Source organism: Flavobacterium sp. KH_035, assembly GCF_057839565.1.
Map to the genome: position 1 here is coordinate 4,785,520 of NZ_CM174492.1, position 115,343 is coordinate 4,900,862.

The 115,343-nt window shown below is 34.1% G+C and carries 71 protein-coding genes, 1 other RNA gene and 2 pseudogenes (2 of these 74 only partly in view); 25 read left to right on the forward strand and 49 right to left on the reverse strand.

The window, feature by feature from the left end:
• From AC3IS6_RS19415 to pyrR, 5 genes are all read right to left on the reverse strand, one after another.
• On the reverse strand, window positions 1-90 hold the 5' portion of the coding sequence (locus tag AC3IS6_RS19415) for a ribonuclease Z (RefSeq protein ID WP_395342967.1). Its footprint begins 816 nt before the window's first position; the window shows 90 of its 906 coding nt (coding positions 1-90); the start codon lies at window positions 88-90; its stop codon lies off the left edge, out of view.
• Window positions 91-178: 88 nt separating this feature from the next.
• Entirely contained in the window at window positions 179-511 is a 333-nt protein-coding gene (locus AC3IS6_RS19420) for a ribonuclease Z (protein ID WP_173967629.1), read from the reverse strand.
• A gap of 294 nt (window positions 512-805) precedes the next feature.
• Window positions 806-1,732: an aspartate carbamoyltransferase catalytic subunit gene (locus tag AC3IS6_RS19425; protein WP_310284080.1), complete on the reverse strand. Its 927-nt coding sequence runs from the start codon at window positions 1,730-1,732 to the stop codon at window positions 806-808.
• An 84-nt stretch (window positions 1,733-1,816) separates the two neighbouring features.
• The gene (locus AC3IS6_RS19430) at window positions 1,817-2,458 is read right to left on the reverse strand and encodes a DUF6891 domain-containing protein (protein ID WP_489161792.1); all 642 of its coding nucleotides are present in this window, start codon (window positions 2,456-2,458) and stop codon (window positions 1,817-1,819) included.
• Between the two features lie 42 nt (window positions 2,459-2,500).
• Complete coding sequence (pyrR, locus tag AC3IS6_RS19435; protein ID WP_489161794.1) at window positions 2,501-3,040, reverse strand: bifunctional pyr operon transcriptional regulator/uracil phosphoribosyltransferase PyrR; 540 nt, start codon at window positions 3,038-3,040, stop codon at window positions 2,501-2,503.
• Window positions 3,041-3,439: 399 nt separating this feature from the next.
• On the opposite strand from pyrR, the gene AC3IS6_RS19440 reads away from it, so the two are divergent.
• From AC3IS6_RS19440 to AC3IS6_RS19455, 4 genes are all read left to right on the forward strand, one after another.
• Window positions 3,440-4,033, forward strand: coding sequence for a dihydrofolate reductase family protein (locus tag AC3IS6_RS19440; protein ID WP_489161795.1), 594 nt, complete (start codon window positions 3,440-3,442; stop codon window positions 4,031-4,033).
• Window positions 4,034-4,170: 137 nt separating this feature from the next.
• Window positions 4,171-4,737 (forward strand): Crp/Fnr family transcriptional regulator, encoded by a 567-nt coding sequence (locus tag AC3IS6_RS19445; RefSeq protein WP_489161796.1) that lies wholly within the window; start codon window positions 4,171-4,173, stop codon window positions 4,735-4,737.
• Between the two features lie 72 nt (window positions 4,738-4,809).
• Window positions 4,810-5,886, forward strand: coding sequence for a DUF418 domain-containing protein (locus AC3IS6_RS19450; RefSeq protein WP_489161797.1), 1,077 nt, complete (start codon window positions 4,810-4,812; stop codon window positions 5,884-5,886).
• 46 nt (window positions 5,887-5,932) lie between these two features.
• Window positions 5,933-6,331, forward strand: coding sequence for a VOC family protein (locus AC3IS6_RS19455; protein WP_489161799.1), 399 nt, complete (start codon window positions 5,933-5,935; stop codon window positions 6,329-6,331).
• Window positions 6,332-6,412: 81 nt separating this feature from the next.
• Here AC3IS6_RS19455 and AC3IS6_RS19460 read toward each other — a convergent pair whose 3' ends face one another.
• The 9 genes from AC3IS6_RS19460 to AC3IS6_RS19500 all read right to left on the reverse strand — a co-directional run bounded on the left by AC3IS6_RS19460 (window position 6,413) and on the right by AC3IS6_RS19500 (window position 27,072).
• Entirely contained in the window at window positions 6,413-9,157 is a 2,745-nt protein-coding gene (locus AC3IS6_RS19460; protein WP_489161801.1) for a fibronectin type III domain-containing protein, read from the reverse strand.
• A gap of 226 nt (window positions 9,158-9,383) precedes the next feature.
• The gene (locus AC3IS6_RS19465) at window positions 9,384-9,545 is read right to left on the reverse strand and encodes a hypothetical protein (protein ID WP_489161803.1); all 162 of its coding nucleotides are present in this window, start codon (window positions 9,543-9,545) and stop codon (window positions 9,384-9,386) included.
• Window positions 9,546-9,632: 87 nt separating this feature from the next.
• Window positions 9,633-11,252, reverse strand: a complete 1,620-nt coding sequence (locus AC3IS6_RS19470; RefSeq protein WP_489161805.1) for an ABC-F family ATP-binding cassette domain-containing protein — start codon at window positions 11,250-11,252, stop codon at window positions 9,633-9,635.
• A gap of 219 nt (window positions 11,253-11,471) precedes the next feature.
• The gene (locus AC3IS6_RS19475) at window positions 11,472-12,275 is read right to left on the reverse strand and encodes a TlpA family protein disulfide reductase (protein WP_489161807.1); all 804 of its coding nucleotides are present in this window, start codon (window positions 12,273-12,275) and stop codon (window positions 11,472-11,474) included.
• A gap of 403 nt (window positions 12,276-12,678) precedes the next feature.
• Entirely contained in the window at window positions 12,679-17,667 is a 4,989-nt protein-coding gene (chiA, locus tag AC3IS6_RS19480) for a T9SS-translocated chitinase ChiA (RefSeq protein ID WP_489161809.1), read from the reverse strand.
• 495 nt (window positions 17,668-18,162) lie between these two features.
• Window positions 18,163-20,229: a beta-N-acetylhexosaminidase gene (locus AC3IS6_RS19485; RefSeq protein WP_489161811.1), complete on the reverse strand. Its 2,067-nt coding sequence runs from the start codon at window positions 20,227-20,229 to the stop codon at window positions 18,163-18,165.
• Window positions 20,230-20,387: 158 nt separating this feature from the next.
• Complete coding sequence (nagB, locus tag AC3IS6_RS19490) at window positions 20,388-22,325, reverse strand: glucosamine-6-phosphate deaminase (protein ID WP_489161813.1); 1,938 nt, start codon at window positions 22,323-22,325, stop codon at window positions 20,388-20,390.
• A 115-nt stretch (window positions 22,326-22,440) separates the two neighbouring features.
• Window positions 22,441-24,021: a RagB/SusD family nutrient uptake outer membrane protein gene (locus AC3IS6_RS19495; protein ID WP_489161814.1), complete on the reverse strand. Its 1,581-nt coding sequence runs from the start codon at window positions 24,019-24,021 to the stop codon at window positions 22,441-22,443.
• A gap of 12 nt (window positions 24,022-24,033) precedes the next feature.
• Window positions 24,034-27,072, reverse strand: coding sequence for a SusC/RagA family TonB-linked outer membrane protein (locus AC3IS6_RS19500; RefSeq protein WP_489161815.1), 3,039 nt, complete (start codon window positions 27,070-27,072; stop codon window positions 24,034-24,036).
• Window positions 27,073-27,495: 423 nt separating this feature from the next.
• On the opposite strand from AC3IS6_RS19500, the gene AC3IS6_RS19505 reads away from it, so the two are divergent.
• The 3 genes from AC3IS6_RS19505 to AC3IS6_RS19515 all read left to right on the forward strand — a co-directional run bounded on the left by AC3IS6_RS19505 (window position 27,496) and on the right by AC3IS6_RS19515 (window position 30,885).
• Complete coding sequence (locus AC3IS6_RS19505; protein WP_173968021.1) at window positions 27,496-28,548, forward strand: sensor histidine kinase; 1,053 nt, start codon at window positions 27,496-27,498, stop codon at window positions 28,546-28,548.
• On the forward strand, window positions 28,538-29,239 hold the full coding sequence (locus tag AC3IS6_RS19510; protein ID WP_173968022.1) for a LytR/AlgR family response regulator transcription factor: 702 nt from the start codon (window positions 28,538-28,540) through the stop codon (window positions 29,237-29,239). The genes AC3IS6_RS19505 and AC3IS6_RS19510 overlap by 11 nt, the downstream gene beginning before the upstream one ends.
• Window positions 29,240-29,415: 176 nt before the next feature.
• A complete protein-coding gene (locus AC3IS6_RS19515) occupies window positions 29,416-30,885 on the forward strand; it encodes an MFS transporter (RefSeq protein WP_489161818.1) in 1,470 nt (489 codons plus the stop codon).
• 207 nt (window positions 30,886-31,092) lie between these two features.
• On the opposite strand, the gene fsa is transcribed toward AC3IS6_RS19515, so the two are convergent.
• The 4 genes from fsa to ffs all read right to left on the reverse strand — a co-directional run bounded on the left by fsa (window position 31,093) and on the right by ffs (window position 34,077).
• On the reverse strand, window positions 31,093-31,749 hold the full coding sequence (gene fsa / locus AC3IS6_RS19520; RefSeq protein ID WP_173968024.1) for a fructose-6-phosphate aldolase: 657 nt from the start codon (window positions 31,747-31,749) through the stop codon (window positions 31,093-31,095).
• Between the two features lie 51 nt (window positions 31,750-31,800).
• Window positions 31,801-32,880 carry a hypothetical protein gene (locus AC3IS6_RS19525; RefSeq protein ID WP_489161820.1) on the reverse strand — a complete coding sequence of 360 codons (1,080 nt, stop codon included), beginning with the start codon at window positions 32,878-32,880 and terminating at the stop codon, window positions 31,801-31,803.
• A gap of 16 nt (window positions 32,881-32,896) precedes the next feature.
• The gene (locus AC3IS6_RS19530) at window positions 32,897-33,700 is read right to left on the reverse strand and encodes an SDR family oxidoreductase (protein ID WP_489161822.1); all 804 of its coding nucleotides are present in this window, start codon (window positions 33,698-33,700) and stop codon (window positions 32,897-32,899) included.
• A 279-nt stretch (window positions 33,701-33,979) separates the two neighbouring features.
• Window positions 33,980-34,077: signal recognition particle sRNA small type (gene ffs, locus AC3IS6_RS19535), an RNA gene on the reverse strand.
• Between the two features lie 88 nt (window positions 34,078-34,165).
• On the opposite strand from ffs, the gene AC3IS6_RS19540 reads away from it, so the two are divergent.
• Window positions 34,166-35,218, forward strand: coding sequence for a glutaminyl-peptide cyclotransferase (locus AC3IS6_RS19540; protein ID WP_489161823.1), 1,053 nt, complete (start codon window positions 34,166-34,168; stop codon window positions 35,216-35,218).
• Window positions 35,219-35,318: 100 nt separating this feature from the next.
• On the forward strand, window positions 35,319-36,557 hold the full coding sequence (gene hutI / locus AC3IS6_RS19545; RefSeq protein WP_489161824.1) for an imidazolonepropionase: 1,239 nt from the start codon (window positions 35,319-35,321) through the stop codon (window positions 36,555-36,557).
• A gap of 274 nt (window positions 36,558-36,831) precedes the next feature.
• Here the strand turns inward: hutI and AC3IS6_RS19550 are convergent, their stop codons facing one another.
• On the reverse strand, window positions 36,832-37,710 hold the full coding sequence (locus tag AC3IS6_RS19550) for a hypothetical protein (RefSeq protein WP_173968029.1): 879 nt from the start codon (window positions 37,708-37,710) through the stop codon (window positions 36,832-36,834).
• 100 nt (window positions 37,711-37,810) lie between these two features.
• On the opposite strand from AC3IS6_RS19550, the gene AC3IS6_RS19555 reads away from it, so the two are divergent.
• Together AC3IS6_RS19555 and AC3IS6_RS19560 are read left to right on the forward strand one after the other, a co-directional pair.
• On the forward strand, window positions 37,811-38,848 hold the full coding sequence (locus AC3IS6_RS19555) for a formimidoylglutamase (protein ID WP_489161826.1): 1,038 nt from the start codon (window positions 37,811-37,813) through the stop codon (window positions 38,846-38,848).
• A 135-nt stretch (window positions 38,849-38,983) separates the two neighbouring features.
• Complete coding sequence (locus AC3IS6_RS19560; protein WP_173968031.1) at window positions 38,984-40,234, forward strand: DEAD/DEAH box helicase; 1,251 nt, start codon at window positions 38,984-38,986, stop codon at window positions 40,232-40,234.
• On the opposite strand, the gene AC3IS6_RS19565 is transcribed toward AC3IS6_RS19560, so the two are convergent.
• The 3 genes from AC3IS6_RS19565 to aroC all read right to left on the reverse strand — a co-directional run bounded on the left by AC3IS6_RS19565 (window position 40,231) and on the right by aroC (window position 44,939).
• Window positions 40,231-42,417 carry a response regulator gene (locus AC3IS6_RS19565; RefSeq protein WP_489161828.1) on the reverse strand — a complete coding sequence of 729 codons (2,187 nt, stop codon included), beginning with the start codon at window positions 42,415-42,417 and terminating at the stop codon, window positions 40,231-40,233. The genes AC3IS6_RS19560 and AC3IS6_RS19565 overlap by 4 nt on opposite strands.
• A 127-nt stretch (window positions 42,418-42,544) precedes the next feature.
• Complete coding sequence (locus AC3IS6_RS19570) at window positions 42,545-43,828, reverse strand: dicarboxylate/amino acid:cation symporter (RefSeq protein ID WP_173968033.1); 1,284 nt, start codon at window positions 43,826-43,828, stop codon at window positions 42,545-42,547.
• A gap of 52 nt (window positions 43,829-43,880) precedes the next feature.
• Window positions 43,881-44,939, reverse strand: a complete 1,059-nt coding sequence (aroC, locus tag AC3IS6_RS19575) for a chorismate synthase (RefSeq protein WP_264524587.1) — start codon at window positions 44,937-44,939, stop codon at window positions 43,881-43,883.
• Between the two features lie 188 nt (window positions 44,940-45,127).
• Here aroC and AC3IS6_RS19580 point away from each other — a divergent pair, with 188 nt between their 5' ends.
• Window positions 45,128-45,952, forward strand: coding sequence for a UDP-2,3-diacylglucosamine diphosphatase (locus AC3IS6_RS19580; RefSeq protein ID WP_489161829.1), 825 nt, complete (start codon window positions 45,128-45,130; stop codon window positions 45,950-45,952).
• 152 nt (window positions 45,953-46,104) lie between these two features.
• Window positions 46,105-46,602 carry a hypothetical protein gene (locus tag AC3IS6_RS19585; protein WP_489161830.1) on the forward strand — a complete coding sequence of 166 codons (498 nt, stop codon included), beginning with the start codon at window positions 46,105-46,107 and terminating at the stop codon, window positions 46,600-46,602.
• Between the two features lie 148 nt (window positions 46,603-46,750).
• On the opposite strand, the gene AC3IS6_RS19590 is transcribed toward AC3IS6_RS19585, so the two are convergent.
• From AC3IS6_RS19590 to AC3IS6_RS19625, 8 genes are all read right to left on the reverse strand, one after another.
• Complete coding sequence (locus tag AC3IS6_RS19590) at window positions 46,751-47,179, reverse strand: protease complex subunit PrcB family protein (RefSeq protein ID WP_489161832.1); 429 nt, start codon at window positions 47,177-47,179, stop codon at window positions 46,751-46,753.
• An 18-nt stretch (window positions 47,180-47,197) separates the two neighbouring features.
• On the reverse strand, window positions 47,198-48,343 hold the full coding sequence (bshA, locus tag AC3IS6_RS19595; RefSeq protein WP_489161834.1) for an N-acetyl-alpha-D-glucosaminyl L-malate synthase BshA: 1,146 nt from the start codon (window positions 48,341-48,343) through the stop codon (window positions 47,198-47,200).
• Window positions 48,344-48,472: 129 nt separating this feature from the next.
• Window positions 48,473-48,922 (reverse strand): hypothetical protein, encoded by a 450-nt coding sequence (locus tag AC3IS6_RS19600; RefSeq protein WP_489161836.1) that lies wholly within the window; start codon window positions 48,920-48,922, stop codon window positions 48,473-48,475.
• A 184-nt stretch (window positions 48,923-49,106) separates the two neighbouring features.
• Window positions 49,107-49,589 (reverse strand): ABC transporter ATPase, encoded by a 483-nt coding sequence (locus AC3IS6_RS19605; RefSeq protein WP_489161838.1) that lies wholly within the window; start codon window positions 49,587-49,589, stop codon window positions 49,107-49,109.
• Between the two features lie 86 nt (window positions 49,590-49,675).
• The gene (locus AC3IS6_RS19610) at window positions 49,676-50,467 is read right to left on the reverse strand and encodes a (Fe-S)-binding protein (protein ID WP_264524593.1); all 792 of its coding nucleotides are present in this window, start codon (window positions 50,465-50,467) and stop codon (window positions 49,676-49,678) included.
• 132 nt (window positions 50,468-50,599) lie between these two features.
• A complete protein-coding gene (locus AC3IS6_RS19615) occupies window positions 50,600-51,931 on the reverse strand; it encodes a 4Fe-4S dicluster domain-containing protein (protein WP_489161840.1) in 1,332 nt (443 codons plus the stop codon).
• 5 nt (window positions 51,932-51,936) lie between these two features.
• Window positions 51,937-52,902: an MlaD family protein gene (locus AC3IS6_RS19620; RefSeq protein ID WP_489161841.1), complete on the reverse strand. Its 966-nt coding sequence runs from the start codon at window positions 52,900-52,902 to the stop codon at window positions 51,937-51,939.
• A gap of 50 nt (window positions 52,903-52,952) precedes the next feature.
• The gene (locus AC3IS6_RS19625; RefSeq protein WP_489161843.1) at window positions 52,953-54,080 is read right to left on the reverse strand and encodes an N-acetylmuramoyl-L-alanine amidase family protein; all 1,128 of its coding nucleotides are present in this window, start codon (window positions 54,078-54,080) and stop codon (window positions 52,953-52,955) included.
• 82 nt (window positions 54,081-54,162) lie between these two features.
• Here AC3IS6_RS19625 and AC3IS6_RS19630 point away from each other — a divergent pair, with 82 nt between their 5' ends.
• A complete protein-coding gene (locus AC3IS6_RS19630; RefSeq protein WP_489161845.1) occupies window positions 54,163-56,883 on the forward strand; it encodes a putative LPS assembly protein LptD in 2,721 nt (906 codons plus the stop codon).
• Window positions 56,884-56,907: 24 nt separating this feature from the next.
• On the forward strand, window positions 56,908-57,288 hold the full coding sequence (locus tag AC3IS6_RS19635) for a Rid family detoxifying hydrolase (RefSeq protein WP_489161847.1): 381 nt from the start codon (window positions 56,908-56,910) through the stop codon (window positions 57,286-57,288).
• 116 nt (window positions 57,289-57,404) lie between these two features.
• Here the strand turns inward: AC3IS6_RS19635 and AC3IS6_RS19640 are convergent, their stop codons facing one another.
• From AC3IS6_RS19640 to AC3IS6_RS19660, 5 genes are all read right to left on the reverse strand, one after another.
• The gene (locus tag AC3IS6_RS19640; protein WP_489161849.1) at window positions 57,405-57,779 is read right to left on the reverse strand and encodes a methylglyoxal synthase; all 375 of its coding nucleotides are present in this window, start codon (window positions 57,777-57,779) and stop codon (window positions 57,405-57,407) included.
• Window positions 57,780-57,792: 13 nt separating this feature from the next.
• On the reverse strand, window positions 57,793-58,644 hold the full coding sequence (locus AC3IS6_RS19645) for an N-acetylglucosamine kinase (RefSeq protein WP_489161851.1): 852 nt from the start codon (window positions 58,642-58,644) through the stop codon (window positions 57,793-57,795).
• A gap of 130 nt (window positions 58,645-58,774) precedes the next feature.
• Window positions 58,775-59,779 (reverse strand): type I glyceraldehyde-3-phosphate dehydrogenase, encoded by a 1,005-nt coding sequence (gene gap, locus AC3IS6_RS19650; RefSeq protein ID WP_489161852.1) that lies wholly within the window; start codon window positions 59,777-59,779, stop codon window positions 58,775-58,777.
• An 83-nt stretch (window positions 59,780-59,862) separates the two neighbouring features.
• Complete coding sequence (pfkA, locus tag AC3IS6_RS19655; protein WP_017497661.1) at window positions 59,863-60,849, reverse strand: 6-phosphofructokinase; 987 nt, start codon at window positions 60,847-60,849, stop codon at window positions 59,863-59,865.
• A gap of 310 nt (window positions 60,850-61,159) precedes the next feature.
• A complete protein-coding gene (locus AC3IS6_RS19660; protein ID WP_489161855.1) occupies window positions 61,160-65,650 on the reverse strand; it encodes a translocation/assembly module TamB domain-containing protein in 4,491 nt (1,496 codons plus the stop codon).
• 206 nt (window positions 65,651-65,856) lie between these two features.
• On the opposite strand from AC3IS6_RS19660, the gene tsaD reads away from it, so the two are divergent.
• The 8 genes from tsaD (at window position 65,857) to AC3IS6_RS19700 (ending at window position 73,268) form a co-directional block, all read left to right on the forward strand.
• Window positions 65,857-66,879, forward strand: coding sequence for a tRNA (adenosine(37)-N6)-threonylcarbamoyltransferase complex transferase subunit TsaD (gene tsaD / locus AC3IS6_RS19665; protein ID WP_489161856.1), 1,023 nt, complete (start codon window positions 65,857-65,859; stop codon window positions 66,877-66,879).
• Between the two features lie 2 nt (window positions 66,880-66,881).
• Complete coding sequence (locus AC3IS6_RS19670; RefSeq protein ID WP_489161858.1) at window positions 66,882-67,589, forward strand: 16S rRNA (uracil(1498)-N(3))-methyltransferase; 708 nt, start codon at window positions 66,882-66,884, stop codon at window positions 67,587-67,589.
• Between the two features lie 162 nt (window positions 67,590-67,751).
• Window positions 67,752-68,390, forward strand: coding sequence for a DUF4159 domain-containing protein (locus AC3IS6_RS19675; RefSeq protein WP_489161859.1), 639 nt, complete (start codon window positions 67,752-67,754; stop codon window positions 68,388-68,390).
• A 10-nt stretch (window positions 68,391-68,400) separates the two neighbouring features.
• The gene (locus AC3IS6_RS19680; protein ID WP_489161861.1) at window positions 68,401-68,898 is read left to right on the forward strand and encodes a TrmH family RNA methyltransferase; all 498 of its coding nucleotides are present in this window, start codon (window positions 68,401-68,403) and stop codon (window positions 68,896-68,898) included.
• 460 nt (window positions 68,899-69,358) lie between these two features.
• Window positions 69,359-70,309: a zinc metalloprotease gene (locus AC3IS6_RS19685; RefSeq protein ID WP_173968053.1), complete on the forward strand. Its 951-nt coding sequence runs from the start codon at window positions 69,359-69,361 to the stop codon at window positions 70,307-70,309.
• Between the two features lie 114 nt (window positions 70,310-70,423).
• Window positions 70,424-71,515: an AI-2E family transporter gene (locus AC3IS6_RS19690; protein ID WP_173968054.1), complete on the forward strand. Its 1,092-nt coding sequence runs from the start codon at window positions 70,424-70,426 to the stop codon at window positions 71,513-71,515.
• A 2-nt stretch (window positions 71,516-71,517) separates the two neighbouring features.
• Window positions 71,518-72,699, forward strand: coding sequence for a THUMP-like domain-containing protein (locus AC3IS6_RS19695; RefSeq protein ID WP_489161864.1), 1,182 nt, complete (start codon window positions 71,518-71,520; stop codon window positions 72,697-72,699).
• Between the two features lie 2 nt (window positions 72,700-72,701).
• Window positions 72,702-73,268, forward strand: a complete 567-nt coding sequence (locus tag AC3IS6_RS19700) for a hypothetical protein (RefSeq protein WP_489161866.1) — start codon at window positions 72,702-72,704, stop codon at window positions 73,266-73,268.
• Here AC3IS6_RS19700 and AC3IS6_RS19705 read toward each other — a convergent pair whose 3' ends face one another.
• Window positions 73,269-73,934 carry a M15 family metallopeptidase gene (locus AC3IS6_RS19705; protein WP_489161868.1) on the reverse strand — a complete coding sequence of 222 codons (666 nt, stop codon included), beginning with the start codon at window positions 73,932-73,934 and terminating at the stop codon, window positions 73,269-73,271.
• Between the two features lie 810 nt (window positions 73,935-74,744).
• Between AC3IS6_RS19705 and AC3IS6_RS19710 the strand changes: the two genes are divergently transcribed.
• Window positions 74,745-75,482 carry a hypothetical protein gene (locus AC3IS6_RS19710; RefSeq protein WP_489161870.1) on the forward strand — a complete coding sequence of 246 codons (738 nt, stop codon included), beginning with the start codon at window positions 74,745-74,747 and terminating at the stop codon, window positions 75,480-75,482.
• A gap of 434 nt (window positions 75,483-75,916) precedes the next feature.
• Entirely contained in the window at window positions 75,917-77,452 is a 1,536-nt protein-coding gene (locus tag AC3IS6_RS19715; protein ID WP_489161872.1) for a hypothetical protein, read from the forward strand.
• A 300-nt stretch (window positions 77,453-77,752) separates the two neighbouring features.
• On the opposite strand, the gene AC3IS6_RS19720 is transcribed toward AC3IS6_RS19715, so the two are convergent.
• The 13 genes and pseudogenes from AC3IS6_RS19720 to AC3IS6_RS19780 form a co-directional block, all read right to left on the reverse strand.
• On the reverse strand, window positions 77,753-79,693 hold the full coding sequence (locus tag AC3IS6_RS19720; RefSeq protein WP_489161873.1) for an alpha/beta fold hydrolase: 1,941 nt from the start codon (window positions 79,691-79,693) through the stop codon (window positions 77,753-77,755).
• Between the two features lie 30 nt (window positions 79,694-79,723).
• Window positions 79,724-80,356 (reverse strand): 4'-phosphopantetheinyl transferase family protein, encoded by a 633-nt coding sequence (locus AC3IS6_RS19725; RefSeq protein WP_489161874.1) that lies wholly within the window; start codon window positions 80,354-80,356, stop codon window positions 79,724-79,726.
• A gap of 16 nt (window positions 80,357-80,372) precedes the next feature.
• Window positions 80,373-84,836, reverse strand: a complete 4,464-nt coding sequence (locus tag AC3IS6_RS19730) for an amino acid adenylation domain-containing protein (RefSeq protein ID WP_489161876.1) — start codon at window positions 84,834-84,836, stop codon at window positions 80,373-80,375.
• A 77-nt stretch (window positions 84,837-84,913) separates the two neighbouring features.
• Complete coding sequence (locus AC3IS6_RS19735; protein ID WP_489161878.1) at window positions 84,914-86,563, reverse strand: cyclic peptide export ABC transporter; 1,650 nt, start codon at window positions 86,561-86,563, stop codon at window positions 84,914-84,916.
• A 19-nt stretch (window positions 86,564-86,582) separates the two neighbouring features.
• Window positions 86,583-87,278, reverse strand: coding sequence for a thioesterase II family protein (locus AC3IS6_RS19740; protein ID WP_489161880.1), 696 nt, complete (start codon window positions 87,276-87,278; stop codon window positions 86,583-86,585).
• A gap of 17 nt (window positions 87,279-87,295) precedes the next feature.
• Window positions 87,296-88,276: a hypothetical protein gene (locus AC3IS6_RS19745; RefSeq protein WP_489161882.1), complete on the reverse strand. Its 981-nt coding sequence runs from the start codon at window positions 88,274-88,276 to the stop codon at window positions 87,296-87,298.
• A 5-nt stretch (window positions 88,277-88,281) separates the two neighbouring features.
• The gene (locus AC3IS6_RS19750; protein ID WP_489161883.1) at window positions 88,282-94,464 is read right to left on the reverse strand and encodes an amino acid adenylation domain-containing protein; all 6,183 of its coding nucleotides are present in this window, start codon (window positions 94,462-94,464) and stop codon (window positions 88,282-88,284) included.
• Window positions 94,465-94,471: 7 nt separating this feature from the next.
• Complete coding sequence (locus AC3IS6_RS19755) at window positions 94,472-100,120, reverse strand: amino acid adenylation domain-containing protein (RefSeq protein WP_489161884.1); 5,649 nt, start codon at window positions 100,118-100,120, stop codon at window positions 94,472-94,474.
• 8 nt (window positions 100,121-100,128) lie between these two features.
• Window positions 100,129-106,602, reverse strand: coding sequence for an amino acid adenylation domain-containing protein (locus AC3IS6_RS19760; RefSeq protein ID WP_489161886.1), 6,474 nt, complete (start codon window positions 106,600-106,602; stop codon window positions 100,129-100,131).
• A complete protein-coding gene (locus AC3IS6_RS19765; RefSeq protein WP_489161887.1) occupies window positions 106,602-111,059 on the reverse strand; it encodes a type I polyketide synthase in 4,458 nt (1,485 codons plus the stop codon). The genes AC3IS6_RS19760 and AC3IS6_RS19765 overlap by 1 nt, the downstream gene beginning before the upstream one ends.
• Complete coding sequence (locus AC3IS6_RS19770) at window positions 111,049-113,262, reverse strand: MupA/Atu3671 family FMN-dependent luciferase-like monooxygenase (protein WP_489164935.1); 2,214 nt, start codon at window positions 113,260-113,262, stop codon at window positions 111,049-111,051. The genes AC3IS6_RS19765 and AC3IS6_RS19770 overlap by 11 nt, the downstream gene beginning before the upstream one ends.
• Before the next feature lie 90 nt (window positions 113,263-113,352).
• Window positions 113,353-113,862 (reverse strand): annotated as a pseudogene (locus AC3IS6_RS19775) (AMP-binding protein); the annotation flags it as partial.
• A 111-nt stretch (window positions 113,863-113,973) separates the two neighbouring features.
• A pseudogene (locus AC3IS6_RS19780) lies at window positions 113,974-115,343 on the reverse strand (amino acid adenylation domain-containing protein); its annotated part runs 3,316 nt beyond the window's last position; the annotation flags it as partial.

Below are 115,343 nucleotides of genomic sequence, written 5' to 3' on the forward strand. Positions count from 1 at the left end.
CATTCTATTTTTAATCTCTAAAACCTGCGAAGTCGGATTGGTAATTGTTCTGGGGGTTGCGGCATAACAGCCAAGTATGGTAAGCTTCATTTTAGATTGTTGATTTTAGATTCTAAATTGAATACATATTTTAGATTCCAACATTCAAAATCTAAAATCTGAACTCTAAAAGCTACAATTAAAATCCTAAGTCTCTTTCGATCTCTTCCATTTCGATAATATCATGTGCTTCCAAAAGCGATGGAACTACAAGTAATTTATCTGAAACAGCATTAAAGTCAAGATCCGAAACCACTATTACAAATGATTTTTTGGCTTTTTTCTGTTGCTTGGCCAAAGGTAAAAAAAGCTTTACCTCTTTTTCAGACACATCATTATCTGCAGACAAATCGATTATAATATTTTGTTTTTCAAAGGTTTTGAACTGTTGCGTTACTTTTTCCAAAAAAGCATTAAAATCTCCCTGGGTATCTTTAATTGTAACGGTATGTCCTTTTTGATCTACTTTCATCTTCTAATTTATAGGCGCTGTTAGAGAGCTAAGGTACGATTTTTTTAGTATTCAGTCGCAGTCGTTTTTTTTAGTTTTCAGTCGCGGTCGCAGTAAACAGTTTTAACTTTGTGTAGTTCAAATTCTGATCTTCACTGAAAACTGAGACTATTTTTCAGGCGAAGTCGCTTTTTGTAGTATTCAGTCGCGATTGCAGTAAACAGTTTTAACTTTGTGTAGTTCAAATTCTGACCTTCACTGAAAACTGAGACTGGGACTGAAAACTGAGACTGAAAACTGAAAACCGAGACTAAACTACTGAATCTTAGAAGCCAGTAAATAAATAACGGCCATTCTGATCGCTACTCCGTTTTCGACCTGATTCAAGATCACAGAATGATTTGAGTCAGCAACTTCAGAAGTAATCTCTACCCCTCTGTTAATTGGTCCCGGGTGCATGATTACAATTTCTTTTCCAAGAGAATCCAGCAATGGTTTATCTACTCCGTACTGCTGTGCATATTCACGTGTAGAAGGAAAGAAATTCACATCCATACGTTCGTTTTGTACACGAAGCATATTGGCAACGTCACACCATTCTAAAGCTTTGCGCAAATTTGGTTCAACCGTAACACCCAGAGATTCGATGTATCTTGGAATCAGTGTTTTTGGCCCGCAAACCTTTACTTCGGCACCCTGCATCTGTAAAGCATATATATTAGATAAAGCAACTCTTGAATGCAGAATATCACCTACAATAACTACCTTTTTTCCGGCTACATCACCTAATCTCTCTCTAATAGAATAACTATCTAATAAAGCCTGTGTTGGGTGCTCGTGCGCTCCGTCTCCAGCATTCACAATACTGGCTTTGACATTTTTGGATAAAAAATAAGCCGCTCCGGGGTTGGAGTGGCGCATTACAACCATATCAACTTTCATTGAAAGGATATTATTTACAGTATCAATCAGAGTCTCTCCTTTTTTAACCGAAGACTGAGCTGCCGAAAAACTAATCACATCAGCTGATAGTCTTTTTTGTGCCAACTCAAAAGAAAGCTTAGTTCTGGTACTGTTTTCAAAGAAAATATTGGCAATGGTAATATCTCGTAATGAAGGAACTTTTTTAATGGGTCTGTTAATGACTTCTTTAAAATGATCGGCAGTTTCAAAAATCAGGTTAATATCATTTTCATTGATATATTTAATTCCCAATAAGTGATTTACGCTTAATTCTTTCATTTTTATTTCTTTAATATTTATTTGTCAAATTCTTGAATTCCTGACATACTCAGTCTTTCAATGCTGCTACAAAGAACAACTACTTTATTGAATCATTCTTTCTACAACTTCACTGTAATCCTGTAAATCTCTGGCATCTTCATCAAAAAGATGTTGCCATTTGAAACCTGGAATTTCTATTTTTGTTCTCGCAGATTCATTCCAATTTAGAGTGAAGCCGTTATCTCTTAGAACTTGGGCAACTACTTTACCTACTTCTATTGTTGTCGCATCATCACCATTATCTACTTTCTGAAAAGCGATAAACAAACTTGAATCTTCTACAGCTACTCCTCTTGCTAAATCTTGTTCGTGATAAAAGCAATATCCATCAGATTCTACCTCGTTTTCACGTAACACTCTTTCTACCTCAACAACTTCATATTCGCCATCTGATGTGGTATAACCCGCATTATGAAGTGCAATAATATTTCTATCTGCCAATTCATCAAATGCTTTTATTAATCTTTCCGTATCTGTTGGACTTTTCCATTGTTTACTTTCTGAAAGTAATTTTTGGTTTTCTTCTCTTATTTTATCAAAAGCCCACTCTTCAGAGATTTCATCCTCAAATTCGTTGTCTTCAATTTCTTCCAGAATGTTTTCCTGAATCTCATCAAGAGACAGAAACCCCATTCTAACTTGGTTAAAAATTGATTCATAAATAAAAGCTTCATTCTCTGTCATCCTATTTTTATTTATTCGTTTAACCGTTGCTTTATTTAATCGTTAATTTGTTATCAAATAGACTACATCTTCACCTTCATTTTCTTTCCAGCTTACTTTTACTTTTTCACCATTAATAGCATCTACCTGACGACCACGATAATCGGGCTGAATTGGCAGATTGCGACTAAAACGTCTGTCAATTAACACTAACAATTCAATTTCTGAGGGTCTACCAAAAGACTGAATTGCGGTTAAAGCAGAGCGAATGCTGCGTCCGGTAAACAAAACGTCATCAATAAAAATGACTTTTTTATTTTCAACTATGAAATTGATTTGGGTTTTATTGGCTTCAAGCGGTTTATCTGTACGACGGAAATCGTCTCTGAAAAAAGTAATATCTAAATATCCCAGAGAAATTTCAGGTGTCTTGTATTCACTCTCTAGTATTTGTTTTAAACGTTCTGCTAAGAAAACACCCCTCGGCTGAATTCCGATTAAAATAGTATCTGAAAAATCAAGATGTTTTTCGATTAACTGACAAGCCAAACGATGGAGTATGATAGTAACTTCTTTTGAATTAAGTAATACTTTTTGGCTCATAGTTAAGTGTAATGTTTGGTTGGGCAAATATACAAAATCAGAATTTATTTGTTGCCTCTTTCTAAATACAAATATTGGAATAAATTTTTAACATTGTACGATCACAAAGCACCATTCTCAATTCACCAGAAATGAGCAATATTGGGAAAAGTTCAATAGAAACGATCTATATTACAAAAACATCATTCAAAATTCCGTAGGAATGAAGAATACTGTAGCAACGAATTAAACAACATTAGCGAAAGTTCCGCAGGAACGAACCATATTACAAGCCCTTATTTCAAAGCATGAAACAGTACACAGATAAAAATCTACTACTGCAACACCTTCAACCCGCATTAATTCAATCCAATATTTCTTGTTATTTTATTATATTTGAGAAACCAAAAACTAAAAATAATGAGAAAAATAATTGCCTTAGCAATGATTACACTCGATGGGGTTATGCAGGCACCGGGCGGCCCTCAGGAAGATACTTCGGGCGGTTTTGAATATGGAGGCTGGGTCGCACCATTTGGTGATGAATCATACAGCAAGGCCATGGAGAAGCAAATGGAACCTTCGGATATTCTTTTAGGTAGAAAAACCTTTGATCTTTTTGAATCTTACTGGCCTGAGCATGCTGCTAACTGGCCCGGAATTAATGAGGTTACTAAATATGTCTTATCTGCAAGCCGAAAAGATTCTCAATGGAAAAACTCCGTCTTTTTAAAAAATGCAGAAGATATCCAAAAACTCAAAAATTCAGAAGGCGATGATATTAAAGTTTGGGGAGGCGCCTCCATCATTCAATTTCTGCTTAAAAATGATTTAGTTGATGAACTGTGGCTCAAAATTCATCCTTTGCTTCTTGGAAAAGGAAAAAAACTATTTAACGACGGTGCAATTCCAACTTCATTTGTACTAACTGACCATACAATCACCTCTACGGGAGTTATTATTGCCAATTACAGCCGAGCGGAATTAGTGAAAACCGGTACAATTGGAGATTAAAAACAGTGTTTAAGAAACAACCACATTGGCATTGAAAAAACTATTCCATGTCTGTGGTACATTTCCTTACACCTCAACAATCTAAAATAAACCAGTAATTACAACTCTCTTAAAAACGAATATTTCCAAAAAAAAGAATGAACTCTTATCTAACAAAAATAGATGTTTTTATAAACAGCCTTGATCTGGAAATCTTAGCCGTTTTAAATAGTATCTCAACTACCAAGACGTTAAAAAAAGGAGAGTTTTTATTACGACAAGATGAAATTTGCTCCAAAAGTTATTTTATAGAAGAAGGAATCGCCAGAAAGTATTACCTCGATGATGGAAAAGAAATCACGACAGAATTATATTTTAAAGATGATATAGCGGTATCTTTTAATAGTTATTGTCTGCAAAAGCCAAGCAAAGAATTCATTCAGGCCGTCACAGATATCACCATTTCACAAACTGACTTTAAAGGATTTCAGAACGCAAAGAAACAATTCCCCAAATTAACAGAATTAGATTTAATGCTCACCGAGTATTACGCAATTTGGTTAGAAGACCGACTCTTTCAGTTTCGTACACTGGACACTACTACCCGCTACCTTAAATTAATTAAAGAACATTCGCATATTATTAAAAACATACAGCTTACCCATATTGCTTCTTATCTGGGAATATCGCTGGAAACACTAAGCAGGATCCGGTCCAGGATTTAAATGTATTATTTGACCTAAGTCAAATTTCTCGCGATTTTTCATTTCGACATTTGTTTCATAAAATATAAAAAAATGAAACAAAGAATCGTAGGATTTGACCTGGCAAGATCATATGCCATCTTCGGAATGTTTATTGTTAATTTCAATATGGTTTTTGGCTCCCATAACGACCAAAGTGCCGTTGCACAATTTATGTCTCTTTTTAGCGGTAACTCGAGCTCCGTATTTGTGATATTGGCAGGAATGGGAATTGCGCTTATGACCAACAGAGCTGAATATACTCCTGTTGAGAAAAACAAGCTGAGAAATACGATCCTCAAACGAGCAGGTTTTTTATTTATCATCGGGCTTTTGCTTAACCTGATCTGGCCCGCCGATATTTTACATTTTTACGGCTGCTATATGTTTCTAATTGCTTTTATACTCTTTTTAAACAAAAAAATTTTTCTGCTTCTGGCTGCTGTGGCGGTCTTTAGTTTTCACTTTTTAATTCTTATCATCCCCTATGAAACGGGCTGGAACATTGCCTCTTTTCAATACAATGATTTTTACACCCTGAACGGATTTATCAGAAACACCTTTTATAATGACTGGAATTCTGTTTTTCCCTGGATTGCTTATTTTCTCTTAGGAATGTATCTCGGAAGACTAAACTGGAGTAGTATAAAGGTTCAAAAAAAAATGTTTAGGATTGGATTTTTAGTGTATGTATCGATAGCATTACTTCAATTATTGTCCGGCCAATTTGCACTTTCAAAGGATTTACATTTATTTATCAATGCGGACTACCTCCCTCCATACCTCCCTTTTATGTTAAGTACATCCGGATTTGCTCTGATGCTGATTGCCTTCTTTATGTACATCGGAGAAAAAATAGGAGACAACCGATACGTACAAGATTTTGCTCCAACAGGTCAAATGACACTAACACACTATATTTCACATCTTACTATCGGGATCATTTTATTTTCTTTTCTGATGAACAGGAGTTTAACCCAAGATCCAACCGATCAGGAAGCGACAAAACCAATTTATATTTTACTGTTTTCAATTGCATATTTTGTACTCAGTTATTACTTTAGTAGTCTTTGGGCAAAACGCTTTAATAATGGCCCGTTTGAAACTCTTATGCGAAAAATAGCCCGCTAATTAAAATGCATCAAAATTGTATCCATTCATTTTAAAACTATAGATTATGAGAGCAAAAGTAATCGGAATTCCAGTTCAGGATCAGGAAAAGGCCTTACAGTTTTATACTAAGAAATTAGGTTTTGTAAAAAAGCATGACGTACCTCTGGGCGAAAACAACAGATGGCTAACCGTTGTTGCTAAAGACGAACTAAACGGAACTGAAGTTTTACTGGAACCATCGCCAAATCATTTCGAACCGGCCAAAACCTATCAAAAAGCACTCTTTGAAGCCGGAATTCCATACACCCAATTTAACGTTGATAATCTTCAGGAGGAATATGACCGTCTAATTAGTCTTGAGGTTGAATTTAGCATGAAACCAACAGAAATGGGAAATGTAAAAATTGCCATACTGGATGATACCTGTGGAAATAAAATTCAGCTTATTGAAATGTTGTTCTAATATTTCGTGCGATCTCCTTATCTAAAAAACAAAATCCCATTCGCCGTGGCAAATGGGATTTTGATATTTTTTATTTGTTTGTTACTTCACAATTAGTTTAGCTGTAAACAATTTACGGGAATGTATTTTTAGAATATAAACTCCTTTTGGTAAATCCTGATTGATTAGAGAAAACTTATTATTGTTTACATTTTTTGTAGCATATAATAATTTCCCTTCCATGCTGTAAATTTCTATTTCATCAATAGGATATTCTGACTGAATAAAAGTTTCTGTATTGTTATTCGTTGGATTTGGATACACCCTCAAACCATTATCAATTTTAAATTCATCGTTACCCAAATGCGGATCGATTACTTCAAAAGTAACTCTGTTTGATACTTCATTGTATGAATCATTGGTAAACATAACTAAAAAGTATTTTCCTTTTTCCGTAGGTAATTCCGGAGCAACAATATTTTTAGTTCCTTCAGAAAGCCCTTCAAAGTAAGTATAACTCACCAACGGTTTTTCATTAGGATTATCGCCTTCATGGTAAATTCCCAACCAGTCTTTTACAATTCCCGGAGCATCCGTCCAGGAAGCTGTAATTTGTTCACCAAGATCGTAAACTGGTTTATTGATCCATAATTCGGTAACTACAGCGCCAATTTTAAAGAAAACCTTATTCCCAATCGCATTAAATCCATCCTGTAAATAATACTCGGCATAATAATACCCTTTTGGCAGTCCAGTAAAAGATTTAGCATCTGCAACGGTTGTAACGTATTGCCAGCTTGTTGCTGTAACTCCGGATCCCGGATTAACACCCATTCTGTAGATCCCAATCCAGTCTTTTGCCAATTGCGGACCATTACTGTAATTAACAATCACAGGAGTACCAACAGAATACTCGGTTTTATCAGTAGTTAACACCGGAACCGGTCCTACATAAAAATACTTACGGGGTGCAATTTCAGTATATCCTCCATTTGAAAATATTGCGGCATAATACCGTCCTTTATTCGCCAGTCCGCTAGGGAAATTAATAAAACCACTTGTACTGCCATCGGTATATTTCCAGGTTTGTGATGGCGTAGAAGCCCCCGGCGTCTGTCCTTCTTTGTACAACCCGATCCAGGTCGAGGTACTGGCTGGAGCATCCGTATAATCAACTTTTATAGCTGCACTTTGCAAATAGGTCAAAGCATCTGTAACTATTGCCGTATTTACGGTATTACTTCCGGTAATCGTAAAAGTCTGAACATCACTCCAAGGCGACCATTCCAAATTGCGGTCTCTGTATCTTAATTTTACATAGTACTTACCATTTGGAAGTGAATTAGAAGCCAAATCCATTTTTGTAATATCTACGCCGAGATTAACATTTACGGTTGAATCTTTTCGGGTTCCATACTTTCCGTATAAATTTTCGAAATCACGGTATACTTCTTTCTTAACAATATCGAAAGTTGGTGTCTGAGAAATTAGAAATTGACTGGTGTTTAATTTCTCATCTGTACTGGTACTATAAGCTGACCCGGATACGGTTAACGGTAAAGTACTTGTCGCTGTAAAAGTATTCGTGATCGAAGGTTTTGTTGGTGCGGCCTTGTTTTTATATCGGTGAAATTCATCCATCAATTGGTTGTTTTTCCATTTATCAACACTTCCTATCGAATAGCTTTCGATATCCATTTTTCCGTTTGCAACATCAATATCAACAATTTGATAAATCCAGTTACAAATTGTTTTTTGTACGTCATCAAAATCCTGCTCTGTAGAAGATCCCCAATATTGATCCCAGGCTGTACCTCCTGAAATAATATTATAAGTAGGTGTATTTTTCAACTGTCCTCTATGATAAAGATGATGGTGCGCCCCAATATGCATCGAATATTTTGGAGATGTTACCAGTAACGGAACGGCAGTATTACGAACCCATGTTGAAATATCACCCACATACTGTTCTGCCTGATACGGTCTGTGACTTAGGGAAAAGATCCACTCTACTGTAGGATCAGCATTTGCTGCCGCAAGAACCTGTTGCAGCCAGGTTAGCTGCGCTGCTCCGGTATGCTCTGAACTTAAACTAATAAACAAAACATTACCGGCTTGTTGTGCATAGTAATTCTCTGTTCCTGACGAAATACCTTTATACGAAAGTTCGCTTATATAAAAATGATCGTAATAGGAGTTCATACCAAGTGTTCCATAAGTTTCATGATTTCCTACAGTGGTCTGAATTGGTACGTTACCAGACAAACCTCTGTTCTTTTTAAAATGCACATTTTCGTAGTGATCTAAAGTTCCTACATCCACCTGATCTCCAACCATAAAAGTCATAGAGATATTATCATCCGGAGATGCGTCTTTTCCCCATTTCTGTCTGATCTTTCTTTTGGCAGCTGATACCAAGGAATCATAACGCGGCACAGCTTTCAACTGGTTGTCCCCCATTATCAAAAACCGGATGTGTCCATTTGATGTGGCAGCCTGTCCCGGATTGGGTAGTGTTTTAAAAGAATAAACCGAAGACACATCTGCTCCGGTTTTTATTCTGTAGTAATACTTCGTATTCGGCGAAAGATTTAGCAGCTTCGCACTATGATAGAAATAATTCCCAGGATAACCAGAATCTGTAAAAACATTTGTATTACCGGTAACGGTAACATTAAGACTAGTGGCTGTCGTCCCATATTCTACAATAGATTCCGGATTACTGTCCGTTTTCCAGTTAACATAAATAGATGTCGGTGTCGCATTTTGTAAATAAGGAAATAAGGTTTGTGCTTTCGAGGCATAACTCAGCCCCAGAAGGAGGAATAGAAAGTAAAGTTTTTTCATACGTTGTTTTTGTTTTAGACCAAACAAAAGTATTCTACCAAAATGCAATAGCTTTTAAGAGAACATTACCTTTCCCTTATCTTTACTTATCTTTATTGTAAAGTTGTTTAACCTTTTGAGTACAATTGGTGTTAATCTAAATCATAGAACTTTCCAATCAAATTATGTAAGATCTTTTTTATTGTTTGGTGTAATTTTAAGGTATACGAATTAGAATACTAGATTCTTAAAAACTCAAAGTCATGCAAAATATAATTAAACGTTTGTTAATGGTATTCGTGATACTATTTTCATTTACGAGTTGTGAAGTTATCGGAGACATTTTTAAAGCCGGAATGGGTTTCGGAATATTTATCGTTATTTTCATTATTGCGATACTTATATTCATTTTCGCTAAAGTGTTTGGCAAAAAATAAGCATAAAAAAAATCCCGTTCACATAGCGAACGGGATCTCTCTTATTATAAATTATAAAATTACAAATTGTACATTTTCTTTCTTAATTCCTGGATTTTTTCATCATCCAGGTATTCGTCAAATGTCATGTAACGGTCAATTGCTCCGTTTGGTGTTAATTCTACTACTCTGTTACCAACGGTTTGTGCAAACTCGTGGTCATGTGTGGTAAAAATCACGGAACCTTTAAAATTTTTCAAGGAGTTGTTAAACGCTGTAATCGACTCCAAATCCAAGTGATTCGTTGGTTCATCAAGCATTAAGATGTTGGCTCTTTCCATCATCATTCGGGACAACATACAACGTACCTTTTCTCCTCCTGATAATACACGGCTTGTTTTTAATGCCTCTTCTCCTGAGAAAATCATTTTCCCTAAGAATCCTCTAATAAAAACCTCATCACGCTCTTCTTCTGTTTTGGCGTATTGGCGTAACCAATCTACCAAAGTCAAATCATTTTCAAAGAAAGAATGATTCTCAGCCGGTAAATAAGCCTGATTAGTCGTAATTCCCCAATCGAAAGTTCCTGCATCAGCTTTTTGTTGGTTGTTCAAAATTTCGTAGAAAGCTGTTGTAGCACGTGAATCTTTAGAGAAAAGAACAATTTTATCACCTTTTGCCATATTCAGGTTTACTCCTTTAAACAAAAGATCTCCTTCTACAGAAGCTTCTAAATTTTCTACATTCAAAATCTGATCTCCTGCTTCACGATCCTGATCAAAAATGATCGCTGGATAACGACGGCTTGAAGGCTTAATATCTGAAATATTCAATTTAGAAATCATCTTTTTACGAGAAGTTGCCTGTTTTGATTTGGCAACGTTCGCACTAAAACGACGAATAAATTCTTCTAATTCCTGTTTCTTTTCTTCTGCTTTTTTGTTTTGCTGTGCACGTTGTTTTGCTGCCAATTGGCTGGACTCGTACCAGAAAGTATAATTTCCTGAGTAATGGTTTATTTTTCCAAAATCAATATCAGAAATATGTGTACAAACCGAATCTAAAAAGTGACGGTCGTGAGATACTACAATTACAGTATTTTCATAATTTGCTAAGAAATTCTCTAACCAGGCGATTGTCTCGAAATCCAAATCGTTGGTAGGCTCATCCATGATAAGCAAATCCGGGTTTCCAAAAAGTGCCTGCGCCAAAAGCACACGTACTTTAATTTTCCCTTCTAAGTCACCCATTAAAGTATAATGATGTTCTTCATTAATTCCTAGATTAGACAACATCGAAGCAGCGTCAGAATCTGCATTCCATCCGTTCATTTCTTCAAACTGAACCTGTAGTTCTCCAATTCTGTCTGCGTTTTTATCGTTGTAGTCCAGATAAAGTTCATCCATTTCTTTCTTAACAGCGTACAAAACTTTATTCCCCATCAAAACAGTTTCCAAAACGGTATGCTCATCGAACATGTTGTGATTCTGGTTCAAAACCGACATACGTTTTCCCGGTTCCAAATGAATGTGCCCCGAAGTTGGATCGATATCACCTGAGATGATTTTTAGAAAAGTAGATTTCCCAGCACCGTTGGCTCCAATAACTCCATAAATATTCCCATGAGTGAAAGTAGTATTTACTTCGTCAAACAAAATTCGTTTGCCAAATTGAACTGATAAATTATTGACTGTTAACATGAATGTCTTTTTAATTAATTTTGTGCAAAAGTATGAAAAAAGGTTCAGAGTTGCAAAGATGTAAAGGCTCTAAGTTTTTTGTATTGTGAAATGTTATTTGTAAGATGTTTTTTTGTGAAATGCTGATTGTGAAATGTGAGATGTTAATTGTGAAATAGGTCGCTTCATTAAACACACTAAGTTTTCACATCTTACTTTTTACTTTTTACATCTGACAAATCACATCTGACTTTCCTTAGCCAAGGCGACTTCTAAACTCTCAAAATTAGGAAGCACTTTAACAATCATCCCCTCTTTGTTTAAAATAAAATGAGTTGGGAATGAATTCAGTTGTAAAGCTTCATTCATATATGTTTTCATATTTGAAATTACAGAATAAGCTAAAGGTTTCTTTGCCAGAAACAATTTAAGTTTTTCCGGAGCATCTTCCGCCAGACTCATAAAAACGATATCTTTTCGGTCTTTGTATTCTTCTGCCAGACGGTTCACCTGTGGAAATTCCCGTATACAAGGAGTACAATGGATGTACCAGCATTTTATAACAATTATTTTCCCTTTCATCGATTCATTTGATACCAGATTCCCATTCAAGTCTTTAAACAAAAACTTTGGAAATGGAGTTCCTTCCATTTTATAATTCTTAAGCGCATCAAAGCCAATCTGGTTGATAGTTGCTTTTATACTGGTATCTGAACCTACCTGAATCTCGAATAATTTATAATAGTATCTAGAATCTTCTGATTTTAATCTAATTGGAATACAATTTCCATTGGCCAATTGGTCCAAAAAAGATTCTTTTGAAATTTCTTTAGAAAGGATGTCCAATGCTATGAAATCTCTCGAAAGCATAATATTTTTACTTTGATAGGCAGACCAATCGTTAAAAGTTCTTTGAATCTGAATGGGATCAACTTCCTGGGATCCGAAATTGGTTTGAGCAGTACTTATGGCGAAAAAGAGAAGAAGTGTAATTAGGCTGATAAATTTCTGCATGGATTCTGAGATAATTGTATTTGATTTCAAAAGTAGTGAAAGTTTTTTTTAACCGCAAAGACACAAGGTTTTCGCAAGGTTCGCAAAGTTTTTTTTAAAGATTGTGACGCAGATGAAACAGATTCGTTTCACGAAAACGCGGATTTACACTGATTTTAAAAATCCGTTTTTATCAGCGTCTTTGCGATAGCAAATCCGTTTTATCCGTGTCCTTTATATCAACATTAAGATTAAATCATTTTAAACAAAAAAACCTGACAGCAAAAACTGTCAGGTTCATAATGCTCTCCTTCAGGTGAAAACCAAATAACAAATCACCTGAATTCGAAGCATTTATTCGAAATAAAAATTAGATTAAAAAATAAATAACCAAACTCAATTTTAACCGTTCCAATATTCTATTTCTGTAATTTTCATTCTTCTATACTGATCTTTAGTTTAAAAAGTTCATTACTTTGAATGATTTTTTATTTCCTGCTTTGTCCGTTACAATAACCACAAATAATTGTTTGATAGAGAAATTGTAGTTCTGAAGCAGTACTTCTTTATTATTCTGAACATTTTTATGACTTATCAATGCCTGTCCAATAGTATTGAAAACCTCAACCTGAGCAATATCTCCAGTTTCACTGGAAACAGCTAATGCATCGTTTTTAAAATAAGCTACTGTACTGCTCTTTGTTTCGATTCCTTCAGGCAATGTTCTTGCGGCTGTCTGTCCTGCAAAATAAGCCGCATACGCTTTAGATAATTCAGCTGAATTACCACAAGAAGAAAAGTCCCAGTTTACAGACCAAGTCATTAAACCTCTTAAAGAAGGATATGGTCCGCCTGGCTGCATGGTGTAGGTTCTTCCTGAAAAAGTGGTTCCGGTTCTTAAATAATGCATCGCATTAATTCCTTCAGCCGGCGTTATAAAACCGCTACCTGCTGCACTTGGACAAGCCGGTAATGCAATAAGAACTTTTGAGGCCGGTAAACCATCATAACGCATTCCTGTAGTACCAATGTTATGCCCTTTTATTACCATATCAGTTAGGGCTGTTACCATGTTTGCTCTCTTAGCTGAACCATAGTACTGACCATCTAATCCGTTTTCTCCTCCTGTATTATACAATTGTACCGCTAACAAATCCAATTCATTACGCAAGTTTTGAATGATTGGCAAGAACGAACCAAAAGTATCATTATAGGTAGAATATCCTCCTTGTACGTATTGTGTTTCCGGAGCTGCAGTTAATAAAAACCCAGGGCCATAGTGCGCTTTTAATTCTTTGAAAGCATCTACTACGTTTTTTAATCTTGGATAAGCAGAAATACCCGCATAAGAAATATCTCTTAAACCTCCTGCACTAAAATTCATCGATCCGCCTTCAAAATCGATATCAACTCCATCAAATTGATACTCGTCAATAATTGCTTTCAGACCATTAACAAAAATATTTTTTTGATTTACATTCTCCAAAACAACATGACCATTTTGACCTCCAATAGAAACAATAACAGGAACGCCACTATCTCTTAAAGATTTTATATCATTTTTCAATAGTTGTTTATTGAAAACTCCATTGGTCAAATATCTGGCATCATTAGTAGTTAATACTGGCGTATAACCATCACGGTTAACGGTTTCTACGAAAGCATAATCAACTACGTTAAATTTACTTCCCACCATTTGAGAAAAATATAAAAATGGAGCACCAGCATTTTCCCAGGAATGTGCATATCCTAAAATAATTTTAGATGGAAGTGGAATAAATCTATTAGTACCCACCGGAGCAATTTTAATGGTATTGTTTAATGTAGTTACCCCAGATTTATTATCGGTTGCTTTTATTACAACCGGATAATCCTGATAAGCAGCTGGTGTAAAATTATAGGCATAGGTATTATTTGTACCAGCTGTCATGTTGAATGTACCTCCGTTTATTGTAATAGTTACTCCCGAAACCGATCCGTCACTATCAACAGCTGTAACCGAAATTGGAACAGCCTGGAAAGTATTTTGGTATACAGTAGTATTCGATGGTGAATTCCAAGTAACTACAGGCAATGTATTTGGACAGTTTGCACCTGAACAGTTTAATACAAAATTATATGTTTTTGCATCTGTTGTACCGTTTGATGCAGTAGCTGTAACCGTTAATGTATGACTAAGCGAAAACTGATTTGCTACTGGTGTCCAAATCGCGGTATAAGTTCCCGAAGAATTGATAGCACTCAGGCTTTGTCCATCTAAACTAAAGGAAACTGACGAGATTGTAGTGGCGTCAGCCGCACTTAATCCAACACTAGCAACAAAATTAATCGCTGACCCTAAATTTATAGCAATTGTCGGAGCTGTTGGCGCTGTAATGGTAACCACCGGTTTAGTCACAACCACCGCTTGTGTATTAAAATTATAAACTTGTGGTGTCGTTGGCATTGCAAAATTTGCCAAATTATTTGGGTAATAATTAGTTCCATTATTCTCCCATCCATTCAGCTTTAAACTTAAAACTTGTGCATAACCTGCTACAACCGAATTGTCATAGGTAAAGTTCCCCTGAGCATCTGTTGTTGCAATAACACTTTTCCATCCGTGTGTATTATCGGTCCAAGGCACAACTAATTCTACTTTCGCTCCTGAAACCGGAACTGAACCATTTTTAACGGTTCCGCTAATTAGATTTGTACTGGCCAAATTTTGTGTAAAATCCAGTGTTTTATTCCCTGAATTCGTTGTTGAAACTGCTGATACTGGAGCAAATGTTAGATTTGTTTTGGCAGCCGTTACTTTATAATCAGATCCTGAAGCCAGATTTGCAAAAGAGTAAGATCCGTCAGCAGCTGTAGTAGCCGTTAAAGTTGTTGTACCCGAAACAGCCGAAACTATAGCACCTGATACCGGAGTAGTTCCGTTTAAAACTTTTCCGTTTATGGCATAAGATGATGTTCTTGCAGTAGCACTCGTATTGAAGTTATAAACCTGTGGAGTTGCCGGAACAGCAAAACTGGTCAGATTATTTGGAAAATAATTAACGTCGTTATTTTGCCAAGCATTCAATTTCAAACTCGAAATAGTAGTATATCCATCTACAACTGAATTGGCAAAGCTATAATTTCCTTGTGCATCTGTAGTCGCCAAAACGCTTTTCCATCCGTGTGTATTGTCAGTCCAAGGTAAAATGATTTCTACTTTAGCTCCTGCAACTGGAACTGTACCATTTTTAACGGTTCCGCTAATTTTACTTGTTCCAACATTAAATTCGGCAAAATTTAAAGTTTTATCAGCTATCAAATTACTATAAACCGTTGAAGCCGGGGTATAGGTTTTACCAGGAGCCGCAGCCGTTATGGTATAATTTCCTCCTGATGGCAAACTAAGACTATAACCGCTCGCAGTAGAAATTGCCGTAACAGTTGCTCCTGTAGAAGTTGCTGTAACAGTTACTCCTGAAGCTGGTGTAGTTCCGTTTAAAATTGTACCACTAACGGTATAATATACAATTGGAGAACCTTGTGTAAAGTTCAACGTTTTATTACTATCTATCGCATTATATACTGTCGACGCTGGAGTATATGGAAAACCAGTCTTAGCAGCTGTAACTGTAAAATTTAGTCCAGCAGTTAAACCTGTAATGCTATAAGCTCCCGTCGCATTAGAAACAGCAGTTAAAACGGTCGTACCGGAAGTTGCTGTAACTGTAACTCCCGAAATTGGCGTAGTTGGCGTAGTATTACTTAAAACCGTTCCACTCACAGTATACAAAGGTTGTGTTCCCTGAATCACTACACCAGTTTGATTAGTCGTTACATTAGTTAAATTAACAGCTGTAAAAGTATAAGCTGCCTTTAACGCTGTAAGGCTATAATTTTGACCAGATGTTAAATTATTGAATGTAAAATTCCCCGTTGCTGAAGTTACGGTTTGCAAAACTACATTACTGGCGTTGCGCAATTCAACTGTTACATCAGTCACTAAAGCAGTTCCATTTTTTACAGAGCCGGCAATGCTTACTGTTCCCGGAACAATACTTCCAAATGAAGTATCTACCTGAGTTAAAAGTGAATTAGGGATAGAGCCTCTGGTATCCTGAGATAATTCCCAAATCATACCACCGGCCAGATTTTTAGATTTGATGTACTGTACTTTTAAATCCATTGACTGTTTATCTTCATAACTGATAAACTGTTTCAAACTACTGTTGTACAAATAAGGAACTTTGGTCGTGTTATCAAAATACCTTACCCAACCTGCAGCAGCTGCCGTTGGCGTAACTAACATGGTATTTGGATCTAAAAAAGCATGCGAATTGGTAACTGGATTTCCAACCAGACCACAAATTTCGATACTACCGGATTTCTCACAAGCTGCCGGCCCATCCCAGGTTCCTGTTGGGTTTTGAGGATTTGTACAGCCTGCAACATTATATCTTGGTGCAGAAACAAATAACCCCGGAAGATTTGGATTGGTTCCATTATTGGCAACGTTGTCAAATTTTTTACCGTAAAAAGGCAATCCCATGATTAATTTATTGGCAGGAAAACCAACTACATTCAAATAGATGTTCGTCAACTCATCCAGTGATTCTGACTGAGTTGCTCCATATAATGGATCATTCGGGTTTCCGCTTCCATAGAGAGGAGCATTATAGCATGTTTTATCATACCAGTTTCCGCCAAAATCGTATCCAAAGTAAGTAATGTAATCACAGTACGTTGAAATATCTTCGGTCATTCCAAACTGTGCCCTGTTGTTTGGCCCTAAATATTGTTTAGGCACATTTCGAACATTGTTTCCGGCTGCAATAGTCACTAGTTTATTAGGCATTGCCTGACGCATGGCTTTTAATAAAAGTACCAGGTTTTTGTTGTCATCCGGATGGTATTTTTGTGGAGGAACCGGTATTCCGTTCACAATTTCAGTACCGTCTGTTCCTCCCATAAGAGGATACTCCCAGTCGATATCAAATCCATCAATAAACGGATAAGTGACAATGAAGTTTGCCATATCCGCAGCTAAAGCAGCTCTTGCCACCGGACTTGCGGCAATTGGAGAAAGATCCTGACCTTTAGTCCATCCTCCAACAGAGATTAAAATTTTTAAATGCGGATACTTTTCTTTCAACTTTTTCAAGTCATAAAAATTCCCTTTTACAGGAGCATCCCATGGAATTCCGCCTTCCGTATGCTCATAATCAGCATAGGTATCCAAACATTTTAATTTTGTATTCTCCGGACGGGCAGGGTCAAAAGTTGTCCCGTAAAAAGAATAATTCAAATGGGTTATCTTGCTCCCGTCTATCTTGGGAACATTGAAATCCCGGGCATAAATTGCCCATTGCGCATAATACCCTACTACTTTTTTACCGTGGGCTGGTTGGGCCGACGCAAGCAAGGGAAACAGTAACAAAAAGAGTAATCTGTAATAATGTTTCATAGTTAATAAATATTGGTTAATAGAAAATAAATATTCCAATTACAATACCTTACCCGCCAAAATGCAGCAAATAAATACAATAACCGGGGTTCAATACACCGCGAATAAAAAACATCGCGATACAGTGGATTTTTAATTCATTACTTCTAAAAATAAATATTACTATTACTGATTCTAGCCATAATCGTTAGTGAATAGTAGTGACTGATATTTATTTAATTTTAAAAAAAATTAGTTTAAACACAGAAGATAAATTTGGGATTCATCAATCTAAATACTTTACTTTTTGTCATGTTTTGTTTTATGCGTCTTATTTGGTTTTTAAATGTTAATACTATTTATGATGGTTATATTTTTATTATGATTAATTGGTTTCAAGTTAGAAATACAGTCAAAATCACCATAATTATCTCTGCCAGAAGCCTCTGGCAGAGACAATAAATTACTAAATAACGTGGTAAAAAAAACTTACTAAATACTAACTCAAACAAATCTTTAAATTAATTTTTTGAAACTTTCATATACTGATAACTCAACATCAGCGTGGTCTTTACTGTTACATTGCTCAATTAAATTTTTCAGATCCTCTCCTTTTAAAGTTGATTTATTATCTAAAACGAGTAATAATTCCTGCGATGCATCATTCAACTTTTTAGACAAAGGCAAGATGTGCTGTATTAATGGTGCATTAGCACTTAATTCAACCAGTCCTTTGTTTACAGCGATCCATTTGTTTAAAAATGCCGCTACTTTTGCTTTATTATCTGGAGTTTTATTTGCTAAATATTGTGCTACAGCAGCATCAAAAGCTAAAGAGTCTTTGGCATCCGGTGTACAGGCATCTGCAAAAAGAGTTAACGGAGAATACATTTGATATTCAGTTCCTCCTTTGTTTCGTTTATAACCTTTTAAAGGCTCACAAACATTTGTAAAATCTTCTACGAAATCAATGTTCTGATTATTCGAGATGTTTCTCAGAATCACGTCCTTATTACGAATGTGCGTTATTCCTAACTCTTCCAATCTGAAAGAAACTACATCAAGACGTTTACGCATGCTCTCCAAATCTGTAATATCTTCAGCCGACCAAAGTCTTTCAGCGATCGCAGCTGTTCTTGGCCAAAGTCTTGAATCAATTGTTGATGACGATACAAGTTCTGTCCACATTGTTGCTTCACCTCCTAATACTCTTGCTTTTTCTTCAGTGCTTAAGTTTGCTCCTTTTGGCATTGGATCATTTAAATAATGACTCGCAACCGGATACATTAAATCAACATAATATCCATTGGACATTACTGTTTTATACCCTTTTTTTACTGATTCAATTAAGGACTGCCCCGCTACTACTCCTTCATTAGGACCTCTCCAGGCATGAATAATTGCATCTTTTGACATATTCTTGGTCAAAATTTCTTCCCAACCCATTAACTGTTTCCCATGTTTCTTAAGCATTGGAATTAATTTCATGGTAAAATAAGTCTGTAACTCATGATTGGTCGTTAACTGATTTTTCTTTTTGAATTCCTGAATTTTTGGATTTGAATCCCAGTCCTTCCCTTCATTCTCATCTCCACCAATATGAAAATAAGCACCTGGGAATAATGGGCAAACCTCATCAAAAAGTTCACTTAATAATTGATATGTTTTAGGATTTGAAGGATCTAATGTTGGCGAAAAAATACCCGCATTTCTTTCAATTCCATAGGTCGCAATTGCTGTTCCCTGAATATTTTTTTCAGAAGTTCCTCCTGTCAGTGTAATCACTTTGCTTCCGATTTCCGGGTAAGCCGTAAGTATTGCAGATGCATGACCAGGAACATCTATTTCCGGAACGATCAAAATACCGCGCTCATCAGCATATTTTACGATATTTTTAATCTCCTCTTGTGTGTAATACATTCCATCCGAAGCTTTTTCAATTAGTTTTGGATGTTTTTTCATTTCAATTCTCCATCCCTGATCGTCTACTAAATGCCAATGAAGGACATTCATTTTCGTAGCTGCCAAGGCATCGATGTTTCTTTTGATCACGTCTACCGGCTGAAAATGTCTGGCAGCATCGACCATCAAACCTCTCCAGGTAAATCTTGGGAAATCTGATATTTTTGATACAGGAAAATAAAATGAGTTGTTATTATTCTGCATTATTTGCAATAAGGTTTCAAGACCGTGCAGCGCTCCTAAATCACTTGTTGCATTTATTGCAATTTTGTTTTGTTTGATATCTAAATGATAGCTTTCGTCTTCATACAAACCAATTTTTCCGCTCTTGGTACAATTGATTTGAAGCTCGGCTGTAGGAACTTCATTTAGTTTGGTAATAAATCCTTGTTCGAAAAAAATACCGGTTCTACCATCTAATCGGCGTAAAAAGCGAGTTACTCCTCCAAAAATTCGAGGATTTGGGTTTCCGGTGATGTTTACTTTAAAATTTTTAGTTAAAGCAAAATTGCCATCGCTTAAAACAACACTTTGAGGCCAAGGCATAAGGTTTAGCTGCTCTTTTTGAACCTGAGCACTAGCTGTTACACCTGCTAATAGTAGGACTAATAAATATTTCATTTTTAATGTTTTTGGAAAGATGTTGTCTGAGACAACATTAATAATAAATAAAAGAAACAAAATTCAGAAGGATTTCTATTGAACCCTCACTACTCCTAATGAAATCAATCTGAATTTTGTAATGTAATCCGCTCTCACCCGGATCTTATAATCTAATTTTAATAATCAAAGCGTTTAAAGGCCTCAATTGCTTCGTATTCTGCTAGTCCTAATTCATCGTATAAAACGGCTGTATTTTTGTTACGGTCTTCGGCTCTTACCCAAAATTCTCTCGAGTCATTACCCTGAAACATTACCCTGTCTTTTTGAGACTGGTGGTACAAAATGGCGTGACGTTTTAACAATACTTCTGATGGAGAAAGCGGAACGGCCATGTCAATTTCATGAATGTCCCACTCGTGCCATGCACCTCGATACAACCACAACCAGCAATCGTCCATGTATTTTTGCGGTTTTAGTTCTTTCATCGCTGCAAAGATGGCATTCAGACAAACTTCGTGTGTGCCGTGAGGATCAGCCAGATCTCCGGCAGCAAATACCTGATGCGGTTTGATTTGTGCAATGATCTCTTTTACAATAGCGATGTCCTCAGCACCTAATGGATTTTTCTTCACCTGTCCGGTTTCGTAAAACGGAAGATCTAAAAAGTGAGTATTCTCATCTTTCAACCCAATGTATCTTGTTGCCGCGTAAGATTCTCTTCTTCGAATCAGTCCTTTTAATTTGCGAACTTGTAAAGAATCAATTTGGTTCTCAGATTTGTTATTCAAGAATTCAATGACAGCTTTAAAGTCAATTCCCGAGGCAGCATCACCAAGAAAATCTTTAGCCACTTCGGCAAATTTTAATGCCTCATCGTCTGTAACGGCTATATTTCCGGAGGTCTGATATACAACATGTACATCGTGACCTTGTTTTATCAATTTTGAAAAAGTTCCTCCCATAGAAATCACATCATCATCCGGATGTGGACTAAAAAGAATCACTCGTTTTTTTGAAGGATTGGCTCTTTCAGGACGATGCGAATCGTCGGTATTGGGTTTTCCACCCGGCCATCCTGTGATGGTATGCTGCAAGACGTTGAACATATTGATGTTCAAGTCATAAGCAGAACCTTCCTGTGCCAAAAGATCAGACATTCCGTTGTTGTTGTAATCTCTGTCGGTTAATTTTAAAATAGACTGTTTTGTTTTTTGGCACAACCAAACAATCGCTTTGCTTTTTAATTCTTGTGTCCAGATACATTCTCCTACTAACCAAGGCGTTTTGAAACGCGTTAATTCTGAGGCTGCTGACTGGTCTAATACAAATGTAGCATTGGCATGATTTTGTAAAAAAGTAGCCGGAACTTCCGAACTGATATCTCCCTGGATGGTTCTCTTGATGATATCGGCTTTGTTTTGTCCCCAGGCCATCAGTACAATTCGCTTTGATCTCATGATAGTAGAAACTCCCATGGTGATCGCTCTTTTAGGAACATTGTCGATCCCATTAAAATCTGAAGAAGCATCGACTCTTGTAATATGATCCAGTGTAATAATTCTGGTTCCGGAGTTGATGTGGGATCCCGGTTCGTTGAAACCTACGTGACCCGTACGACCAATTCCTAATAATTGAAAGTCAAGACCTCCTGCATTTTTAATATTCATTTCGTAATCGATGCAGTATTGATTAAGTTCCTCAATGGCAACGGTTCCGTCGGGAATATTTACATTCTCGGGTTTGATGTCAATATGATTAAAAAGATGCTGGTGCATGAAATAATGATAGCTCTGATTATTCTCTTTGGTCATCGGATAATATTCATCCAGATTAAAAGTGATCACATTGCTAAAACTTAAGCCTTCTTCTCTGTGCATTCTCACTAATTCTTCATAAACTTTTATAGGAGAAGAACCTGTGGCCAAACCTAATACGCAAGATTTATTCTTTTCTTGTTTCGATCGGATTAATTGCGCGATTTCCTGTGCTACAATTACCGAAGCTTCTGCAGAGTTCCTGAAAATTTCATTGTGGATTTTTTCAAATCGTGTCTCTTCAAACTTCCCCGCGCTTTTATAGCTGATATCAGGTTTTATTTCTAAAGCACTTTTCATTTCTTTTCTTTTTATAATAATTACAATTTTGGTTTTTGAAATGGTATAAGCAACCTTCGTCACTTATACCATTTACTAACCAAACTTAAATTCTTTTAATACTTGGATTTATTTTTTAGAAATTTGGAGCATTAACATCCCACCAAAGTCTGGTTCCACCATTGTCTGGTCCTCCTAATTTGGCAAGTCCTGTCTCGTAACCACCTTTATTACCTGCTTTCTCAGCGACAACAAAATTGATTCTTCTCACACCAAGCTCTGTAGAAATTGTACCTCCACTATAATTTTTAAGTACTTTAAAAAGTTTAGGATATCCTGTTCTTCTGTAATCAGACCAAGCTTCCTGACCTTCAGGGAAACCGGCAATCCATTTTTGAGTAACAATTTTTTGCAATTTTACCTCATTAGTTGCTGCCGCATCCCAGGCAACAGTCACATTATTTAATGGTGCTGCATTATTCTCCGGGAACTTAGGATCTACATAAGCTGCAGCAGTACCTGTATTGTTTGCTGTATAAGCCGCTGCACCTGAAACTCCTCTTTGATCAAATGACGCTGCAATTCCTTGTTCATACAATGATTTAGCATCTCCGCCCATATTCCATCCTCTTAAAGCTCCTTCCGCTCTTAAAAAATAAGCTTCCGCAGTAGTCATTAGAGTTATTTCTTTAGTCTTAATAACTGATCCAACTCGAGAAAAATTCTCATGATCACTTTTTGAAGCCATAGCTATACCTGTACGAATCCCTTTATACTGACCTGGAAATTCCGTTGAAGTCTCAAAATAAACAGGTAATCTAGGATCATTGTATCCTTTTAGAATAGATTCCATATCAGCAGACATAGCGATATCTCCCCATCCATTACTTATAGTTTGAATTGGATTAGTATAAACAGGAGATACAATTTTGAACAAATCTGAATTTGCAGTGAAAACTCCAAATTTATGTGCCACAGCTTTTTCAGCCTGAGTCTTAGCCAAATCTGGTTTCACTTTTACAACACGCATGGCTAATCTCAAACGCAAGGTATTAGCAAATTTTACCCATAATTTATAATCACCCTTATAACCTGATTCATCAGCTGAAGCAAAAACACTAACCTCGCCAGCATCAACTCTTTTAGTTAATTCTGCCACTGCAAAATCCAGTTCACTAAACATTTGAGTGTACACCTCTTCTTGTGAATCATATGGAATAGTAGTCTCCAGAGTACCAAACTTCGAGTAAATAATAGGTCCAAAAATATCGGTCAGCCTATGCATCCCTTCTACTTTTAAAATCAACGACAAGGCGTAAAACTGATCGTATTTTCCTTTCGCTTTGTTGGCAATATCATTAGCATTATACATTATATTCTTGTAAGCAGTCTCCCAACAAGTACCATTCCAGTTATCAAGAAGATAGTAAGTCGTATTATTCAAATTCCCAAAAGGATGAGGAGTTGCCATATATCCAGACCAAACATCACTATTTAATCCTTGTTGTAATTGATAAAGATCTGGCGGGGTTAAAACCTGGATATTATTAAACATCGGAGAAAACCCACCTTTAATATGATTAAAATCCTGCTCAAAAAGCTCTGGTGTAATACCATTTGGATTCGTATTTATTTCCTCAAAATTATCTGTACACGCAACTACCGTAAGTAACGAAGCACAGATTGTTGTTACTTTTATTATTTTATTTAGTTTCATCTTTTTAATTTTTTAGAAAGTTACATTTAAATTAAGACCGATACTTCTGGTAGAAGGCAAACCATAAATATCAACACCTTGTAAACCTTGACCTGTACTTAATGCAATGTTTGGATCAAAAGGAGCATCTTTGTATATAAAAAATAAGTTTCTGGCGATTAAAGAGATACTAGCTGCCTGAATAAAAGGTAATGCTTTTGGATTAAAATTGTATCCAATTGAAACCTCTCTAACGTTTACATTTGTTGCGCTATAAACATACTCTCCACTAATTCCTTGTCTACCTCCAACTTGTTTGTAATAAGACTCGGCACTCATTGTAGGAACAGCAACACCGTCGCTTGCTCTCACTCCGTTAATATTTACACCTCCAGCATTTCTGGCATCACCTGTTGCTTTCGAAACTCCATTAATATCGTTTACTGCTTCTGTTAAACTCATTACATCACCACCAAAACGACCATCAATTAATACACTTGCAAAGAAAGATCCAAATTTAAATGAGTTAGAAAGACCTAACATAAAATCAGGATTAGAATTACCTACTTCCTCAAAACCAGTTTTTTGAAGAGTACCATCATCGTTTAACAATGGTCTGCCTTGCGCATCTCTCTTAATATTAATTCCTTCAATAACTCCAAATGGTTTTCCTTCAATTAATGCATATCTGTAACTGTTTACACCAGCATTGGTAAGGTTAATTCTACCTCCTAATTCAGTAGGAATTTCTTTTACTTTATTTCTGTTATGAGAATAGTTCACAGCTGCATCCCAAGAAAATTTATCTCCTCTAACGATTCCTGCATTTAAAACAACCTCTATACCTTTATTCTCTATACTACCAGCATTAATTCCATAAAAATCAACACCTTGTACATTTCCAATTGGAGCCACTACTTGTAAATACTGATTCTTAGTTTCTGAATGATAGTAAGAAAACTCAAATCCTAATCTATTATTAAACATTCTCCATTCAGTACCTAGTTCGTATTCTGTTTTTAACTCAGGCTTCAAACTTGTACCAGTTTTTGGTGCAACAATTGGATTGTATTTTGTACCGCTTCCTTGTGGGTAATAATTTGTAGGAGACGTTATAAATGGAGCGACATCATTACCAGCCCTAGCATAAGCTGCACGAACTTTACCATAGTTAATAAATTCCGGCAAAGTAGTCATCTCACTAATAATACCTGTTAAACCAACTGATGGATAAAAATATCCTCCTTCATCTGTATTTACTAAAGTAGAAGACCAGTCTTTTCTACCTGTAAGATCTAAGAACAACATATCTTTATAACCAAAAGTAGTTGCAGCAAATATGGATTGAATTTCTTTGTTGGATTCAATTAACTGATAATTTTCAGCATTGTTATTAAAATTATGCAATGTAAACCAGTTTGCATATTTTAAACCTCCACCAACTCCTGAATCCAGGATCGTTCTTTGATTAATCAATGTATTTCTTACACTGGTTCCAATGTTTGCATTGAATGTGAAATCTGAACCGATTTTTGTATTTATAGTTGCTATTAAATCGGCATAACGTTGTGTACTTAAAGAATTTTCATGATAATATCTACCATTTACATGAGATAGAGCTCCCTGAGTAGTTGCATAAACAAATTTATCAAACTCACTTGATGCTCTATTATAACTATATCTGCTGGCAATACTTAACCAATTAGTAGCTTTATAAGTTAAAGATAAAGATCCATTAAAAAAATCATTCTTATCTTCTGATTTATTTCTGTTTATTACCCAATATGGATTTTGCATAAAATCTACATTAGACACCCAATTTTGAGCCATTAAATTTCTTGTTGGATCAAAAACTTCGTAATTATCTTTATAAAAATTAAAATCATTTCCTCTTGGCATTAAATAAACACCAGTAAGCGTATTAAAATAAAGACCGTTTACAGGTTTGTTTCCAATTGACTGAGAAGTATAATTTGCATTTGCTGCAAAGGTCAATTTATCTCCAAAGAACTTAGCTGTTTGGCGAATTCCAAAATTATTTTTCTTTAGACTATTACCCGGAGTAATTCCTGAAGAAGTGGTATTGGCATAAGAAAATGCCGTAGTCGAATTTTCGGTACCAGTAGAGTACCCTACTGAACTAATTTGAGTAACTCCTGTATTAAAGAAATCTTTAACGTGATCATTCGTTTTTTGCTTTGCTCCCCATGTTTCTGTCGCTCCCTTTAATGCAACGTAATCTGATTGAAATTTAGGCAAATAAGCTGCTGTTTCAAAAGTAGTTACTGAAGAAGCAGTAATATTTGCTTTCCCTGTTTTTGCTTTTTTAGAAGATAGCAAAATTACTCCATTTGCTCCCTGACTACCATATAATACAGAAGCAGCTGCACCTTTAAGAACCGTCATTCCATCGTAATCATCAGGATTAACTAAAGAAACAACATCACCACCGTCACGATTACCTCCTGACAAGCTTCCAAATGACTCCGTTGGCTGACCAGCAGTACCAGGACTCAATATCGGAATACCATCAATAACATATAATGGCTGGCTATTCACAACAGATGAATTTCCGCGGATAACTACTTTTGTCGATCCACCAGTACCTCCTGAACTTCTGGTTACTGCAACACCGGCAATTTTACCAGCAATTGTATTGATAACGTTCGCATCTCTTACACGTGTTAACTCTTCTCCTTTAAGTTCCTGAGCCGCATAAGTTAAAGATTTTCTTGTTTTCTTTATACCTAATGAAGTTACAACAACCTCTGTAAGTGCATTCGAGGCTGCTTGTAGCATTTTAACATTAATTGTAGCAGCATCACCTACAACTATTGATTGTGTTTCAAGACCAACATAAGTAAAAACTAAAGTCTGTCCTTTTTGAACTTCAATTGTGTACACTCCGTCAAAATCGGAAGTAGTTCCCTTTTGACCTCCTTGTACCGCAATGGACGCCCCTGGCAATGGCAGTCCATCAGAATCTGTAATCACACCTTTAATATTTTTTACCTGAGCAAGCGAAACTTGCGCCGTAAAAACAATCATAAAGATTAAGAAAATTTTTTTCATGTTAATTTATTTTGTTAGTTATAGGGTAAAATTATTCTTAACGTATTGTTAAAAAAAATAAATTATACAAACAGCATTAAATTTTAAACGAACGACATAAATCAATCAATAATATGCGATTCGAAAACGTTTTCTAACCAATATCTTATAAAATTTTACAACAAAATAAATATTTACCATAAAAAAAAGACACTTTTACACATAATCGTTTAACAATCATTAACAATTCGATACCATTTATGATTAAACCACACTAAATATTACACAAAACGTTTTACGAAAACGTTATTAGATTTAAATACATCAACATATCGCTTTATTTTAAAATTTTATGTAAAAGAATTGCGTTTTAATAACTAATTGTTTAAAGTTGCACATTATTATAAACCAGAGAATCAATTCCCATAAACTGTTAAATAAAAGTTGAACGAGATACGAAAATTAAAATTTGATATAAAACTTAAAAACCATGTTTGGTTTTGGGGCAGCTATTTTACTCTTAACTTTTTAAGATGGGGCGCCTACTTTAATGATTATCCTTATTCGTTCAAATCAAATCTGATAGAATTCTCTTTACACATCCCATTAGTCTATTTCAATTTATTTGTACTGGTACCGCGTTATGTTCTAAAGCAAAAATACATTCAGTATACTTTCTTAATGGTTATAAGCCTATTAGCTGTGTATTTAATAAAGACCGGTCTTACCTATTATATTATCTCTGAAAATATTTGGCCGGAAGCCAACCGTGAGTATCATTCTTTTGACATCAACCATGTACTCGCAGTTTGTATTGGTGAATTATATGTTGTTGCAATGGCATCTTCTGTCTACCTTACATTAACCTGGTTGAGAGAAAGGGAAAGAAACCGATCTTTAAGAGAAAATCAGTTTAGAATAAAGCTAAAATATCTTGAAAATCAGATTCAGCCGCATTTCTTTTTCAATACCCTGAATAATTTATATGCTTTATCACTCGAATCTTCAAATAAAGTCCCTGATGTAATTATAAAACTATCTAATCTAATGGAATATGTTTTATATGATGTAAAAGGAACCAAATCTGTTCCTTTGATTAAAGAAATTAATTACATCCAAAATTATATCGAAATCGAGAAGCTACGCTTTGAAAATGTCGAAGTTACAATCAATTTAGAATCAAATATAGAGGATATTGTGGTACCTCCGCTGCTCTTCATTTCATTGGTCGAAAATGCCTTTAAACATGGTGGAGTCAACAATAATAACCTAAAAATTAAAATCAATTGTAAAGTTATTGACAATAAAATGTTAGACTTTGAAATCTTAAATAATTTTGTAATTTCACAAAATATTAATGCGAAAGGCGGAATTGGTCTCGCGAATACCAAAAAGAGATTAAAACTGATTTACAAAAATGACTTCAGTCTAAAAAACACAACTAAATTAAATTACTATATAATCCGTTTGCAAATACCTCTTGATAATGAAAATTAAATGCGTGTTGATTGACGATGAGCCTTTGGCAATCAAAGTCCTGCAAAATTATTTCACCAATTTTACAGATTTTGAGGTAATTGGCACATTTAATAATTCTCTGGAAGCGCTTGATTTTATAAACAGTACTACTGTCGATGCTGTATTCTTAGACATTAACATGCCTATGATGACAGGATTCGAACTTATTAGTCTGATCGAAAACAAAACCAAAGTTATCATTACAACTGCCTTTAGAGAATTTGCCGCAGAAAGCTATGATCTTGATGTTCTGGATTACTTAGTAAAACCTATTCCGCTTCCAAGGTTTATAAAATGCATTAATAAAATCACTACTGAATACAATTTAAAAAACAATATTAAAGTCGAAACCACTAAGGGTGACTCTCATATTTTCATCAAAGTCGACAAGAAAATGATGAAAATTAATATTGAAGAAATTTTGTTTGTTGAAGGAATGAAGGAATACATAAAAGTGGTGACTTCAGACAAAACCTACATCACACACAAATCTTTAACCTCATTGTCCGAGGAATTACCAGCCGACCGATTCTTACGCATTCACAAATCATATGTAATTGCACTAAACAAAGTAAAATCAATAGAAGGCAATCGTATTCAGATACAATCTTACACCATTCCTATTGGAAGAAATTACAGCAAAGAAGTAAAAAACAAAATACTGGAATAAACTCAGCTTCCTAAATCGATTTTCTAACTCGGTAAAAATTAACACATTGTTGAAAAAATCAAACCGTTGGTTTAAATTTAACATTATTTGTGGCTTTTTATTTTTTTTTGAAACACTTAACAAATATATTTACGGTCTTCAAAAAACAATAAAATAAAAAATTAACCTCTTAAATTATGAGTTCAGAAAATGTTCAAACCAAATGGGGACAGTTTATCTCTTTGATAATTGTTTTCTTCTTTTGGGGTTTTGTTGGTTCGGCCAATGATATCCTGATTCCAGTTTTCAAGAAAGTATTTACCTTGTCGCAAGTACAATCACAATTAGTAGCCTGGGCCTTCTATGCTGCTTACTTCGTAGGATCATTGATTTTCTTCCTGGTATCCTTAAAATTAGATGTTTTACAAAAATTCGGATACAAAAAAACACTTTCTGCCGGTTTACTTTTATCTGCTTTTGGTTCATTTTTATTCATACCAGCTGCAACAATGGAAAGTTTCCCTTTCTTCTTAACAGCTTTATTTACAGTAGGTCTAGGATTTTCAATTCAACAAATTGTAGCAAATCCTCTGGCAATCAAAATGGGAAGCCCTACAACAGGCGCACACCGTTTAACTTTAGCGGGCGGAATCAACTCCTTCGGAACTACAATTGGTGCCATTTTACTTGGAATCGCTTTATTCGGAATGGGAGACAACAAAAAAACAGCCTTATCATTAGAAGATATCAAACTGCCTTTTATTATCCTTGGACTTGCTTTTATCGTAGTTGCTATTTTCATGAACTTCTCAAAAATTGAAGATCCTGCAAAAGAAGACGAAGAAGAAGTTAAAGTAGCACATGAAAAATTCAATATATCAGATTACCCACAGCTTTACTTAGGAATGTTAGGAATCTTTATCTATGTTGGTACAGAAGTAACAATCATTAGTAACCTCCCTGCTTTATTACATACAGCCGAGTTTGGCAACATCCTGGAAGATGCTATCGCTCCTTTTATAGCCCTTTACTGGGGAAGCTTAATGATTGGTCGCTGGAATGGAGGGGTTAACGTTTTTAATACTTCTAACTTAGTAAACACAGCACTTAAATTCATCGTTCCGGCTATAGCATTTGGAGTAATTATTGGCGCTAACCTTTTTGCTGCTCATGATGTTTCTTCCTTTTACATCTATCCAATCTGGATCTTATTGTTCATCGCAGTGAGTTTTGTTGGAGGGAAAAATGCTGGAAAAACATTAATGCTTTTTGGAATATCAGGTGTATTAATGATGTTTGCGGGATTGGTTTGCCCAGACCCTCAAATTGCCAAATTCTTCTTCATTTCGGGAGGTTTATTCTTGTCTATCATGTGGCCATCTATCTTTGATTTAGCAATTGCCGGTTTAGGTAAAAACACAGGAAAAGCATCTTCATTCTTAATCATGATGATTCTTGGAGGAGGAATTATTCCTTTAATTCAAGGCAGCATCTGTGATATCGACCTTACAAGTCCAAACGGAATCTTCGGAATTACATGGACACATTTCTCTTATATTGTTCCTCTTCTTGGTTTTGCCTACTTAGGATTTTACGGATTCTATTGTCCTAAGATCTTAAAAAGACAAGGGATTAACCATGTTGAAGGTGGTGGCGGAGGTCATTAAACAGAATAAAATAATATAAAATTTTAAATTCCAAATATCAAAATCCAAATTCAAAACCTTTAAGCGCTTCAAATTTGGATTTTGATATTTCTTTTTTTTATACTAAGTACAACAAACCCGACAGATTTTAAAAACCTGTCAGGTTTATATAAAAAAACGCCATCTTTCTATTGAAAAATGGCGTTTTTAATTTTATGTGACTAAGGACTACTTATTTCCTTTTTCAAAATCAGCTACAAATTGAGCCAATCCGATATCTGTTAATGGGTGTTTCAACAATCCGTAAATCGCAGAAAGAGGTCCGGTCATTACATCAGCACCAATTTTAGCACAGTTTACAATGTGCATCGTGTGACGTACAGAAGCTGCTAAAATTTGAGTTTCGTAACCATAATTATCATATACTAATCTAATCTCTTCTATCAGATTCAATCCATCAGTCGAAACATCATCTAAACGACCAACAAACGGAGACACGTAAGTTGCTCCTGCTTTTGCAGCCAAAATAGCCTGTCCTACTGAAAACACAAGCGTTACATTTGTTTTAATTCCTTTATCAGAGAAATATTTCGCAGCCATAACACCTTCTTTTGTCATAGGCAATTTTACCACGATTTGATCATGCAATTCAGCCAACTCCTCACCTTCCTTAATCATTCCGTCAAAATCAAGCGCATTAACTTCAGCACTTACATCTCCTTCAACCAAATTACAGATATCAACATAATGCTTTAAAATGTTGTCTTTTCCAGTAATTCCTTCTTTAGCCATCAAAGATGGGTTAGTCGTTACACCATCCAAAACTCCTAAAGCCTGTGCTTCTTTAATCTGAGCTAAATTAGCTGTGTCAATAAAAAATTTCATAATCTATTTATATTTAATTGTGTGTTTAAAAATTTAGTGCAAAATTACAACTTAGAATCTAAACTTAGCACCAATAGCCAAATCAATTCTCCATAAATTTTCTAATTCTTCTTTATCAAGTTTTTCAGTATATGTCGTACCATCTGCATACGTATACTTTAGTTTTTTCAAAACACCTCCAGCAAAACTAACCTGTGGTCCCAACAAAAAATGAGGTGTTATCCTAAAATGATACCCCATCCCACCAATCGCACCCAAATTCGAACCTGTTATTTTAACTGGATTACCAACTATACGTGCTCTATTTTGATATGCCATATACCCCAAAGAAATCTCTAAATTAGCTTCTCCAACCCTTGCATGTCGATCCTCTGTAATTATAAAAGAAGGCCCAATAAACGAAATTGTTATATCATCACTAAAATTTCCTTTTACAGTAATTCCATCATCCAAAGTAATTTGTTGGTCGTACATTGTTCCGGACGATTTGTAAACGTTATATTTCAAACCAAATCCACCTTTTCCATCTTTAAGATAATAAGCACTTATATCATAACTTAAGCCCGATTTTAATTTTTTCAAATATTTCTTTTGTTCAGAACTCAGTCCGTCCGGAGATGAAGCTACTCTAAAACTCTGCCCAACATTTGCTGTTATTAAAAATTTTGAAGTCTTAGAATTATCATGATATGCCGAATCATAAACTACGACATCATTTTTAATAGCTTTAGAACCTGTAATTAACTGAATAGTATCTTTAGCAATCTTAGACCTATTATAATCCGGAGTGTTTTCAACTCTCAATAAATCTGCAGCAATTCGATGACAACTACTTCCAAATGTACTCGGATACAAATGTTCTGTAATTAACAATGCATTAGCACCGCTTTTACGAGCTTCTATTTTTGCTTTTTCAAGCACAGTATTTAAATCACAATTCGTAGTAAAACCAGTATCTCCAATTTTAGTAGACCCAATTTTACTATATACTGAAGGAAGTTCCGATTTGGCATTAAAAATGACAATTTTATCAGCTTCATTTAATTTCTCATGTTTTTCAGAGATAGAAGTTCTTATTTTTGGGGAGCAAGAGCAAAAGGCAATCGTAACAAAAAGTAAAAGGTATTTCATTTTAAGATTCAGTAATTTATAATTTATAATGATTCATCAGCATTTTTTCATAAACTTTATCCCGTAGCACACGCTTTAAAACAATTGAAAATTTTTGCATAAAAGCACCTACTTTGTAATGCACATTTGGCTTTTTTTGCTGTATGATTTTATAAACTGCTTCGGCCATTTCATTTGGATTCCCTCCCGCATCAACATGCTCGTTCATCGTAGAAAGAATATCACCATATACCTTTTCATAAGCCGAACCTTTTAGAACCGGTGCATGATAGCGACCTGCCGCAATATTGGTTGCAAAATCTCCCGGTGCTACATTTGTAATCTCAATTCCAAATGCCTTCACCTCCATACGCAAAGCCTCCGTGATTAACTCCAAAGCCCCTTTTGAAGCCGAATATACACTACGATATGGCAATCCCATATAGCCGGCAATAGAAGTGACATTAATAATCAAACCTGATTTTTGCCCTCTCATTTGAGGCAAAACAGCTTTCATTACTTCGATTGGTCCGAAGAAATTGGTTTCAAAATTGTTTTTAATTTCCTCAGTTGGAATTTCTTCCAGAGGCCCGGTAATTCCAACACCTGCATTATTAATAACAACATCCAGTCTTCCTGAAGCAGCAATAACCTCAGCTACTGCCGATTTTATAGAATCTGCATTACGGACATCCAAAGCAACTAATGGAAAAATTGAATTCAGTACCTTTTCAGGATTTCGGCTTGTTCCGTACACAACGAAACCTTTTTGATGTAAGAACTCTCCAATTGATTTTCCAATCCCTGAAGATCCTCCGGTAATTAAAACAACTTTACTCATTGTAAGTTTTATGTTAGATATGAAATGTTATTTATGAAATGTTGTCTGTAAAATGAAACATACTTAACGCAGACTTTTAATTATGATTGTTAAATATACTTATTTATAAATAGAATTTCTGCAATATGAAAATCTTCTTCCCTAAAACATCTTACATCTTACAAGCAACATTTTACATTTCACAAAAAGGTCAAAAATAAAAAAATCCTCCATATGGAAGACTACTTTTAAATTAATTCTAAAAAAAATCCCGAAACATCGGGACTACAAAAAAAAAAAAAATGGCAAGCGACCTACATCGCACCGCTCAACCACGTACCCTTGCTATGTTCCCATCCTGGGGGAGTCTGCAGGAGCTGGTCGTGTAGGACTTGCCGGTGCAAATATACAATCTTTTTATATTTTTGCAAGACCTTTGTTGCTATAAAAATATCATCGTATATTGGCTTATTCAAATTTTAAACTATGAAAAAATATAACTTCCTAACTGTCATTTTATTAGGAATCACATTAATTGGATGTGGAGATACAAAAAAAGGTGAAAATTCTTTATTCACCATCGATGATTCGGCTTTTCCAGCTCATTTTTTGCCCCAAGAAGCAATTTCGATCGGTATTTTGAACCCAAATTCGAAAGAAATCGACAGCATTGCCTACTTCATAAACGATAAAAAAGTGGGAAGCACAAAAGGTGCTGAAAAATTCAAATTTGAATTAAAAAATCAAAAACTAGGATACCAATATTTAAAAGCAACTGTTTATTTTGGATCAGACTCCTCTGATGCTACTAAACGTGTTGAACTGGTTTCTAATATCGAGCCTAAATTATTAAAATATAAAATAGTCAATACCTATCCGCACGACAAACAATCTTTTACAGAAGGTTTAGAGTTTTACAAAGACACTTTATATGAGAGCACCGGGCAAGAAGGAGCTTCTTTCTTAAGAAAATACGATTATAAAACCGGAAAAGTTTTCAAACAAATCGATTTAGATAAAAAATATTTTGGCGAAGGAATTACTTTCATCAACGGCAAATTATTTCAGTTAACCTGGCAAAACAAAACCGGTTTTATCTACAATGCCAACACTTTAAAACTGGAAAAAACATTTGCTTACGAAAAAGACATCGAAGGTTGGGGAATGACCAATGACGGAAAATACATTTACCAAACCGATAAAACAGAAAAAATCTGGAAAATGGATCCTTCAACTCAAAAAATGATAGACTATATCAACGTTTACTCCGGAACATCAAAAATTAAAGCAATTAACGAATTGGAATGGATTAACGGAAAAATCTACACCAATGTATGGTTCAAAGATGCGATTGCAGTTGTAAACCCTACATCTGGAGCTGTTGAAGGAATCCTGGACATGTCAGGATTACGTAAACTTATGAGTGATGTCACCAAAGACGATGTTTTAAACGGAATCGCTTACAATCCAAAAACCAAAACTATTTTTGTTACAGGTAAAAACTGGAGCAAAATGTTCGAAATAACAGTTTCAGAATAAGATAATAAGAACAAATTTTTAAACACAGATTTCACGAATTTCACTAATCTATTGCGTGATAATTGTGAAATTTGTGCTTTTTACTTTATACCTCAAAATAATGACAACTTTAATTACCAACATAAAAGAATTACTTCAGGTCCGCGAAACTTCAATAACTAAGGTATCGGGAGCAGGAATGGCAGTACTTCCAACTTTAAAAAATGCATATTTAATTTTAAAAGACAATCTCATTGACGACTTTGGTCTGATGGAAAATCTTCCTGAAATTAATGCAACGCTAACAATTGATGCAACTGGACGAATTGTAATGCCTACATGGTGCGACAGTCATACGCACATTGTATATGCAGGAAATAGAGAACAGGAGTTTGTAGACCGAATTAACGGTTTTTCGTATGAAGAAATTGCAAATCGTGGTGGCGGGATTCTAAATTCAGCTAAAAAACTCAATGAAACTTCAGAAGAAGAGATCTACGAACAATCAAAACTTCGTTTAGAAGAAGTCATGCATTTAGGAACAGGTGCTGTAGAAATAAAATCCGGTTACGGACTTACGATCGAAGGCGAACTGAAAATGCTTCGCGTAATTCAGAAACTATCTCAAAATTATCCTATTGCCATAAAAGCAACTTTTTTGGGCGCACATGCTTTTCCTTTACATTACAAAGAAAACAAAGCAGGTTACATCAATGAAATCATCACCAAAATGTTACCTGAAATTGCCCAAAATAAACTGGCTGATTACGTGGATGCCTTTTGCGAAACCGGATATTTCTCTGTCGAAGAAACCGAAAAAATCATGGAAGCAGGGATACAATTCGGCCTGAAACCTAAAATTCATGTCAACCAGTTCAATTCTATTGGTGGCATACAGGCAGGAATCAAATACAAAGCCCTTTCTGTCGATCATCTCGAAATTATGAACCCGGAAGATATTGAAGCTTTAAAAAACACAGAAACAATGCCAGTTGCACTGCCATCCTGTTCCTACTTTTTAAGCATTCCTTATACTCCGGCTCGTGAAATGATTAAAGCAGGTTTACCAATTGCTTTGGCAACCGATTTTAATCCTGGTTCTACTCCATCCGGAAATATGAATTTTGTAGTTGCAACAGCCTGTATCAAGATGAAAATGACTCCGGAAGAAGCTATAAATGCTGCCACCATAAATGGCGCTTATGCGATGGACCTTTCTGAAACACACGGAAGCATTACTAAAGGCAAAAAAGCTAACTTAATTCTAACAAAACCTATTTCATCTTACTATCAGATTCCATACGCTTTTGGCAGTAATTTAATAGAAAGTGTTTTTCTTGAAGGAAAAATTCTAAAATAGGAAAATAATCGTTAGGAAAAAATTGTTCTAATACATAGAAACATAGGCTCTATACTTTTACAAAAATAAGGTACACCACTTTAAATAAGCCACATAACCCTATGAGAAAGAAATGTGTTTCTTTTTAACCTTCTTTTCTAGCTGTAAAATTCTATGTTACTATGTGCTAAAATTAAATTTTATTCGATTTTACCTAACGGATTAAAGCATAAAAAAAGGTCTGTGATTTCTCACAGACCTTTTTTTAGTGGTATTTGCCTTAAACGACGCGGTATTATCTTAAGCTGAAACTAGTTTTAGAAACTAATTCATCATTATCAAAAACATTTATAAAGTAAGTTCCTTTTTCAAAATCCTTACCAATTAAATCTTCTGAAACGTTTACTGTTTTGTTTTCATATCTTACAGTAGTTTTAAAGCTATACGTCAAAGTATTATCTCCAAAACTTTCTGTTTTCTTCTCTCCTAAAACATTGTTTTTAGAATCGATAACTTGTACATAATACGTTTTATCTCCAGATTTAGCGATTTGATTTTCAGCAATTGTAAAACTTACTTTCAAAACATCAGCGCGGCTCGCTTTATCTGTTTCGATTTGTTTACCTGAACCTTTTACTTTGTAAGCGATTGTTTTTGTATTCAATACTGACAATTTAGCTCCTTTTTCAACTGTTTTTGCCAATTCTTCGTTTTGACCAACTAAAACCTCATTGTACTTCTTAGATTCTCCTAAAACGACAATTGTACTGTCTCTTTGAACTGTTAAAACGCCATTTTGTTTTTTCAACTCATCGTTTTCAGCAACTAAAGTTTTCATTTTACCTTGCATTGCCTGAACTTGTGATCTGTATTTAGACACATCTCCTTTAGATTTATTTAAATCATCCATTAGAGCTACTACTTTATCTCTTTCCTGAATTAACTCATCAGACATTGAAGTATTTTCAGCAATTGCAGCATCATAAGTTGATTTCAATTCCTGTAAATCTTTCATAACAGATTCTTTCTCTGTCATTGTCGTTGTAAGTTCAGTTTTAACTACATCTGTATCAGATGATAATTTAAAAATATACACTAAGCTACCAATCAGTAGGACTGCTAAAACTGCGATTACCGCTTTTAGACTTGAGTTGTTGTTCTTTGGGTTTTCCATATTTAAAAAAATTTTCTTTAAAACAAATTTAAGAATTAATATAAAGGTAATAACGTAAGTTACCACAATTATATTATTTTTGAAAAATATTTTTTTTTTCATGGAGAAACTAATTCCTTTTACTGTTAACGATTTGGCAAAAATCACCAATCATCGAAGTGGTGAAATAAAATTCGGAGAAAAAATGGTCATCATTCCTAAAGGGGCTGATAAGATCAATTTTCTAAAAGAAAGCGAGGCCAAATATGTGCTTTTTGGGATTCCTGAAGATATTGGCGTACGTGCCAATTACGGCAGGCCCGGAGCTGCATCAGCATGGGAAAGCGCTATAAAAAGCATTGCAAACATTCAGCACAATCGTTTCTCTAAAGGCAGTCAGATTTTGGTTTTAGGACAATTGGATGTCGCTCAGGAAATGCGTGATGTTGAAAATCTTGATTTCAATGATATCGACGACAGGTCCAAACTAAGTCAGTTAGTAGAAAAAATAGACAAAGAAGTTTCGCATATTATCTTTACGATTATAAAAGCAGGAAAAATACCAATCATTATTGGGGGCGGACACAATAATGCTTACGGAAACATAAAAGGATCAGCTTTAGCCAAAGGAAAACCAATCAATGCTATTAATTTTGATGCACATTCTGACTTCAGAATTCTTGAAGGTCGTCACAGTGGCAATGGTTTCTCCTATGCGTACGAAGAAGGTTTCTTAAAAAAGTACTTCATTTTTGGTCTGCACGAAAACTATACTTCTAAAAGTGTTTTAGACATCATCAAAAAACTTGAAGACCGAGTTCGTTACAACACCTACGATAGTGTGAACATACGCAAGGAAAAGGATTTTGATAGAGAAATGGCATTAGCTTTAGAGTTTATCAGAACAGATTCTTTCGGGATCGAAATCGATCTGGATGCTATCCCTAATATTGCGAGCAGTGCTATGACAATCAGTGGTTTTTCGGTGGAAGAATTACGTCAGTTTATTTCCTTTTTCGGACAGCATAAAAATGCCACTTATCTGCATATTTGCGAAGGTGCTCCCGATTTAGCCGATTCTCCAAATAACAACCTAATTGGCAAACTTATAGGTTATTTGGTAACTGACTTCATCAAAGCAAATAACGAAAAAATCTAATCTCAGCAGAAAGTTCAGGTATTGTAAATTAAGGCATTTTCCAAATAAAATGATATTCAAATAAAGGATTAACCGAATAAGCCTATCTTTGCACAGAATTTTAGTACTTAAAACTAAAATCTTAATATGTAAGATATGTTATTCGAAGATCTATCACTCTCAAAAAGTATACAAAAAGCCGTATTTGAAGAAGGCTACCTAAACCCTACTCCTATTCAGGAACAATCTATTCCGATCGTTTTGTCAGGAAGGGATTTAATTGGTTGCGCGCAAACAGGTACAGGAAAAACAGCAGCATTTGCTATTCCAATCATACATCAATTACACCGAATTGTAGGCTCATCCAAAAAAGCCAAACAGGTCCGTGCCCTTATAGTTACTCCTACACGTGAATTAGCGGTTCAGATTGGACAAAGTTTTGACACTTATGCCAAATACACCAACTTAACGCAATTGACAATTTTTGGAGGAGTTTCGCAAAATCCTCAGGTAGACACCCTGAAAAAAGGAGTTGACATTTTAGTTGCCACTCCAGGCCGATTACTTGATTTACACAAACAGGGATTTCTGGATCTGGATCATTTACACACTTTGGTTTTAGACGAAGCAGACCAAATGCTGGATATGGGCTTTATCAATGATGTAAAAAAGATTGTAAAACTTACTCCAAAAAATAGACAGACTTTACTGTTCTCTGCCACTATGCCGATTGCTATTCGCGAACTGGCCGAAATGTTTTTAAAGGATCCTGCAAAAGTAGAAGTATCTCCTGTTTCATCCACAGCCGAAACGGTTGAACAACGCGTTTATTTTGTTGAAAAAACAGAGAAAAGAAACTTATTGTACCATTTGATCAAAAATGAAAATTTATCAAATGTTCTGGTTTTTTCAAGAACAAAACACGGTGCTGACAATGTGGTAAAAGCGCTTCGCAAAAAAGACATTCCTGCTGAAGCAATTCACGGAGATAAATCACAAAATGCAAGACAACGTGTTTTGGATGCTTTTAAAAACAAAGAAGTTGGCGTACTTGTTGCCACAGACATTGCCGCAAGAGGAATCGATATTGACCAATTGCCATTTGTCATTAACTTTGATTTACCAAATATACCCGAAACTTATGTACACCGAATTGGACGTACCGGACGTGCAGGAAACGGGGGAATTGCAATTTCGTTTTGCGGTAAAGACGAGCAGCCTTACTGGAAAGACATTCAAAAACTAATAAAGGTAGACGTAAAAACCATTACCGATCACCCTTATCCATGGCACTCCGGAAGTCCGGAAGCAACGGAAGAGAAACCTAAAAACTCTAACCGAAGTGGTGGTGCTCATAAATCAAGAAAATCTAATGCTTCTAAGCAAAACAAAAAACGCTGGTATTAACCGGCGTTTTTTGCTTCAAGTATTAAGTAATTCATAATTTTAAAAAGCCTGACAGGTTCAAACGGCTTAATAATAATATCATTTATTCCCGACGAAATAGCTTCATCCGTAATTTCATCCTTATCAAAAGCTGTTAGCGCCACAATAGGTGTTTTAAGTCCTTTTAAACGAATTCTTTTCGTAGTTTCAAATCCATTCATCAATGGCATATTGATATCCATTAAAATCAGATCAAAACTTTCATTCTCTAATATTTTCAAAGCCGAAAAACCATCATCAACGACTTTACAGATGTAATTGTGCTTTTCGATAATCTTTTTCGTCACTAGCTGATTAATGAGATTATCTTCTACAATTAAAATTTTATAGACTTCATTTGAGCTCAAATCGACCTCTATTTCATCGATAATTTGTTTTGTTTTTTGAGGGTCAAACTCAAAAGGAATTGTAAACGTAAATGAAGTTCCTAAACCAATCTCACTTTTCAGTGCAATCGTACTTCCAAAGAGCCCCAACAATCGTTTTACAATACTCAATCCCAATCCCGTACCCTGATAATCTTCATCTTTTCTTCCAACCTGCACGAATTTCTCAAAAATTTTACCCTGATCGACAATTGCTATGCCGACACCATTGTCTTTTATTAAAAAATCCAAAAAGTACATTTTTTCCTCCGATCTATTGAGTTTCACAATAATTTCGACTTGACCATCTTTTGTAAACTTAAGCGCATTACTCACCAAGTTCATTAAAATCTGAGCTAGCCTTAATTTATCCCCAATAAGATATTCAGGAATACAGGGATCTATAGAAACTGTAATTTTATTATTGTTTTTTTGTGATAAAAAGGAAAGTGAATTTTTAATCATCATTATTTCATCCGAAATATTGAATGTCAGATTCTCCAGTATCACTTTATTCTCCTCAATTTTATTAATCTGAAGAATATCATTTACCAGTGACAGTAAATACCTCGCCGAAAACTTCAACGAACTCAAATGCTGGCTTCTTGACAATTCTTTATGTTCCTCCAGTAGCATATTAGTTATCCCTACTACTCCATACAGCGGCGTACGCAATTCATGACTTATTGTCGAAATAAACTGAGACTTAAGTAGTGAGGCCTCCTCTGCAATTTCTTTTGCACGCAAAAGCTCTGCATTGTGTTTTTTCTTAAATCTAATGTTTTTAATTAAAGTGATGATCAGAATTAAGAAAATCAGTGAAACCAGAACAAATAAGATCACTATAATTCTCGATTTTTTAAGACTTTGATATTGAGAATCTTTCTCACTTTCAATTTTATCAATCTGTCTTTTATATTCGTCTAACTCTAAATTAAAACCTGCAATAGAAGCCTTTTTAAGTTTTTCCTCATTGTATAATTCCGCCGTAATAGTATTGTACGAATCCAGATTCCGGTAAGCCTCTTCGTACCTCCCTATTTTACTTAAAAACTTGGAATATTCCTGATGCGCATACGACAAATCCGACCTTTCTTCACTGTTTTTACCGGCCCCTATAGCTTTAAGAAAAAACTCATTAGCCAGATCATATTCATTTTGATAACTCAAATACATCCCGTTTAACATGTTTACAACAATCTCTGTCGACTCATCACCATATTTACTCTTATTGCTGTTTACAAATTTCAGAAATGGATATCCTTCTTTAAATTTTCCAATATCAAAGTAAGCCCAGGCAATATTTACATTTGTAAAATAGACCTGCGACATCTCGTTTAATTTTAAACTGTATGCGATTGATTTTTTATAATAATTGATTCCCTTATTGAATTGCTTCTTTTCGAAACAATAAATATTACCAAGATTATTATGAAGACTATATTTTAGGGAATCATTATCTGTTTGGTCAGCATAGAACAACCCTTTGTTGTAGAAAAAAATAGCTTTATCAAATTCGGACAATTCATTATAATTCCCGGCAATTATTTTATACGATTTCGCTATTAAATTATTATTCTTAGAAGCGGTGGCATAGTTTAATGCTTTCCGTGAAGTGATGAGCGATTTTTCAAAATTCGATTTTTTGTAGTCCTCCCAGGCTTCCTTGACAATCTTATTGATCTTTGCATCCGATATCGTTTCAGATTGCGCGCTGGCGGAATTGGCAAAACAATTCAAACATACGATCAGCAATAAAAAAATGCGTATTCGGGGCATAAATAGGCTAATTTCATCAAATATACATTAAAAATAAAAAGAAGCTGTATTTCCTATAAAAATACAGCTTCTTTTTTATTGAAACTTTAACAAAATTTGATGTTTTTTCCTACTTTGACAAATTTCTTTATAAGTTTTCAGAAGCAATTTCAGTATCTTTGTCATCCTCCCATTGTCCAACAACTGAAGTAGCCAAAGCATTTCCTAAAACGTTTGTAGCACTTCTAAACATGTCACAAAAATGATCAATTGGCAGGATTAATGCAATTCCTTCAACCGGAATATCAAACATACCGCAAGTAGCCGCTACTACAACCAAACTTGCACGTGGTACACCTGCAATACCTTTACTGGTCAACATTAAAACCAAAAGCATTACCATTTGAGTTCCTAAATCCAGATGCACTCCATAAAACTGAGCAATAAAAATACTCGCAAAAGTCATATACATCATACTTCCATCCAAATTAAAAGAGTAACCAAGCGGCAACATGAAGGATACAATTTTATCTTTTACACCAAAATCTTCCAATTCCTCTGTTAATTTTGGAAAAACAGCTTCACTACTCGTTGTACCAAAAGCAATCGCCAAAGGCCCTGTAATACGTCTTAAAAGCTCTGTCATTCTTCCTTTCAGAAAAAGATAACCAACCGCTATCAAAACAACCCATAAAGTACCAATTCCGACTAAAAACGATCCGAAAAATTTAAAATAGGTAATTACCAGTTCTTCTGCATCCCTTATGGCAAATACACCTGCAATGGCTCCAAAAACCCCAATTGGAGCGAAGTTCATCACGTAGTTTACCATTTTTAAAACGATATGTGAAGTTTTATCTAAAGCATTGATTACCGGTTTTACTGTACTTCCCAGAGACGCAGCAGCTAAACCGAAGAAGATTGAAAAGATAACAATCTGCAAAATTTCATTAGTTGCCATTGCTTCAAAAATACTTTTAGGAACAATGTGCTCTACAAAATTCTCAACCGATAATGTTTTCGTTTTAGCTGTTACCTCAGAAGCAGCGGCCATATCAACATGATCCAGTTTCAAACCTACACCCGGCTCCAGAATGTTTACATAAAACAATCCGATCAACAAGGATATAAATGAAGCGGTAAAAAACCATCCAAGGGCTTTTCCTCCAATTCTTCCCACCGTTTTAATATCTCCAAGTTTTGCAATACCAACTACTAAAGTGGTAAATACCAAAGGAGAGATAATCATTTGTACCAATCTGATAAAGATCGTTGCAAGCATTTTTATTTTATTGCTAAAAGACTGTGCTGCTTCAGGCGAAATAGAATTGTGCAAAATAATTCCCAAAGCGGCTCCAAGAACCATTGCAATTATAATTTGCCCTGTTAATCCTTTTAGAAAAGATTTCTTTTTAGTTTCTGTAACTTGCATTAATTTGTTTGTTTTAAATTAAAATATTAAGACCCTCATGTCCTAACTTTTACTAATAAGTTTTGTTGATTAAATAAAAATCAGCCAAAACAATCGCTGCCATTGCTTCAACAATTGGTACAGCACGAGGCACTACACATGGATCATGACGCCCTTTACCCGTCATTGGCGTAATATTTCCTTTGTTATCTAACGAATCCTGAGTCTGCATGATAGTCGCAACAGGTTTAAAGGCTACTCTGAAATAAATATCCATCCCGTTACTGATTCCGCCCTGAATTCCTCCTGAAAGATTTGTTTTTGTTGTTCCGTCAGGGTTGTATAAATCGTTATGTTCACTTCCTTTCATTTCAGAACCCGAAAATCCGCTGCCGTATTCAAAACCTTTTACCGCATTGATCGAAAGCATTGCTTTTCCTAATTCAGCATGTAATTTATCAAAAACCGGTTCTCCTAAACCTACCGGAACATTTTGAATGACACATGAAACCACACCTCCAACGGTATCCCCCTGTTTGCGGATATCACGAATATATTCTTCCATAATCGCAGCCGATTTTTCATCCGGACAACGAACAGGATTACTTTCTATTTTAGAAAAGTCCAAATCCTGATACGGCGTATCCAAATGAATTGGACCAACCGAAGAAACATAGGCATTAATTTTTATTTCCGGAAGCATTTGCTTAGCTATCGCACCCGCCACAACTCTGCTTGCTGTTTCTCTTGCAGAACTTCTACCGCCACCACGATAGTCACGAAAACCGTATTTCTGGTCGTACACATAATCGGCATGACTGGGTCTGTAATTGTCTTTTATATGGGAGTAATCATCCGATTTTTGATTGGTATTCGGAATAATAAAACCAATAGGAGTTCCTGTCGTTTTACCTTCAAAAATACCTGATAAAAACTGAACCGCATCCGGCTCTTTACGTTGTGTTACAATTGCTGACTGCCCCGGTTTTCTTCGGGACATTTCAACTTCAATTGCATCTAAATCAAGTTCAATTCCAGATGGACAACCATCTATAATTCCGCCTAAAGCTTCACCATGAGATTCTCCAAATGTTGTAACTTTATATAGGGTGCCGTAGCTATTTCCTGCCATTGTAATTTGTTTTGAGCAAATGTAAGTTTTATGAATTAAATTAAAAAATTTAAAATTGGTATTATTAAGCAAAGGTTGCAGCCATTAAAAATCACAATTTATTAAAATTGTAGCCAAATTGGTAACCTTTTGATAAAATTTATCCCGCAGAAGTTTCTTTCATTTGTTAAACTTCAAAAAAAGAAAAATTGAAAAAACGAAATGTCGAATTGGTCATTATATCAGATGTCCATTTGGGAACTTACGGAAGTCACGCTAAAGAACTAAACAACTACCTATCAAGTATTAAACCCAAAACATTAGTCCTGAATGGTGACATTATTGACGCCTGGCAATTTAGAAAATCCTACTTTCCAAAAGCGCACTTAAGAGTCATTCAGCGCATCATTGGCATGGCTTCTAAGGGAACAAAAGTGTATTACATTACCGGAAATCACGACGAAATTCTTCGAAAATTTAGCGATATGAATATGGGTAATTTTGCCCTGGTCGATAAGTTAGTGCTGGAATTAGACGATAAAAAAGCATGGATTTTTCACGGAGACGTTTTTGATGCCTCTGTACAACACTCTAAATGGATTGCTAAATTAGGGGGACTAGGCTACGATTATCTGATTCTAACCAATCGATTTGCCAACTGGTGTCTAGCCAAATTGGGACGTGAGCCTTACTCCTTTTCAAAAAAAATAAAGGCAAGTGTCAAAAAAGCGGTAAAGTTTATCTCTGATTTCGAAACCACAGCTACCGATCTGGCCATTGAAAAAAAATACGACTACGTAATTTGCGGACACATTCACGAACCGAAAATCATTACTAAAGAAAACAAACACGGATCTACTTTATACCTAAATTCTGGGGACTGGGTCGAAAATCTTACTGCACTAGAATACCATAAAAAACGATGGAAATTATACTCTTATGCCGAAAGTAATTTTACCGAAGAAGAAAATCTTTTTGAAATGGAAGACATTCTAAGTTCTCAGTTAATTTCTTCTATTATTCTAAACAAATAACCCTTAAACAGGTAGCCTATAGCAGATAAAACTACTTTACACTTCATACTGGTTCTCTGCGGAAATGTGAATTATATAACAATTTTCAATAATCCTATACGTTTGAAAATTATAGCACACCTTACATTTGACGTAAATTAATAACCATTTTTATGAAAAGAATCATTTTATCTGCCATTATGCTATTAGGTTTAGCATTTACGGCACAATCACAAGAAATTTCAAAACATGCCTTGGGTATCCGTTTAGGAGATAATAACGGTTTTGGCGGAGAAGTATCTTATCAGTTAGGATTAAACCAAAAGAACAGACTGGAGTTTGATTTAGGCTGGAGAAACAGCAGTGATGTTGATGCGATCAAAGGAGTAGCTCTTTACCAATGGGTTTGGAATATTGATGGAGGATTTAACTGGTATGCTGGTGTTGGTGGGGGTCTTGCTACCTGGAACCACGACTATTACACGAACAACAACAAATACAAAGATAACGGAACGTATGTTTTTGCGGCTGGAGATATTGGTATCGAATACCGATTTAAAGAAGCACCAATTACCTTGTCATTAGACGCAAGACCTGAAATTGGTTCGGGATATTATGACGATGACAATTTTGGATTTGACGTTGGTTTAGGTGTAAAATTCAGATTCTAAATAAAACTAAAAAATAGTTACAAAAAAACCTGTCGTTTGATTCGACAGGTTTTTTTTTATGCCTTAAAGTTTAAAGATATTGTTATTACTCAGGCGTAAAGACTTCAAGTCCTCTCAGCCTGACACCCCATAACTCATAACTCAAAAATTACTTCACAATAATCTCTTTTTTTGAGTGCACTTTGATTACGGTATACGGGTACGTAATAACCTGCATCACCATTGCATCTGCAGTCGGATTATTTTCTTTAACAGTTATGATGATATTTTTATCCGTTTCTTCTACTTTTTCAATACCTATAGAATAGCCTCCCGTATTCTTTTCTCCCATATTCAAGATCACATAATTGGAGTTACCAATATCATCCTGCTTCATTTTTGCTTTCAAATGAGGGTCATTTTCCAACATTTTGATTTCGTTTGGTTCCGTCAAAATTTCAAAAAATTTAATATTCCCACCACCGTCAGATTGCTCCGTCAGCACCTCATACAAAACTTTCGAAGTTCCTTCTGATGTTTTTTTGACTCCACAAGAAACCAAAACTAAAATTACCAGGACCGAAATTACTTTTTTCATTTACGCTAATTTATAAGATTAATGTTTTTCGTGTTTATAATCATTAATTGCTTTTTGATACAAGGCTTCATATTGAGGCAATATCGTTTTGATATCAAATTTTTTGGCAACTTCTAGTGCATTTGCCTTAAACTGATTTAAAACGTCATCATCTTTTAGTATTTTGATTGCATTGGCGGCCATTTCTTCAACATTACCAACATTACTCAAATATCCTGAAAATCCGTCAAAATTAACTTCCGGCAAACCTCCCGAATTACTCGAAATTACCGGAACTCCGCTGGACATCGCTTCTAAAGCTGCCAAACCAAAACTTTCCGTTTCTGATGGAAGCAGGAACAAATCAGTAAAACACAAAATTTTATCAATCTCATTACTGTTTCCAAAGAAAATTACTTTATCGTAAATTCCAAGTTCCATACATAAGACCTCTGCTTTTTCTTTCTCAGGACCATCACCAACCATCATCAGCTTAGATGGAATTTCCTTTTGAATATTATAGAAAATCTTAATAATATCCGGAATTCGCTTCACTTTTCTAAAGTTACTAATATGCGTAATAATACGCTCATCTTCTTTAGCCATAACATAACGATGACAAGGAGCCTGCGGGTCTTTTTTAATCTTATCCAGTTCTATAAAATTCGGAATTACTTTAATCTTATTCTTGATATTGAATAATTTCAAAGTATCGTCTTTCAAACTTTGGGAAACCGAAGTCACATAGTCGGATTTGTTGATGCTGAATGTCACGGCTGGTTTATAAAATGGATGATTTCCAACCAAAGTAATATCTGTTCCATGAAGTGTCGTTATCATTGGAAGATTAATTCCTTCATTTTTCAGCATTTGCTTCGCCATATAACCCGCATACGCGTGAGGGATAGCATAATGCACATGAAGCACTTCTATTTTATATAATTTTACCATATCAACCAATTTGCTTGACAGCGCCAATTCGTAAGGCTGATAATGGAAAAGAGGATATTCAGGAACGTTTACTTCGTGATAATGAACATTAGGATTTAAAAGCGCCAACCGAACCGGCTGACTGTAGGTAATAAAATGGATTTCGTGTCCGCGTCTGGCTAATTCAAGGCCTAATTCTGTAGCAACTACACCACTACCTCCAAATGTCGGATAACAAACTATTGCTATTTTCATGTATTAAATTTAGTAACTACGAAAGTACTTAAAAATAGCTTTTAATTGTTCTTTTAAAATGTTAGATTTTTGTGAATAATAGACTTCTTACTTTTTCGGTTTTAAACCGGACAGGTTTTAAAAACTCCTCTAACCAAAAGTCAATTTACAAAAATTTGGAACTTTATTCTCATTACCATCATACCAGCTAGAATAAACGAACTCTTCAATCTCCTTAATTATTTGCTCATCAATTAAAACACCTGATTGCTCTATAAAAGCCAAAATAGCGGTATAACCGATAATGGTCGGATTAGTATCCATAAAAGGCTTTCCACTTAACCAATTGATTTTAATTATCCAAAAATCAGAACTATGAGACAGTGCAAACTGTAACCCCTCAATCAAACCAATTTTCCATGTAGCCCAACCTTGTTCCTCAACATCTAAAGAATTATTACAAAATCCCTCTCCGGAATAATTTTCTATGATTTCATTCCCAACTTCATTCTTTCTAACATCTAAAGCAACAAAACCCAAATACAATCTTCCATCTCTAACTTTCATCCATCGATAACAAGCATCAAAATTTCCCATCATTAAAAGCTTTTTATTTTCAAAAATCCCATTACCAAACTTTCTACAATTGGCTTAATATATTCAAACCCGACAGGTTTTAAAAACCTATCGGGTTTAGAACAATGAGCAGTTTATTTACAATCAACTAAAAACAGAAAAGGCACAAAACCTAAATTTTATGCCTTTTCTTTATTTTGAATATTTCCTAGAAAAATCTGCTATGCCAACTGTCGGCTGCAGGAACTTCCCATGATTCATTAAATTCTTCAATATTATTTACCAGATTATTAAATACGATCGTATTCTCAGATACTGATTTATCCTTAACCATTTTCTTGAAATCGATTAAAGGTTTGTGTGCAATATGTTCACCCAGCTTAAAAGTCACGTTCATTTTGTCTAACAAATCAACGTTGTATTTTTTTTCTAAGCTCTGGATAAACTCGACCGAACTATCGATTGAACAACCTGTTGCTGCCTGTACTTCCTGATTTACAGCCAAAATAATAAATCGGTTGTATTTTAATTGGTACGAAGCTTCCAGACTTGTTCCGTGTGCTGCCCATCCCTCTACAAAAGTTTTCAGGTCAGTTTCTATTTCAGAAAATTCTTCCTCAGAAAACTTTCTGTTTGATTGATAAATCCAGATTCTGGACTCACCAGGTAAATTTTCAAAAGGTATATACATTTTAATTTTTTCTTTAAGTTTGTTTTGTTTCAGGTTTCAGGTTTCCAACCTTTGTCCCTTTGGACCTTTGCTACTTTGAGCCTCAATTAAAGATCCTGCGCATTAGCAATTAACTCAGCAATATCCATTACCTTCACTTGCCCTTCTTTCTCCTGATGTTTAATACCATCGGTTAACATCGTATTGCAAAACGGACATCCGGCTGCAATAATATCCGGTTTTACTTCCAAAGCATCTTCCGTACGCAAAACGTTTACTTCTTTATTTCCCGGCTCAGCATCTTTAAACATTTGCGCTCCACCAGCTCCACAACATAATCCATTTGCTTTTGAGCGTTTCATTTCAACTAACTCAACATCCAGTTTCTGAATTAAGTCTCTAGGCGCTTCATATACTTTATTAGCTCTTCCTAAATAACAAGGGTCATGAAAAGTGATTTTCTTCCCTTTAAACTGACCACCTTCAACGGTTAGTCTGCCATCATCAATCAATGACTTTAAAAACTCTGTATGATGAATAACATCGTACTGACCTCCTAATTCCGGATATTCATTTTTTAAAGTATTAAAACAATGCGGACAAGCGGTAACGATTTTTTTGGCTTCATACGCATTAAGCACCTCGATATTCATCATGGCTTGCATCTGAAACAAAAACTCATTTCCAGCACGTTTTGCAGGATCTCCGGTACAACTTTCTTCGGTACCCAAAACTGCAAACGAAACATTGGTACGATTTAAAATTCGCACAAATGCTTTTGTAATTTTCTTTGCTCTATCATCAAAACTCCCTGCGCAACCAACCCAAAATAAAACTTCCGGTTGTGTTCCCTGGGCTAGCATTTCAGCCATTGTTGGCACTACTAAACTTTCTGACATCTTCTTATATTGTTAAATCGGTTTATCGTTTATTTGGTTTATCGCACTCTTTGCCATAACCTTACTAAAAAACCTTACTATTTTATTGAAATCGATTAAACGGCTAAACAAATAACCAATTAAACTTTTTTTTTAATTTTCGTTTTTCCAATTTAAACGATCCTGTTGACTGTATTGCCAAGGAGCACCGTTGTTTTCTATATTGGTCATCATGGCATTCAATGACATCGGAGCAGCGCTTTGTTCCATCACTAAATAACGGCGCATGTCCATAATAATAGACAACGGGCTTATATTTACAGGACATTCTTCTACACAGGCATTACAAGAGGTGCAAGCCCACAATTCTTCAGGAGTAATATAATCATTTAGTAATGTTTTATTATCCGGAACAAAAACACCTTTATTGGCATCTATATTTTTACCTACTTCCTGTAAACGGTCTCTTGTATCCATCATAATTTTACGAGGAGACAATTTTTTACCTGTTTGATTTGCCGGACATGACGACGTACAACGACCACACTCTGTACAGGTATAAGCATTTAAAAGCTGTACCCAGTTTAAATCCTGAACATCACTTGCTCCAAATTTTGCCGGAGCAGCATTTTCATCAACAGGAGCAGCCGCAAACGGATCTGCGTTTGGATCCATCATTAACTTTACTTCTTTGGTAACCGATTCCAGATTATCAAACTGCCCTTCCGGGTTTAGGTTGGCAAAATAGGTATTCGGGAACGCCAAAAGAATGTGTAAATGTTTGGAGAAGTACAAATAGTTCATAAAAACCAAAATACCTGCTATATGCAGCCACCAAAAGACTTCAAATAATAGCACCACCAATTCATTCGACATTCCATTAAAGATTGGAGCAATAAACTGACTGATTGGAAAGCTGCCTGCTTTATGAAAAACAGCGTCCGGAACATTCTGCAAATGCAGATCGGAAGCGTTCATTAACAAAAACAACATCATCAAAACCGTTTCGAAATACAAAATGTAATTGGCATCATTTTTAGGAAAACCATTTAAATCAGGATTGATGAAACGTTTTAATCGAATTACATTTCTTCTAATCCAAAAAACGGTAACAGCGAAAATTACAAGTATTGCTAATATCTCAAATGAGGCTATTAAAACATCATATACTACTCCTAAATAAGGCGCAAAAATTCTATGTGTTCCAAACAACCCGTCAATAATAATCTCAAGTAATTCGATATTAATAACTATAAAACCAACGTAAACAAAAATATGAAGTATTCCAGCTACTGGGCGTCTCACCATTTTTGATTGCCCAAGAGCAATCAATGCCATGTTTTTCCAACGTGCTTTAGAATTATCTTTTCGATTTACATCTACTCCCAGATTAATATTTCGGATGATTTTTTTTACGCTCGATGCAAAAAAACCGAAACCAATTATAAGAAGTATGGCGAACAAAATATTATCTAAATAACTCATTCTAATTAATTTTTAGTACTTGGGTTAGTTTCTTCTGTTGGTGCTACATAAGGTTTATTTTTCTTTCCGAAAAGAGAAACGTTTACGTAACGTGTCGGGTAAAGGCGAACGTCCTGCAACAACAATTCAAGCTCTTTTGAAGTCTTTGCTAAATTAGTATACAAAGCGTCATCATTTAACAATTTACCTGCAGTACCTTTTCCTGAGTTTAAGTTACTCATAAGTCCGTCAACTTTAGCTAAAGTTTGATTTAGGTTTCTAACTGTTTTACCTAGATCTGCTTTGTTTAAAGAATCTGATATTTTATTGAAGTTACTTGACATTTTATTAAAGTTGGTTACAACTCCGTTAATCTGTCCTTTATTCGTATCTAAGATAGTGTTAATACTTCCGGAAGCTTTATGAAACTGCTCCATAGTCTGACTCAATTCCGCCAAAGTTTTCTTCAGATCTTCTTGTCCTTTTTTATCTAAAACATTGTTCAATCCGGAAACCAGATTATCAATGTTAACCAACATTTTCTCTAACTTAACCTGAATTGGCTCAATTTTCCCACCTAAAGATTCTTTCAGTCCTAATTCCACAACAGGCGTTAAAGTCTGTCCGTCAACCGCCGGATCTTTGTCTGTTAGATTAGGAATAATTTTGATCTGTTTTCCACCAATTAAACTTGGTGAATATAAAGATGCCTGACTTGTTTTAGAAATTGGAAAATCAGTTTTTAATTGAAGTTCAACTAATAATTTCCCTGTTACTTCATTGATTGTGATTTTAGTTACTTTACCAATAATAAGTCCGTTTATGGTAACGGGAGCTGATGCTGACAAATCCTCAACATTATCATATTCTACATATAATGTTTTATAATTTGTAAAAAGGTCTTTGCCTTTTAAAAAACTGTAGCCCCAAATAAATAATAAAATTGACGCGATGACTAAAATAGCCGTTTTAATTTCTCTTGTTAGTTTCAAAATTCTTAGTGTTTGTACAAAATTAATATAAATATTCGAACTAGAAGCTATTATTTAATGGCGTCTTGAATACTGATCTTTTCTCCATCTTTGGTTGCAATCAAAAAAGCAGCTCCATATCCTTTATCTTTAGCTTCTTCCAAATATTTTTTGGCGGCATCATAACTTGAAGTTTCCTGATAGAAATATTTGTAAATATTATTTTCGAACAACATTGTTACGTTTTTAAGCCCTTTAAAGTTTTTAGGCTCTAGTGGTGTTTTTTTAATACTTGCGATAAGCTGTACTTTAAAGAATGTTCCTTTTGGAGCATTTTTGACTGCCGCAGCTGTTTCAATCTCTTTCGCTTTTACCGGAGTAGAAGTATCCCTTGCCGGCCTTGCCTCAATTATCTCAGGAGTTCCTGAACCAAAATATTCACTTTTGTAACTTAAAATCGCTTCGGCAATAGCTTTTGCAATATCATTTTGTCCTTCTTCTGAATTTAGAATATTCCCTTCTGTCGGATTCGATACAAATCCTGTTTCAACTAAAACTCTAGGCATATAGGCTTTGTGAAGTACCATAAAAGGAGCTTGCTTTACACCTCCCTGTCTCAATTTTTTTCCAAGTTTATCAAAGTTGTCTTCAATTTTACTGGCCAGCGAAATACTGTTGTCTAAATATTCTTCCTGCATTAAAGTCATCCCGATCATAGATTCAGGTGAATTTGGGTCGTAACCTTCGTATTTACGTTTATAATCTTTCTCCAAAGTAATTACAGAGTTCTCTTTTTTCGCAGCTTCAAGATTCGATGCTACTTTACTTAAACCCATTACATAGGTCTCGGTTCCATCTGCAGCCGTATTTTTGTTTGCATTACAGTGTATTGAGACAAAAATATTCGAATTTGCTCTGTTTGCAATGTTTGCTCTTTCGACCAAATCGATAAAAACATCTGTTTTACGCGTATAGATCACATTAACATTAGGACTTCCTTCTAAAATTTTACCAACTTTTAACACAATCGCTAAAGCAATATTTTTTTCAATTCGTCCGCTGTAAACAGCCCCAAAGTCGTGATCACCATGTCCAGCATCAAGTGTTACCTTAAAAACATTTGCCTGGCTATAAGCACAAAAAGACAATATCGTTAGAAAAAAAGTAAATATTACTTTAATTTTGTTAAATCTATTCATAAATCTAAAAGTTAATTTTAATAAAACGCAACAGCTATAATTTTTACAATTGATTATTTTTGACAAAAAATTATATGTAAGTTTGACATGTCAAAAAACAAGCCATAATTTTACAAAAATAGCATTTAAACCTTTGCATACAAACTTATTTAATATCGTTTTATTATCATTTTTCCTAACTTTAGGATGTGGTAATTTATATTCGCAAGAGATAAAAAACAAAAAAAAGTCTTTACCTACTGTAAAACAAACAGATAAACCCAAAACTATTGCAGCAAGCAAACCTGAAGCCGCTGTATCAGACACTATAAAACTGGATACTGTTAAAGCCAAAAAGAATTTTCTGGACGCCGTTACCAAATATAAGGCTAAAGATTACGCTAAATATGACAAAAAAGCAAAAACTCTTACCTTATATAATGAAGCCGAACTCTACTACAAAGATGTAGAACTAAAATCGGGAATCATTGTTTTAAACATGGAAAAGGAAGAAGTTTATGCCGGACGTATACGAGATTCCGCAGGTGTTTTGACACAATATCCAAACTTCAAACAAGGGGCAAGCGAAGTTCAGCCGGATTCTATTCGATTTAACTTTAAAACAAAAAAAGCTTTAATCTACAATTCCAGAACCGAACAGGGAGAATTTAAAATTAAAGCAGCGGTTACCAAAAAAGAAAACGACTCGGTTTACTTTTTGCGTGGTGCCCGTTTTACAACTGCAAAGGACATTGACAATCCTGAATACTACTTTCAAACCAATAAAGTAAAATTTATTCCGGGTAAAAAAGTAATCACCGGTTTGACCAATATGGTTATTGCCGATGTACCTACTCCTTTGGCATTGCCTTTTGCCTATTTCCCGATGAGTCAGGAAAAGAGTGTTTCGGGTATTATTTTACCAAGCTACAACGACTCTAACACAAGAGGATTCTCTTTACAGAATGGAGGTTATTACTTTGCATTAAGCGATAATTATGACCTGACCGTTTTAGGTGATTATTATACCAATGGTAGTTACGCAATGCGTTTTGAGTCGGCATACGCTACAAAATATAAGTATAGAGGAAACCTTAATATCCGTTATGAAAATTTAATAAACAGCGAACGCGGTTATCCTGATTACTCAAAAGAAAAAATCTACAACATTCAGTGGTCGCATTCAAAAGACACGAAAGCAAACCCTAATTCAACCTTTTCTGCCTCTGTTAACATGGGTAGTAGTAAATATTTTAAACGATCTATCAATCAGGCGAACACAGGATCAAATTTAAATAACACTTTAAATTCATCCATCTCGTATAACAAAACATTCAATACGATACCTCAGGCGCGTATCTCGTTAACCGCAACACACTCGCAAAACACACAAACGGAAAAAATTGATATGACATTACCAACGTTACAAGCCAGCGTGGACCGTGTGTATCCATTTGTTGGAAAGGACGGTGTCAAAAAAGGATTCATAAAAAATATCAATTTACAATATAACTTAAGCGGTAAAAACAGTATCTCAACAACAGACTCTTTATTTTTCAAACCACAAATGTTCAGAGATGCCAAAATAGGAATGCAGCACACTATTCCTATTAGTACCAACTTCAAACTGTTTAAGTATTTTAGTGCGGGAGCCTCTACCAATTATCAGGAAACCTGGGTAACCAAAACCATTAACAAAAATTATGATGCTACCAAAGGACAAGCCATAACTTCTACTATAAACGGTTTTGATGCTTTTAGAACCTATAATTTCAGCACTAATTTAGGAACTACAATTTACGGTACTTTCAATTTTGGAGAAGACAAAAAAATACAGTCTGTACGTCATGTCATGAGACCAAACATAACCTATTCGTACACTCCTAGTTTTAATCAGTATTATGACAATTATACCGTTGATGCAACCGGAAAGATTAATACTTACTCCAGATTTGACGAAGGTATTTTTGGCGCTCCAGGGAACAGCAACGCCAATATTGTATCCTTTGCTTTAAGCAATACTTTTGAGGCCAAAGTAAGAGATCGCGACAGCACAAAGACAGAGCCGAAAAAGATCATGTTATTAAACAATTTAAACTTTAGCACCAGCTATAATTTTAATGCTGACGGAAAAGAAACTTTAGCCTGGCAACCGGTAATCGTAAGCGGTGGAACACAGCTTTTAGACAATAAAATGAATGTCAATTTTGGAGCTGTTTTAAATCCGTATGCAATTGACAATTCAGGTCATGTTATGAATGTCTTCAATATTGACAATGGTGGAAGTTTGTTTCGATTAACCAGTGCCAATGTTACTTTAAACTATTCGTTTTCAAATAAAGGAACAAAAGAAGAAAAGAATACGCAGAGTCAGCGAAATGGAGGTCGTAATGATGATTTATTCGGAACAAATACGGACTTAAATGATCCCCGAAACAGTCAGTTTGCTAACGAAAAGGATGATGATAAAGATGTTATAAGTGAATTTTTCAGTTCTAAACTTCCATGGGATATGACTATGGCATATTCCCTAACCTATTCAAATGCTGCCAGAGAAAATAAAATTACCGGAAACTCTATCATGATATCCGCCAATATGGATATTACTCCTAAATGGAAGGGCGGAGTTTCTACTGGTTACGATTTTGTACAAAAAGGAGTTACTTTTACACAGTTTCGTTTTGAAAGAGATTTATTAAGCTGGAGAATGGCATTTAACTGGACTCCTATTGGTCCAAACTCAAACTGGAATTTCTTTATTGGAATTAAATCCGGAATGTTGAGCGACATCAAATGGAACAAACGTAGTACTTCAAATCGATAAACGATCGAACAAAAATAATTTATTATGAAAAAAATCATCTTTACTGAAAAAGCACCAGCTCCAATTGGTCCTTACAACCAGGCCGTATTATCAGGAAACACACTTTATGCATCAGGTCAGATTGCCATCAATCCAGCTTCTGGCGAACTTATTACGGACAACATCAATGATGAAACGAAACAAGTAATGGAAAATATTGCAGCAATTTTGGAAGCTGCCGATATGTCTTTTGAAAATGTGGTTAAAGCAACCATCTTCATTATGGATATGAATAATTTTGGAGCAATAAACACTGTTTACGGTTCCTATTTTAACGAAAAAATAGCTCCTGCACGTGAAACCGTTCAGGTTGCCTGCTTGCCAAAAAATGTAAACGTAGAGATTTCGATAATTGCGGTGCAGTAAGAATTGTTTGAAATTCCAAGTTTCAAGTTTCAAGTTTGACACTTTGAGCAAAACCTGAAACAAAAAAACCATTACGAGCTCGTAATGGTTTTTTTTTATATCTAAAAATAGAAATTCTATAATTGCAACGCGACAGCATTTAGCAACAACTGCGCCGAAGCCTCATTTGTTGCCAAGGGCACATTATGTACATCACAAACACGAATTAACATATTAATATCGACTTCATGAGCATGACTTGCCAGAGGATCTTTAAAGAAAAAAACCATTTTTGTCTTCCCCTCGGCTACTCTTGCAGCAATTTGCGCATCACCTCCCATTGGTCCGGAAAGCATTCTTTTTACCTTAAAACCAGCATTAACGGCTTTACTTCCTGTGGTTCCTGTTGCAATTAGTTTAATGTTTTCCTGAAGCAGCAAAGTCTTATTTTTATTCAAAAACTGAACCATGTCTGCCTTTTTTCCATCGTGAGCTATAATAGCAATTTCCATATTTTAATTCTATTTATTGATTTGCAACGTGGTAAGCAATTAATCCATCAATAGGTCTTCTTAAAACATTACCCAATTGAAGTTCGTACTTATCAAAAGTTTCCTGTAACTCCTCTTTTAGATAAAAAGCTATAGAACCTACAAAATGAACGGGAACTTCTTTGCAATTATCAAATTGCTTGATGTAATTTTTAACGAAAGATTTCATGCCTTTGAAGATGATCTTTCTACAAAACTCCGTGTCTTTATGTTTGATCAGGAACTTTGCAAAAGTTGCTAAATAAGCATTTGGATTTGGTTCTTTGTACAATTTATTCTTGATAAAATCAGGATCTAAATTATACTCTTTCTCAAATTCAACAGCCAGTTCTTTAGGCATTTTATTGAAATAGTACTTTCTGATTAATTCTTTTCCAAAAACATTTCCACTACAATCATCCATTGCGATAAACCCTAGTGACTGTACTTTTTGATGCAATACTTTTCCATCAAAAAAGCTACAATTAGAACCTGTTCCAAGTATGCTTACAATTGCAGCTTCTCCTTTTGGAGTAGTCGCATATACAGCAGCGTAAGTATCTTCCTGAACTTCAACAATTGCATTCTCAAAATATTGTTGAAATATTTGCGAAAGCTCAGTTTTCATTCTATCTGTTCCACAACCTGCTCCGTAAAAGAACAAATGTGTGGCATTTTTTTTATTTTGCAGAATATCAAAACGATCGTTTAATCTTTCGATTATTTCCGGACCGTCAAGAATTTCAGGATTTAATCCTAAAGTTTGTGTGGTGAATAATACTTTTCCATTATCATCAATTGCAATCCAATCGGCTTTAGTAGATCCACTATCAACTATTAATTTCATTTTATTTAGTTTTTGGATTAGGTTTTTCTTTAGCTAAATAAAAAGTATGCTTTTAAATTAATTAAAGAAGTAACAAAATAAGAAAATCCCATTACTATACAATAACGGGATTTTGCAAAAATATATATTATTATTTTAAACCTGCGATATGCACAGATAAATCAATCAATTTACTTGAATATCCGTACTCATTATCATACCAGGATACTAATTTAAAGAAAGTTGAATTTAAACCGATTCCAGCACCTGCATCTACAACTGAAGTTCTTTTGTCAGAAATAAAATCCTGAGAAACAACTGCATCTTCTGTATATCCTAAGATACCTTTCATTGTAGTTTCAGAAGCATTTTTCAAAACAGCCATAATTTCTTCGTATGAAGTTTCTTTCGCTACTTTTACTGTTAAATCTACTACAGAAACGTCAGCAGTAGGGACGCGGAAAGACATTCCTGTTAATTTTCCATTCAAAGCAGGAATTACTTTTCCAACCGCTTTAGCAGCTCCTGTTGAAGAAGGAATGATGTTGATGCTTGCAGCACGTCCACCTCTCCAGTCTTTTCTTGAAGGACCATCAGCTGTCATTTGAGTTGAAGTTGTTGCGTGAACAGTCGTCATTAAACCTTCAACAATTTCGAAATTATCGTGAATTACTTTAGCTAAAGGAGCTAAACAGTTTGTTGTACAAGAAGCATTAGAAACTACTAAATCTGTAGCTTTTGCTGTTTCATGGTTTACTCCCATTACAAACATTGGAGCATCAGCAGACGGAGCCGAGATGATTACTTTTTTTGCACCACCTTTGATGTGTTCGTTTGCAGTTTCGATAGTAGTAAAGATACCTGTACACTCAGCAACCACATCTACATCAACCTCGTTCCATTTTAAATCAGCAGGATTTCTTTCAGCAGTAATACGAATGTTTCTTCCGTTTACGAAAAGTTTTCCTTCTTTTACTTCTACAGTTCCGTTGAAACGTCCGTGAACTGAATCATATTTTAATAAGTAAGCTAAGTGATCTACATCTAACAAATCATTGATTGCTACTACTTCTACATTATCTCTATTGAAAGTTTCTCTAAAAACGATTCTTCCGATACGTCCAAATCCGTTTATTCCTAATTTTACTTTTGACATTTTACTTAATTTTTGTTTTTTATTACACTAATTCAAAGTCTAATTTCCTCACAATAAACTTCTTTCCTTTTTTAAACTTTTTTTTATGTCGACATGATATCGGACACTCTCAACAATTCTCGGTCAATTTCAGATTTCCCTTTAATTGCCTGTTCAAGAGGTGTCAAAACAACTTTATCAGCCTGCAAACCAACCATATAATTTGATTTACCTTCTATTAAAGATTCTACCGCTTTTACTCCTAAACGGCTTGCTAAAACACGGTCAAAACAAGATGGAGAACCGCCACGCTGCATGTGTCCTAATACAGATACCCTAACATCATACTCAGGCAGGTTGGCTTCAACGTAATCTTTTAATTCGAATACGTTTTTACCAATTTTATCTCCTTCAGCAATAACTACTATACTTGATGATTTTCCTGAAGCTTTACTTTTTTGAAGAGAATCCAGTAATCGGTCTAAACCTAAATCTTCTTCAGGAATAAGAATTTCTTCGGCACCGGCTCCAATTCCGGCATTAAGGGCAATATGACCTGCATCTCTTCCCATTACCTCTACAAAAAACAGACGGTTATGCGAACTTGCAGTATCTCTAATCTTATCGATACAATCTACAACAGTATTCAGAGCTGTATCATAACCTAAGGTATGACTGGTTCCGAAAATATCATTATCAATTGTTCCCGGAATTCCCATTACAGGAAAACCATATTCTGAATTAAAAATTAATCCTCCGGTAAAACTTCCGTCTCCTCCAATAACAACCAAAGCATCCACTCCGGCTTTTAAAAGATTCTCGTGCGCTTTTTTTCTACCTTCCGGACTTCTAAACTCAACTGAACGAGCCGATTTTAGGATCGTTCCACCTTTGTTTACAATATTATTTACGCTTCGGGGTCCCATTTCTTTGAAGTCTCCTTCAATCATTCCCTGATACCCTCTATAAATTCCTATGCATTCTATATTATGATAAGCACATGTTCGAACAACTGATCGTATTGCGGCATTCATTCCTGGTGAGTCACCTCCCGATGTTAGAACACCAACTTTTTTTATTGTTTTTGGCATTATTTAAGTATTAAAGTGTAAAATTAGCAAACATTCACCACTTCTTGGGTTATGTTTATAATAAATTAATAAAATATGTTAAATTCAAACGTTTTCGTTAATAAGTTTTTCTATTACTAAAAATTCATTTACAATAATAAATGTCCCTTATTTTAATTAAATGTTTAAAATTAACAATACATAAATGAAGTGTTATAAAATTTCAGAGTATTCTCCTTTTGTCAAAAAATAAGCGAATCTATAAATTTAGCACAAAAAAACCATTCGCAGCAACGAATGGTTTCATATGAGTGTATTTTTAACAAATTTCCTAAAAATCATTATCCGGAATCAATCCTTCATTATTTATAGGTGGCGGAACTTTTCGTTCTTCCTCTTTTTTCTCTTCTTTCTTTTTGTTCTTATCTTCCTTCTTTTTATTCGAGAAATTCACAAAATCCGGATTTAGATTAGAATCCTGCAGATCATTTGAAGAGTTTTTTATAGCTCTTTCCAGCTTATGGTTCTTGAACAGTTTATTGACCAGCTCGGTAAAGGTATCAAAGTCTACTTCATACGAGATACCAACTCCCTGAGTATAACCAATTCCCTGTCCTATATAATTAATATCATTTTCTTTATTGAACAAACGAAGATTCATTGATCCGTCTTCATTTACCCTATATAATATTTCAATATCTCCTACAATGGCAGACTCATTAACGCCACCAACCGGAACTCCAAGTTTTCCATTGATTGTAATCCTTTCATTGATCTGCGAAGATATGTTCGCTACAAACTGCCCGTCAGCTTCCTGACCTAATCTTTTGTCAGCTGAAATATAATTTAAGTCGATATTCACCTTATCATTATCCGATTTTATAATACCTCCCAGTAAACTCGAAGCGGTTTCGGTTAATGTTCCAGACAAATCGCCCTGACTAAATCCGTCTGTACTCATAAATGAACCTGTCGACAATAAATACAAAGCCTGTGTCTGACGAATATCTTTATCATCTAATTTATATTGTATCTCTGATTTAAGAACATTACTAACAGAAGGGAACTGTATATCAAAATTAGGCTCCGGACTGGCCAAATCTCCACGTAAACCAATTACTACCTCTACCGGTACTTTTTTATTAAATGAAGAGGTATTGTCTAATAATACGGCCGGATTTGCAGTTGTTTTATAAACTGCTTCCAGATTCAGCTGTGCTTTCATAGGGTTTCCTTCCCAAATAATAGACCCGCCTTTCTTAACCGAGAATTTTTTATCAATTAAACCGCCATACTTAAAATTATAAGTTCCTTCATACGCCTGGAAATCTCCCCACATATTAAATTTACCCAGTGTGTTAATTTTAAACAATAACGAACCATATCCTTTTCCTTTCATCCCGTGCCCGGAATTTCTATCCAGAATTACTTCTACTTCGGCATCAGGCGTAATATCAAAATCAAACTCCAGTTCCAATCCGTTATAGTTCTTGGTTTTTTCGAGGATTCCATTTGCCAGGTTATACTTTTCCTGAGGAGTCACAAAATGAATCCAGCTGCTTTCTCCAACACTTTGTGCATTGTTTATTGGAATCTTAACCTGAGTCCCCTTTTCTGATTTTGCATCTACCTTAATAAATAGGCTTTCTGTCGGACCTTTAATACTTGCGGTACCATTTATAAATGCGGTACCAAAATAGGCAGCATCTTCACTGTCTTTTGTATCCAGCGCTACCAATCGCTTAGAAGTAATCGTTAGATCCAGCTTCCAGTCACCAAAATTATGATGCTCGATACTTCCGTTCAGCAAACCTTTTGTTCCGTATTTCGTATCCGTCAACTGATTATTTCTGAAAAGAAATTTCTCATCAGTTAAGTCAATTACGGTACGATCACTTAACTCGTAATCGGTATTTAAATACGGAATGGTCATTCCCGCCTTCTCCACATATAAACGTCCGTTAATTTCAGGTTTTTTTAAATTCCCAACCACCGCTGCGTTTCCAGAAACCGATCCACGAACATTCGATAAGACATCTCCTCCAACGGTTCCTAAAGTAGCCAAATTAAACCCTTCGAGTTTTAAACTTAAATCTAACATGGTCTCTTTGTTCTCTACCGCAAAAGTTCCTTCTGCTTTAAAAGACTCTGTGAACCCATTTTGAATAGTAGAGTTTATTGTAAATTTCTTAAAGCTTTCATCTCCGGCTATATCAAAATTAAGCGTTCCTAAATCTGTTTTATTTAGGTTGAGATGGTCAATTATAATCGACGCTGTGGGCTGATAGACGTCTTTATTCTGCTTATAATTTACGTTTCCGTTCAAATTACCATTAAAAACGAACTTAGAATTTAATGGTGTAATCTTATTAATATCAACATCTTCAAAATTCAGCACCAGATCTTTATAATCCTTTCCTTTTATAACTCCATTCAGATCTATTTTTTGATTCTCATGCGACAATACAATATTCTCAATACTAAAATTTTTAAAATACTGATCAAAAATAATCTGATTGTCTTTTTCCGCATCTTCATTTAAATACCATAAATAGTCTTTAAATTTCATTTCAGATTTCTTAATCCCTACGATGTTGTTTTTGTTTTTATCAATGGTATGATAGAGATCCAGGTTAAAATAATCCTCTCCTTTTTCCCCACCTTTAAATTCAGATCTTACAAACAGTGTATCTTTAGCAGTAACGTTAATCAGGTTAAAGTCTCGTATTTTATAATAAGGTGTTTTAATACTGTCTAACTCTACATAAGCATTGTAAAGCGTATTTTTATTATCGATGCTAATTCGAATATTATCGAAAGTGTTTTTTGCAGCTGTAATCTTTTCAGAATTAAACCTGAATTTAAACTCTTGCAGATCCGAATCAATTTTCCCTCGAACTACAGTACTTGAATCAATCTTAATATCAGGATACAACATTTCAACGATCTTGTCGTAAACATGGAAGTTGAAACGTAAAAACTGTCCTTTCTTTACCTTGTAAGGTTTATAATTTGTGTATAAACTTCCCACCGAGTTCATCACCAGTTTATCCAATTGTGCAAACTGAAATTTACCCACTATTTCTCCGTTTACCACATCATTAGAACTAATGGTTATGGTGCGGAGTTTATCAGCATTAAAATTCGAATTAACCGAAATCTCATCAAAAACATAAGTGTCTTTAGGATTTTGATAAACAGCATCTTTGATCGAGATAGCTCCTTGTAAATTCTCTATCGAATTTCCGGTCACTTCTACAACAACATCCCCCCTAAACTGTGAGATAGAATCATCGACAAATTTAAGCTTTCTTAAATCGGCATTGTCTACGTTAATATGAAAATCATAACGATTTTCACGTTTACTTAAGTCGACCATACCGTCAAACATCAGGCTTAAATTCGGATCGTTTATAGAAACCTGACCTTTATAATAGGGTAATTTAAAATTCCCGTTGACAACAATATTATTATAGGTGTATTTATTGTAATCTAATTTTGAGATGTCACCTTTAATAATGGTATTAAGGTATTTCTCTGTAAAACCTTTTCCGTCTACATCTACATTCAAAGTCGTTCTGCCAATATCCTTGCGATTAAGTACTGCGCCAATGTTAAAATTTTCAAGAATTATATTTCCGGAATACGAGGCTTTATCAATAAAATCGATATTGTTCATGTGCAAATCGACCTGCCCGTTCCCCAAATCGGTAATCATCTTAAAATCGGTTTCTAAAGCTGTAGTCGAGACTTTTGCCTTACCAACGATATTAAACCTGCCAATTCGCTGCAATTCTTTTGGAAGTTTTTTACCTAAAATATTCGGCAATAAAACAACCAGATTATCGTAACTCGAAACCAGTTTTTCAAACTTACCATCCATTGAAAACTTTTGGGTTTTGCTTCCTAAAAGATTTTTGAAGTTAATTGTTCCGAAAATCTTTGAACCATTGGTATCACTCAACCTAAGACGTCTTAAATTAAGATCATTCAATGTTCCTTTTATTTTTGTCTTAATTTTAAAATGCTGATTTTTTCCTAATCCATCATAAAAATAACGGATATCGTTTGAAGCAATAGAAGCGGAATCTAATGCCACATCAAATTTTACTTTATCGGTAAAATGGAGGAAATCTTCTATTTTATAATTTAAAATCGCTTTTCCGTAAATAGAAGATCTTTTCGTTTTTATTGCTAAATTTTCAACTTTGATCTGTTTTTTAGTATAAGCGAATTTACCTGCAAAATTTGACACATACAAACCACGATGATCCAAAAACGAAAATCGATGAATATTGGTGCTTACATCCGGTCCGTAGAGCTTAAAATCACTTATATAAGCGTTTAGTTTTTTAAAATCCAGAAATCTTGGTGTAGTTTTATTCTCATCAACAACAGAAAAAGCACCTTTGGAAATGTAGGCGTTTCTGGCTGTCATCAAAAAATGCTTGTCAGATTTAGGCGTTTTTTTTCCCGTTTCAAACAATTTAATGAACTTGTTAATATTATTCTCGTCCTCGTTTTTATAGGTTTTCAGATTAAAGATCATGCCCGTCAATCGAAGATCTCCAAAAAGCAAATCACCATCTAATAATCTTTTAATACTAAGAATATCAGTGGTAATTATATCAGAATAGATTAAAGTCTTCTTATGATGGTCACGAATCAGGACCTTCTTGAGTTTTACACCTCCAAAAATGTTTATGGCTACTTTTTCTACACTAATATCCGTCTTAAAATCAGTATTTAACGATTCCGTAACATACTTGGCAATTTTTGTCTGTACGACAGGCAAAGCCAGAATGATAGCAAGTGCTAACAAAAGTAAAATTAAACCAATTAGGGTTCGTGATATTATTTTCTTTACTTTTCTGATAGCTGCTTTATTTTAGTTTTCTTTTAAATTTACTTTGAACAGACAAAGAACGGCTGTTTTTGATAAAAATTCTTTAATTTTGGCTTCTCCTTATAATAAAAGAAAATCAAATATTTGATTTGTCAAATATAATTCAAAATTCGTGCTTTTATATGCAAAATTCAGAGGTTTTTATTCTTGCCATCGAAAGTTCATGCGATGATACTGCTGCCGCGGTTCTACATAACGACAAAGTACTCTCAAATGTTGTGGCCAATCAGTTAATTCACAATCAATATGGAGGTGTAGTTCCTGAATTAGCTTCAAGAGCCCACCAGCAAAATATTGTTCCGGTAATTGATGCCGCACTTCGTAAGGCAAATGTACAAAAAGATCAATTAACAGCGATTGCTTTTACACAAGGTCCGGGCCTAATGGGGTCTTTATTAGTGGGCAGTTCTTTTAGTAAATCGTTAGCCTTAGCTTTAAAAATTCCATTAATTGCTGTAAATCATATGCATGCGCATATTTTGGCACATTTTATAGACGAAGAAGGTTTTGATAAACCGGAGTTTCCTTTTCTGGCTCTGACCATTAGTGGAGGTCATACTCAAATTGTTAAGGTAAATGGTTTTTTTGATATGGAAATTATCGGAGAAACTACTGATGATGCTGTTGGTGAGGCTTTTGACAAAAGCGCCAAGATTCTGGGACTCCCTTATCCGGGCGGACCGCTTATTGATAAATATGCAAAATTAGGAAACCCAAAAGCTTTTGCGTTTACCAAACCTAAAGTACCGGGACTTGATTTTAGTTTCTCAGGACTAAAAACGGCCATTTTATATTTCATTCAAAAGAAGAAACTTGAGAATCCGAATTTTATTGAAGAAAACCTGAATGACATTTGCGCTTCTATTCAATATACGATTATCGAAATTTTGATGGATAAATTGAAATTAGCGGTAAAAGAAACCGGAATCAAACAAATTGCGATTGGCGGAGGAGTTTCGGCCAATTCAGGCATCAGAACCCGATTAAAAGAAAGTGAAGAGAAATACGGTTGGAAAACTTTCGTTCCAAAATTTGAGTACACTACAGACAATGCTGCAATGATAGGAATTGTAGGTTATCAAAAATATTTATCAAGTCGTTTTGAAACTTCAGCAGTAGTTTCGAAAGCGCGAATCCAATTTTAATTATGCAATTATTTTACAATCCTGATATTGATGAATCTACAGAACGTTTTTCTTTTGATAAAGAAGAAAGCCGTCATATCATAAAGGTTTTACGCAAAAAAGATTCCGACATCTTACACGTAACAAATGGTTCAGGCTTATTGTTTGAAACAGAGATTACTTTAGCCTCAGACAATAAATGTATTGTAGAGGTGCTCTCGATCACAAAATCACCGGCTCCAAAATTCAAACTGCATCTTGCGGTTGCTCCAACCAAAATGAATGATCGTTTTGAATGGTTTTTGGAAAAAGCGACAGAAATAGGAATCCAGGAGATTACACCTGTCTTTTGCGATCGTTCGGAACGAAAAGTAATCAATCCGGAACGTTTTGAAAAGATTATCTTATCGGCCATGAAACAATCCAATGAGACCTATTTACCAAAACTGAACGATGCAATTTCGTTTAAGGAGTTCATCAAACAAAAAAACGAAGGATTACAATTAATAGCGCACTGTGAAGAAACGGATAAAAAATCTTTAAAAGAGGTTTTAAAACCTAATGAAAATGTTACCCTGCTTATTGGTCCTGAAGGAGATTTTTCTGAAAAAGAAATTGCACTGGCTTTAGAACATAACTTTCAACCTGTTGCTTTAGGAAATACGCGATTGCGAACTGAAACGGCTGCAATTGTAGCTTGTCATAGTGTTGTTTTTTTTAATGAGGTTTAATAATCCGCGAGTTTTGTCATTTCGACGAAGGAGAAATCTCCGTTAGAAACTCTGTCTAGAAAATCACCAATCTTTGTCGAGCTACTCGTGAAGATTTCTCCTTCGTCGAAATGACAAGGGAGACTTTTAATAAAAGTTAAACGACTAGCTAAATACAATCCTATGAAAAAAATATTTCTCTTATTACTATTGGTTTCTGTTTCTTCTTTTTCGCAGGAGATTGCACTGCTAAAATATAGTGGTGGTGGTGATTGGTATGCAAATCCAACATCATTGCCTAATTTAATAAAGTTTTGCAATGCCAATATAAACACCAGAATAAAAGCAAAGCCTTCAACAGTAGAGCCCAGTAATCCGGATCTACTCTCCTATCCGTTCGTTCACATGACGGGACATGGAAATGTTGTTTTTAGTGATGCCGACGTGAGCAATCTTAGAAACTATTTAAATGGCGGCGGCTTTCTTCATATTGATGATAATTACGGAATGGATCAATACATTCGAAAAGAGATTAAAAAAATATTTCCGAACAATAATTTAATCGAAATTCCGACTAACCATCCCATATTTCAAAAACCGTATCCCTTTCCGAATGGTTTGCCCAAAATTCACGAACACGACGGGACTCGTGCGCAGGCCTTTGGTATTTTTATAGAAAACAAATTAGTACTATTATATACTTACGAATGTGACTTGGGTGATGGCTGGGAAGACCCTGAAGTACATAATGACCCTGCCGCCGTTAGAGATAAAGCCCTGAAAATGGGTGCCAACATTATCAATTATATTTTTACCAATTAAATTTTAAAAAGTGCAGCTTACTCACGAAGAAAATCAATTTGAAAGAAAAACATTTCCGATAACATTAGTTTGCGATCACATTTATTTTCAACAGAATATTGGCTCTCTTTTTAGAATCAGTGAGGCATTTGGGGTGGAGAATATTATTTTTTTAGGAAAAGATATTCCGTTGACTCCCCGAAAAATCAACAAAACTTCTCGAAGCACTCATCTTCACGTAGCCCATACCATAATTGAGGAAACAGCCGACCTTGCTGGCTACCTGCTTCAAAATAATTTTGAGGTTATTGCTTTAGAAATCACGAGCAATAGCAAACCCCTAAAAGAAGTAGTACTTCCTGACAATCAAAAAATTGCACTTTTAATTGGAAGTGAAATCAATGGAATATCAGAAGAACTTTTAAAAATTTCGGACCAAATTGTGCACATAAATATGTTTGGAAAAAACAGCAGTATGAATGTTGTGCAAGCGGCGAGTATTGCGCTTTATGAGATTACCTCTTTTTAAACTTTTTCACATTTTAAATAGTAAGTATACAACTTATCATGATTTCACCTTTTGATGTTTCTTCTGGATTTGCTTCAAACGAATAAACACCAGGAATTACTTTTTGACACCTAAAACAACAGTCGGATGGAATTCCGTGATTAATTAGACCCAAAATTACCATTAATTTAACAGTTATTCTTACGTATAAATACGTACTAAAATTTCACTCCGCAATATTTGTCACAAAAATCTTCCATAAAGAACAAAAATCGACATAATAACATTCTCAAAAACAACATTGTACGAATTTACTTCTTAATAATTTTAGTTGTTTTTTTGTAAGAACTAGATTATACAAGGGATTGTAAAATTCTCACAAATAATATATTGTAATTATTTTGTTACAATAATTATTTTGTTATAAAATTGCAATATAATTAACCAAAGCAAATTTTTTATAACAAAAACCCAAGTTATTATGAAAAAAATCATTATTACTGCATTCACAGCATTAGTGCTGTTTTCTTGTCAAAACGACCAATCAGAATCTACAGATTCAAAAGTTGATGCCATTGCACATCGCGGATGCGCAAGCCAGGAAGTTCTAGAAGCTCAACTGAAAGCTGATCCTACCTTAGCAATCAGAATGAACGAAATTGAAGCTTTTACTGAAAATGCGATCCTGACAAAGCGTCTCGTAAACGGTAAGGTTGAAATCCCGGTCGTAGTGAATGTTCTTTACAGAACTGCAGCTGAAAACATTTCTAATGCACAAATTCAAACTCAAATTGACGTATTAAACAAAGATTTCAATGCATTAAATTCAGATTACAATAGTGTACCGGCTCTTTTTGCAGGTGTAAAAGCGAATGTAGGAATTACATTTGTTTTAGATCAGGTAATTAGAAAATCGACTACCAAAACTTCATGGGGAACAAATGATGCCATGAAAAAAACAGCTCAGGGTGGTATTGCACCAACTTCGCCAACTACTAAACTTAATCTATGGTCTTGCACAATAGGTGGAGGAATTTTAGGATATGCTCAATTTCCTGGAGGAGCTGCTGCTACTGACGGAGTTGTAATTGATTCGAAATATTTAGGTTTATCAGGTGCTGCTAATGCTCCGTTCAACTTAGGAAGAACAGCAACTCACGAAGTAGGTCACTGGATGAACTTACGTCATATCTGGGGAGATGCTACCTGTGGAAGCGATGGAGTTGCTGATACTCCAACTCACAATACAGCAAACTACGGTGTACCTGCATATCCTCACTATAGCACTTGTTCAGGAACTCCTGTTGAAATGACAATGAACTATATGGATTATGTAGATGACAATGCTATGTACATGTTCTCACAAGGACAAAAAAGCAAAATGGCTGCTGTATTTGTTACAGGAGGTCCAAGAGCTGCTTTTGGAATCTAACAAAAAACAAGAATAAAAGACAAATTGAAAAGCGGGATGGCAACATCCCGCTTTTTTTTGTTTCCCTATAAATTTAAAATGCTTTTTCCTATATTTATCCTCTAAAACCGAATCATGATAACATCGAAAATTATTTCAAACGGAATTTTAAGAGCTTTAACTACAATCCTGGTTATTGTAGCTATTTTATACTTTCTATATCAAATTCAGACTGTAATTGTCTATCTGTGTATTTCGTTGCTATTGTGTTTAATTGCAAATCCATTAATACAATTTTTAAAAAATAAATTAAAGTTCAGTAATTCATTAGCAGCCTCCACAGCGCTAGTTTTATTCATACTTGCCATAGTTGGATTTATATTATTATTTGTTCCGTTAATCATTTCACAAGCCAATAATCTATCGCTGCTGGACACTCAAAATCTGCAACAGCAATTTCTGGAAACAGAACGAACTATTGAAGCCTACTTTAATATTCAACATCTTGATTTAAATAAAGTTTTAAAAGAATCTAAAATAACATCGATAATCGATTTCAGCTACTTTACAGGTTTTCTAAATTCAATTATAGGCTTCATGGCGAATATCGGAATGGGACTGGTTTCTGTATTCTTTATTACCTTTTTCTTTATCAAAGATCAGGATGCTTTTAAAGTTAGTGCAAGAAGAATTCTTCCTGACACCAATGAAGACAAAATCTTAAATTCGATCACTAAAATCAACCATTTCCTGACCCGCTATTTTATAGGTCTCTTATTGCAATTAACCGTTGTATTTATTCTGTATTTAATTGTTTTAATGATATTTGGAAATAAAAATGCCTTTGTAATTGCTTTTTTATGTGCCATTTTGAATGTTATACCTTATATAGGACCAATTATAGGAACTATACTGGCGGGAATTTTAACCATGATCAGTATGATTGGAAGTGATTTTCAATCCGAAATACTTCCCAAAACAATCTATGTAATCATCGGGTTTTTATTGGTTCAAGCCATTGATAATAACATCAGCCAGCCTATAATCTCATCAAAAAGCGTAAATTCGCACCCGTTAGAAATATTCCTGGTTACTTTAATCAGCGGAATTACTTTTGGAATTGTCGGGATGATTATTGCTATTCCGGTGTTTACTATGGTGAAAGTAATTTTAAAGGAATTTTTTCCTAACAACAAAATTGTCTCTGTATTAACCGAAAGAATTTAACATTGAATACTGCTATTTTAAATCAAAACATTCAGGAATTCATAACTCAAAATAGTGGTGTCCCAATTACAAAATTAGCGCTTCAGAAAAATCCGTTTCCTGAAATCGACTGGATCGTAATTTTGAATCAAATTGAAGCAAAATCAAAAGCAAAAGACAAGCTGCCCACCTGGTTTGCGATAGAAAACATTATTTACCCCAGTAAAATATCTGTTGAACAAACTTCATCTGAAAAAACGGCAGCTTACAAGGCTTCTTTAATTTCGGGCGAAAGCCTAATTGACCTTACAGGAGGTTTTGGTGTCGACGATTATTATTTCTCCAAAAAAATCAAAAAAATAGCGCATTGCGAAATAAACGAAGATTTATCGGCTATTGTCAAACATAATTTTGAACAGCTAAAAGTCGAAAATTGCACTTTCTATGCCGGCGATTCTACTTCTGTTTTAAATCACTCTGATCAAAAATGGGATTGGATTTACATTGATCCATCCCGCAGGAATGATGCCAAAGGCAAGGTTTTCATGCTGAAAGACTGCTTACCCAATGTTCCCGATTTACTCGCCTTTTACTTTGAAAAAACAGATTGTGTTTTAATGAAAACGGCTCCCTTATTAGATCTTTCCGCCGGATTATCAGAACTCCAATTTGTCAAAAACATTCACATTATTGCACTTGAAAACGAGGTAAAAGAATTACTATTTGAGATCCACAATCGTTATGCTGGTGAAATCACAATAAAAACGGCTAATATTCTAAAAGATAAAATAGAAACTTTCGAATTTATTCTAGGCGATAAAACCGTTATACCTTCTTACAACCTTCCTCAGAAATATATTTATGAGCCAAATTCGGCTATAATGAAATCAGGAGGATTCGATGAAGTAAGTAGTATTTTTAAGATTGATAAACTTCACAAACATTCGCATTTATATACTTCCGAAGCTTTAATAGATTTTCCGGGGCGACGTTTTAAAATCGAAAAGGTAATCCCTTACAGCAAAAATGATATGAAAACCGAACTTGTAAATCAGCAGGCCAATATCACCACACGAAACTTTCCGGACACGGTGGAAAATATTCGAAAAAAATGGAAAATAAAAAATGGCGGAAATTTGTATTGTTTTTTTACAACCGATAAAAATGATAACAAAATAGTTTTAATTTGCAGAAAAATAACTTAAAAATGAAACAACTAATTACACTAACCTTTTTCTTATTAACCTTTACTGCCTTTGCACAAAAACCATGTGAATACAGTACAAATGTAACCGACTCAATAGGCAGCTACAAAGTAACCAACGAATACATGGTTAGCGAAAAATACTTTGGAGGAACATTTGATTATGTTTTCTTCGCTCTGGCACAAACTGATGGTTTACCAACTTTAAATTTACAGCTTATCCAAAAAAGTAAAGACTTTATAAAAGCAAACTGCTTTGATAAAAACTCAAAAATCTTTTTACAATTAGAAAATGGAAAAATAGTAACGCTGATTCATATCGACAAAGAAAATTGCGGTACACTACTTCACGATGAAAAAGGTTTTGACAATCGAATCAATACCGGAATTTTTATGTTCATGAAAGATAACTTCGAAGATCTTAAGAAATCTCCCGTTTCGATTATGCGAATAAAATACCTGACCAAAGTAGAAGATTATATTGTAAAAAGAGATCTAACTTCTGAATTGAATGGTAAACTTTACCATCCGAATACTTATTTCATGGAAAACATAAGATGCGTTGAGTAATTAATCGCATTTCCACTTTTGGTTGGAGACTTTATCATTTAAACCTGTCTTTAAGTTATAATGCCACCACTCCGAATCAAAAGAATTGAATCCGTTTTTTATCATCACACTTTTCAAATATTTTCGATTTGCTTTAACCGACACAGGAAATTTTTTATAATTATGACTGGCCTGAACGCCAAAAAAATCAAAATTAGTTCCCATTTCCAGTTCCTCACCCTTAGCATTGACTAAAGTAATATCAACGGCTCCTCCTTTATTATGGATGGAGCCTTTTTTTGGATCAGCCACATACTCCGGATTCGACACAATCTCCCACATTTTTTTCTGGATGGATAAAGGTCTGTAACAATCAAAAAGTTTTATTTTGCATCCATTCTTCATAAAATCATGATTCGCCGCTATTAGAGCTTTCACAGTCTTATAACGCAACAAACATTCGGCACAATCGTAAACTTTGGCCTTTAAAAAGTTATCTTCGGTAGCATATTTCATATCATAGACAAAATCCTTACTGTAATCTCTTAGGTTTACAAAAGTAGTATCGGCAATTTCGTCTCTGTCCTCAGAGGAATGGGTTTCATTTTGAGCATTCGAAGAAAACGCACAAAAGAAAAGACTAGAAAGAAGTATTAATGTACGAGATAAAGACAGTTGCATTTTCATGGTTCTATATATTGAAAGAAGTAAATATAAACAAAACCATTTAAGGTAGTAGAATCTATATTCTAAATCTCGCCAGTTCTCATAATATTTTCCCTTGCTCCTTTGCCTTTTGGCACTTAAAAATGTGACCTGCCAGCATAATAAAATGGGTATGAAGTACCAGGAAAATTGTACTCAGAAGCATAACGTTTTATAATTGGAGTTATATAAGAATAATAGGTATGTTCGAGTTATTTAATAATATTGAAGAGATAAAAAGATAAGTTTTGTAAAATAGTTTCGTTCACTTCTGTGCGTCTTTTAAAAAATCATCAGTACCAGCTTTGAGATAAACAGGGTGTTGTAATTTTTTCAGAACAGGTATAACCCGAAATTCTTATAACAAATTTAACAGAAACACAAAGAACTAATAATCAGCATTTTGCATGTATATGTTTTTTCTTCAACCTAAATAGATGTCTTTCTCCTATTTACTCGATTAACTCAAAAATTAACCTTTGAAGTGGTAAAAAAAATCAAAATTTAACTTACCATCCTTTAGAAAAAAAATCGTAACTAAATACAAATCAGTTAATTTAATCTCTAACTCTTTCATTTATCCTATAAATTAGTATTCGATAATTTCCACAATTTTTTAATGGCATCTTTTATAAAATCCATTCTAAACTGTAATACTTGCTATAATTTGCCATTTCTAAAAAAACGCATTGGAAAGCTTAAAATCCTTATATTTACTTTTTACCTAGCCGAGTAACACTATGGACACAATCTATTCCTACTGTTATGCTAGTTCATAATTAAGCAGTCAAGATGGAGAAATATACCGCAGAAACTACCCCCTTAACCCCGGACGAAAATCCAACATGGGATAGTAAGATAAAGAGAGCTGATTTATTACCAGATCCCCAATCCCGTTTAAATTCTGTTTGGATGAAAGAAAGGCCTCTTTCTGATTCCGGCATTCCATTTAGAGATCAGACAGATGTTTCCAGTAAGAAAAAAAGTATTAGCCAGCTTATCGATAAACTCGATGTCGAAACCAATATCAGATATCAAAGGACAGTAGAAGATACCTACTGTAATGTTTACTCTTATGATTATTGCTATTTCAGTGGTGTCTATCTTCCAACTGTTTGGTGGACTGATGACGCAATCGAAAAAATAGCGCAGGGAAAGGAAGTGGAAGCTGTTTTTGAGCAAACGGTTGAGCGCATTTACTCCAGTGCCATACATGATTGGTTTCTAAAATGGGGGCCTCAATTTGGCTGGAAAAGAATGTTTACTCCCGAAGAAATTCAAAACGAAGTAAATACCAATGGTGGAATTGGAATAATTTGTGCCAAAAGAAAAGAAAAAGGGCTATCTGGTCATATCGTTCCCGTTGTTCCTGAAACAAATTCGAATCTGGCTTATCGGGAGAATGGTGTCGTCCTATATCCCCTGCAATCACAGGCAGGAAAGCTAAATTATAATTATTTTTCAGAAGTTAGAAAAGATTGGTGGAAGGACGAATTATACTCCTCATACGTGTTTTATTACCATGAATAAATAAAAAGAATACCTTCAATTCTCCACACAATCAAACATTACTGATTTACAACCTTTTAACTGTTTGGAAATAAGATAATAAAGAACTACTTTCGCAGTCTGAAAAAAACAGAAATCGCAAGAGTTGTAATTCGGCTATACACCTACTTAAATCATTGATAAAAAGATAATTAACAAAAAAAGTGATTTTATACCCTCATTATAAAATTATTAAGTCAATTTTTCAATCGATACAAGTGTACAATTTCCCAGACTACTATTAATTCATACAATTTTAAAAATACAACAAAGTTTTTTTAATGGATGCAAACAATGCTGCATTATCCGTTAAAAGATCTTACGACTCAGAATTTCAGTAGATGAACTTCTTGTTTTTGAATAAAAATAATGGCTTTAAAATTTTAAAATAACCTTAAAAAAGAAAATTAGTATAAATGAAAGACAATCAGACAAAAAAATATTATTGGGGAATTGGATTAGAAAACGAAACCTACATGCAATTTGAAGAATCCCTAATAGTTTCTGGTGAATTTATACAACAAAAAATTGGTTTTGAGAAATACAGCATTGATTATAGAAAATGCTACAAACCAGAAAGTTTGGCACCTGTGCTTAAGAAAGCTTTTAACACAAGTGAGAACTATAAAGTAAGCCGAATGATGAACAGTCATTCGCTGGAAAAACTGGATATAAACTATCAGCACAAAACATTGTCTCCTGTAAAATCATTGGCTCATACTGCTGAAGAAAATCCACAACCACTCGAAAATCCTGAATATCTCGGAAAATCTATTATGGAACTTTTCCTTGAAGATCAACCGTACAATATTCAGAGTATGATTACCCAAAGAAACAAAACTATGGGTTCTGTTCATTTTGATGGTGATTCTATAGAATTTGTAACTAAATATTTTGAAAATCGAACAATAGCAGATTCCTGTAAAGAATTAAAGGCGACCAAAAAGTTATTTCTCGATAAAATCAATGACTCAGAGATACTTAATGGTAAATTAAATTTTCCGGATTATAACAATGGTCTTAATATGTTCATGACCAACCAGGAAAATCTCGTTTTGTTTAATAACGGAACGTACCATTTTCATATTACCTTACCTTCGTTAACAAAAGACAGCAGGATCGTCGATTATAGTGATTTTGATAAAACACATGCCAACGCTATTTATTTATTGCAATGGTTTGAGCCCTTTTTTATCGCTACTCTTGGAAGTCCAGATATTATGGGAGTAATAAGCAACACCTACAGCCTGGACAAAAAATTTACTCTGGGTTCTATGAGAAATGCCATGTCACGCTACATTGGTGTAGGAACTTTTAACAAAGCAATGCCTAAAGGTAAAATCTTAACCTACAAAGTCGAAGATTTTAGAAAATTGCTAAAATTCAAAAAAGAAGAAAATATTTGGTGGCGAGATCAGATTGAGACAGAAATGGAGTACGAATTACTTTCGGAAGTGGGTCTGGATTTCAATCAGGAGAAAATGTACCAAAGTGGTTTTGAATTCAGAAGCTTTGACGAATTTCCGGCCGAATACTTAAATGATGTTCTTTTTTCAATAATTCTAATCTGCGAGCATTCTCTAAATCTACCTGATGTTCAATGGGGACATGATAATGAGCTTTGGAATAATTTGGTTTTTAAAACCTTAAAAACTGGCTACCTGACTGAAATCAATGAGGCTGAAAAAAACGAAGTCCTAAACTTATTGCAATTGCTAAATCCATCAGATCTTAATTACAACAAATTAAAATCGGAATTTGAAACTATCGTAATGCTAGATGAGTTTTTCTTTAAAATCGTGGCTGTACTTCACGATAAATACAAAGACAATAACATTTGTCTGGATCTCATGTATGGTCAAAAAACAAGCTTCCCACCAAAATGGGATAACTTTAATAAATACCAGACCGAAAAACATCTCCAACAAATAGGAGTGTTTATTGAGAATTAAAAGCTGATTTTTGTCGATTTACCTGTTTTTGAATCTATTCGGATAAGGAACTACAGAAACCGTCTTCAAAAATGAAAAAGATCTTGACTAAATAAAACTTTTGCATGAATAGCAAAAAAGTACTAAGCTGAAATTTGTGATTCTTATAATCCTTCTTTTCAAGACATAAAAACCTCGTAAAAAAAATAGCTACCGGATCTCAGTAGCTATTTTTTTTTATGAACCTTAATTAACATAATATCTCGATTTCTTTGTTGCAGATTTCTACGAAAATAGAATCTTAAAAATCGCATAATTCTTTTAAAACAGAAACCCCCAATATTGGGAATAAACACCGATAAGAAATAAAGAGAATAAAATTGTTGCAATAACGCTTTTATTCGAAACAGACTTAATTTTAAGAGCAAAATAGAGTATTGAAATCATAGTAAATACTATAAAAGCCCATTGAATTACAAACAAGTAATCAAATTGATCTGGCACCCCAAAAGCAAGTACATAAAAATTATCCTGAGCCACAGTATTTACAACCAGCACAAGTCCTATAATTACAAACAAACCTAGTAAAGAAGTAATTACTATTAAACTCTTCATAAATCTATTTTGAACAACACTTTTTCTATATCTAACTAATGCATAACAAAAATTGAAAATTGTAAGTAATAGGATGCTTATAGCAATAAAGAAGGGTGCAAAAAATAGTAGATTAAATTCGTTTAGACTATTGGCAAAATTCGAAATTCCTCCATTAATTTTTACATCAGTAACAAAGTGAACTTTTTCGTTTGATTGAAACCCTTTTACACCAGGATCCTTATTCGGATTATTTATAAATGCATTAACAATCTTAAATCCAATTTTAGAAAAACCAGGAGCATGACCAAAAACTGGCGCGTTTACTAAAAATCCTTTTTTGTATTTATCAATAGTCATCTTTCCGTTTGTAGCCGGAGTAATCGGATCAAATGCTCCGGAAAATACCAGGACTGGTGCTGTTAATGTTGACCTATTTGATAAATTAGCCAAATCATTTGATGCTTTATTAATCCCTAAATTCCATTTATCACATACTAAAAAGTCCGATTTATAAAAAGACAATCCTCCTTTTAATCGTTTGTAAGCAATCGCATTCTCCTCAAATGCAGCAATCGAGTTATTAGGAATAGCCTCATTGCAGCTTACGCAATAATATGCGCCATAATCTAATCCTAAAGCCCCTGAAAAAGAAGCTACCAGTGAACTCAAAGTCCTTTTATTTTCTTTATTAAATTCTGTAATTAATAGGGGCAATACTTCTATTAATCTTTTATGATATAGAGATTGTTGAATAGAAATTTTAAAATCTTCTGCGTTATAGGTGAACTTTCCGGCAGGAATTATTTTCTTATCAACTGTAACTGTAATAGGTTTTTTATCTAATTTTTCAATGGTTTCAAAATAGACATTTTCTAAATTTGGATATTGTTTATTACAATTAGGGTCATTTTTACATGCTTCGAAAACTTTCTTAAGACTATTCATGTAATTTTCAGTATTACGGTTATAGTACTGAGAAATATCTGAAATTGGAGAATCAAGAATCAATGACTTAACATCCTGAGGAAAATCATCTGCATAAACCTGGGCTGTGTATGTTCCATAAGACACCCCATAAACATTCCATTGATCGTACTTTAGAGCCTTTTTTAAAGCATTTAAATCTTTAGCTATTGACTTACTATTATAAGCACTTATTTCTATATTTCTATTTATTAAATCCTGTTTACATGCTATTGCTGCAATGGCTTTTTGCTGTTCATCTTGTGCTCTATTCTGATTTTTTGCTAGTATCTCTAAAAATTTTTTCCCTAAGTCCGGACAAAATTTTGGCAAAGAATTACCAGTCCCCCTGACATCAACCAAAATAATATCATTTTTCTCACGCAACGGATGATTAAGCCAATCCCATATCCCTCCTATTGCACCTGCACCCGGGCCACCTTCTATAAATACCACAGGGTTTAAATCTTTACTTTTTGAGGTACTTTTTAAAATTGCAACCGCAATTTTAATCTTTTTACCAGCCGGTTTATCCCAGTTTTCAGGAACACTTAAATACCTCCATTCTATATTATCTTGGTTAATACTCTTCTCATTGGGAAAGAAAGTGGCGGTATTTTCAATTTTAAAAGCAGTCGTTTGAGAAAACAAACAAGTTGGAAGCAGACATAATAATAAAAACTGCCTTATTAGATTTTTCATTTTATTCTTAGTTAGATTATTAGATTTATATTATACTCTTTTTAATGAGATTTCGTTAATCTCCGTTTTTAGTGAGACAAAACACTTATACTTTTCATCTATATTTATTTCTTTTAAATAGAAATTTTCTTCATTTATTCTGGTTGTATTCTCTAAAATTTCAAATGAACTTAAAGGGATTGCTAATCCATCTCCATGCGCTTTTATAACAGCTTCTTTTTTAGTCCAATAATCATAGAAAGTATGCTTTTTATTCCTTGACAAAACAATTTTATTCCATTCAAATTCAGTCATCTGAGATTTAAAATCTTCTATTTCTATATCGTTTATAATCTCAATATCAATTCCTATTTCATTTTCATCGTTTAATGCGCAAACCACAATATTTCCTGAATGTGAGATATTAAACCGGATTAAGTCATTATCAAAATAAGGCTTATTGTATTTTGTATGTTTTATCTCTTTATCGTAAGGATTATGCTTGTAAATTTCTTCGGTTGCATTAAACAATAATATTCTCCCTAATAGCGACAACTGTGCGTCTTGCCATCTTCTGTATCTTTTAATTTTCTCCTGATAATCGACCGGAAATTTTGGTAAATCATATTTTAACATATTTTCATGATTTTCTTTGGAGAGATAAGAATAATAAATGTAAATCAAGGCTTATAAATGTGTTTTAAAAATTAAACTCAAAATCCAATGATGTATTCTTTTCAAACTCCAATTTATCATCAATTAAATCTATTTTCAACAATGGATTTTTTACTATTTCGTTTAAAATTTTATTAAATCTTAAAACCATAATACTCACCGTATCTTCCGCGAATAAATCATTATTATAATCTATAACACCCTTTAATTTACCTTCATTTTCAAACAAATTAAATACAATTGGCATCCTGCTATGCAAATTGTCAACAGGGTAAGAAGTCAATTTCAGATCTTGTAATTCATCAATACTTTCGAAGGAAAACTCCGGATTCTGGTATACCAACATTACATCGAAAATAGTTTGAGACAGCTTCTCAAAAGGTACCGTTTGAAATTCATTGATCTCTAACAAATTGATTTGAGTTCGATTTAATATATCGACAAAACTATGCTCTGATTTTATCTGTGTTCTCAAAACAAGTGTATTTACAAACATTCCGATTTGATTATTCAACTCTGGAATACTTCTTCCAGAATTTACAGTTCCTATGCAAATATCATTGTGATTTGAAAACTTGTAAATTAAAACATTTAACGATGCTGCTATAACGGTATATAAAGTAACCTGTTTCTCAATACTTAATTTTTTCAAAGATGAAGTAGTATCAGATCCTATTTCAAACAAGTACTTACCTCCTCTCTGTTTGTTGTGCTTGCTATCAAAATCCTTTTCAAATGAATCTTTAGGCTCATAGTTTTGAAGATAATTATTCCAAAACAGTTCGTTTTTAATAGAATTTTCTTTCCATGAGTTATTAAACCATTCTGAGTAATCTTTATACTGTAATTTTAACTTGTTTTCTTTTGCCTCATTTAGAGGAGTAAGTCCGTTGTAATTCTTAATGAATGATTTGATGAAAATTTCTAATGACAAACCGTCCATTAAAATATGATGTGTGCAAAAAAGCAGTATAAACTGATTTGTCTTTACCTGAATAAGCTGGACTCTTATTAATAAGTCAGTTTCTAAATCAAACGCAGTATTATTCAATTGTTTTATCACTTCTCCAACTTCCTCTTCTCCCAATTCATAAACAGAAACTGAGAATTTTACATTTTCAGAAGGATTAATTTTTTGATAAGGAACTCCATCTATTTCAATAAAATTGGTTCTTAATATTTCATGCTCATTAATTATTTTATTTACTGCATTTGAAATTTTATCTCTATCGATAATCCCTTCGACACTGTAAGCGGCAAACATATTATAGGCTATAGAAATATTCTTTTGCTGCGATGCTAACCAGATATTATACTGGGGAGGAGTCAGGTCGTAAAAAAATTTAGATTCGGATAATGGTATTTCAATTGATTGACCTGGAAGAAGTTTTTCTAAATGACTGGCCAGTGATTCAATTGTAGGATAGTCAAAAATAGTTTTTAGAGAGATATCTAAAGAAAGTTCTTTGACCACCAATCCAATCAATTTAACTGCATTTAATGAATGCCCTCCAAGAGCAAAAAAATTATCATTTACACCTATCGGTTCTTTACTATTTAATACTTCGTTCCAATATCCAGAGAGTTTTTTTTCTAAATCTGAGATTGGAGCTCTAAAATCATCATAACTTATATTTTGTTGGATGGTTCTTTGTGACAAAGCCTTTCTATCTATTTTTTGGTTTGGGGTAAGAGGAAATTCTTCCAAAGGAATTATAACATTTGGAATCATATAATACGGAAGATTCGTTCTTAATGCCGCACTAATTTTCTCTCTATCAATCTTCTCTTCTCTTTCTAAAATATAAGCCACTAAAAAAGCTTCCTGTTGATCTCCTTTTCGGGCAATAACAACTGAATTTTGAATTCCTTCTATCTGATTTAATTGTGACTCTATATCTCCAAGTTCGATCCTATATCCTCTAATCTTAACCTGATTATCATTTCTTCCTAAAAACTCTATTTCCCCATGATCATTCCATTTTCCAACGTCACCTGTTTCATAAAGTAAGCCAGTCGCATCAAATGGATTTTTAATAAACTTTTCCTTTGTTAATGCCTTATTTTTATAATATCCTTTTGCTAATCCATTACCTGATATGTAAATTGCTCCAGACGTTCCTATTGGCTTGGGATTTAAAGAATCATCCAAAATATAAAACTGCGTATTGTTTATTGGTTTTCCAATAATAGACGCATCTTTAAAATGTTCGATTTTTTTTACACTAGACCAAATGGTTGTTTCTGTTGGTCCATACATGTTCCATACTTCTAAACTATGGTTAATCAATTTTTCAGCCAATGCTTCACTTAATAAATCACCTCCACACATTACTTTTAATTGTTTACTTCCCTGCCAATCAGCATTGAATAACATTTGATAAAAGCTTGGTGTAGCCTGAATTATAGTCGGTTGCATTTCTTCTAATTTTTGAACAATCAACCTCGGATCAGATAAAACACTCTGATTTGCCACATATAAAGTAGCGCCCGATATTAATGGTACAAAAAACTCTAATATTGAAATATCAAAAGAATAAGTTGTCACTGAAAAAAATAGGTCATCTCGTTTAATACCCGGAGTTTCTTGGATACTAGTCAAAAAATTAGTCAATGAGCTGTGTCTAATTTCTACACCTTTTGGGTTCCCTGTTGAACCTGACGTATAAATTATATAGGCTGTATCTTTAGGCGACACTACTTTTCCTAAGTTTTCTTTAAATATATCTATTCCATCTAAAATATCCTCCAGCGACACTACTCGAACATCATTAGTTGTCGTTAGGGAGTAATTTTTTTCATTTATGAGCAATTTGCTTTGACTATTATCAATAATGTAATTCAGTCTTTCTTCCGGGAATGCCGGATCTAATGGAATATAAGATCTTCCGGACTTTAGTATTCCTAATAAAACAACTATCAGATTAGCCGATCGATCTAATAAAACGGCAATAGGCGATTTATCATTTTTCCCATAAGTAGTTCTTAAATATTCTGCTATTTGGTTCGATAATTTATTAAGTTCAGAATAGGAATACGATCTTGAATCATCCTTTACAGCTTCTTTTCCAGGCGAATTTTCAACTTGTTCCTGAAATAAATCGATTAGTGTTTTATCTTTCTGACCGTTCTGTTTTGTGTTATTGAATGTTACCAAAATCTGGTGCGCTTCTTCTTTCGATAAATAGGTAAGCTCTTTTAATTTTTTATCCGGATGGACTACTATTTCTTTAAGAAGATTTTCGAAATGATCAACTACTTGTGCAATTCTTACCTCATTAAAATAGTTTAGATTGTAATCAAAGTCAATCTTTACATCTTCTGATTCATCAAATTCTCTAATATAAATAGCCAGAGCTACCCGCTCAGATTCATGAGTTAAAGGTATTACACGTGTTTGCGTATTCTTAAAATCGTTAGAATAATTTTGTTTTTCATAAGAAAGCGTAATATTAAATATTTTTTCTTTTTCCCTGAAAGCCTGAAGTTCCTGAATGAGTTTGCCTAAAGGAAATCTTTGATGACGGTAATCCTTTCTCAATTGATTTTTTATCTGGCCAACTAAATCTTTGAAAGTGGCATCAAAATCTAAAGAGACTCTCAAAGCTGATATTCCCATAAAAAGACCCACTGTTTTTTTATAGCTAGATTTGCTCCTGTTTAAAACTGGCAAGCCTATTGCGAAATCATTATTTTGATGTTTCCTCCCGAAATAGGTATACAAAACAGCTAAAATTAAATGGAAAGAAGTACATTTATTTGTAGTTGCCAACTTATTTAGCTGATTGTATAATTCCCTTTTAATAATTAGCTCTTTTCGGCTGCTTTTGTTGATTTGTAAGGAATTATTTTTTATGTCTGATAAAAATTCTTTTTCTAAGAAAGCTTCCGGTAAAGATTTAAACCTCTGTAACCAGTACTTTTTATTTTCTAAAAAAAAAGGAGAGTTCTGATACGCATTGTCATCATCAATAAAATCCTTGTAACTAAAAGGATAAATGGTTCTAACTTCACCAAATTCATGAATTTCATTGTAATTCTGAACTAACCTCTGAAACATTAATGAGGTCCCCCAACCATCCGTTATGATGTGATGATATACCGAAAACAAATAATGAAAATTTTCGTTCACTTTTACCAAAGTAAAAACGTGCAAAAGGTCTTCATCAAATAAATCAAAAGGTTTCATAAATTCCTTTTGCATATACCTATTAGCTTCTTCTATAGCATTGTCATAATCAGAAAAATCAACAAATCCCAATTCGGATTGATGCTCCTCTAATACTCTGATTGTGATATCCTCCTGATCTTTTACAAGAATGCTTCTATAGGTATCATGCTGATCGATAAGTTTTATATATGCTTTTCTAAAAGCTTCGATATTTAATATCCCTTTGATTTCAATTTTAGCCCCAATATTATAGATGGGATCTTTAGGGAACAATAATTGTTCGAAATAAACATCTTGTTGGGGAAGAGTAAGTTTCATAAAAAAAATTATGTGTTAACGTTATTTGCTCCAGAATTAATAGCTTACGAAATTTGATTTTTTTGCTACTTTGCTTTTCAACTCACAATTTCATTGTGCCATAAGCTTTCTGTGTGCAAAATATCACCTGTTACTTTAAAATCCTTAACGATTTCTCCATAATCAAATTTCAGGATTCTATCCGCATGTTTAAAATAAGTATCGTCATGAGTTACCGCAATGATCGTTTTACCTTCTTGTTTTAACTTTGGCAGTAAATTTTCATAAAAGTATTTTCTAAAATGAGGATCCTGATCTGCTGCCCATTCATCTAAAACCAGAATTGGTTTGTCTTCCAGAAGAGCAAAAATCAATGACATTCTTTTGCTCTGGCCTTTTGAAAAAGGTCGTCTTGCAGAATCTTCCTTATCATCCAGAATCACCTTGTCCAATTCCATTATTTTCAAAAGTTCCTGATACTCTTTGTTTTGCTCTAATGAATAATTGTCATAATTCTGTGAAAATATATGATTGTCTGTGAAAACTGCCGAAATCAAGTTTTGAGTATCTGTATTTCCTTTGATGTATTGCTGCTTATTTAAGATTACCTCTCCTTCTGAAGGTTGATACAAACCTGTCAAGATGTTGATAAAAGTACTTTTACCACTTCCATTTCCTCCAATTATAAATATCATTTCTCCTTTTTCGATAGAAAGATTTATTGGACCTAAAGCAAAAGTTTTTTCAGCGGTGTCATTTTCGTAAGCAAAACTAATATCACTAAAGACCAAAGAGTCAAATACTTTAGGTGTCATATTGTGAACTTCGGTGGTTGCTTCAACAGTATCAAAATCCTTCAAAAAATTCTTAATCCTGGTATTTGCGACCATTAACCTCGTGTAAATATTTTGCATATTGATTAAGTTATTAATTGGTCCCGAAATGAATAATAAAACAACTACATAGGAGATCACGTCTTCTCTTTTAAGTAACCCTACCTCAGGCAACAAAAACAGAATCACTCCTATAACTAAGTACAATCCATATTGGCTTATCAAATTGATCGATAAAAACACATAATTTATCTTAAAATCCAAGTCTTTTGCATTCTCTCTGTTCGGAGCTAAGTGATTCCCCATTAAATTGTCTCTTCTTTGGGTACTTAGCTTAAATCCTTTAAATCCTTTGATTACATCATCTACATATTTATAGTAATATTCATTATACTTTCTAAGGTTTCCAACTTTTTGGGACATCGTATTGATTACAAAAAAATAGATCACAGCTATTGTAACCATTAAAGCAATAACCACCAAAGCCGATGAAACTGATAACGTAAATAAATACATCATACAAAGAATTAACATCAATAGGGAATTAATAGAATGCGTCACTACTTCGGGAAAAGTGGAAAATATCCTTAAATCCTCGATCGCTGTATAAAACCTTTGCGCACCCAATTTTTCGAGAGTAATCAATGAAGTTTTTAATATTTTATCAAATATTTTCTTTTCATTTTCATATAGTACTTCAAAAGAGCGTTTATTGATCTTTTTTTGAAAAATAATGTTCAATAAATAAGTATAAACTACAACCGATATAAAAACTATCCCTATGTAGTCTGTTAAGAAACCTTCTTTACCAGAAATCACGTTGTTAATGATGTACACGATTCCAAAACTTAGGATGGTGTTTGGTATAGAATATAAAATAAGATAAATGATATCTTTAATTGAAATTTTAAGCATGGATTATTTTTAAATTAGATTAATTGTAAACCAGATTTTTAGCCAAACTATTAAAATAGTTCACAAAAAAACCTTCATGATTGTATATAAAAAAGTGATTCCCTTTTAGCGATTTTACGACAACTTCTTCCGTGCTCTCGTTTTCCCATTCCTTTACTTCATTTTCAGAAATTTCTTCTTCGGTACCATAGAATACATCAATAGGCAGATTAAGTTTCTTCTTTTTCACGTAATTATAACTTTCGAAAATTTTGAAATCAGCTCTTAAAATAGGTCTGTAAAAATTTATTAGCTCATGATGATCATGCAATTCATTTGGGATTCCGCCTATTTTTATTACTTCTTCCCAAAATAACTGATCCGGCAAATGAGACAATGTTTTTTCCCTTTCAATAGATGGAGCCTTCTTACCACTAACTACTAACTTTAAAGGCTGTCGTATTCCAGACTCTTCTATCTTCTGACAAACTAAATATCCTACTAAAGCTCCCATACTATGACCATAAATAATATAAGGGTCCTCTCCTATTTCGTTTATTATTTTTATAAAAATATCGTTCACTACGGCATCAATGTCCTCCAAAAAAGATTCGCTATTTCTTGCTCCTCTTCCGGGATATTCAAGATTTATAACTTGCATATCGAAGACTTTTCTTTTTAAAAAAGAAAGAGAATATTTATTCCCACCTGCAAAGGGCAATGTGATTAATTTCATGTGATTCTTTTTTATGTCTAACAAATGTCTTCGGTTAGAAAGTGGAATAATGGCTTACTAAAATTTTTATTCCTACGATTCCAAAACACGCTTTTATTATAGAGATTATTTATAAGGTGTTTTTCCTTTTCAGTTTCTAAACTGCACAATCCTATTTCTTTTCTTTCATAATTGTAATCTGAGATATTCTCAATATTTTGATCCTGAAACAAAAATGTGCCATATTTATAGGTATCAAAATCATCATTTTTCAGTTTCTTTTTCGTTAGCCTTTTATACGTTATAACATCTCTAAGAAAAGCTAATGCTCTGGCCGATATATGTCCTTTATTAACTTCTTCTAACAGGATAGGCATTATATCTTTAATACTTTCATAATCGTGAGCCAAGAGTATAATCGCCATGTGAGAAGAAATATAATCCTTAAAGTCTCCTTTTTTATAATCCTCAAGATTATCAGTACCCACTATTTTATAGGACGGAAAACCAACATTTTGTATTAGCTCTTTAACCTCAGCTCCTGCTATTACTGAATATTCATTCCATTCGAGTAATATTTTTTCTTTTGAAAAATAATTATACAGTTTATAATAACTTACTAAATATTCACGGTCTTTTTTATGCAGTTTTTGCAGTGTTTCTTTTACTTCTGTTGAAATATTTTTTTTGTACTCCCGATTACTTTTAATATAGATTTCCTTAAATTCCTTTATTCCTATATCGTTTATTATTTTTTTAATGTGAAGGTTTTTCTTCAACATTTTGAAATCGCACCCACTTTCGATAGCTTTTATTAAAAATACTTTGGCCCGTTCCTTTTCATTTAGGTAAGCGGCAATTTGGGCTGCCAAATAAGCATCTCTTGGAAAAATAAACTGGTATTGAGAAATCAGATTACTAAAAAGATTTAGCGCCTCAGTATATTTTTTTAATATCACATACTCTTCAATTAGTGACAACTCTTTATGATATTCTAAATAGTTATTGCTTTTATTCATCCTGTTTATATTTTAATTATTTTCGAAATGATTTCGTGGATTAGATTTCTGTTGTCAAGGAAAGACTCCTCTTGCAACATCGAATAATGGTCGCCTTTACCCTGCACCAAGTGTATTTTACCCACAAAATTTTCCCAATTATACTTCGCCATTGGTTCATCACTTTTTATAAGATATATTTCTGAAAAAATCTTATGCTTGTATTCGATAGCATACATATACTTTAAATAATGAAATAATTTTTCCTTTGCCTTTTGCAAGATGTTGTCGTTTTGATACAATTTTTGCAGGCCTAAATCATATTTGATGTATTCATCCACATCCGAAACGCTTTCGATTTCAGGATCATCTTCATGTGCCGCATAAGAATCTAACATAATTATAGATGACACTTTACGATCTAGTTTTTCATGCAAATAATTCGCTACTTCGTATGATAAATTTCCACCAGCAGACCATCCAAATAAAACGATGTCACCATCATGCTGCAATTTGTTAATTTGATTCGCATAGTAACCAACAATATTCTCAATACCGTCAAGGAAGTTAAATGCGATTACTTTAACATCCACGATATCATGAAACAAGTTCTTATAGGCAGTTCCATATCCTAAAATTGGAGGAAAAGCAAATACTGTTTTTGGTGCAGATAACATCCCGTATTCATAAAAGTCTTTTTTGAAATCATATCCATTTATAATATAGGATGACAATTCTTTAATTGTTTCCACATGGAATAAGATATTTAAAGGATAGTCCGTATTAAACTCTCTATTGACAATTGCAACTGCTTTTACTGCCAATATACTTTGCCCTCCAAGTTCGAAAAAATTATCTGTAACACTTATATGACTAACATTCAAGACATCTTGCCAGATGCTAACCAATTTTTCTTCTGTTTTGTTTTCAGGAGCGACATATTCTTTTCGAATTATATCTTCTTCCCCAACATTTGGCAAAGCTTTTCTATCGATTTTTCCGTTAGGGGTTAAGGGTAAGTTTTCCAATTCTACATAAAAACCCGGAACCATGTAATCCGGTAGTTTTTCTTGCAGAAATTTCCTCACTTCTGATTTATCTATCTCCGCCGAGGAAACCAGGTAAGCAACCAGTACTTTCTCACCTTTATTCTCTTTAGCCTCCACAACTACTTCTTTTAGACTGTCAGAATACCCTAATATTGTATTCTCTATTTCTCCTAATTCTATTCTAAACCCTCTTATCTTAACTTGATGATCTTTCCTCCCCTGAAACTCAACATTCCCGTCTGAGAGCCATTTTCCTAAATCTCCTGTATCATACATGCGACTTTCTTTATTGAATGGATTGGCTATAAATTTCTCTTTTGTAAGTTCCGGTTTGTTTAGGTAACCTCTGGCAACTCCGACTCCTGACACATACAATTTACCCGACACTCCAAGAGGTACCGGTCGTAAATCGTCATCTAGTATATAGAGCTGACTATTGGATATAGGCTTACCGATTGGGATGGAGCTGTATTCTTTATTAAGAACAACATAATTTGTACTATAGGTGGTGTCTTCCGATGGACCGTATAAGTTTCTCACTTCTATTGGAAAAGATTGAAGCTTCTTAACAATATCAACTGGTAAAATCTCTCCGGCCATATTGATATAAGATACATTTTCCAGACAAACAGCTTCTTCAAGCAACTTTCTCACGACAGACGGAACCGTATTCAATAGTATTTTAGTGTCGCCTTCTATATGGTTTTTTATGAAAAGTGCATTGTTCAACACTCGCACTTTTTTGCCTATAGAAAAGGCATAAAACATCTCATAAACAGACAAATCGAAACAATGAGAAGTAACCGCATACATGATATCAAATTTAGACGAGTCAAATTCCGATTTTGCCCAATTGATTAGTTCAACTGCATTGGTGTGTTCGATCATTACCCCTTTTGGTTCACCAGTAGTTCCGGATGTATAGATTATATATGCCAAATCATTAGGAGTATTGATTTTCGCTACATTATCTTTTGAATATTTCTCACAAGATTTATTAAATTTAAAGAACTCTTTCTCATCAATAACAATTTTACTATTACTGTCTTTCTCGATATAAGCTATGCGCTGATCCGGATAATTAATATCAATTGGAACGTAAGCTGCACCCGATTTCAATATTCCTAAAATAGTAATTATAATTTTTTCGCTTCTTTCGAGCTTAACCCCAACTAAATCATCTGGCTGAATAGTATAATTTTCTCTTAGATAACAAGCGAGCTGATTAGACTTTTCATTTAATTCTTTATATGTGATTTGCAATTCGTCGAAGACAACTGCTATATTTTCAGGAGTTTGCTTTGCCTGATCTTCGAATAAATCTATTAATGTCTTCTCTTCCGGATAGATTACAACCGTATCATTAAACTCCAGTAGTAATTTTTTCTCATGTTTATCATTTACAATAGAGTGTTTTGAAACATTCTGCTCCGGAGACTCTAAAATCTGCGTCATGAAGTGTAAAAAATTATCCAACAATGAGTCAATAAATTCAGAATCAAAAACATCAATATTATACTGCAATTCCAATTCTATTGTATCTACTCCTTCGAAAAAAGTAAATGTTAGATTAAATCTTGTAAAAATGTCTTCTTGCTCATTATCCATTTCTATTTTAAATGGCACGTCATCATCGTTAATCAGTCCGGCTCTATTGTTTTGGTTTTGTAAAATAACCATTACATCAAATAAAGAAGTTCCCTTCTCCATTTGCAAATCTTCTAATAGCATATCAAATGGATAAACTTGATATTCCAGAGCTTTTGTAACGGATTCCATTTCTTCGATGATACATCTCTCAAAACTTTTTTCGTCCGATACTTTCGCGTAAAAGGGTATTGTGTTAACGAATAATCCAATTATAGATTCAAAATCCTTTTTTACCCTTCCTGAAACAGGAGTTCCTATAACACAATTATCCTGAGTTAAACGATACAAATAAACTCTTACAGAAGCAAGTAATACGGCAAATAGAGTTGCACGATTTTTTTTGGCTATTTTATTCAGTTTTGAACTAATATCTGAATTTATAACATAACTTAACTTGCGTCCATTAAATGTCGACACATTTGAATTTCCTAAATTCAATCTGGTATTAATATTTTCCAGTTTTGCCTTCAAATAGGATCTATATGAATCTATTTTTTCCGGAATAAGATTTTGTTTGACCCAGGTTATATAGTCTAAGTAACTCTCTTTCTTATCTGTATACTTGTAGGTATTGTTTACTAATTGTTTATAAATTGCCACAAAATCAGTCATAAATATACCTGCAGACCAACCATCAAAAATAATATGGTGAAATGAAAATATTACCTGATTTTTATGTTCATTAATTTGAACAATATGGGCACGAAACAATGGTCCGTTCTCTAAATTAAATAAGGTGTTGTATATTTCCTGAACTTTAGATTCTATTGATTTTAATTCACTAATATGTTCGAATTCTAAAGTTTGTTCGAAATTAAACTTCTCGAAGGGGATTATTTTTTGAGAAATAGCCCCGTTTTCATCAATTGAAAAAACCGCACGTAAGCTATGATGATCTTTCACAATAATTTTGAGGACTTCTTTAAATACCTCCATATTTATATCGCCCTCTATAGTGAAATTCATTATAATATTATAGGCCAGCGACAAGGAGCGTGTTTGAGATTCGACCCACATTCTTTTTTGTGAATTTGAAAGCTCAAAAGAGTGTGTCTCGTTTATATCATTCTGTTCTACTATTAAAGATGGCTTTTCTTCCTTGTTTTTTTCGTTTTTAACGAGTTCAATTATATCATTGATCTCATAACAATTAAACAATTCGTCAAATTCAATGTTTATTTGGAACAATTCATTAATTCGATTAATAAATTGAATGCCTACTATTGAGTTCCCTCCCAATTCAAAAAAATCGTCGGTAAGATGAAACGTTTTATTCTGTAGCACTTCCTGCAAAATACTGACAACTGCTTCTTCCTCATTAATTGCTATTGGAGAAGACACTTTTTCTAATACCGCTCTTTTTACTTCCTTATTTTCAAATATTAAAGGATTCTTAATGCTATTCCAACAAGAATTTTTTTCAAAAGGATAAGTTGGGACTCCTTTTCTATTATGTTTCTTGGAAGGGTAAAAACTCTTCCAGTTAAATTTAATTCCATTATTATAAAATGTACTCCATAAAGCTCCCCAACCATTAGAAATATCTTTTAATAGATCTACGGTAAAAACATTGCTATCATTTAATGTTTGGTTAATTTGCTCAATCGCTACTTCATTATTGCCAACAATTACTAATACTGTATTTTCTTCTTCAAGTCTTTTGGCTAGTACTTTTAGTTTTTCAAGATCAAAATCAGGTGTTTGACTAAAGCTGATATCATTAGGTAAGGATATACTTTTACCTTCTATAATTTCTTTAGAAACCTTGGCCAGGGCTCCGTTACAAATTATATTATTGATTGAAAAACCTTTACTTGTCAGACAATGATATAAAGACACCTGTGTTGCTGCTGTTTGAGCACTAAGTGAATTAAAACCTATTGTTTCTAATTTGTTTTTCTCTGCAGCATAATATTTCTCAAAATGATTATCCTTTAGGAGACCGTTCAAATCTTTTATTTCATCTGAAAGAAATAGAAACGCAATTTTATTGTGCTTTCGGGGTTCAAGATTATCGATGTTTTGCTTTTCCCTTAATAGAGACTCCTTTAATGCTGCAATTGATTTGCCATGAACCGCCACTCCGTATTTGTAATCCAAACGACCATCATTTAAGGTAAAGGTGATGTCATTTAACTCCGAATTGTCTGTCTCTGACAGAAAATCAGATATATTCTCTAAGTATGTCCCTAATACATTTTTGTTTTTCGCCGAAATTTTAAACCAGACCTCAGCTTCCTGATCAACAGAATTACCATTTTGTTGCGGCACATACTCTTCTAGTATTACATGCGAATTCGTACCGCTTAGACCAAATGAACTAACTCCTGCTCTTCGTACGGTATTGGACAGCCAGGCATTTCCTTCTTTATGTAGTATTATATTGGGATCCTGATCAATAAATTTGTTCAATGAATTAAAATTGGCCAACGGAAAAAATTCCTTTTCTTTTAAGGTTAAGGATGCTTTAATAAGCCCTACCAGTCCAGAAAGGTTATCAAGGTGTCCAATATTTGGTTTTAGCGTTCCCAGTCTTACGCTATATTCCTCTTTTTTGCTAGAAAAAGCATCTTTAATCGCTCTATATTCAATAGGGTCACCTAATTTAGTTCCGGTTCCATGTGTCTCGATATACCCGATAGAAGAAATTGGCACATTTCCATTCTCGCAAGCACTTAATAATAAAGAGGTTTGAGCAGTTGGGCTTGGTGCCGTGATACCGTTTGATGTATTTCCATCATGATTAATGGCAGATCCTTTTATAACCGTCAAAATGTTATCCTTATCTTCAATTGCCTTATCCAATCGTTTCAAAATAATAACAGCCACACCCTCTCCTCCTGATGTTCCTGATGCGCCATCATCAAAGGCCCTACATTGTCCATCAGCAGTCATTATCGCATCATTTTTCAATTCATGTGGCTCGTTGAACTGATAAAGTATTCTTGTTCCTCCAACAACGGCAATATCTAATTCATTGTTTTTTAATTTTTGAACCGCTTCATGTGTAGCTACTAATGATGAAGAACAGGCGGTATCAATATTCATTACCGAACCACTAATATTTAAAGAATAAGCAATTCTTCCCGAACCCATTGCTGATAATCCCCCAATAAAGTCAAGTTCTGAATTTGGAGATTGATAGAGTATATTATATCCTCCCGATTGTGCGGTAGTAAATAATCCTGCTTTCCGATCAGACAAATAATCAAGATTATAACCACTGTTTTCTAAGGCCTCACAAACTGACTCTAAAAGCATTCTATGCGCCGGATCCATTGCATCGGCTTCTGCTTTAGACAAATTAAAGAACGAATGATCAAAAAAATCATTTCTATCTATATATCCATAAGGGTAATACAGTTCTTTTTTGTCAATTCTTGAATTTATAATTCTCTCATCAGAAGGTTGTCCGATACATACCTGTTCCGATTTTAAAACTCTACGAAAGTCTTCAATATTATTTACTTGAGAACATTTTATACTTACCCCAATTATTGCAATATCCATAGTATTTTTAGATTTCAAAAAATTCAATATTCTTATTATTATTCACTTCCGATGAAGATGTATCATCTAAATTTCTATCGATAAAAGAAGAAATTTCTTCTATGGAATTAAATTCAAAGAGATCTGAGATTAGTACTTTATTAGGCCATAGGGAATCTATTGCGCTATGCAATTGAATCAACTGTAATGAAGAACCTCCTAAATCAAAGAAATTCTCAGTGGCTGGCAATTCTTCATAATTTAAAATTTCACAAAAAAGAGAATGTATCTGATCAATTATTTTTCCTTGCAAATTGTGTTCAGATTTTTCTTTAGACCCTTTTATGGTTTGCAAATCGGGGAAATTGGATTTATCAATTTTACCATTGGAATTCAACTCGATTTTATCCACCTGAACGAAGAAATCAGGAATCATATAATGCGGTAAATGCTTTTTGAGATGTTTTTTTAGTTCTTCAGGGTCTATTGTCTGATTCGCTTTAAAATAGGCTAACAGGTATGTTTTATTCTCTTCATCAACAGAAGTAACATGAACAAATTCAACAGACTGATGTTCTAATAAAATGTTTTCAATTTCATTTAATTCGATTCTGAATCCATTTATTTTTATCTGGCTATCAATTCGTCCAATATATTCTAATTCTCCGGTAGACAGCCAACGCGCCAGATCTCCACTTCTATACAATGTTCCTAAGTCGTAATAATTTTTTTCCAGAAAACGATCCTCGGTTAGCTCTTTCTTGTTAAAGTAACCTTTTGACAATTGATTTCCAGCAATAAAAATTTCACCAATTACACCTTCAGGCACTATTTTTCCTTTTTCGTCCAGAATATAAAATTTCAGTCCCTGAATAGGTTTTCCAATATTGCTAATATTTCCTTTCTCAAAAATATCTTCGACAAGTATTTCTTTAAATGTCCCATGTACGGTTATTTCAGTAATTCCATACATGTTTATCAATTTACAGGAAGCATGCGATTTATGCCAATTCTTAAAGATGCCCGGAAATAAAATATCCCCGCCAAAAATCACATATCTTAAACTATCAAATTGCTCATTCTTTTTAACCCTTAGATTATCAAATTCAACAAATACTTTAGGAGTAAAATTCAAAACGGTAACGCCCTGCTCCTTAATCAGTTTAAAATATTCTGTAAAATCTAATATTTTGGCTCTATCAATAAGTATAAGCTTTGCACCAAAAAATAATGGCCCAAATATCTCCCAAATTGAGAAATCAAAAGAATAATTGTGATATAGCGTCCATACATCATTTTCAGAAAAATCGTAATGTGAATCTTTGCAATTTAGCATCAACTCCATTAGATTATTATGTGTAATCATCACGCCTTTAGGTTTTCCTGTCGAACCTGACGTATAAATAATATAAGCCAATTGCTCTTGAGAAATCTTTACCTCAACTTTATCTGATGATATATTGTCTATATTTTTTACGAAATCGGCTAGCCAAAAATCGTCAATTACTAATTTTGCCTGAACATCCTCAATAATATATTCCCGACGCTGTGCCGGCAGCTTCTTATCTAATGGTACGTATACTAAACCTGCCTTTAATATCCCTATCATGGTCGCTATCAACAAAGGAGACACATCACAGGAAACAACTACATTCTCTTCCGGTTTTAACTCTTCATTTGCAATGATATAGTTAGCCAGCTTAGTAGAAATGGTATCCAGCTCTTCGTAGGAGTAATTTTGATTTTCAAATGTTACAGCTACATTGTCTTTGTGATTCTTGCAAATTGAAGATAAATACTCCACTATATTTTCGTCGACAGTTACTTTTTCTTCTGCCCCCGAAAGCTGTTGAATCTGTTTTATTATATCATTATTTGATACCAAAGAAATATTATCAATATCAATATTTTTGTCACTAAGACATTGCTGCAATATATTAATGAGAAAATCGTGGTATTTAATTATGGTTTCAGGAGCAAACAAATCTGTATTGTACTCCATTTCATAAGACAATTCGTTTTCTAAATCCATAAATCTAAAAATCAGGTCAAACTGAGCGCTAGAATAATCGTCAATTTTGAAATGATTTAATTTTATGTCGTTGTTGCTTATATTTTCTAATTCTCCTAAAACATTCAGATCTACATAATTTTGAACTGTAAATACGATATCAAATAAAGGAGAACGACTATAATCTTTTTGCAGATTTAATTTTTCAACGAGTAATTCAAAAGGATAGATTTGATTTTTATATGCCAGCTTTAAATTATTTGAAACTTCTTTTATCAAGGACTTAAAGGACACATCCTTATTAAATTTAGACCTCAACGCGATCGTATTAAGATAAAGACCTATTTGATTTTCTAATTGTTTGCGACTTCTGTCCGAGATTGGAAATCCAATAGTTATATCTGATTCTCCCGATAATTTACATAAAAACAAATTTAAAATAGTTCCAACAAACATGGCTAAAGTGATCTCTTCCTCTTTCAATAGCTGCTTTATCTGAACCGTTAAATCATGAGGTATTTGAAAAGTATCAATGTTCCCTTTAAATGTTTTTATATCCGGTCTTGGCTTTTGTAATTGTAGATTTAAAGCTTTTGGTAGCTCCTTATATTGATCCAGCCAGAACGATTCGCTCTCTTTAAAACTTAGCAATTGTGATCTCTCAAATTGCCAAACAGCATAATCTTTATATTGGATTTTTAATTGCGGAAGCTGCGGTTCTTCACCTAAGCATAATGCATTGTAGGTATAAAACAATTCCTTCTTTAAAATTTCTACTGACCAGCCATCGCAGATTAAATGATGCAATGTGATATTTAAGATGTGCTTGTTATTTTCAATTTTTATTATATTGGCACGAATTAAAGGTGTCTCGATTAAATCAAAGGGAGATTCCTCTAATTTCAATATGTACCTGTTTAGGTTTTCTTTAGACGAATTTTCTTTTATTTCATATTTGATAGAATATTCTAAGTCTTCAAAAGCATTTATCTTTTGCTTTAATTTACCTTCAACAAAAACAAATGTCGTTCTTAAAGACTCATGTCTCTCAACGATAGCATTGTATGCTTTTATTAAATTAAAACAATCTAATTCGCCATCAATAATAATAGATATTGGAACATTAAGACTAGTTGAATTGTTAGACATCTTAGCTTGTAACCAAAGACTCTTTTGAGCAAATGACACTTCGTAAAGTTCTTGTGGTTGTACAGTTTTAATCTGTTCCTGTTCCACTTGTATGTCACCGTCATTTTTCACCAATGATTCTACTAATAGTGCCATATCCTGCGGTGTACCATTTTCAAATAAATCATCGATGTTTAGGTTTAAGAAAAAACGTTCATTAACTCTATTGATCAATTGCGAACCATTTAAAGAATGACCTCCAAAATCAAAAAAATCATCCTGTTTTTGCATTTCAGTTTTTAGAATTTCACTCCACATTTTCTGCAACTGTTCCACTATTGGCAGATTATCGTAACTCTCTAAACTTACTCTTTTTTCAAATCCTATAAATTTGGGATCATACGGATTATCAGTAGTCCTTAACCAGCATCTTTTTTCATCAAAACAATAGGATGGTAATTCTATCTTAGAAAATTGCTCTCTGTAATAATAATCTTTTGGGTCAACGTTAAAATTAAGCTTAAACAATACTTTTAAGTTTTCATTCATTGGTAAGCTATAACCAATTACGTTGTAACATAATTTGTCATTAACTATCTTTTTAAAAATAGTACCTAATTTTCCATCGTAACCTACTGCTATTATTTTTAATCCGTTCGAATACTTGCTAATTAATTTTTCTGCGCGAGCTTTTAACTCTTCATTCTCATTTTCCGCTTCAAGAGAAACATGATCTACAGTTTGCAAAGCTTCTTCGAGAGATATCTCTTTTTTTAATACTTTTAATAAAACCTTTCCAACCCCAATTCCAATCATTTCATTAATAAGCACTCCCGATTTCACAAGAGACTGATAGCTGGAATATTGAACAAACAGAGATTGTTGGGCATTACTTAACAAATGGTTTTTGTAAACACCAACATCAGGCATACCTTCTAATACCTTATTATCTATTGAAATAGAGTCATCAAATAACAATATGCTTTCTTTAAGATCATCAGTACCACTACTTACAATCATTTCATTTGTTACATTTTCCAGAATCTCCAGTAGATGGTTTATATTTTTAGCAATTGCTATGTATCTGAACTGATAAATTTCTCTATAATTATTTAATGTGTATGAAATATCATTTATACTATCTGTTGTATGTTTTAAATAATTTTGAAATGTTTGCAGGTAATTAATTAAACTCGTTTCACTTTTTGCGCTAAAACAGAAAATATATTCATCACTGTCGTTCTTTAAAGAAGATGAATCTGCTTTTTCGTATGATTCTAAAATTAGATGTGTATTAGTCCCCATTAAACCAAAAGAACTCACTCCTGCAATTTTTCTTGTTGTTTTTTTTGCGGCATCCCAGCTAATAGGTGTGGTTACTACCTCAACTTTTGCTTTTTCAAAATCGATATAAGAATTTAAAGGAAGCGCATTAATGGATGGGTATATAATATTGTTTTTAAAAGAAAGTAATACTTTGATAACTCCAACGATTCCAGCGGCGCTATCTGTATGTCCAATATTAGATTTAACTGCAGAAATATATACTTTCTCATCATTTTCAAGAATAGGTCCAAAAACTTGAGATAATCCTTCAATTTCAATTGGATCTCCTAATTTGGTACCTGTTCCGTGAGCCTCAATGAATGTAATGTCACTTGGTGTAAGTCCTGCCTTTTTCAATGCCTTATCGATCACATCCGCCTGAGCTTCAACGCTTGGAGCCATTATACTGGCAGATTGTCCACCATCTTGATTTAAAGCAAAACCTTTTATTAGTCCATAAATTATATCTCCGTCTGCTATAGCCTGTTCTGCCGATTTCAATAAAATACAAGTCACTGCTTCCCCGCCCATTGTTCCATCTGCCTTTTCTGAAAATGGATTACAACTTTCGCTTACAGCTTCAACTCCAAGAACTATTTTAGAGTCTTTCTGAGTAGGAACAACATTTATATTTACACCACATACTAATGCCAGATCTGTTTCTTCCAGCAATATGTCTTTACAGGCAAGAGTTATTGCAGTTAATGACGAAGAACAAGTTGTGTCTACATTCAATGCCACTCCTCTTAAATCAAAGAACCTGGAAATTCTGCTTGCAAGCATTGCACTTGTATTTCCGGCGATTAATGTAGGAGTAGATTCTTCCGCTAAGAGATAATAACTGGTATCTGTGTCCCCCACATATACGGATGTATTAGAACCTTTTAAATCTTTTGGTCTATAACCAGCATTTTCAAAGGTTTTATAGGCTTCTTGCAAGATCAATCTTTGATGAGGCGTCATTTCCTCTGCTTCCCCTAAAGAGATATTAAAAAAATTATAATCAAAAAGAGTAATTTCATCTAAGTAACCGCCTTTGTAGCAATTAATTTCATCTGAAATTGAAGTATTAAATAATCTTGCTTTTGATATCTCATTAATAGAACATTTCCCTTCTAACAAGTTCTTAGAAAATTCGCTAACTGATTCTGCCTCAGGAAAAACACCTGAAAATCCTATAATTGCTATATCTTTCATTTTGTTATTTTTCATAATTATTTTTAAAAATCAATTTCTATAATTTCCTCTTGTTTTATGGACTCAGGCTTGTATTGCGATATATATTGGGCTTGCAGACGAATTGAATTCATCGAGAATAAATGGGTAATACTAATGTCTTGTGATATATTTTTTTTAAGGAGTTCATAGAGTTTTGTCACTAATATTGAGTTTCCTCCAACATCAAAGAAATTATCTGTAACACTTATTTTCTCAATGTTTAGTACATTCCTCCAAAGCTCCAATAATTGAACCTCCAAGTCATTTCCAGGTAATACAAGAACATTCTTTATAAGATTGTCTTCTGAGATTTCAGGGAATTTTGTTTTGTCTATTTTTCCATTAGAGTTCAGAAAAAACTCTTTAATTTCAACAAAATAAGTCGGAGTCATATAGTCTGGTAAATACCTGCTAATAGCTTCTTTTATCTCATAGATATCAATTTTAGAATGAGCAGTGAAGTACACCACGAGAAACTTCTCTTCCTTTATTATTTTTACATCTACTACAGCCTGCTTTATTATTTTGGAAGCTTTTAAAATCGTTTTCTCTATTTCTCCTAGTTCTACCCGATACCCGCGTATCTTAATTTGGTTGTCTTTTCTACCTATAAACTCGATATTTCCATCAGGCAGCCATCTTCCCAAATCTCCCGTTTTATACATTTTTCCATTTGCATTATAAGGATCAGAAAAGAAAGTCTCTTCAGTTAAAGTATTTTTATTCAAATACCCTCTGGACAAAGAAACACCTCCTATATATAGCTCTCCAATTACTCCAATAGCCTGCAGTTTTTTATTACTGTCAAGCATATAAACTTTGGTATTCTCTAATGGCTTTCCAATAATATTTTTAGGGAAATTTTTAATATTTAAATAACTGGTTGCGTCTATGACAGTTTCCGTAGGACCGTAATGATTGTTTATGCTGGCATTTGGAAATATCTCTTGAATCTTTAAAAATATTTTCTCATCTAAAGACTCTCCTCCCAAACAAATAGTTGTTACACAATCAATTTTAGAGATTGAATCATTGCTTATTAATATGTTCTTAAAATAGGTAGGCGTTCCCTGTAAAATAGTTACCTGATTTGATTCTAAAAATTTCACTATTTCATCCGAGTTCAGAATAATTTCTGTCCTAGGCACTGCTATACATCCGCCAATCATTAATGGTAACAAAATTTCCAGTATAGATACATCAAACACATAATTAGTCATAAGACAACTCTTCATATCCTTAGAAAGACCTAATAGTTGTTTTTCATGAATAAGTTTTATTGCCAGACTCTCATGCTCTACCATCACTCCTTTTGGATTCCCTGTAGTACCAGATGTATAAATTACATAGGCTAAATCATGTGGTTTGTTTATTTTTTCAGGATTCGCTTTCGAATATTCCTGCTGAACTTCTGCAAATACACTTAAAGCTTCTTCATCAATAACAATCTTGCTATTGCTGTCCTTCTCGATATAAGCAATTCTTTCCTGTGGATAATTAACATCTATTGGAACATAAGCCGCTCCCGATTTCAATATTCCCAGAATAACGATGAGCATCTTCTCGCTTCTATCAAGCTTTATGCCGATCAAGTCATCCGCTTCAACAGCATATCGATCTCTTAAATAAAAAGCCAATTGGTTTGCCTTTTCATTTAGCTCCTGATATGTTAGTTCTGTTTCTTCAAATACAACAGCAATATTATTTGGTGTGCCGGCAACCTGATCTTCAAATAAGTCTATTATTGTTTTATCTTTTGGATAAGCTACGGCTGTATCATTAAATCCAACCAACAACTCTTGCTCTTCTTCTTTGGTGAGGTAGTCGATATCATGAATAGGCATTTCCGGCTGTTCCAGAGCTCCCGTAACAAGATTCTCAAAATGAGTAAACATTCTTTCTATCAAATAAGCATCGTAGATGTCGGTATTGTATTCAATGGTAAGGTCTAATCCTTCTGTTTCTGCGAAGGTGAAGCTCACATCAAATTGTGATGTTTTTCTGGAAAACTCATAATCACTTACCTGAAAATTGGCCAGTTCCTCATTATTAAGATTATTCAATTGTCCCTGGTTTTGTAAAACAACCAGAATATCAAATAAAGCGGTACGACTCGTATCTCTTTTTAAGTTCAGTTTGCCCACCAATACATCAAAAGGATAACTCTGATATTCGTAAGCTCCCAATAAAGTCTCTTTTTGGGAGGCTGCAAGATCTGCAAAACTGGTCTCTTTTTTCAATTGAGTTCGTATGGCAAGCGTATTGAGATACAAACCTATTTGATGCTCCAGATCCGGATGCTCTCTTCCTGCAATCGGGGTTCCAATTATGATGTCGTCCTGACCTGTATATTTATGCAACAAAGCATTTATTCCTGCCATTAAACTCATAAACAAGGTAAGGTCCTGTTCTTTTGAAAATCTTTTTAATTTATCTAAAAATACTCTCGAAAATCGGTGGGTAAGGCTATCACCATTATAAGTCTGAATTAATGGACGGGTTTTAAAACTTGGTAAATCCAATACCGGTAACTCGCCTGCAAATTGTTCAAGCCAATAATCTTCGGATGCCTGATATTGCTCCTGCTGTATTTCGTCATTGAGCCAGACTGCATAGTCTTTGTACTGAAGGCTTAATTCCGGTAAGGCTATTTCTGTTCCTTGCGTTAGCGCATTGTAGGTTTTCACAACCTCTGATATCAAGACTTCTATTGACCATCCGTCTCCAATAATATGATGAAGGGATAAGAAAAATACATGCTCTTCTTCTTTTAATTTGATTAAAGAAGCTCTGACAAGTGGTGCTTGTTCTAAATCAAAAGGCTCATTGTTTATTGCTTGTAAATAATCTGCAATGGCTTCTCCCTGATTTTCTCTTGCACTATAGTCCTGCTCTGCTATCGCAAAGTTAACTTGCTCTGTGGGTACGATGTATTGTCGAACATCTCCGGACTGATCTGTTTTGAAGCTGGTTCTCAAAATTTCATGACGAGAGATCAATCGTTTAAACGATTCTTCAAATTTAGTCCCATCAACAACTCCGGTTAGTTTGACTGCCGCTGGCATATTATATGCCAATGAACCGCCTTCCAACTGACTCAAAATCCAAAGTCGGCTTTGCGAAGAGGTCAACGGATAAGATGCTGCTTCTGTTGCTGTGGGGATTGCTATAAAATTCTTCTCCTGTAATTCCTTACTCAAGCCTTCTATCGTTGGATTGGCAAAAAATACCTTAAAAGAGACTGTTTTTCCTAATTGCTTATGTGTACGGTTGATCACCTGAGCGATAATAAGACTATGTCCTCCTAACTCAAAGAAATTATCGCTTATCCCGATTTGCTCTATTCCTAAAACTTCCTGCCATATTAGAACCAAATTTTCTTCGGTTTTGTTTCTTGGACCTACATACTCTTTTCTTATGACATCTTCTACAGAGATACCAGGCAAGGCGTTTCTATCTATTTTTCCGTTAGGGGTTAGTGGCAATTTCTCTAATTCAATATAAAAACCCGGAACCATGTAATCCGGCAATTTCTCTTGCAGAAAACTACGCAACTGCGCTTTTTCCAGGTTTGCTGTCGAAACAAAGTAAGCAACCAGTACTTTCTCCTGATTGTTTTCTTTTACTTCAACAACTACTTGTTTTAAATCTTCTGAGTACTGTAAAATGGTATTCTCGATCTCTCCAAGCTCAATCCTATAACCTCTGATTTTTACCTGATGGTCTTTTCTTCCTAAAAATTCAATGTTTCCGTCGGGTAGCCAACACGCTAAATCTCCCGTGTCATACATACGCTTGCCTGCTATAAAAGGATTTGGTACAAACTTCTCCAATGTAAGCTCCGGCTTGTTCAAATAACCTCTGGCAACACCTGAGCCAGAAACATACAACTTTCCTGAACCTCCAATAACAACTGGCTCTAAGTTATCGTCTAAAATATAAATCTGAGTGTTTGATATTGGTTTTCCTATTGGAATAACCAGATTTTCAAAATCATTTATTTTAAATACTGTTGCCCAAACGGTACCCTCAGTTGGCCCGTATTCATTAAACAATGTGATATTCTCAAAATCTTCTTTATGAGAAGCTATCAAATCTAATTTAACCTGCTCTCCGGCTAGAATTAAATTTTTCAATTTCAAAGAATCCTTATTTTTTTTTAGTTCATTGAATAAAAAACCATAGTAACTTGGTACACAAAGCATATCTGTTACCTCGCTTTTTATTATTCTCTTTACAATACTTTCTGAATCCTTTATTACAGACTCATTTTCAATTACCAGTGCACCTCCATTGATTAATCCTCCCCATATAACGGCAACTGAAGAATCAAAAGCATAAGAAGATATTAATAGTAATGTTTTTTGAACTTGATAAAATTCAATTCTACTAATTGTGGAACTCACAAGATTACCATGCTCCACCATTACTCCTTTAGGATTCCCGGTTGTCCCGGAAGTGTAAATCACATAGACTAAATCATGTGGATTATTGATCTTCACTATATTTTCTTTTGGAAAATTTTCCTGAATCTCACTAAATTTTTCCAACACTTTTTCATCGATAACAATCTTACTATTGCTGTCTTTTTCAATATAAGCTATTCTTTCTTTTGGGTAATTAACATCTATTGGCACATAAGCTGCACCTGATTTCAATACTCCCAAAATAGCTATGATTATCTTTTCGCTTCTATCCAGTTTTACCGCTATTAAATCATCAGGCTGAATGGCGTGGTTTTCTCTTAAATAGTGCGCTAATTGATTTGATTTTTCGTTAAGTTCCTTATAAGTCAACTCTATCTCTTCAAATACAACGGCAATACTTTCGGGCGTTTTTTCTACCTGATCTTCAAATAAGTCGATTACCGTTTTAGTATCAGGATACACCATCTTAGTATCATTGAATCCTAATAAAAGCTGATTTACTTCTTCTTTTGACAAATAACTTAAATGACCGATTGGCAGCTCTGAATTCTGGAATATAGAATCTACAATGTTTTCAAAATGAGAAAAAAATCTGTGAATAAAAGCCGAATCATAAATATCTGTATTGTATTCTAATCCCAGCTTCAATCCATTTTCCATTTCAAAAAACTCAAATTTCATATCGAACTGACTCGTTGAATTTTGATATTCCGAAATTTTAGATATCTCTAAATCAGAAACTTTAAACTCATTTGCCTGGATACTTTTCTGATTTTGAAGTATGACCAAAATATCAAATAATGGAGATCTGTTTTTACTTCTCTTATGCTTAAGCTCGTTAATTAATTCATTAAATGGATAATCCTGATGTTGAAATGCCTGCAGTAAAACATTCTTTACTTTACTTAATAATTCAGTAAAATTTTCAGATCCATTGAGTTTTGTTCGAATTGCCAACGTATTAATATACATTCCAATTTGATTTTCCAATTCCTGGTTTTCTCTTCCTGCAATAGCTGTTCCTAAAATTACATCATCTTGTCCTGAATATCGGTATAGCAAAAGATTCATAACAGACATTAAGGTCGAAAATAAGGTCGTGTCACCATTTTTAGAAATCAATTTCAACTTACTCAAAAAATCATCCGAGTAATTATGCCATAACGTATTCACATTATAGGTTTTAACAATAGGTCTGGCTTTTAAGGTTGGTAATTCTAAGACAGGCAATTCATCATTAAATTGATTCGTCCAGAATAATTTATTCTTTTCCAGTAGCTCGCTGTTTAAATTATTTTGCTGCCACTCTGAATAATCTTTGTACTGAATTCTTAATGGCTCTAATCTAATACTCTTATTTTGGCAAAAAGCCATATAGAATGTTAGCATTTCATTAATCAGCAAATTAATTGACCATCCGTCGCTTATAATATGCTGTATAACAAAACATAATACAATTTCTTCCGAACCGGTTCTTATCAAATTTACCCTGAATAAAGATTCAGAAGATAAATCAAATTGGTATCCTATTTCATCATCGATAATTTTCTCTAATTTTTTTTCAGGATCCTCTAAATTACTGACATCTGCATAGTTTAAGTTGAATTTAAAATCAGAAGATGATAAGATAACTTGTCTTACTTCCCCAAAACTATTCTGTTTGAATACTGTTCTTAGTATTTCATGTCTTTTGATTACTTCTTTTATTGCTAATTCAAGAATTTCAATATTTAAAGTTCCTTTAAATTTAAAAATTTCCGAAATATTATAGCCTAATGCGACTACATCTATCTGACTAAGAAGCCATATCGAATGCTGTGCCGATGAAAGAGCATAGTCCTCCTGCTGCTCCACTTTAGGTATAGCAGAAATTAAACGATTAGGTTGATTATTATTTTTCAAAAACAGTATTAACTGTTCTTTATTCTTTTTAATCGTTTCTAAAATTGAATCCGGTATTCCGTCACCGTCAAATTTCAATTTCAGATTTTCGTTTTCTAAAGAAATATGAATTTTATTTTCCCTAAGTGTTGCTAATAATTCTCTCATTAGATCGTTATTTCGTTTTTCAAATCAAGACTCACATTTAACCAATTTTTTTCATCTATTAAATTGGCTAGACCTTGAATATTCTTATTAGAGAAAAAATCGCTGATCGAAATCTCTATACTAAACTCACTATTAATTTTTTTCAGAAATACCATTGCTCTTAATGAATCTCCTCCCAGTTCAAAAAAGTCATCCTTTACACCTACATCAAGTATCTCAAAAAAATCTTCGAAAATTAATTTTAGTTTTTTCTCAGTATCCGTTTGAGGAGATAGATATTCTGTTTCCAAGTCAGGTCGTTCCGTTTTCTCGTTGGTCTGCTTATAGTCTGAGTCAATATTTAGACCTTCTATATTTAAAAAGGCTTTTAATGTTAAGTTTATGTCCTCTTTAGATATGTATATGACATTTGCATTTTTAATATTCAAACTTTTCTCGAAAACTTCAATAACCTCCGAGTCAGACAAGATGTTTTGCCTATTGTAAGCTCCATTGTCTTCAAAATTAATTGCGGGAAATTCAATACATTTAAAATTACCTGCTTTACTGTAGGCAAAATATTCTAAATAGATGTTTGAAGAAGTATATGCTGACAATCCCATTGTTCCGTATGTAGCAGACAAACTAGAGGTCATCCAGCTAAAATCGATATCAATATCTTTAAAAACTCTGTATAGATTTTCAATCCCGTTAACTTTGGGAGTCAACATATTGATTGATTTATCTAATGATAGATTCTCTATAAAATCGACATCATTGTCATTTCCTCTGGCTAAATGAATGATTCCATTAACAGTATTAAAGAGCTCTCTATTTTGTGCTACTACTCTATTAAGATCATCTGAATTGGATATATCTACGCTTAAATATTTAATATTTCCGCTCAATTTTTCTAACTCTTTATATCTCTTAACACTAAGATCTTCACTGTCGCTAATGATACTTAAATCTCTTCTTCCTATTAATATCACATTGGCCTGATATTCGTTTATCAAGTATTTTGAAATTGAGTTCCCTAATTTTCCTAATCCTCCCGTAATCAAGTATGTTCCTTGCTTTCTGATAGACGAGCCTTCTTCTTTATTTAAATTCTGGAAAACTTTTTGAAAATCCTGAACCCATCTCTGACCTAATCGATAGGAAACAATTCGATCAGATTGTATGTTGTTACTTAAAACCTCAGAAACAACATTCTGAACTAATTTTGTATTCCAATTATCTGTATCAATATCAACATTTACTCCAATAATCTGATTTTCAAGAGGCATAACCTTAATCAACCCTAATACTAAAGAATTGCAGTAATTAATCTTTTCGTTTCCAAGTACACTATGTAATACATTAGTGAATACGAAAATCTTTTTATCATTCCCATTTTTCCATGTCTTAGTAATCCTTCCCAAACAAAAATAAATCAGATTGAATTCTAGATTTTCTTCAACTAACTTTACTTCTGATGCTTTAACGCTTAACGACCATAGATAAATGACACTTGAGATACTTATCCCTTCAGATTCCAGATCCAGGAACAATTGATTGTAGTTATCAGTGTTTAAGGGATCAATTGAAAACTTAGATGCAGAATGTTTAAAATAAGATGCACCTGTCAATACTTCTATTACACTATTGTTTGCGTCAGTAATTTCTTTAATCATTTCTCTCGAACAATCTGTGTCATCAGAAAAAACTAAGAAAGTCTTGTGATCTGAATTATTACGAGAATCAAGCACTGAACGTTTCCAGGAAGGAAAATAAAAACTATTTTCTAAATCATTTAATACAATACTATTAGCTCCATTAAACAGCTTGTTATGGTCTATTTCTGCTTTGTATCTCAAGTTATCGAAAGCATAAGTAGGTACCGAAATTCTATACCTCTCCTGATTTTCATGTAACTTCTGCCATTTTACATTAACTCCATAAGTCCAAAGTAATCCAAGGTTTTCTAAGAAATACTTTTCGTCATTTTCGTTAACTTTTATAGATCTTAAGGTATTTACTATTTTAGTGCTCTTTTCTGTTTTATGCTGTCTCAATAAACTACTTAGTGAACTTCCTGCACCAACTTCAATAAAAACACGATTATTATCTGACAGTAAACTGCTTACACCTTTTGAAAATTTCACTGTATTTCTGAGTTGTTTTGCCCAGTAATCGCTTGAAATCGCTTCCTCGTTTTTAATAAAATCCCCCGTTATATTTGAAACAAAAGGTATTTGTATTTTATTGAATTCTAAACTTTCAAATTCGGCTTTAAATTCCTCAAGAATAGAATCTTGCATGCTTGAATGAAAAGCATGAGAGGTATGAAGTTTAATATATGGTATATCACTCTCCGTTAATCTTTCGATTACTTTTTCGATTGCACTATCATTTCCTGAAAGAACAACCTGACCAGGCCCATTTACTGCAGCAAGAGAAATCTCATCACTTAGAAACTTTTGAGCCTGTAGCTCATCTATAGGTACACTTATCATTGAACCTTTTGGCAAACTGGCCATTAGTTCTCCTCTCTTAACCACCAATTTCAGCGCTTGCTCAAAGGTGAAAAGTCCGCTTATACAAGCCGCTGTATATTCGCCTATGCTATGGCCAATCATATAATTGGGAACTATACCATAATCTATTAATACTTTTGCCAGAGCATATTCTACAAGAAAAATAATGGGCTGAGCAAAAGAAGTATCGTTTATATTATAACTTTCGTCAATATTCTCAGGATACACTATTTTTTTAAAATCCTGATTTGTTAATTTCTTTAAAAACTCAAAACCAGCGTCCATATATTCTCTAAATATGGCATTTGATTCGTATAAATCTTTCCCCATATTTACATATTGAGAACCTTGTCCCGGGAACATAAAAACAACAGAACTTTGCGCCCCTTTTACTTTTGCAAATGGTTTTCTTTGTGCTATAATTTCTTCCAGTTTTAGCTGCAATTCATTTTTATTTTTAAATGATAATGCGATTCTGTTCTCGAAATTCTGACGACCTGTTTGATAGGTATAACACATATCTGATAAATTCAAATCTTCTTCTTTTGCTAAGAAATTCGTTAATTTATCAAAATAGTTATTTAGAGAAGTCTCTGTTTTAGCAGACAAAACAAGCAAATTAAAATCCTTTTCTGAAGCATTTCTTTCTACAACCGGAGCTTCTTCCAGAATAAGATGTGCGTTTGTACCTCCTACTCCAAATGAGTTTACGGCTGCTCTTAGAGGATTAGCATTTTTTGTTTCCCATTCTGACAAATTATTATTGACAAAAAATGGTCCTCCCTGAAAATTAATATTGGGGTCAGGCTCGTTAAAATGTAAACTTGCCGGAATTTTTTTGTTTTTTAAACTTAAAACTGTTTTGATGAATCCGGCCACTCCTGATGCCGTATCCAGATGTCCTATGTTTGTTTTAACGGAACCAATAGGGCAAGCAAAATCATTGTTGTTTTTAAATGCAATATTTAATGCCTCGACTTCAATTGAATCTCCCAGCTTAGTTCCGGTACCATGTGTTTCTACATAACTTATAGTTTCGGGGTCAACTCTGGAGAATTTTTGAGCCATTTTAATACAGGCAACCTGTCCTTCAATACTGGGAGCAGTAAATCCTACTTTTTTATTACCATCATTATTAACGGCACTTCCTTTTATGATCGCATAAATATTATCTCTATCCTCTAAAGCATCTTTTAATCTTTTTAAAACTACTACACCAGTACCTTCGCCATTAACAGTACCTGTAGAATCTTTGTCAAAAGCCTTACAATGACCGTCTCTTGAAACAATAGATCCTTCTTCATAAATATAGCCTTTCTGGCTTCCGTTGACTAATGATGAAGCTCCGGCCAAAGCAATTTTAGTCTCTCCAAAAATTAATGCTTTGCAAGCGGTATGAATTGCAACTAAGGAGGTTGAACAAGCCGTATTAATAGCCATTGAAGGCCCTCTTAGCCCTAACTTATAAGAAACTAGTGTCGCCAGATAGTCCTTATTGTTTATCGTATTCAGGAAAAAATTATTGACTTTCTGACTTTCGGCAGATAGATTAACAAAAGATTTCCATATAATGTCTTCTCCTGCACCGGCATAAATTCCTACTGGTTCATTTATATTTTCAGGAATATAGCCTGCATCTTCTAAAGCTTCCCAAACACACTCATGGAAAAATCTGTGTCCCGGGTACATCATCTTTGCCTCATCATTAGAATACCCAAAAAATTTAGAATCAAAGCAATCTTTATTTATGATGTTTGTTGTGCAGTTAACATAATTTTTATCTTTAATAAACGATTTATCCATACCTGCATCAATCAACTCTTTCTCAGTCAAAAAACTCAATGATTCCTTTGACGAGATTAGGTTTTGCCAAAACTCTCTCCAGTTTGAAGCTCCTGATGTCCTAAATGACATTCCAACTACTGCAACCTCAAATCCCGAATATTGATTAGTCTTCATTATTTTCAAAATTTAATAAGTTATACGATTCTTCCATTACATTATAAAGTTCTTCTATTTTGTTTTTTTCTTCCACCAGACTGCTATTCTTGTTCGATTTCATATAATCTGAAATTGCAAAAATGTTGGGCAAATTATAGCCTTCCAGCAGTGATATATTGGTTTGAAATTCCTTATTTAAGGAGTTCAGCATTTTTATCATCAGTAGAGAATTCCCTCCTAAATCGAAAAAATTATCCTTCACCCCAATTTTATCATTGTCAATATTTAACACCTTCGACCAAATATCAACTAGCCTCAATTCGACCCCATCTCGTGGAGCTTCATATTCTTTACTCGTCAATAACTCTTCGAATGTTGGCAACTTCTTTCTATCTATCTTTCCATTGGGAGTCAATGGAATTTCATCTAGTTGAATAAAATGACCGGGAACCATATAACTTGGTAATCTTCGCTCTGCATATTCCCTCAACTCAGCAGACTCTGCTTTTTTAGAACTCGTATAATAAGCTACCAGATTTTTATTCCCCATTTCATTTTGTGCAACTAATGCCACTACCTGATTCATTTGTTCATATTGAAGTAGTACACTTTCTATTTCGCCCAATTCAATTCTGAAACCATTTATTTTAACCTGATTGTCAAGCCTGCCTAAATGCTCCAATGTACCATCAGCCAGCCATCTGGCTAAATCTCCGGTTTTGTATATTGTTTCATTAATTCCCGAAAACTTCTCAAACGCAATAAATTTATCCGCGGTCAATTTTTCTTCTTTGTAGTACCCTCTTGCCAAACCATCCCCGGCTATGCACAACTCTCCTTTTACACCTATCGGACAGACTTTATTATTCTCATCCAGAATATAAATTTGAGTGTTCTGTATTGGTTTCCCAATATTCAATTTGGAATTTTTCTGTGCTTTCTGAAAAGTGGACCAAATTGTAGTTTCTGTCGGACCATACATATTATATATTTCAGAATCTGTCCTCTCCCTAATCTTACTCAACAGCTCATTAGAAAATTTTTCTCCCCCAACAATTATATTTTTCAGGGATTTTATAAATAAACTGGAGTTATCATCTTCTAATAGTGCTTCTAAATAAGATGGTGTTATCTGCATTGAAGTAATTGGATTGGTATTAGAGACATCCAGCTTTCTATCTTTTCTGTAATTACTTTTCAGTTCAGTCAAGTGTTCTAATGCTTTAAGTACGTCAGTATCTGCAATACCAAAATCTACTAAACAGGCTATCTCGGTAACTCCTATTGCATGAATATCAGATAGTATTTTTTTACATGAATCCTTTGTTCCAAGCAAAGCTGCTGTTTGCCAGTATCTTTCAAATGCCAACTCAAGTAAATCATTCAAATCATTTTCGCTAATGGTCGTAATGTCTTTCTCTAAAGCTTTGGCTAAGTTTTGTATCAATCCCAAACTTGATCTTAGGTAGGATTTAAAAGGTTCTTTTGCTTTCTTTTTTACTTCCTCTAAATCGGTTCCAATATAGGTGTGAAGCATCAGAGCTATTTTGGCATTTTCCGGAAAATAACCGTTTTCTAATAATGCTTGCTTGTAGATCTTTATATTATTTCCTAAATCTTTTATCTCCTGCCCCAGTAAATGCGTTAATATATTAGCTCCTATTTTACCTGCGCTTCTAAATGTTTCTGAGTTTCCACCCGAAGTAATATAAATCTCTAAATTCGAATTAACAGGTCTTGGATATACCTTAACATCGATTTCCTGAGCCAAGCCATTTTCTCTTTTTACAGAACCGCCTTTCCAAAGAGTTTTTAGTTCCTTTATCTGGTCGTACATTATCTCTTGTCTATCCAAATAATTTTCCGGTTTCAGGATAAAATCATCAGCATGCCAGCCAGATGCAATAGACAATGCAACTCTTCCATTAGATAAATTGTCTACCACTGACCATTCTTCTGCTACTCTGACAGCATCATGCAATGGCAGTACAACACTACCAGAACGAATTTCAACATTCTTTGTAATTGTTGCCAATCCTGCTCCTAATACGGATGGATTTGGAAATATTCCTCCAAATTCATGAAAGTGCCTTTCAGGCAGCCATATTGCCGAAAAGTCGTTTTTATCAGCATAGTCTGCTGATTCCTTTAAAAACTGGTACTTATTATCATTTGAATCATCTTGGCTTGAAAAATAAAATAAGCTGAAATCCAGCGCCATTGAATGGTCTTTTAAAAATAAATCAAAATTATTAAGCGAAGTATTGTCCCCTTTTAAAGTAATCGTTATACCTCTGGTTAAGGTCCAAAACAACTCCAGAATTGAAATATCAAATGAAATTGAAGTAATGGCTAATAAGTGATCTTTCTCATTTATAGAAATCGATTTATCCATTCCAAACAAAAAGTTTGTTAGATTTCCATGCTCCAGCATCACCCCTTTAGGATTTCCTGTAGTACCAGAAGTATAGATAACATAAGCTAAATCATCAAACTGATTGATCTTTTCTATATTGTTTTTCGAGTAGTTGTCTTGAATTTTATGGAATTTTTGCAGAAACGATTCGTCTATAACAACTTTGCTATTACTGTTTTTTTCCACATAAGCGATCCTCTCTTCAGGATAACCCGGATCAATAGGTACATAGGCTGCGCCCGATTTCAATATTCCTAAAATAGTCACAAGCATCCATTCGCTTCTATGCAACCTAATCCCAATTAAATCATCTGGTTGAATAGCATAAGTTTCCCTTAAATAAGCTCCCAACTGATTCGCTTTCTCATTAAGCACATGATAGGTTAGCTCAGTGTCTCCAAACACAACAGCTACGTTATTTGGCGTTTTACCGACTTGTTCTTCAAACAAATCTATTACTGTTTTATCTTTAGGATAAACCGCTTCTGTATCATTGAATGTTCCAACTAATTGGTTTTCTTCAAAATCAGTTAAATAACTGATTTCCTGGATGGCAATTTCAGGTTGTCTTAAAGATTTTGTAACAATAGTCTCAAAATGAGCAAACATTCTTTCAATTAAATACGCATCAAAAATATCCGTATTATACTCAATTGTCAGATCTAATCCTTCTGTTTCGACAAATGTGAAACCAATATCAAACTTAGAAGTCTTACTATTAAAAACGTAATCGCCTACTTCAAGATTTATAAGTTCTTCGTTATTGATATTATGCAACTGTCCTTGGTTTTGTAGAATTACCAAAACATCAAATAAAGCAGAACGGCTAGTGTCCCTTTTTAAATTCAATTTGCCTATCAATGCGTCAAAAGGATAGCTTTGATGCTCATAAGCTCCTAATAAAGTTTCTTTTTGAGCTTTCACTAAATCCAAAAAGCGATCTCCTTTTTTCAATTGAGTCCTTATGGCAAGCGTATTCAAATACAATCCCATTTGATTTTCCAGATCGGGATGTTCTCTTCCTGCTATCGGGGTTCCTATGATAATGTCATCTTGCCCTGTATATCTATGAAGTAAGGCATTTATCCCTGCCATTAAAGTCATAAATAAAGTAACATCCTGCTCTTTCGAAAACGCTTTTACCTTCTCTAAAAATACACTTGAAAATCTATGAGTACAAATATCTCCATTATAGGTCTGAACTAATGGTCGTGTTTTAAAACTCGGCAGATCCAATACCGGCAACTCTCCTTCAAATTGCTGTAGCCAATAGTCCTCCGACACTTTATGTTTCTCTTGCTGTATTTCGCTATTAATCCATACCGCATAATCTTTGTACTGAATTCTTAATTCCGGCAGGTCAATTTCTATTCCATTCGTTAATGCATTGTACGTTTTTACGATCTCGGCTATTAATATTTCTATTGACCATCCATCTCCAATGATATGATGTAAGCATAAGAAAAATACATATTCTTCTTCTTTTAATTTGATTAAAGAGGCTCTTACAAGCGGTCCTTTCTCTAAATTAAAAAGCTCGCTATTTTCTTTCTGCAGATAATCCTCAACAGCTACTTCCTGATTTCCTACTGAACTAAAATCTTTCTCGTCTAATTTAAAATTTACTTGCTCAGCCGGCACTATATATTGCTTAATATCTCCTCCTTCATTTGTTTTAAAATAAGTTCTTAAAATCTCATGACGATGAATTAATTTTACAAACGATTCCTCAAACTTATCTACATCGATAGCTCCGGTTAGCGTAACAGCTGTTGGAATATTATACGCCAATGAACCGCCTTCCAACTGACTTAATATCCACAATCGCGTTTGTGAGGATGTCAATGGATAGGATTCTGACTCTATTGCTTTTGGTATATCTATAT

What these genes read in the sequence shown, in the direction of transcription:
- AC3IS6_RS19430 (WP_489161792.1), bottom strand. Translation starts at nt 2,458, where the DNA reads ATGACAGAGAATGAAGCTTTTATTTATGAATCAATTTTTAACCAAGTT.
- AC3IS6_RS19735 (WP_489161878.1), bottom strand. Translation starts at nt 86,563, where the DNA reads ATGCTTAAAATTTCAATTAAAGATATCATTTATCTTATTTTATATTCT.
- AC3IS6_RS19445 (WP_489161796.1), top strand. Translation starts at nt 4,171, where the DNA reads ATGAACTCTTATCTAACAAAAATAGATGTTTTTATAAACAGCCTTGAT.
- AC3IS6_RS19465 (WP_489161803.1), bottom strand. Translation starts at nt 9,545, where the DNA reads ATGAATATAAGTATCGCAATAATGAAAATAACGATAAATATTCCGAAA.
- AC3IS6_RS19770 (WP_489164935.1), bottom strand. Translation starts at nt 113,262, where the DNA reads ATGGCGCTGGATTTCAGCTTATTTTATTTTTCAAGCCAAGATGATTCA.
- AC3IS6_RS19585 (WP_489161830.1), top strand. Translation starts at nt 46,105, where the DNA reads ATGAAAAGAATCATTTTATCTGCCATTATGCTATTAGGTTTAGCATTT.
- fsa (WP_173968024.1), bottom strand. Translation starts at nt 31,749, where the DNA reads ATGAAATTTTTTATTGACACAGCTAATTTAGCTCAGATTAAAGAAGCA.
- AC3IS6_RS19740 (WP_489161880.1), bottom strand. Translation starts at nt 87,278, where the DNA reads ATGAAATTAATCACATTGCCCTTTGCAGGTGGGAATAAATATTCTCTT.
- AC3IS6_RS19540 (WP_489161823.1), top strand. Translation starts at nt 34,166, where the DNA reads ATGAAAAAATATAACTTCCTAACTGTCATTTTATTAGGAATCACATTA.
- AC3IS6_RS19525 (WP_489161820.1), bottom strand. Translation starts at nt 32,880, where the DNA reads ATGAAATACCTTTTACTTTTTGTTACGATTGCCTTTTGCTCTTGCTCC.
- bshA (WP_489161834.1), bottom strand. Translation starts at nt 48,343, where the DNA reads ATGAAAATAGCAATAGTTTGTTATCCGACATTTGGAGGTAGTGGTGTA.
- AC3IS6_RS19550 (WP_173968029.1), bottom strand. Translation starts at nt 37,710, where the DNA reads ATGGAAAACCCAAAGAACAACAACTCAAGTCTAAAAGCGGTAATCGCA.
- AC3IS6_RS19745 (WP_489161882.1), bottom strand. Translation starts at nt 88,276, where the DNA reads ATGAATAAAAGCAATAACTATTTAGAATATCATAAAGAGTTGTCACTA.
- AC3IS6_RS19710 (WP_489161870.1), top strand. Translation starts at nt 74,745, where the DNA reads ATGGAGAAATATACCGCAGAAACTACCCCCTTAACCCCGGACGAAAAT.
- AC3IS6_RS19470 (WP_489161805.1), bottom strand. Translation starts at nt 11,252, where the DNA reads ATGTTAACAGTCAATAATTTATCAGTTCAATTTGGCAAACGAATTTTG.
- AC3IS6_RS19420 (WP_173967629.1), bottom strand. Translation starts at nt 511, where the DNA reads ATGAAAGTAGATCAAAAAGGACATACCGTTACAATTAAAGATACCCAG.
- AC3IS6_RS19530 (WP_489161822.1), bottom strand. Translation starts at nt 33,700, where the DNA reads ATGAGTAAAGTTGTTTTAATTACCGGAGGATCTTCAGGGATTGGAAAA.
- AC3IS6_RS19555 (WP_489161826.1), top strand. Translation starts at nt 37,811, where the DNA reads ATGGAGAAACTAATTCCTTTTACTGTTAACGATTTGGCAAAAATCACC.
- AC3IS6_RS19700 (WP_489161866.1), top strand. Translation starts at nt 72,702, where the DNA reads ATGAAACAACTAATTACACTAACCTTTTTCTTATTAACCTTTACTGCC.
- AC3IS6_RS19730 (WP_489161876.1), bottom strand. Translation starts at nt 84,836, where the DNA reads ATGAAACTTACTCTTCCCCAACAAGATGTTTATTTCGAACAATTATTG.
- AC3IS6_RS19615 (WP_489161840.1), bottom strand. Translation starts at nt 51,931, where the DNA reads ATGAGTTATTTAGATAATATTTTGTTCGCCATACTTCTTATAATTGGT.
- AC3IS6_RS19750 (WP_489161883.1), bottom strand. Translation starts at nt 94,464, where the DNA reads ATGGATATTGCAATAATTGGGGTAAGTATAAAATGTTCTCAAGTAAAT.
- AC3IS6_RS19560 (WP_173968031.1), top strand. Translation starts at nt 38,984, where the DNA reads ATGTTATTCGAAGATCTATCACTCTCAAAAAGTATACAAAAAGCCGTA.
- AC3IS6_RS19755 (WP_489161884.1), bottom strand. Translation starts at nt 100,120, where the DNA reads ATGAAAAATAACAAAATGAAAGATATAGCAATTATAGGATTTTCAGGT.
- AC3IS6_RS19635 (WP_489161847.1), top strand. Translation starts at nt 56,908, where the DNA reads ATGAAAAAAATCATCTTTACTGAAAAAGCACCAGCTCCAATTGGTCCT.
- AC3IS6_RS19760 (WP_489161886.1), bottom strand. Translation starts at nt 106,602, where the DNA reads ATGAGAGAATTATTAGCAACACTTAGGGAAAATAAAATTCATATTTCT.
- AC3IS6_RS19495 (WP_489161814.1), bottom strand. Translation starts at nt 24,021, where the DNA reads ATGAAACTAAATAAAATAATAAAAGTAACAACAATCTGTGCTTCGTTA.
- AC3IS6_RS19720 (WP_489161873.1), bottom strand. Translation starts at nt 79,693, where the DNA reads ATGAAAAATCTAATAAGGCAGTTTTTATTATTATGTCTGCTTCCAACT.
- tsaD (WP_489161856.1), top strand. Translation starts at nt 65,857, where the DNA reads ATGCAAAATTCAGAGGTTTTTATTCTTGCCATCGAAAGTTCATGCGAT.
- AC3IS6_RS19670 (WP_489161858.1), top strand. Translation starts at nt 66,882, where the DNA reads ATGCAATTATTTTACAATCCTGATATTGATGAATCTACAGAACGTTTT.
- AC3IS6_RS19645 (WP_489161851.1), bottom strand. Translation starts at nt 58,644, where the DNA reads ATGAAATTAATAGTTGATAGTGGATCTACTAAAGCCGATTGGATTGCA.
- pfkA (WP_017497661.1), bottom strand. Translation starts at nt 60,849, where the DNA reads ATGCCAAAAACAATAAAAAAAGTTGGTGTTCTAACATCGGGAGGTGAC.
- AC3IS6_RS19625 (WP_489161843.1), bottom strand. Translation starts at nt 54,080, where the DNA reads ATGAATAGATTTAACAAAATTAAAGTAATATTTACTTTTTTTCTAACG.
- AC3IS6_RS19450 (WP_489161797.1), top strand. Translation starts at nt 4,810, where the DNA reads ATGAAACAAAGAATCGTAGGATTTGACCTGGCAAGATCATATGCCATC.
- AC3IS6_RS19675 (WP_489161859.1), top strand. Translation starts at nt 67,752, where the DNA reads ATGAAAAAAATATTTCTCTTATTACTATTGGTTTCTGTTTCTTCTTTT.
- AC3IS6_RS19570 (WP_173968033.1), bottom strand. Translation starts at nt 43,828, where the DNA reads ATGCAAGTTACAGAAACTAAAAAGAAATCTTTTCTAAAAGGATTAACA.
- hutI (WP_489161824.1), top strand. Translation starts at nt 35,319, where the DNA reads ATGACAACTTTAATTACCAACATAAAAGAATTACTTCAGGTCCGCGAA.
- AC3IS6_RS19705 (WP_489161868.1), bottom strand. Translation starts at nt 73,934, where the DNA reads ATGAAAATGCAACTGTCTTTATCTCGTACATTAATACTTCTTTCTAGT.
- AC3IS6_RS19610 (WP_264524593.1), bottom strand. Translation starts at nt 50,467, where the DNA reads ATGTCAGAAAGTTTAGTAGTGCCAACAATGGCTGAAATGCTAGCCCAG.
- AC3IS6_RS19460 (WP_489161801.1), bottom strand. Translation starts at nt 9,157, where the DNA reads ATGAAAAAACTTTACTTTCTATTCCTCCTTCTGGGGCTGAGTTATGCC.
- AC3IS6_RS19510 (WP_173968022.1), top strand. Translation starts at nt 28,538, where the DNA reads ATGAAAATTAAATGCGTGTTGATTGACGATGAGCCTTTGGCAATCAAA.
- AC3IS6_RS19600 (WP_489161836.1), bottom strand. Translation starts at nt 48,922, where the DNA reads ATGATGGGAAATTTTGATGCTTGTTATCGATGGATGAAAGTTAGAGAT.
- AC3IS6_RS19500 (WP_489161815.1), bottom strand. Translation starts at nt 27,072, where the DNA reads ATGAAAAAAATTTTCTTAATCTTTATGATTGTTTTTACGGCGCAAGTT.
- AC3IS6_RS19765 (WP_489161887.1), bottom strand. Translation starts at nt 111,059, where the DNA reads ATGAAGACTAATCAATATTCGGGATTTGAGGTTGCAGTAGTTGGAATG.
- nagB (WP_489161813.1), bottom strand. Translation starts at nt 22,325, where the DNA reads ATGAAAAGTGCTTTAGAAATAAAACCTGATATCAGCTATAAAAGCGCG.
- AC3IS6_RS19455 (WP_489161799.1), top strand. Translation starts at nt 5,933, where the DNA reads ATGAGAGCAAAAGTAATCGGAATTCCAGTTCAGGATCAGGAAAAGGCC.
- AC3IS6_RS19690 (WP_173968054.1), top strand. Translation starts at nt 70,424, where the DNA reads ATGATAACATCGAAAATTATTTCAAACGGAATTTTAAGAGCTTTAACT.
- AC3IS6_RS19425 (WP_310284080.1), bottom strand. Translation starts at nt 1,732, where the DNA reads ATGAAAGAATTAAGCGTAAATCACTTATTGGGAATTAAATATATCAAT.
- AC3IS6_RS19715 (WP_489161872.1), top strand. Translation starts at nt 75,917, where the DNA reads ATGAAAGACAATCAGACAAAAAAATATTATTGGGGAATTGGATTAGAA.
- aroC (WP_264524587.1), bottom strand. Translation starts at nt 44,939, where the DNA reads ATGGCAGGAAATAGCTACGGCACCCTATATAAAGTTACAACATTTGGA.
- AC3IS6_RS19565 (WP_489161828.1), bottom strand. Translation starts at nt 42,417, where the DNA reads ATGCCCCGAATACGCATTTTTTTATTGCTGATCGTATGTTTGAATTGT.
- AC3IS6_RS19440 (WP_489161795.1), top strand. Translation starts at nt 3,440, where the DNA reads ATGAGAAAAATAATTGCCTTAGCAATGATTACACTCGATGGGGTTATG.
- AC3IS6_RS19685 (WP_173968053.1), top strand. Translation starts at nt 69,359, where the DNA reads ATGAAAAAAATCATTATTACTGCATTCACAGCATTAGTGCTGTTTTCT.
- gap (WP_489161852.1), bottom strand. Translation starts at nt 59,779, where the DNA reads ATGTCAAAAGTAAAATTAGGAATAAACGGATTTGGACGTATCGGAAGA.
- AC3IS6_RS19485 (WP_489161811.1), bottom strand. Translation starts at nt 20,229, where the DNA reads ATGAAATATTTATTAGTCCTACTATTAGCAGGTGTAACAGCTAGTGCT.
- AC3IS6_RS19590 (WP_489161832.1), bottom strand. Translation starts at nt 47,179, where the DNA reads ATGAAAAAAGTAATTTCGGTCCTGGTAATTTTAGTTTTGGTTTCTTGT.
- chiA (WP_489161809.1), bottom strand. Translation starts at nt 17,667, where the DNA reads ATGAAACATTATTACAGATTACTCTTTTTGTTACTGTTTCCCTTGCTT.
- pyrR (WP_489161794.1), bottom strand. Translation starts at nt 3,040, where the DNA reads ATGAGCCAAAAAGTATTACTTAATTCAAAAGAAGTTACTATCATACTC.
- AC3IS6_RS19640 (WP_489161849.1), bottom strand. Translation starts at nt 57,779, where the DNA reads ATGGAAATTGCTATTATAGCTCACGATGGAAAAAAGGCAGACATGGTT.
- AC3IS6_RS19605 (WP_489161838.1), bottom strand. Translation starts at nt 49,589, where the DNA reads ATGTATATACCTTTTGAAAATTTACCTGGTGAGTCCAGAATCTGGATT.
- AC3IS6_RS19515 (WP_489161818.1), top strand. Translation starts at nt 29,416, where the DNA reads ATGAGTTCAGAAAATGTTCAAACCAAATGGGGACAGTTTATCTCTTTG.